The organism is Streptomyces sp. C10-9-1, assembly GCF_024497955.1.
In the GTDB taxonomy this organism is placed as follows: domain Bacteria; phylum Actinomycetota; class Actinomycetes; order Streptomycetales; family Streptomycetaceae; genus Streptomyces; species Streptomyces sanyensis.
In genome coordinates, this window is record NZ_JANHKP010000002.1 from 1 (window position 1) to 115,343 (window position 115,343).

Genomic DNA, 115,343 nt, shown 5'->3' on the forward strand with positions numbered 1-115,343 from the left:
CCATCACGACGGCCGGGCTGCCATTTGCCGACGAGCGGCGTCCCAGACCTGCTTGAACTCGTCAGAGGTCATCTGCTCCGGATCGTGGCCTTCCCACTCGGAGACGGACAGTTCTGCTGTGATCCCGAACCGGTTGACGAACTCGTCGAGGCGGTCTGTGCCGGAGGCCTGCTGCCATTCGGCGAGGGAGGCGGCTGCGATCGGGGTCAGCTCAGGCCCTTCGAGTTCGATCTGCCGGATCACCCAGCCTTCGGCGTCGACCTCGAAGTAGAACCAGGTGTCTTCCTCGTCCCAGTAGCAGCGCATCCATGTGGTCACCAGGCCATGATGCCGGGCCAGATGCGCCGCGCTACTCCTCTTTGTCTCATGGTTGAGTGATGAATCCTGCGGATCGGTCAAGCTGGAAAGGGGAGCCGCCCCGGGTTGGATCCCAGCCTTGATCCCGTGCCTCTCGAATGCCGGCAGCAACGTGAGCTGGGCGAATGGGCTCGGTCTCGACGGCCACCCAGTTACTGGGATGGGCCTGGCCACTGGTGACGATCAAGGTCGTGCCCGGCTGGCTGCCGCCGGCCGCTTCAACCGCGTAGGTCATCGGTGTCCAGCAGAGTCCCTGCATGTAGGAGGGCTTCCTGCGGATCCGCCAGCGGTATTCGATCCCGTCAACGGTTATGTGCCGGGAGCCCTTCTTGTTCAGCGCCATCTTCCTCCTCCGGTGTCGGACTGTAGCGCCGTGCGACAGGTCCGTCTCCTGGGGTGGCCATTCGCTCAGCGCAGACGGCAGACTCCAGCGGTGACCTTCACCTCCCCGCGCCCCGCTCGACCACGAACCGACTCCTGCCAACCCTGATCTCTATCCGGATCTCGCGGCCAGTGCCTTTCCGAGGTCCCGTTCGAGGCGGTTGATCTGGACCACCAGGGCCGACTGGTGGATGCCGAGATCTTGGGCTGCTTCGGTGAGGGTGGGATAGGACTGGGCTGCCAGGAATCGCGCGAGTCGTTGCCGCGCGTATGGGCCAGTGAGGGCTTTGCGGAGAATGACGGGAAGAGCCTCGGCTTCGTCGCCGCTGCGGAGAACGGTCTGGTGGCTCGCACCGCCGCGTGGCCGGAGGGGAATGTTGTGGGTGTGGGCCCAGCGGGCCATGTTCGCGGTGCTCATGCCGGCTTCTCGGGCGAGGTCCGGCAGGGTCCGGCGGCGGTGGACGTACTGCTCGATGAGCCAGTCCCGTCCGACGGTGCCGCGGCGCTTGTAGTCCTTGGGGCCCACGCGGAGCGGGATGCCGTAGTCCTTGGCGAGGCCGGTCAGCACGCTGCGGGAGAAGCCGGTGAGGGCGGCGATCTGCTGGAGGGACCGGTGTTCTTCGAGGTAGAGCCGGGTCAGGCGCTCTGCCGGGATGGCTTGCCCCGTGCGCCGGGCTGAACGGCCGGGACGCCCCCGGAGGCAACCCTGATGGCATCGCGACCGAGAAAATGGCACGGGACTTGAGAACCTACAACCCGGGCTCAGGTCTGGGCCATGTCCACGAAGCGGGAGTAGTGGCCCTGGAAGGCGACGGTGATGGTGGCCGTCGGGCCGTTGCGGTGCTTGGCCACGATCAGGTCTGCCTCACCCGCGCGCGGGGACTCCTTCTCGTAGGCGTCCTCGCGGTGCAGGAGGATCACCATGTCGGCGTCCTGCTCGATGGAACCCGACTCGCGGAGGTCGGAGACCATCGGCTTCTTGTCCGTACGCTGTTCGGGACCTCGGTTCAGCTGGGAGAGCGCGATGACCGGGATCTCCAGCTCCTTGGCCAGCAGCTTGAGGTTACGGGACATGTCGGAGACCTCCTGCTGCCGGCTCTCCGCACGCTTGGAGCCGCCCGACTGCATCAGCTGGAGGTAGTCGATGACCACCAGCTTGAGGTCGTTGCGCTGCTTCAGGCGCCGGCACTTGGCGCGGATCTCCATCATCGACAGGTTCGGGGAGTCGTCGATGTAGAGCGGGGCCTGGGAGACGTCGGGCATCCTGCGGGCCAGACGGGTCCAGTCCTCGTCGGTCATGGTGCCCGAGCGCATGTGGTGCAGGGCGACCCTGGCCTCGGCCGAGAGGAGCCTCATGGCGATCTCGTTGCGCCCCATCTCCAGGGAGAAGATGACGCTGGGCAGGTTGTTCCTGATCGACGCCGCCCGGGCGAAGTCCAGCGCCAGGGTCGACTTGCCCATCGCCGGACGGGCCGCGATGACGATCATCTGCCCCGGGTGGAGCCCGTTGGTCAGCGAGTCGAAGTCGGTGAACCCGGTGGGGACTCCGGTCATCTCGCCGCTGCGGGAGCCGATCGCCTCGATCTCGTCGAGGGCCCCCTCCATGATGTCGCCGAGCGGGAGGTAGTCCTCGCTCGTCCGCTGCTCGGTGACCGCGTAGATCTCCGCCTGCGCGGAGTTCACGATCTCGTCGACGTCGCCGTCGGCCGCGTACCCCATCTGCGTGATCTTGGTGCCGGCCTCGACGAGGCGCCTCAGCACCGCTCGTTCGTGGACGATCTCGGCGTAGTAGGAGGCGTTGGCCGCCGTGGGAACCGACTGCACCAGGGTGTGGAGGTAGGGGGCCCCTCCCACACGGGTGATCTCGCCCCGCTTGACCAGCTCCGCGGCGACGGTGATCGGGTCGGCGGGCTCGCCCTTGGCATAGAGGTCGAGAATGGCCTGGAAGACCGTCTCGTGCGCCGGACGGTAGAAGTCGTGGCCCTTGATGATCTCGACGACGTCCGCGATGGCGTCCTTGGAGAGCAGCATGCCGCCGAGCACCGACTGCTCGGCGTCGAGGTCCTGGGGCGGGACGCGCTCGAAGGCCGGGCCACCGTCCCAGGCTCCGTCGCTGCCGCGGTCGTGGCGGTCCTCACGGCTGTCACGGCTCCCGCGACCGCCCTGGGGCTCGCCTCCCCGACGTCGGGCAGGCAGACGGTCCCCCGGTGTGTCGGCCGCCCACGGGTCGTCCAAGGGCTCGGAGATACTCACCCGGGGCCACCTCCTCCCGTCCGCACCGCGGACCTCTGCCGTGGCACTCTTTCTACGCCACGACACCGACAGATCGAGCCGCCCGACCCCCCTCGCGGCGCGTCGGGCGACGGTCCACGGTAGGCCCGGCGGGGGCGTCAGCCAATCTGGTTATCCACAGGCTGTGTGGATGAAAGACCAGATGCTGTGGAGAACTCTCCCGAACCTGTGCACGGAGCAGGGGACAGCACTGTGGACAACAGCGCACCACGACCAACAGCCCCTGGCTGACCTGCGATTTTTACATCCACCGGCTGTGCAGGAGAAAAACTTCCCCACCCGGCGCAAGATCAGCCGAAGCGCCCCCGCCGCCACCTTCGACCCAGCGATCATGTAAGGGATGCAGGCACATTGCATCTCTTACCTGTGGAAGATTAGATTGATCCCATGACCCAGGCCCCTGCGACCTCCCGAGCGCACAGAAGTCGCCATGACCGCGAGATCGTCTCCCTGGCCGTCCCGGCCTTCGGCGCCCTGGTCGCCGAGCCTCTCTTCGTCATGGCGGACAGCGCCATCATCGGCCATCTGGGCACCCCCCAGCTCGCCGGACTCGGCGTCGCCGCCGCCCTTCTGATGACCGCCGTCAGCGTTTTCGTCTTCCTCGCCTACGCAACCACGGCCGCGGTGGCCCGACGCGTCGGCGCGGGCGATCTGCGAGCGGCCCTGCGCCAGGGAATGGACGGGATCTGGCTCGCGCTTCTGCTGGGCATCGCGGTCGTCGTCGTCACGCTTCCGTCGGCACCGTGGTGGGTGGCCCTCTTCGGAACGTCCGACACCGCGACTCCCTATGCCGTCACCTATCTCCGCATCTCCAGCCTCGGCATCCCCGCCATGCTGATCGTGCTGGCGGCCACCGGCGTGCTGCGCGGGCTCCAGGACACCAGGACTCCCCTGTATGTGGCGATCGGCGGCTTCACAGCCAACGCCCTGCTCAACCTGGCCCTTGTCTACGGTGCCGGCCTCGGCATCGCGGGCTCCGCATGGGGCACCGTCGCCGCCCAGTACGGCATGGCTCTCGCCTATCTGCTCGTGGTCGTCCGAGGCGCACGCCGCCACCACGCCTCGCTCCGCCCGGATGCCGCCGGCATCCGGGCGAGTGCCCATGCGGGCGTCCCCCTGCTCATCAGGACCCTGTCCCTGCGCGCCGTGCTGATGATCGCCACGGCGGTCGCGGCACGCCTGGGCGACGCGGACATCGCCGCGCACCAGATCGTCCTCTCCTTGTGGAGCCTGCTCGCCTTCGCTCTCGACGCGATTGCCATCGCCGGTCAGGCGATCATCGGCCGCTACCTCGGGGCCGGTGACGCGGAGGGGGCGCGGCAGGCGTGCAGACGGATGGTGCAGTGGGGCATGGCGACGGGTGTGGCCTTGGGCATCCTGGTGATCGCTGCACGTCCTCTGTTCATCCCTCTCTTCACCAGTGACCCGACCGTGCAGGACACCCTTCTGCCCGCGCTGCTCGTGGTGGCGGTGTCCCAGCCGATCGCCGGCGTCGTGTTCGTCCTCGACGGTGTGCTCATGGGCGCGGGGGACGGTCCCTATCTCGCAGGCGCCATGGTCGTCACACTGGCCGCCTTCGCTCCCGCCGCCCTGCTGGTACCGCACCTCGGCGGCGGACTCACCGCACTGTGGTGGGCGATGACCCTGATGATGGCCGTGCGCCTGGTCACTCTCTGGTGGCGCGCACGCTCGGGCCGCTGGATCGTGACCGGCGCAGCTCGGTGACGGGAGAAATGCCCTGTTTCACGTGAAACAGGGCAGCTTGCTCTGTGTGGTCCTGTTTCACGTGAAACAGGACGAGGAGCAGGGGTGACCGAGCACGGCGAAGGGCCGCACCCCTTGACGGGTGCGGCCCTTCATCGGCTCAGACGAGCGGGGTCACGAGCGGCCTCAGGCGGCGACGACCTCGACGCCGAGCGCAGCAGCGACCTCGGGGTGCAGACGCACGGACACCTGGTGCGAACCCAGGGTCTTGATCGGCGCACCGAGCTCGACACGACGCTTGTCGACCTCCGGGCCACCGGCGGCCTTGATCGCCGAAGCGATGTCGGCCGGCGTGACGGAGCCGAAGAGGCGTCCGGCGTCGCCGGAGCGAACGGACAGGCGCACCTTCACGGACTCGAGCTGGGCCTTCACGGAGTTGGCCTGCTCGATGGTCGCGATCTCGTGGATCTTGCGGGCGCGGCGGATCTGCGCCACGTCCTTCTCGCCGCCCTTGGTCCAGCGGATCGCGAAACCACGCGGGACCAGGTAGTTGCGAGCGTAGCCGTCCTTGACGTCGACGACGTCGCCAGCGGCACCGAGGCCGGAGACCTCGTGGGTGAGGATGATCTTCATGATTCGGTCACCCTTCCCTTATCGCGCGGTGGACGTGTAGGGCAGCAGCGCCATCTCACGGCTGTTCTTGACGGCCGTGGCGACGTCACGCTGGTGCTGCGTGCAGTTGCCGGTCACGCGACGGGCACGGATCTTGCCGCGGTCGGAAATGAACTTCCGCAGCATGTTCGTGTCCTTGTAGTCCACGTACGCGGTCTTGTCCTTGCAGAACGCGCAGACCTTCTTCTTAGGCTTGCGCACAGGCGGCTTCGCCATGGTGTTTCTCCTGTGTGATCAAGAAGTGGGAGTACGAGCTGCCCTAGAAGGGAGGCTCGTCCGAGGAGCCGCCACCGGAACCGCCGGGGCTTCCGCCCCAGCCGCCACCGGAACCGCCGGAGCCTCCGCCCCAGCCGCCGCCGCCCTGCTGCTGACCCCCGCCGGCCGGTGCGCCGGTGGCCCACGGGTCGTCGGCGGGAGCCCCGCCGCCACCCTGCTGGCCGCCGCCGGGGCCCTGGCCCCAGCCGCCGCCACCCTGCTGGCCGCCGCCGTAGCCGCCCTGGCCGCCTCGACCGGTGGTCTTGGTGACCTTGGCCGTGGCGTTGCGGAGGCTGGGGCCGACTTCCTCGACGTCCAGCTCGAAGACCGTGCGCTTGACGCCCTCGCGGTCCTCGTAGGACCGCTGCTTCAGACGCCCCTGCACGACGACACGCATGCCGCGCTGCAGGGACTCGGCGACGTTCTCCGCCGCCTGCCGCCAGACCGAGCAGGTCAGGAACAGGCTCTCGCCGTCCTTCCACTCATTGGTCTGCCGGTCGAAGGTGCGGGGAGTGGACGCGACGCGGAACTTCGCGACCGCCGCACCGGACGGGGTGAAGCGCAGCTCGGGGTCGTCGACGAGATTGCCGACGACCGTGATGACGGTCTCGCCTGCCATGGGGGAACCTCTCGGCGGGGATTGCTTCTGGCTGCTTGCTGCTACTCGGACCCGATGACCTTGAGCCGGAGGCTCAGTGGGTCTCGGGACGGAGGACCTTGGTCCGGAGGACCGACTCGTTCAGGTTCATCTGGCGGTCGAGCTCCTTGACGACCGCAGGCTCGGCCTGCAGGTCGATGACCGAGTAGATGCCCTCGGGCTTCTTCTTGATCTCGTAAGCGAGACGACGACGGCCCCAGGTGTCGACCTTCTCGACCTTTCCGTTGCCCTCACGGACGACGGAGAGGAAGTTCTCGATCAGCGGGGAGACAGAGCGCTCCTCGAGATCGGGGTCGAGGATGACCATCACCTCGTAGTGACGCATGTGGAACCCACCTCCTTTGGACTCAGCGGCCACGGTCGTTCCGTGGCAGGAGGGTCGTGATGCGTGCGCAACGGTATCGGCGGCCACTGACAACGCCGTCCGGACCACGCGGATCGCGGACGGGCGCGCCTGGGCCTGGGCAGAGACCGGTGCAGACCGTACAGCGTACCCGTCCACAGGCTTCCGGTTGAAATCCGGGAGCGAATGGCCGCAATCTGTACGCATCGGGTGCATGCGGCGCTACGATGCGCGCCGCCTCTCGGCACAGCCAGGAGGTGCCTCATGGCACAGACAATGCGACGCCAGGCCACCGCATCACTGCGGCGGCAGTCCTCCTCCCCCGCCTCCCTGCTCGCCACCGACGGCAAGCCCCATCCCCTGCAGGACACCCTGATGGCGGCCACGCTGGTGCTGGGCGCCGTGGCCTTCATCACCGCGATGTGGCACAACCTCCATCTGCTCAGCTCGTGGGCGGGCCTGGTGGGCATCATCACCGGCGCCTACGGCCAGTTCATCTCGGCGACGACCCGTGAACGCTTCCTGCTGATCATCGGTCTGGGCGCCTCCGCGGTGGGCTTCTTCCTCGGGATGGCCCACGGCGGGCTCTTCGGAGGAGTCCTCGGCTGACTCCGGTGCCCCGCCCGCAACCGCCGCCGCGGCACCGGGCGAACGAGGGGCGCGGGCCGTGCGCGGCCCGCGCCCGCGTACGGTGTGACCCGCAGCTGTGCACAGACATTCGGGGCGCTGCGCAGGCGCAGTAGGCTTCGGCGCGAGAGCCGGAGCCCCTGTACCCATGGGGACACACCTGCCGAGGAGCGCCCCGCATGAGCCTGACCCTGAGGACCATCAGCCGTGAGCAGCATCTGGCCTATATCCAGAGCCTGCCCTCGGCGAGTCACTGCCAGGTCCCGGCGTGGGCTGATGTGAAGACCGAATGGCGCTCGGAGAACCTGGGCTGGTTCGACAGGAACGATCAGCTGGTCGGCGCCGGGCTGGTCCTGTACCGCCAGCTGCCGAAGATCAAGCGCTATCTCGCGTACCTGCCCGAGGGACCGGTGATCGACTGGTACGCGCCCAACCTCGACGACTGGCTCCAGCCCATGCTGGCGCACCTGAGGAACCAGGGCGCGTTCTCCGTCAAGATGGGGCCTCCGGTCGTCATCCGCCGGTGGGACGCCCCCGCGATCAAGGCCGGCATCCAGGACCCCGACGTGAAGCGCCTGCGGGACGTCCAGGCCACCCACGTCGAGCCGCGCGCCTTCGAGGTGTCCGACCGCCTCCGCAAGATGGGCTGGCAGCAGGGCGAGGACGGCGGCGCCGGCTTCGGCGACGTGCAGCCGCGGTACGTCTACCAGGTCCCGCTGGCCAACCGCTCGCTCGACGACGTCCTCAAGGGCTTCAACCAGCTCTGGCGCCGCAACATCAAGAAGGCCGAGAAGGCCGGCGTGGAAGTCGTGCAGGGCCGCTACGAGGACCTGGAGGAGTGGCAGCGCCTGTACGAGATCACGGCCGTGCGCGACCGCTTCCGCCCCCGCCCGCTCTCCTACTTCCAGCGCATGTGGACCGTCCTCAACAACGAGGACCCGAACCGCATGCGTCTCTACTTCGCCCGGCACAACGGCGTGAACCTCTCGGCGGCGACCATGCTGGTCGTCGGCGGCCACGTCTGGTACTCCTACGGCGCCTCCGACAACATCGGCCGCGAGGTGAGGCCCTCCAACGCGATGCAGTGGCGGATGCTGCGCGACGCCTACGCCATGGGCGCCACCGTCTACGACCTCCGCGGCATCAGCGACTCGCTCGACGAGACGGACCACCTCTTCGGCCTGATCCAGTTCAAGGTCGGCACCGGCGGTGAGGCCGTCGAGTACATCGGCGAGTGGGACTTCCCCCTCAACAAGCTGCTCCACAAGGCGCTGGACATCTACATGTCGCGCCGCTGACGCGGCGGGGCGGCCCCGGCACGGGAGGCGGCCGCCCGGCGCACGACTCCGTACCCTCGTACACACCCCCTGAACACCGCAGCCACCAGAAAGGGTCCGGCCAGTATGGCGCTCTCCCTCTACGTCGACACCGCGCGCTGGCGGGCACACCAGAAGTCGGTCATCGACCAGTTCCCCGGCCTCGTCCCGGTCTGCAAGGGCAACGGGTACGGCTTCGGCCACGAGCGCCTCTGCGAGGAGGCGGCCCGCTTCGGGACCGACATGCTGGCCGTGGGCACCACGTACGAGGCGGCGCGCATCAAGGACTGGTTCGGTGGTGACCTGCTCGTCCTCACCCCGTTCCGGAGGGGCGAGGAGCCCGTGCCGCTGCCGGACCGCGTGGTGCGGTCCGTGTCCTCCGTCGACGGCGTGTACGCGCTGGTGGGCGCCCGGGTGGTGATCGAGTGCATGAGCTCGATGAAGCGCCACGGGATCACCGAGGAGGAGCTCGGCCAGCTCCACGCGGCGATCGAGGACGTCCGCCTCGAAGGCTTTGCCCTGCATCTGCCCCTCGACCGCACCGACGGTTCGGACGCCGTCGAGGAGGTCATCGCCTGGATGGACCGGCTCCGCGCCGCGCGTCTGCCGCTGGGCACCATGTTCGTCAGCCATCTGCGGGCCGACGAGCTGGCCCGCCTGCAGCAGCAGTTCCCGCAGACCCGGTTCCGCGCCCGCATCGGCACCCGGCTCTGGCTGGGGGACCATGAGGCCACCGAGTACCGCGGAGCCGTTCTGGACGTCACCCGCGTGGTCAAGGGCGACCGGTTCGGCTACCGGCAGCAGAAGGCCGCCTCGGACGGCTGGCTGGTGGTGGTCGCCGGGGGCACCTCGCACGGTGTGGGGCTGGAGGCTCCCAAGGCCCTGCACGGGGTGATGCCCCGGGCCAAGGGTGTGGCGCGGGCCGGACTGGCGACCGTGAACCGCAATCTGTCGCCCTTCGTGTGGGCGGGCAAGCAGCGTTGGTTCGCCGAGCCGCCGCACATGCAGGTGTCGATCCTCTTCGTGCCGGCCGATGCCCAGGAGCCCAAGGTCGGCGACGAGCTGGTCGCCCATCTGAGGCACACCACGACCCAGTTCGACCGCCTCGTGGACCACTGACGGTCCCCCGACCGGGAGTGCCGCCGCGGGGCGGGTGCAGGAGCCTTCCTGCACCCGCTCCGCACCGCCTTGGGGGACGCCGGCGGCGTCAAGGGCCTCAGACCGCGCTGCGCGGTGCCTTGTCCGCTCCCGGGCCGCTCAGCGCCCCGCGAGGGGCGTACGCCTGCTCCCCACCGCGGTCCGGGGTGTCCTTCCGGGAGCCGTCCGCGCCGAGGACGAACACGTCGCCGGCGCCGTCGAGGATCCCGCCCGACGGGTCGTCGTCTCCGTCCCGGCGCACCACGTCGCGCTCCGGCCGCAGGATGTCCCGCAGGATCACGGCACAGAGGTAGAGCGTCCCCAGCAGGTGCAGGGCGATGGCGAGCTGGTATCCCTCGACCGGCAGTCCCTGGTGCTTCTCGCTGGTCGTGTACGCCAGGTACATCCAGATCCCGAGGAAGTACAGCACCTCGCACGCCTGCCAGATGAGGAAGTCCCGCCAGCGGGGCCGGGCAAGGGCGGCCAGGGGGATCAGCCACAGGACGTACTGCGGTGAGTAGACCTTGTTGGTCAGGATGAAGACCGCGACCAGCAGGAAGGCCAGCTGGGCGAACCGGGGGCGGCGCGGGGCCTTAAGGGTGAGCAGGCACAGGCCGACGAAGGCCACGACCACCAGCGCGATCGCCGCGTCGTTGACGAACTGCACGTCGATGGGCTTCCCGGTGCGCTGGGTGATGACGAGCCAGAAGGAGCCGAAGTCGATCGACCGCTCCTGGCTGAAGGCGTAGAACTTCTTCCAGCCCTCGGGGGCGAGCACCATCACGGGCAGGTTGACCGCGAGCCACGCCCCGGCCGCCGACAGGCAGGCGGTGAGGAACGGGCGCCAGCGTCCGGTGCGCCAGCACAGGGGGAGCAGGGGGGCGAGCAGGAACACCGGGTACAGCTTCGCGGCCGTCGCCAGTCCGATGAGGATGCCGAAGGCCAGGACCCGCCCGCGCGACCACATGAGCATCGCGGCGGCGGTGAGGGCGACCGCGAAGAGGTCCCAGTTGATGGTGGCCGTCAGGGCGAAGGCGGGGGCCAGGGCGACGAGCATGCCGTCCCACGGCCGGTGGCGGTGGGTGCGGGCCACGCACACGGCGATCACCGCGGTGCACACCATGAGCATGCCCGCGTTGACCAGCCAGTAGAGCTGCTCGCGCTGCATGACGTCGCCGTCGGAGACGCCCAGCCAGAAGCCGATGTCACTGATCCAGGAGGCGACCTGCATGAACAGTCCGGTGAGCACGGGGTACTCCAGGTACTCCATGTCGCCGGGCAGGCGGTCGAAGTAGGGGACGAGCCCCTCGGAGAAGCCGCGGCCCAGGTACAGGTGCGGGATGTCGGAGTAGCAGGCGTGGGTGTACTGGGAGCTGGCTCCCCGGAACCAGGCCCAGTTGTAGCAGGGCAGCTTCTGCACCATGCCCAGCGCGAACATGCCGATCGCGGTCAGTGCGACCACGGCCGCGGGGGTGAGCCGCCCGGCCGTGCCGCCGCGCGCCCGACGGCCGAGAGGCCCTCCGATCAGCTCGGAGGCGGCCGCGGCGATGCTGTCGCTCCGGGTGGGAGCCACGTCGGGGCGGTCCTGGCCCACCGGGCCCGCACCGGGGCGTTCCGGGTGCGCGGTGGTCTCTTCTGGGCTGGGCATGGTGCACATCCTGCCGTACCGGGTGGGGTAAACGGCCGGGGCCGTCGCTTCCGGCGGGCGCCGGGCGCCCTTCGTGCCGGATGCGACGGCCCCGGGGCCGCGTGCGGGGATCAGGTGCCGTCGGACCCGCCGATGAGCCCGCCGCCGTTCCCGCCGTTCCCGCCGTTCCCGCCGCCGTTGGACCCTCCGCCGCTGTCGGCACCGCCGTCGACGCCGCCGTCGACACCGCCGTCCGTCGTGGAGGGCGAGGGGCTGGTGGTGACACCGCCGTTGGTCGAACCCTCGTCCGTACCGCCGTCGGTACCGCCGGTGGGCCGGCAGGTCCAGTCCTCCCACGGGTTGCAGGAGGGGGAGGGGCGGCCGGGCGACTTGGAGGGCGAGGGCTCGGCCTCGGACTCCGAGGGCGACGGCGAGGGGGAGGACGAGGGAGAGGTGCTGGGCGTGGGCTCGGGGCTCTCCGCGCCGCCGCCCCAGACGGCCTCGGCGTCCAGCTCCTCCGGGGCGGGGAAGGTCATGACCTTCTCGCCCTTGAGCGCCGAGGACATGTAGTCCTGCCAGATGCGGGACGGGAACGACGAGCCGTGGACCTTCGGCTGGTCACCCGTGCCGTACATGTCCTCGAACTTGCGCTTCTTGTTGTTCTCGTCGTCGTCGAGGCGGTACATGTCGATCGCCGTGGACAGCTGCGGCGTGTAGCCGACGAACCACGCCTGCTTGTTGCCGTCGGTCGTACCGGTCTTGCCGGCGACCTGGCGGCCGGGGATCCGCGCCTTGCGGCCGGTGCCCTCCGGGTCGTCGACGACGGAGCGGAGCACGTCGGTGACGTTGGTGGCGACGGCCCGGCTGAAGGCCCGCTCGGCCTTGTCCTCGTGCTCGTAGACCGTCTCGCCCTCGTACTGGACGCGCTCCACGGAGTAGGGGTCGCGCTGCTCGCCGTCGGCGGCGAAGGTGCCGTAGGCACCGGCCATGCGGATGGCGCTGGGGGAGGAGATGCCGAGCGAGAACGAGGGGACGTCCGACTTCACCAGGCTGGACTCCAGCAGGCCGGCGTCGAGCGCCGCCTGGCGGACCGAGGGGATGCCCACGTCCATGCCGAGCTGCACATAGGGCGAGTTGGCCGAGTGGATCATCGCCTCGCGGAGGCTGATGTCGCCGTAGCTGGCGTCGTCGTCGTTGACCTGGTTCCACTCCTCCCCGTTCTGGTCGTGCCACACGGAGCCGTCGTAGTTCCTGACCGTCAGCTTGTTCTCGCCGCTGTAGCGGCTCTTGTCGGGATCGACGCGGGTACGGCTCTCCGGGCCCTGCTCCTTGCCGCCCCCGGGGTCGCGGACGCCGTCGCGCATGGCTGCGGCCAGTACGAAGGGCTTGAAGGTCGATCCGACCTGGGCACCGGTGGCGTCCGAGTTGTTGGTGAAGTGCTTGGTGGCGTCCGTGCCGCCGTAGATGGCGATGATCTTGCCGGTCTCGGGCTCGACCGACGCCCCGCCGAACTGGACGTGGGTGTCCGTCTCGGGGCGCTTCTCCGGGTCGATGTACTCGTCCAGGATCTTGTTGACCGACTTCTCGAGCAGGGCGACCTTCTTCTTGTCGAAGGTCGTGTGGATCTCGTACCCGCCCTGGGCGAGGTCCTCGGCGCCGATGTCCCGGTCGTTGTTGTTGATGAAGTTGGCCTTGGCGAGGTCCACCAGATAGCCGATCTGACCGCTGAGCTGCGCGTTCTTCTTCGGCTTGTCCGGCATGGGGAACTCGGTGTAGGTGGCTCGCTCGGCCGCCTCGAGGTGCCCGTCCTTGACCATCTCGTCCAGGATCCACGCCCAGCGCTCGGTGGCGCGGGCGGTGTTGTTGGCGGCCGTGGCCTCGGGGTCGATCGCCTCGGAGCCAGCCGGGTCGAAGTAGGTCGCACCCTTGAGCAGCGAGGCGAGGAAGGCGCTCTCGCTCGCGTCGAGATCCTTGGCGTCCTTGCCGTAGTACGTGCGGGCGGCGGCCTGGATGCCGTAGGCGCCGCGGCCGTAGTACGCGGTGTTGAGGTACCCCGCCATGATCTCGTCCTTGTCGACCTCGGAGTCGATCTTGATCGAGATGAAGAGTTCCTTGAGCTTGCGGGTCACCGTCTGGGACTGGTCGTTCAGCCGGTTGTTCTTGACGTACTGCTGGGTGATCGTCGAGCCGCCCTGGGTCTGGCCACCGGTCGCCATGTTGAACACGGCGCGGCCGATGCCCTTCGGGTCGATGCCCGAGTCCTTCCAGAAGGTCTTGTTCTCGGCGGAGACCACCGCGTTCTGCATGTCGCGGGGGATCTGGTCGAAGCCGATGATCTGCCGGTTGGTCTCACCGCCGGTGGCCGCCATCTGCGAGCCGTCGGCCCAGTAGTAGACGTTGTTCTGGGCCGTGGCCGCCTCGTCCGGGTTGGGGACGACCACCATGGCGTAGGCGATGGTGGCGGCGGTCATCATGCTGCCGAAGAAGGCGATGATCAGGCCGGTGACCAGCTTCCAGGAGGGCACCCAGCGCCGCCACCCGTACTTGTCGTACCTCGGGTAGTCGATGATCCGGCGCTTTCTCGGCCCCTGGCCGCCGCCTCCCCCGTTGCCGCCGGTGCCGCGCCGTCCGCCGCCGCGACCGCCCTGGCCGCCACCCCCGGCCCCCGGCTCGTCACCCCGCCGCCGGCCGCCCCGCTGCGCGGCACGGCGGGCCTCGGCGCGGCTGCCGTAGGCGGGACCCTCGGCGCCGTGGGAGGCGCCGGGGGAGGCGGATGTGGCACTTGGGCCGGGTGCTGCGCGACGGCCCGACGGCTGCTGGGCGGCGCGACGGGCCGCGGCGCGCCCGCCACCCTGCGGCTGTGGCGGTTTGCGACGGTGCTCGCTCATCGAACGACTACTCCTCGGGCAGGCAAGACGCCTGGAAGCGGCAGTTGAGTTCCGGTCCCCCCGAAATGGATACGGACGAGTTCCGGTCGGAACTCATCCGCTGCGCATCCACGGCGATGACGCTCGGCGGCGTCACTTGGTTCCCGGTGGTCTGCATGCCGCACAGACTACGCACGTCCAAAACCCCCTGAAGCCGAAGTTCGCCCTATTTCCGGCATCACGGCTGTGGCGAATTGGTGATGTGACGCCGTTCACCACGCCCCCCCTTGTCGCGGAGGTGACACCGTTCTATCGTGCTGATGTATCGATTCGATACATCAGCACGACACATCGCGGTGGAGTACGAGCAGAAACGGCGAAGGAGGCGGCAGTGAGCAGACGCTCCGGCATCCTCGAGTTCGCCGTGCTCGGACTGCTCCGCGAGGCCCCGATGCACGGGTACGAGCTGCGCAAGCGGCTCAACACCTCGCTGGGAATCTTCCGGGCCTTCAGCTACGGAACCCTCTACCCCTGCCTCAAGACGCTGGTCGCCAACGGCTGGTTGATCGAGGAACCGGGGAGCGCGCCGGAGGACGCCCTCGCCGCCTCCCTCGCGGGGCGCCGCGCAAAGATCGTCTACCGGTTGACGGCGGAAGGTAAGGAGCACTTCGAGGAGCTGCTCTCCCATACCGGCCCCGACACCTGGGAGGACGAGCACTTCGCCGCCCGTTTCGCCTTCTTCGGCCAGACGGAGCGAGAGGTGCGGATGCGCGTCCTGGAGGGCCGTCGCAGCCGGCTGGAGGAGCGCCTGGAGAAGATGCGCGCCTCTCTCGCCCGCACCCGTGAGCGCCTCGACGACTACACGCTCGAGCTGCAGCGCCACGGCATGGAGTCCGTGGAGCGTGAAGTGCGCTGGCTGAACGAGCTGATCGAGAGCGAGCGAGCGGGGCGGGATCAGCGACGACCCTCCCCGGAGAGCACCGCTCAGCAGGACACCACATCTGGAGCGACGGGCGGCCTGCCCCGGCCGGAAGGAACCGAGCCCTCCGCGGGGACACCCCCGGTCGGCTCCACTCCGCCGGATCCGTCCGACGACACCGCCAAGTGAGGCTCTGCGGATCCGCAGGGTTTCATCCGGAACACCGAGAACACACAGGGAGCAACCGGAATGGGTTCGGTTCGCGTAGCCATCGTCGGCGTGGGCAACTGCGCCGCCTCGCTGGTGCAGGGCGTCGAGTACTACAAGGACGCCGACCCGGCCGGCAAGGTGCCGGGTCTGATGCACGTCCAGTTCGGCGACTACCACGTGCGTGACGTCGAGTTCGTCGCCGCCTTCGACGTGGACGCCAAGAAGGTCGGCCTCGACCTGTCGGACGCCATCGGCGCCAGCGAGAACAACACCATCAAGATCTGCGACGTGCCGTCGAGCGGCGTCACCGTGCAGCGCGGCCACACCCTGGACGGCCTGGGCAAGTACTACCGCCAGACCATCGAGGAGTCCGCCGAGGACCCGGTCGACGTGGTCCAGGTCCTCAAGGACAAGCAGGTCGACGTCCTGGTCTGCTACCTGCCCGTCGGCTCCGAGGACGCGGCGAAGTTCTACGCGCAGTGCGCCATCGACGCCAAGGTCGCCTTCGTCAACGCGCTCCCGGTCTTCATCGCGGGCACGAAGGAGTGGGCCGACAAGTTCACCGAGGCCGGTGTCCCGATCGTCGGCGACGACATCAAGTCCCAGGTCGGCGCCACCATCACGCATCGTGTGATGGCCAAGCTGTTCGAGGACCGCGGTGTCATCCTGGACCGCACCATGCAGCTGAACGTCGGCGGCAACATGGACTTCAAGAACATGCTCGAGCGCGAGCGCCTGGAGTCCAAGAAGATCTCGAAGACGCAGGCCGTCACTTCGCAGATCCCGGACCGCGACCTGGGCGAGAAGAACGTCCACATCGGCCCGTCCGACTACGTGGCCTGGCTCGACGACCGCAAGTGGGCGTACGTCCGCCTCGAAGGCCGCGCCTTCGGCGACGTCCCGCTGAACCTCGAGTACAAGCTCGAGGTCTGGGACTCCCCGAACTCGGCCGGTGTCATCATCGACGCCCTGCGCGCTGCGAAGATCGCCAAGGACCGCGGTGTCGGCGGCCCGATCCTCTCCGCGTCCTCGTACTTCATGAAGTCCCCGCCGGTCCAGTACTTCGACGACGTGGCCCGCGAGAACGTCGAGAAGTTCATCAAGGGCGAGACCGAGCGCTGAGCGCTCCGTCTCGACACCGGACAGGGTCCCCGGGGCGATGCCCCGGGGACCCTCCCCGTATGTGACGCTTGCTCGCATGCCCCCCGTACGTGACCTGCGCGTACTCCTGCGCCTGACCGACTTCCGCCGCCTGCTGACCGTCCGGCTGCTCTCCCAGTCGGCCGACGGCGTGTACCAGGTGGCCCTCGCCACCTATGTGGTCTTCTCCCCCGAGCGCCAGACCTCCCCGGCGGCCATCGCCTCCGCCATGGCAGTCCTGCTGCTGCCCTACTCCCTCGTCGGCCCCTTCGCCGGAGTCCTGCTCGACCGCTGGCGGCGCCGCCAGGTGCTCTTCTACGGCAGTCTGCTGCGCACCTGCCTGGCAGCCTCCACTGCGGTCCTCATGGTCAGCGGAGCTCCCGACGGGCTCTTCTACGCTTCCGCTCTCGCCGTCACCGCGGTCAACCGCTTCGTACTGGCGGGGCTCTCGGCAGCGCTGCCCCGGGTCGTGGACTCCCCGCGCCTGGTCGTGGCGAACTCCCTGTCCCCCACCGCGGGCACCCTGGCAGCCACAGCGGGAGGCGGCCTGGCCTTTGCCGTCCGTCTCATCGTGTCGGACTCCGACGCTGCCGTGGTCGTCCTCGGCGCCCTGCTGTACCTGGCCGCGGGCGCGGCCTCGCTGCGCATGGCACGCGACCTGCTGGGACCGGACACGACCCTGGCCACCTCACAACTGCTGCCCGCACTGGCCTCCACCGTGCGCGGCCTGCACCACGGGCTCCTGCACCTCAGGGAACGGCGGAGCGCCGCGCGGGCTCTGCTGGCGATGACACTGCTGCGCTTCTGCTACGGAGCCCTCACCGTGACCGTGCTGATGCTCTGCCGGTACGCATGGTCCGATACCGAAGCGGACGGCCTCACCCTGCTCGGTCTCGCGCTCGCGGCTTCCGGAGCGGGGTTCTTCATCGCCGCCGTGGTCTCCCCCTGGACGATCAGGCGACTGGGCCGCACCGGCTGGATGGCCGCCTGTGCCGGGTCCGGAGCCGTTCTGGTGCCCGCCCTGGGGCTACCCTTCGCCCCCGTACCGATGCTGGCCGCCGCCTTCGTTCTCGGCCTGCTCACACAGGGAGCGAAGATCGCCACGGACACCGTGGTGCAGACGGCTGTGGACGACGCCTACCGCGGCAGGATCTTCTCCCTCTACGACATGCTCTTCAATGCCGCGTTCGTCGGGGCGGCAGGAGTCGTGGCGCTGATGCTGCCTCCGGACGGGCGCTCCGTCCCGGTACTGCTCATGGTGTCCGCGATCTACGCGGTGGTGGCCGTGGGCCTTGCCCGGAGCCGCCGCAGCCTGCCGGACACGCCATGACAGCGGGGTCGTGTTTCACGTGAAACACGACCCCGCTGTCATGGCGTGGCGCGGTGTTTCACGTGAAACACCGCACCGCACCGGTCACTGCTGCTGCGACCACCACTCCTTCAGTGCCGTCACGGCTTCGTCGCGCGCCATCGGGCCGTTCTCAAGGCGCAGCTCCAGAAGGAAGGAGTACGCCTGGCCAATCAGCGGCCCCGGGCCGATACCCAGAACCTCCTGGATCTCGTTGCCGTTGAGGTCGGGCCGGATGGCGTCCAGCTCCTCCTGCTCCTGCAGCTGAAGAATGCGCTCCTCCAGTCCGTCATAGGTGCGGGAGAGCGCGGCGGCCTTCTTCTTGTTCCGCGTGGTGCAGTCCGACCGGGTCAGCTTGTGGAGGCGGTCCAGCAAGGGGCCGGCATCGCGCACATAGCGACGCACCGCCGAATCAGTCCACTCCCCGCCCCCGTAGCCATGGAAACGGAGGTGCAGCTCGACCAGCCGGGAGACGTCCCTGACCATGTCGTTCGAGTACTTCAGCGCCGTCATGCGCTTCTTGGTCATCTTGGCGCCCACCACCTCGTGGTGATGGAAGGAGACCCGGCCGTCCTTCTCGAAGCGCCGCGTCCGCGGCTTGCCGATGTCATGGAGCAGAGCGGCGAGACGCAGCACCAGATCCGGGCCTTCCACCTCCAGGTCGATCGCCTGGTCGAGCACGGTGAGTGAGTGCTCGTACACATCCTTGTGGCGATGGTGCTCGTCACTCTCCAGGCGCAGTGCCGGAAGCTCCGGAAGCACATGCTCGGCCAGCCCGGTCTCGACGAGCAGTCCCAGCCCCGTGCGCGGCCGGGGCGACAGCAAGAGCTTGTTGAGCTCGTCACGGACGCGCTCTGCGGAGACGATCTCGATACGCTCGGCCATCGCCGTCATCGCGGTGACCACGTCCGGCGCCAGCGTGAAGTCCAGCTGCGCGGCGAACCGGGCAGCGCGCATCATCCGCAGCGGATCGTCCGAGAAGGAATCCTCGGGGGTACCGGGGGTCCGCAGAACACGGTCCGCCAGGTCGTCGAGCCCTCCATGGGGGTCGATGAACCGCTTCTCCGGGAGTGCCACGGCCATGGCGTTCACCGTGAAATCGCGGCGGACCAGGTCCTCCTCGATGGAGTCGCCATAGGAGACCACGGGCTTGCGCGAGGTCCGGTCGTACGCCTCGGAGCGGTAGGTGGTCACCTCGATCTCGAAGCGCTGCACCTCCTCGCCGACGCGCCCGTCCTTCTGGGCACCGACCGTGCCGAAGGCGATGCCCACGTCCCAGACCGCATCCGCCCAGGGACGCATGATCTTCAGGACGTCCTCGGGCCGGGCGTCCGTCGTGAAGTCCAGGTCGTTGCCGAGCCGCCCGAGCAGCGCATCGCGGACGGAGCCGCCGACGAGGGCGAGCCGGAACCCGGCCTCCTGGAATCGGCGTGCGAGGTCGTCGGCGACCGGCGAGACACGCAGCAGTTCGCTCACCGCGCGGTGTTGCGCCTGGTTCAGGGCAGTGGGGAGGTCTTCTTTGGCGTTCGGCACAGCAGAACAGGTTACGTGCCCCGACCGCCCGGGGCCGCCCGGTTAACCGGCCCACGGATTCCATGATCTTGGTACACCACTCCGCGGCACTTCGACACAGCGGGCCTCGTTACCATTCGTGGACGCACGAACCAGAGCACCGGCGAACCACCACCGGCGGGCAGACGACGAGAGACGGGCGAGCGCGTGGCCGAGGCGGCAGACTTCCAGGGGATGCGTACCTCTCCTGCGCGCCGGTGGCTGCGCCGCACGGTTCCCCTGGCCCTCGGGCTCCCCCTGATCGCCGGTCTGCTCGGGGTACCCGCGGCCCAGCCCGCGTCGGCCGCGGAGGAGGCCACCGGCACCCGCACCGTCGACGTGTCCCTGGACACGGTGGCCCCGGCCGCTCCCGGGGCCAAGGACACGCTGACCGTCTCAGGGACAGTGACCAACCGCGGGAAGCAAACGATCACCGATGCCCAGGTGGACCTCCGCATCGGCCAGAAGTTCGCCAACCGCACCTCCATGGACCAGGTGCCGAACCGCACCGGCTTCGACCCCTCGGTGGACGGCCGGGCCGTCGACGACGAGTACGCGGTGGTCGTTCCCCGACTGGCTTCCGGAATCAGCAGGGACTTCACCCTCTCCGTCCCGGTCGAGGAACTCGACCTCGGCGAGGACGGTGCGGTCTACCAGCTGGGCGTCACCCTTACCGGGCAGACCTCGAGCGGCTCCTTCGATCAGGTACTCGGCATCCAGCGGACCTTCCTTCCCTGGCAGCCCGAGGCCCTGAAGAAGAAGACCGGCCTCACCTACCTCTGGCCGCTGGTCTCCTCCACGCACCTGACGGCCGAGACCGGATCGGACCCCGAGCAGACCCCCGTCTTCGAGGACGAGCGCCTGGCCGGAGAGCTGGCCCCCGGCGGCCGCCTGGAACGGCTGGTGGCCCTCGGCAGCCGGCTGCCGGTCACCTGGGTCGTCGACCCCGACCTGCTGGCAAGCGTGGACGCGATGGCCGAGAACTACGCGGTCAAGCAGGGCGACACCACCGTTCCCGGCAAGAACCAGGCCGTGGCCAAGCGCTGGCTGAGCTCGCTCGGCGCGGCGGTGCAGAACAGCAAGGTGATCGCGCTGCCCTTCGGGGATCCCGACCTCGCTTCCCTTGCGCACCGGGGCACCTCCGTGTCCGGCTCGCTGAGCCACCTCCAGCCGGCGACCGACGTCGCCTCCACGACGGTGGAGACCGTGCTCCATGTGAAGCCGTCGGTCGAATTCGCGTGGCCGGTGGAGGGCGCCATCGACTCCTCCATCGTCGACGTCGCCACCTCGGCCGGAGCCGACAACGTCATCGTCCGGAGCGACAGCCTCCGTGACGATCTCACCTACACGCCGACAGCAGCCCGCCCCATCGGCGGCGGCACCACCGCAGTGGTGTCCGATGCGCGGCTCTCCACGGCCTTCGAGGGCGATATGAGCCGGTCGGGGGCCTCCACCCTCGCCGTTCAGGAGTTCCTCGCCCAGTCGCTCGCGATCACGCTCCAGGTGCCCGGGAAGCAGCGCAGCATCGTGGTGGCGCCCCAGCGCATGCCCAGCGCCGCCCAGGCCCAGTCCATGGCGCAGGCGGTGGAGGGTCTGTCCGGCAAGCGCTGGACCGAGCCGCTGGACCTGGTCGAAGCCGCGACGGCCAAGCCGGATGCAGACGCCAACACCGCCGTGCCCCGCGGCGCCCGCTATCCCGACCGCCTTCGCAAGCAGGAGCTCCAGGTCGGCGCCTTCGAGGAGATCCGCTCCACGCAGCAGAGCCTCGACATGTTCGAGGGCATCCTCACCCAGGCCGACCGGGTCAACACCCCCTTCGGGCGGGCCGTGGACCGGGAGCTCTCCACCTCCTGGCGCGGGAACCCCGAGGGAGCCGAGCAGTACCGCGACGGCGTCCGCACCTACCTCAAGGACCTCACCGGCGAGGTCCAGCTGATCCAGAAGTCGGATGTGACCCTCTCGGGGCGCAGCGCGATGATCCCGGTCACCGTGCAGAACCAGCTGGTGCAGGACGTCGACGACCTGGTGCTGCGTCTTCGCTCGCACAGCCCGACGCGCCTGGGGCTGGAGGAGAAGGCGATGGCCGAGCAGGCCGTCCGGGTCGGCGGCGGCCACAGTCAGACGGTGCAGTTCCCGGCCGCGGCCAATGCCAACGGCCAGGTGCAGATGACCGCCCAGCTGTTCACCAAGGACGGCAAGCCCTACGGCAAGGCCATGGACTTCACCGTCAAGGTCTCGGAGATCACTCCTCAGGTGATGCTTGTCATCGCGGGTGGGGTGCTGCTTCTCGTCCTCGCAGGCATCAGGATGTACACCCAGCGCAAGCGGGCAGCAGCCGAGGCGGCCGTCTCACCGGACCCCGCTGTCGACGGCGAGGAGACCGACGCCCCTGCGGAGGCCCCCGGCGCCGGAGACCCCGGGAAGCACGACGGAGCCGCCGGCGACGCCGGCCACCGGGAGCACGGGCACCCGGGTGACCCGGCACCGGACACCCGACCCGAAAGCGGCGACCCGTCGGGCGCTGGTGAGAAAGTGGACCGTTGAGCGATGTCGTGGCCGGTCGGCCGGGGACGATGAGGTGGGGTAGGCATGAACGCGCCGTATGACGGTGACCGCGGCCAGGGCGCGGGTGGCGGAAGCCCCGCAGGCCACGGCCGGCAGCCTCAGTATCCCACCCCCGATCACCAGGCGTCACAGGACGCATACGCTCCGGACCCCTATGTGCAGGACGCCTACACGCCCGACCCCTTCCGGGCGCAGGACCTTGCGGCCCAGGACCCCGTCTCCGAGGCCCTCTACGATCGCTCGGAGCACCCGCCGCCTCCGCCCGGCACCTACCAGGACCCCCAGGCGCTCTACCAGCAGCCCGCAGCGCCCACGCACGCACCGGACCCCCGGGTGTGGGCGCAGACGCCCCCACCCGAGCCGGACGGCCCGTCCAGACACCTTCCCTACGGCGACGACGCCCGCACCACGCAGTTCACGGGTGTGGACGACCTGGTCACGCACGCCTCGGCGGAGAAGCCGGAGCCTGACGCCTTCGCACACCTCTTCCGCGACCAGCAGTCATCGGGGTCGGGGCAGCCCGCGGAGGTCCCCCCGCCGCAGCCGGAGCCCGCTCCCGCAGCCCCGAAGAAGCCCACCGGCCGCGCATCCGGGCTGCTGAAGTCCAGTGCGGTGATGGCGGCGGGCACTCTGGTGTCACGCCTCACCGGCTTCGTCCGCAGCCTGGTCATCACCGCCGCGCTCGGCGCCGCGCTCCTCGGCGACACCTTCACCATCGCCTACACCCTGCCCACGATGATCTACATCCTCACCGTGGGCGGCGGTCTGAACTCGGTCTTCGTGCCCCAGCTGGTACGGGCGATGAAGAGCGACGAGGACGGCGGCGAGGCGTTCGCCAACCGGCTGCTGACGCTGGTGATGGTGACGCTGGGCGGCATCGTGGTGCTCGCGGTGTTCGCCGCGCCCCTGCTGATCCGGCTCATGTCGGACACGATCGCCGGCGACCCCGCGTCCAACAGCGTGGCGGTCACCTTCGCCCGCTACTGCCTCCCGACGATCTTCTTCATGGGCATCCACGTGGTGATGGGGCAGATCCTCAACGCGCGCGGCAAGTTCGGCGCCATGATGTGGACCCCGGTCCTGAACAACATCGTCATGATCACCACCTTCGGGCTCTTCATCTGGGTGTACGGCACCTCTGCCGAGTCCCGGATGGGCGTGGAGACGATCCCGCCGGAGGGTGTGCGCCTTCTGGGCATCGGCACCCTGCTGGGCCTGGTGGTGCAGGCACTGGCGATGATCCCGTACCTGCGCGAGACCGGGTTCCGGTTCCGCCCCCGCTTCGACTGGAAGGGCCACGGGCTCGGCAAGACGGTCAAGCTGGCCAAGTGGACCGTGCTCTTCGTACTGGCCAACCAGGCAGGCGTTCTGGTGGTCACCCAGCTCGCCACGGCCGCCGGTGAGGCCTCGGGGCGCCAGGGAGCGGGCTTCATCGCCTACACCAATGCCCAGCTGATCTGGGGCATGCCCCAGGCCATCATCACCGTCTCCGTGATGGCCGCCCTCCTGCCGCGGCTCTCCCGTGCGGCCCACGACGGCGACCCGGGGGCGGTGCGCGACGACATCTCGCAGGGGCTGCGCAACTCCGCGGTGGCCATCGTCCCGGTGGCCTTCGCCTTCCTGGCACTGGGCGTCCCGATGTCCACCCTGCTCTTCGCCTCCACCGGCGGGGAGGCGGCCCGCGGCATGGGCTTCATCCTGATGGCCTTCGGCCTCGGGCTGATCCCCTACTCGGTCCAGTACGTCGTCCTCCGCGGCTTCTACGCCTACGAGGACACCCGGACCCCCTTCTACAACACCGTGATCGTCGCCGCCGTCAACGCCGGTGCCTCGGCACTCTGTTTCGCCCTGCTGCCGGCCCGCTGGGCGGTCGTCGGCATGGCCGCCTCCTACGGCCTCGCCTACGCGGTCGGCGTGGGCGTCGCCTGGCGGCGCCTCAGCAAGCGCCTCGGAGGCGACCTGGACGGGGCCCATGTGCTGCGGACCTACGCCCGGCTGTCCATGGCCTCGGTGCCCGCGGCGCTCGGCGGCGGCCTTGTGGCCTACGGCATCCTCACCACGCTGGGCAGCGGCGCCGGGGGCTCGCTGGTGGCGCTGGTGATCGGCGGCATCGTGCTGGCGGGCGTCTTCTTCGTCTCCGCGAAGAAGATGCGCATCGCGGAACTCAACGCCCTGGTGGGAATGGTCCGCGGGCGGTTGGGCCGCTAGGGCGTCCGGGCAGGGCCACGCGGCACAGCGTGGGGCGGCGTGCTCTCCGGCGCCCGACGGCAGGAGAGCGGGAGGTGGCCGACGCGCTGTGCGGCCGACGGAGCGATTCGCGGTACGGGCTTCGGTCCCTGGCACAACCTTCCACCGCCGCCGTGTGTCGTGCATAGCGCCGGACTGTGGGCACAATTGGCATGGCGTCTGAGTACAGCGCAATGGATGGGGAGGCAGGAACGACGGTGGCGGAACGTAGCACGGCTGCCGTCGACGTGGCCGACAACGGCGGTAACGAACCGCTGTCCGCGCAGGAGCGCAAGGCCACGGCCGACGGGGCGGCTGGATCCCAGAAATCTGCGGAGAAGACCGCATCCGACCCGGGCGAGACGGCGAAGGAAGACCCGGCACCCGGGAACACGTCCGGTGTCACGGCACCTGAACTGCACAGCGGCCACAAACTCGCCAAGCGCTACCGACTGGAGGAGTGCGTCACCCGTCTGGACGGCTTCAGCAGCTGGCGGGCAGTGGACGAGAAGCTGCGTCGGGCCGTCGGCGTCCACGTCCTGCCGGCCGAGCACCCCAGAGCCCGTTCGGTGCTGGCCGCCGCACGCTCCTCGGCGCTCCTCGGCGACCCCCGCTTCGTCCAGGTCCTGGACGCGGTGGAGGAGGGCGACCTGGTCTACGTCGTCCACGAATGGCTGCCGGACGCGGTGGAGCTGACCGCTCTCCTCGCAGCGGCACCGCTCGAAGCCCACGACGCCTACCAGCTCGTCGAGCAGGTGTCGTTGGCGATGACCGCCGCGCACCGCGAGGGCCTGGCCCATCTCCGCCTGACTCCGAGCGCGGTCCTGCGCACGTCGACCGGCCAGTACCGGATCCGCGGCCTGGCGGTGAACGCCGCGCTGCGGGGCATCTCGGTGGAACGTCCGCAGCGCACGGACACGGAGGCCATCGGAGCGCTGCTGTACGCCGCTCTCACCCAGAGGTGGCCCTACGAGAACGATGCCCACGGGCTTACGGGCCTCCCCAAGGGGGTCGGGCTCCTCCCGCCCGACCAGGTACGGGCAGGCGTTCACCGCGGGCTGTCCGAACTGGCCATGCGGGCCCTGGTGAACGACGGAGCCACGGCGTCCCGGCAGGACCCTCCCTGCACCACGCCCGACGAGCTCGCGAAGGCGGTGGCGGCCATGCCGCGTATCCGCCCGCCGGAGCCGACGTTCACCGCGCCTCCGGACTACCAGCGGACCACCTACCAGCAGGGCGGCTACGGGCGCCCTGCGGTGCACCCCCGTGCCGTCGCCGCCCGGACGCCCGTGGTTCCCCCGGCACCGCTGGAGAGCCGCACGGGCAAGGCCCTGAAGTGGACGGTCTCGGCTTTGCTGATCGCCGCGCTGGGACTCGGGAGCTGGCAGGTCGCGGACCGCCTGCTCGACCAGGGGAAGAACTCCCGAGAAGCCCCCACCTCCTCCGAGACCTCTCCGCCGGAAGGCGACGACAAGCCGAACACGCCCGTTCCCCTCGCCATCCACGGCGCACAGGAGTACGCACCGGACGGGTCCCCTCAGAACCCCTCCACCGTCGGCTCGACCTACGACCAGGACAGCTCCAGCTACTGGCGCACCAAGACCTACTTCGACGGACCGGAGTTCGCTCCTTCCATCAAGCAGGGAGTCGGCATCGTCTATGACCTGGGCAGCGAGAAGACCGTGACCGGGGGATCCATAGCGTTGCGCTACGGCGGGAACCACACGGCGATCAGCCTCTACGCGGTCGACTCCCTCACGCCGTCCGGACCTGTCAGCTCCATGACGAAGATCGCGAACGGCCAGACCGGAAGTTCCACGCTGAAGCTGACAGCGGAGAAGCCTGTCACCGGCCGCTATGTACTCGTGTGGATGACCGCGATGCCTCACTCACCGAAGGACGGGTTCAGCGACCCCGGATACAAGCAGGCCATCACGGACGTCTCCTTCACCGGCTGACGCACAGGATCGGGAGGGGGCTCACCGTTGGACGACTCGACGCTCCGTGACACAAGCGACCAGGACCTTCTCGCGCAGCATGTCGCGGGAGACCCGGATGCCTTCGGTGAGCTCGTCCGCCGTCACAGGGACCGCCTGTGGGCGGTGGCCCTGCGGACGCTCGGTGACCGCGAGGAAGCCGCGGACGCCGTGCAGGATGCCTTCGTCTCGGCCTTCCGCGCGGCAGCCACCTTCCGTGGCCAGGCGGCCGTCACCACCTGGCTGCACCGCATCACGGTCAATGCCTGCCTGGACCGGGTCAGGAAAGCCGACTCACGCAGGACGGCACCGGTGGACGACACCGAACGGCTGGAGCAGCTCCTGGAGCCCCACGAGTCAGCCGAGGCGCCGGCCGAACGCCAGGATCTCCATCGGGAACTCCTGAGGGCCCTGGGCACCCTGCCGCCGGAGCAGCGTGCCGCGCTGGTCCTCGTCGACATGCAGGGGTACCCCGTGGCCGAGGCGGCGAAGGTTCTGGACGTTCCCACGGGAACCGTCAAGAGCCGCTGTGCACGGGGGAGAGCCCGGTTGCTGCCGATGCTCACCCATCTGCGGGGCAATGGCGTGGATAGCCCGGAGATTCCCAGGGAAAGGAACCGGACGACGGGGACGGCCGTCCGACCGGAGTCGGCAGCGAACGAGCCGGGGCCGAACGGTTCGGCGGCAGTGAAGGGCGGAGGTGGGCGAGCGTGACATCCTCGACCGACACGAACCGGCACCCTGATGTCTCGGAGATCGCCGATCTCACCGAGGGCCTTCTGCCCCTCGACCAGGCGGCCGAGCTCCGCCGCCATCTGAAGGGCTGTGCCGTATGCGCCGATGTGCGGACCTCCCTCGAAGAGATCAGAGGGCTGCTCGGCACCCTTCCCGGGCCGGGTCGGATGCCCGGCGATGTCTCCGGCAGAATCGATGCCGCTCTGGCCGCGGAAGCACTCCTCCACGCCACGGCTCCCGGCCCGGCCGACGATGTTTCACGTGAAACGACGGGCTCCTCAGCCGACGGCGCTTCTCCCTCACGACCTGGCCGTCCCGCCGGACACCCCAGGGCAGCCACGGGACCGGGGCGCAGCCGTCGAAGCCGTCGACGGCTCGCGGCTTTCGGAGCCGTCCTGGGTGCTGCCGCGGTAGGCCTGGGTGTGCTCGTTCTCCAGGGCTTGCCCTCCACGACGGCCGGAGAGGCGGGCAGGGCGCAGGACACCAGCCTGAGCTCCGCCGCGGGTGCCGACGGGGACTTCTCCGGAGAGCCGGTCGACGAGCGGGTCCGGACACTCCTGTCTGCACCGATCGACGCGGCGGAGCCCCGCATCGAGAAGGAACCGTCCCTGGAGGCCGAAGCTCCGGGCATGGTCACACCGCAGAGCTCTCCCGACTCGCCGCTCCCCCCGTGTATCCAGCGCGGCACCGGCCGCGCCGAGCAGCCTCTCGCCTTCGAGCAGGGGCAGTACCAGGGGACCGACGCCTACCTCGTCCTGCTGCCGCATGCCACGGACCGCGCTCAGGTCGACGCCTACGTCGTCGACGCCTCCTGTACCGAGGACGGCGGCGCAGACGTCGGCTCCCTGCTCCTTGACGGGACCTACCCCCTCGACTGACCCGGCTCGGCGTCCGTCCTCTGTGCCGAGCGGCAGCATGGGAATGCCCGCCCCTTAGGATCCGTTGGGTGGGGTGAGAGCGATGAACCCGCCCCGTACGCAGTAGGCAGTCGGCAGAGACGAGGAAGCACCCCGTGAGCGACGTTCGTAACGTGATCATCATCGGCTCCGGGCCCGCGGGCTACACGGCTGCCCTCTATACCGCGCGCGCTTCGCTGAAGCCGCTGGTGTTCGAGGGAGCCGTCACCGCCGGTGGCGCACTGATGAACACGACCGATGTGGAGAACTTCCCGGGTTTCCGCGACGGCATCATGGGTCCGGACCTGATGGACAACATGCGTGCCCAGGCCGAGCGCTTCGGTGCCGAGCTGGTTCCGGACGACGTCGTGGCCGTCGATCTCTCCGGTGAGATCAAGACCGTCACCGACACCGCCGGCACCGTCCACCAGGCCAGGGCCGTGATCGTCACCACGGGTTCCCAGCATCGCAAGCTGGGTCTGCCTCGCGAGGACCAGCTGTCCGGGCGCGGGGTCTCCTGGTGTGCCACCTGCGACGGCTTCTTCTTCAAGGACCAGGACATCGCGGTCGTCGGTGGTGGGGACACCGCCATGGAGGAGGCGACCTTCCTCTCGCGCTTCGCCAAGTCCGTCACCATCGTCCACCGGCGTGACACCCTGCGCGCCTCGAAGGCCATGCAGGATCGCGCCTTCGGGGACCCGAAGATCTCGTTCGCCTGGGACAGCGAGGTCGCCGAGATCCATGGCGAGCAGAAGCTGTCCGGCCTCACCCTGCGGAACACCAAGACGGGCGAGCTCTCGCAGCTCGCCGTCACCGGTCTCTTCATCGCTGTCGGCCACGACCCCCGGACCGAGCTTTTCAAGGGACAGCTGGAGCTCGACGACGAGGGCTACCTGAAGGTGGATGCGCCCTCCACGCGCACCAACCTCACCGGAGTCTTCGCCGCCGGAGACGTGGTGGACCACACCTACCGGCAGGCCATCACCGCTGCCGGTACGGGCTGCTCTGCCGCCCTCGACGCCGAGCGCTTCCTCGCGGCCCTGTCGGACAGCGAGCAGGCCGCAGAGCCCGAGAAGACCCCCGTCGTCTGACCGACCGCACCCTCACCCCTCCCCCGAGCAACGTAAGGAGGCCGCCGTGGCCGGCGCCCTGAAGAACGTGACCGACGCTACCTTCGAAGAGGACGTCCTCAAGAGCGACAAGCCCGTCCTGGTGGACTTCTGGGCGCCCTGGTGCGGCCCCTGCCGCCAGATCGCCCCGTCGCTCGAGGCCATCGCGGCCGAGCACGGTGACAAGATCGAGATCGTCAAGATGAACATCGACGAGAACCAGGCGACCGCCATCAAGTACGGCGTGATGTCCATCCCGATGCTCAACGTCTACCAGAACGGCGAGGTCGCCAAGACGATCATCGGAGCCAAGCCCAAGGCGGCGATCATCCGCGATCTGGAGACCTTCATCCAGGAGTAGCCGTCAGGCTGTTCCACGTGAAACAGGCAGAGTGGGCTCATTCCCAGCCGGAATGGGCCCACTGTGCTGTGCGGCGGACGACACCACCCGCCGAACGATCACAGCGGTCGGAGTACCGGATCCTTCTGCACCGCGCCGAGCAGACGGTCCAGGGCCAGTTCCACGTCCTCCTTCCACGACAGCGTCGTCCTCAACTCCAAACGCAGACGTGGATGGCTCGGATGCGGGCGCACGGTCTTGAAGCCCACGGCCAGGAGATGGTCAGCCGGCAGGACACAGGCTGGTTCCTTCCAGCGCGCGTCGCCGAAGGCCTCGATCGCACGAAAGCCCCGTCGCAGCAGGTCTTTGGCAACCGTCTGCACCATGACCCGGCCCAGGCCCTGCCCCTGGTAACCCGGCGTGATCCACCCCGTGATCAGCTGTACGGCGTCCGCAGCGACCGGGCTGGTGGGAAAGGCCGCTGAGCGGGGGACGTAGGCAGGGGGCGCGTAGAGCACGAAACCGACGGGCTTCTCATCGACATAGACAACCCGTCCACAGGATCCCCAGTCGAGTAGTACTGCGGAGATCCACGCCTCCTTCTCCCACTGAGGCGTGCCCGCCGCTACCGCGGCCTCCCCACTGACGGGGTCGAGTTCCCAGAAGACACAGGACCGGCACCGCTTGGGAAGGTCCGAGACATTGTCCAAGGTGAGTGGTGCGAGCCGGCGCCCCATGAAGGCTGTTCCTCACTTCGTCGTTCCGCGACGCTGAGCGCTGCCGCCAGCGCACTCCTCTCACTCAGCATGCTGGCGACGAAACCGCCCAGCGCTCCCAGTACCAGCCCTGCGGTCACCAGTCGGCCGCGGCTCGCCACTCGCATGGCCCCGCCCTCCCCAGGAGATGGCTCAAGGTGGATGCGTCGTACCAGAACGCATCGTATCCACCCAGCCCCGACGCGGGTACCGGATACCGGCCAGAGTTGGGGCCCGGACGACACAGGGCGGATGGTGCCCGAAGGCACCATCCGCCCTGTGCGGGGGAGGGGAGGGATCGCCCACCCTCGTGTCTCAGGATTCGGCTTCCGCCGCGTCCGGGTCCAGCCGCTGCTCCAGCACCCGGCCCTCGCCGGGTGCGAGGGTGCCCAGGATGCGCTCAAGGTCCTCCATCGACGCGAACTCGACGACGATCTTGCCCTTCTTCTGACCCAGGTCGACCTTCACCCGGGTTTCGAAACGGTCGGAGAGCCGCGAGGCCAGGTCGTTCAGTGCAGGCGAGCGCCTCGTGCCGGCGCGCGGACCCTTGGGCTTCGCTGAGACCTCCCTGCCGGAATTGATCAGCGTGACGATCTCCTCCACCGCACGCACCGAGAGCCCCTCGGTGACGATGCGGTGGGCCAGCCGGTCCTGCTCCTCCGGCTCCTCGACCGAGATCAACGCGCGGGCATGACCGGCGGAGAGGACACCTGCGGCCACCCGTCGCTGAACCGGCGGAGAGAGCTTCAGCAGGCGCAGAGTGTTGGTGACCTGCGGCCGGGACCGACCGATCCGATCGGCGAGCTGATCATGGGTGCAGTTGAAGTCCTTGAGGAGCTGGTCGTAGGCGGCGGCCTCTTCCAGGGGATTCAGCTGCGCACGGTGGAGGTTCTCCAGCAGCGCATCCAGCAGAAGCTTCTCGTCCTCCGTATAACGGACGATGGCAGGGACTGCCTCCAGCCCTGCCTTCTGGCAGGCCCGCCACCGACGCTCGCCCATGATGAGCTCGTAGCGGTCGGCACCCAACTGGCGAACCACCACGGGCTGGAGAAGTCCGACTTCCTTGATGGAGGTCACCAGCTCGGCGAGAAGGTCCTCGTCGAAGTCCTTGCGAGGCTGCCGCGGATTCGGTGTGATCGCGCCGAGCGGCACTTCCATGAAGTGGGCGCCGACCGGCTCGCTGGCCGGGGAAGCGGCCTGAGGCGGCGCCACGGAAGCGCCTCCACTCTGCGGCGCGGGCGCTGCCGGGGGAAGCGTGGTGACCTTGGCCGCCGCGACACCGCGATCGGCCGCAAAGACGGAGGAGGAGGCAGGGGCTCCCGCTCCCGTCGTGCTTCCGCCCTGCGGTTCCTGAGGGGCAGGGGGAATCAGGGCACCGAGCCCACGCCCCAGCCCTCTACGTCGCTCGCTCACTGGATGCCCTCCGGCGTGTTCTGCTGTGCGTTCTGTGCCCCGTGCGCGTGCTGCGGGTCGTAGCGGACCCCGACACCGCGCAGGGCGATTTCCCGTGCCGCCTCCAGATAGGAGAGAGCACCACTGGAACTCGGATCGTAGGTCAGCACCGTCTGCCCATAGCTCGGAGCCTCCGAGATGCGGACCGACCGCGGGATGCTGGTCCTCAGGACCTCTTCCCCGAAGTGGCTCCGGACCTCTTCCGCAACCTGAGAGGCAAGCCGGGTCCGACCGTCGTACATCGTGAGCAGGATCGTGGAGACATGGAGGGCCGGATTCAGATGGCCTCGCACCAGATCCACGTTGCGTAGCAGCTGCCCGAGCCCTTCCAGTGCGTAGTACTCGCACTGGATCGGGATCAGTACCTCCGCGCCGGCCACCAGCGCGTTGACCGTCAGCAGGCCCAGAGAGGGCGGGCAGTCGATGAGGATGTAGTCCAGCGGCTGCTCGTATGCCTGGATGGCACGCTGCAGCCGGCTCTCCCGCGCCACCAGGGACACCAACTCGATCTCCGCACCGGCGAGATCGATGGTGGCGGGGGCGCAGAAGAGTCCTTCGACGTCGGGGACTGGCTGGACGACCTCGGAGAGGGGCCTGCTGTCCACCAGGACGTCATAGATCGAGGGAACCTCCGCGTGGTGGTCGATACCCAGCGCGGTGGAGGCATTGCCCTGGGGATCAAGGTCGACCACCAGAACGCGGGCGCCATGGAGCGCGAGCGAAGCGGCGAGATTGACCGTGGTGGTGGTCTTCCCCACACCACCCTTCTGATTGGCGACGATCATGACGCGTGTCTGCTCAGGTCGGGGAAGACCCTCGCCGGCACGGCCCAGCGCCGCCACGGCCAGCTGAGCAGCTCGACCGATGGGGGCGTCGTCCATCGGCGGCGGTGTTTCACGTGAAACATCCTCCGCCGCGAACTCGGAACGGGGGCCGGGGACCGGATCGGTCATCGGTCCCGCGATATTGGCGTCGGACCGCAAGGATTCACTCTCCTCGACTTCAGGCTCGCGATGCACAGAGCCTGCCATGCTTTCGGGCTCGTGAACCAGCGAGGCCCCTGGTTCTGTGGAGGAATCCACCTCTGTGGACAACCCCGTAGCCCGCACGAGGGGCTTACGCGCCCTCCCGGGGGCCGCGGCCGCACGGCCGCGGCTGATGATTCCCTGCAGCAGTGAGCGACGTTTCACGTGAAACACGATGCATGCGCCACCGCGGGCTACCGGGAAGACACTCCGCTCCGAGCGCGTATGGCAGCCGTACGGCACCACACGCAAGCGTCACCTGCGCCGGCGGGTCCGGCTCGTGCGGGCCGCCTTGGCCCGCTTGGCGGCGAATCGCACTCCGCCGGGGCTCTCCCCGACCTCCACGCGCACCACGGTCGACAAGGGATCGACGACCCCCTGGCCCACCTGCAGAACGGAGGTCTCGACGACACCGAGCTTGCCGAGGGCCGAGCGGGCACTGCTCAGCTCCTCCTCCGCGGTGTCCCCCTTCAGGGCCAGCATCTCGCCGTAGGGACGCAGCAGAGGAACACCCCAGCCGGCCAGACGATCCAGCGGAGCCACCGCACGAGCGGTGACCACATGCACGGGCGGGACCTTGCCCATCATCTCCTCGGCACGTCCCCGGACCACCGTCACATGGTCGAGGCCGAGCAGCTCCACGACCTCCTGAAGGAAGGTGGTGCGTCGCAGCAGCGGCTCCAGAAGAGTGATCTTGAGATCACGGCGGACCAGGGCGAGCGGAATACCGGGCAGCCCCGCGCCCGAGCCGACATCGCACACCGTGACGCCTTCTGGCACCACCTCGGAGAGAACGGCGCAGTTGAGCAGGTGCCGCTCCCACAGGCGGGGCACCTCACGGGGACCGATGAGCCCGCGCGTCACTCCGGCGTCCGCGAGCAGCTCCGCATAGCGCACGGCTTCCGGGAAGTACTCGCCGAAAACCGTCCTCGCCTCTTCGGGTGCTTGAGGGAGCTCCGCTGCCTCCGTCACGGGGAACCGTCCTTCCGTACCGCACGTCGCTGTCCGCGTGGGGACCGTGGTGAGCTGATTTCAGGCTGACAAGGAGCGGCCCCGCCTGCGAGCAGACGGGGCCGGGGGAACACGTGGGTCAGGCAGGCAGGACGACGACGAAGCGCTGCGGCTCCTCGCCCTCCGACTCGCTGCGCAGCCCCGCGGCCGCCACGGCGTCGTGGACGACCTTGCGCTCGAAGGGGGTCATCGGGTCGAGCTTCACGGGCTCACCGCTCGACCTGACCTCAGCCGCCGCCTTGGCTCCGAGCTCCGCGAGCTCGGAGCGCTTCTGGGCGCGGAAGCCGGCGATGTCGAGCATCAGGCGGCTGCGGTCGCCGGTCTCCCGGTGCACCGCCAGACGCGTCAGCTCCTGGAGCGCCTCCAGGACCTCCCCGTCGCGTCCCACGAGCTTCTGGAGGTCGCGGCTGCCCGCCTCGCTGATGATGGAGACCGCGGCCCGGTCCGCCTCGACATCCATGTCGATGTCGCCGTCGAGGTCGGCGATGTCCAGCAGGCCCTCGAGGTAGTCGGCCGCGATTTCACCCTCCTGCTCCAGGCGGGTGAGGGTGTCGCCACCCTCGGCGGCGGAGATGGTGCCTTCCGTCACGGATGGACTCCTTCTTACTTCTTCGACGACGGGTGCTTGGGACGCTGGGGCCCCTTGCGCTGACCGGACTTGGGCTGGCGAGTGGAACCGGCCGCCTTGGCGCCCGCGGACTTGGCCTGGGGAGCCTCACCCGCCTGTCCCTTCTGGAGGGACGGCTTGGAGGCGGCGGCACCGGCGGTGCTGTCGGCGCCCTTGGTGGTCGACTGCGCGGACTGCCTCTGGGCCTTGCTCTGGCGCTTGGGCTGCTGGCGACGGTGGGATCCGCCTTCTGCCTCGGCCATGGCGGTGTCGCTCTTGGCCACCGTGCCGTCGGCCTGGGCCACCAGTCCCGCCTTGGCGAGGCCCGTGACGAAGCGCCGCTCGTTGTCGTTGCGGTCCGGTCCCTTGGCGACGATCGTCTGGACCACGGTCCGCTTGCGGCGGGAGCCGACCTGCCCGCTCGTGGTGATGCCCTTCAGCATGCGCTGGAGGTACTGGTCCTGTGCCTTGCTGCCCGGCGTGGGGTTCTGGTTGATCACGTACATCTGCTGGCCCATGGTCCACACGTTGGTGGTCAGCCAGTAGACGAGGACACCGACCGGGAAGTTGATGCCCATCACGGCGAAGATCACCGGGAAGATGTACATGAGCATCTTCTGCTGGTTCATGTACGGCGTCTTGACCGTGAGGTCGACGTTCTTCTGCATCAGCTGGCGCTGGGTGTAGAACTGCGACGCCGACATCAGGACGATCATGACCGCGGTGACGATGCGGACGTCGAGCAGCGTGGCGTCGAGCGCCTGGACCTTCTCGGGCGAGTCCATGAACTTCGCGGCGATCGGCGCACCGAAGATGTGCGCCTGGCGGGCGCTGTCCACGAGGCTCTGGTTGAGAACGCCGATCTCCTGGCCGGAGGCGATCTTGCTGAGCACGTGGTAGAGGGCGAAGAAGAACGGCGACTGCGCCAGGATGGGCAGGCACGAGGAGAGCGGGTTGGTCCCGGTCTCCTTGTACAGCTTCATCATCTCTTCGGACTGCCGCTGGCGGTCCGACTTGTAGCGCTCCTGGATCGCCTTCATCTTGGGCTGGAGCGCCTGCATGTTCCGCATCGACTTGATCTGCTTCACGAAGAGCGGGATCAGGCAGATACGGATCAGCACCACCAGGGACACGATGGACAGTCCCCAGGCCCAGCCCGTGTCCGGGCCGAAGACGGCCCCGTAGAGCGAGTGGAACTGGACGATGATCCACGAGACAGGTGTGGTGATAAAACTGAAGAGACTGGCAATCGTGTCCACTAATCAGGCTCCTTGAGCATTGGGCGAGGTCTCTGCGACCGGGGCCGTGGCCTCGGCAGCCGATCCCGGGGCCGGCACATCAGCGGCGGAGTGCCCGCCCTTGCTGCCACGCAGGGCATCGCGCAGCATTTCGTGCCATCGGGGCCGCTTGCGCGGCGGGACGTGGTCCACTCCGCCCGGGGACCACGGGTTGCACCGCAGGATCCGCCAGGCGGTCAGGGCTGTTCCCTTGACCGCGCCGTGCCGGTCGATGGCCGTGAATCCGTAGTGGGAACACGACGGGTAATACCTGCACACAGGTCCCAGCAGCGGGCTGATCGTCCACTGGTAGATCTTGATCAGTGCCAGCAGCGGGTACTTCATCGCGCGCCCCCTCCCAGCAGCCGCCGGAGAGCGGCGTCCAGGTCTTGGGCCAGCTGTGCGTGTTCGGCGTCACCCGCACCGGGCAGCGCCCGTACGACCACCAGGCTACCGGGGGGCAGCTCGGAGAGCCGATCCCGCATGAGGTGGCGCAGTCTCCGCTTCACCTTGTTCCGAACCACGGCACCGCCCACGGCCTTGCTCACGACGAAACCCGCACACGTCTGGGAGGCGCTCTCCCCAGGCGCGTGCGGGTCCATGGCACCGCTTCGAAGGTGGACGACGAGGAGCGGGCGTCCGGCCCGGCGCCCTCGGCGTACCGCAGTCGCGAAGTCCTCGCGCCGCCTCAGCCGATTCTCGGTAGGCAGCACGTCATGACCTGTTTAAGGCGATCAGGCGGACAGGTTGGCGCGACCCTTGCTGCGGCGGTTCGCCAGGATGGCGCGGCCGGCACGGGTACGCATGCGCAGGCGGAAACCGTGGGTCTTCGCACGACGACGGTTGTTCGGCTGGAAGGTGCGCTTGCTCACTCGGGGGCTCCAGAAATGATTCGTTGGTGGCGGGACATCGCCTGGCTGTCACCGTGCGCCCACGAGTAGCTCGCGTTCACGCCCGAGTGCACCGCTTCTCGACCACGGACCGTGGTCTTTGCCCATCGGAGGCAGGCGGCAGCAGCCATCGACAACTCGACCTGGTTACGGTACGCGCGGCTACGCCATCCGGTCAAACCACGTGGATGGCGGGGTGCCCTGTACACAGGCTGTGGACAACAACTTGAACCGCACGGGTCGGCCTGACTACCGTGGCTGAACTCGGATTCTTTTCCTGCCTGTCTTCCTATCCCGTCCCGAGAACCACACATTCGTGGGACCTGCGAGAGAGCGTGCTTTGTGGCTGACGTACCTGCCGATCTTGCCGCAGTGTGGCCGCGAGTGCTCGAGCAGCTTCTCGACGAGGGCCAGCAGGGCGTCGAGCCCAAGGACAAGCAGTGGATCGAGCGCTGCCAGCCTCTGGCCCTGGTCGCCGACACGGCGCTGCTCGCCGTACCCAACGAGTGGGGCAAGCGCGTGCTGGAGGGCCGCCTCGCCCCGCTGATCAGCGACACCCTCAGCCGGGAGTGCGGCCGCCCGATCCGTATCGCGATCACGGTCGACGACTCCGCGGGCGACAGCTCGGCGCCCGCCTCCCAGCAGCCGGGCGCCCCGCGCTATCCCGCCTCCCCGCACGAGGACCCGCGCGGCGGCGAGGGCTACGAGGGCGGGCGGGGGTCCGAGGGCTACGACGGCGGGCGCCCGGGCGAGGGCTACGGGGCTCCCCGCCAGCAGGACGCCTACGAGCCGCCCCGCCCCGGTGAGGGCTACGGCTCCCCGCGTGCCGACCGCTACGAGGGATACGGCCGCCGCGGCGAGACCGACGAGGGACTGCCCTCGGTGCGCCCCGCCTACCCCGAGTACCAGCAGCGCCCCGAACCGGGCTCCTGGCCGCGCAGCCAGGAGGACCTGTCCTGGCAGCAGCCCCGGCTCGGCGGCTTCCCGGAGCGGGACCCGTACGCGACGCCGCCGCCCGGCCGCGGGCAGCACGACTACCGCCGGCCCCAGCCCGCCGACCACCAGCCGTACGACCCGCGCGCCGAGCGCAGGGACCTGGGCGAGCCCACGCCGCCCCACCGCGGGGGACCCGGGGGCGACACCGGTCCGCTCGGGGCCAAGCCGGCTCCGGCACCGGGGCCCGGGGAGCCGCACGCCCGGCTGAACCCGAAGTACCTCTTCGACACCTTCGTGATCGGGGCGTCCAACCGCTTCGCGCACGCGGCCGCGGTGGCGGTGGCCGAGGCGCCGGCCAAGGCCTACAACCCTCTTTTCATCTACGGGGAGTCGGGGCTCGGGAAGACGCACCTGCTGCACGCGATCGGGCACTACGCCCGCAGCCTCTACCCGGGCACCCGGGTGCGGTACGTGAGCTCCGAGGAGTTCACCAACGAGTTCATCAACTCCATCCGCGACGGCAAGGGCGACACCTTCCGCAAGCGGTACCGCGACGTGGACATCCTGCTGGTCGACGACATCCAGTTCCTGGCGAGCAAGGAGTCCACGCAGGAGGAGTTCTTCCACACCTTCAACACCCTGCACAACGCCAACAAGCAGATCGTGCTCTCCTCCGACCGGCCCCCCAAGCAGCTCATGACGCTGGAGGACCGGCTGCGCAACCGCTTCGAGTGGGGGCTGACGACGGACGTCCAGCCCCCCGAGCTGGAGACCCGCATCGCGATCCTGCGCAAGAAGGCGGTGCAGGAGCAGCTGAACGCGCCCCCGGAGGTGCTGGAGTTCATCGCCTCCCGGATCTCCCGGAACATCCGGGAGCTGGAGGGTGCGCTCATCCGGGTCACCGCCTTCGCCTCGCTCAACCGGCAGCCGGTGGACCTGGGGCTGACGGAGATCGTCCTCAAGGACCTGATCCCGGGTGGCGAGGACGCCGCCCCCGAGATCACCGCGGGGGCGATCATGGCGGCCACCGCCGACTACTTCGGCCTGACCGTCGAGGACCTGTGCGGCTCGTCACGCAGCCGGGTCCTGGTGACGGCGCGCCAGATCGCGATGTACCTGTGCCGCGAGCTGACGGATCTCTCCCTGCCCAAGATCGGCGCCCAGTTCGGCGGCCGGGACCACACGACCGTGATGCACGCGGACCGGAAGATCCGTGCGCTGATGGCGGAGCGCCGCTCGATCTACAACCAGGTGACGGAGCTGACCAACCGGATCAAGGCGGGCTGAGCGGGGGTCCGCCGGACGGAGCGGGGACGAGGGGCGCACGGGACATCCTCCCGGGCGCCCCTTCGCCGTTCGCGGCCCCGCAGGCCGGGCCCCCGGTGGCGCGGACGCCCCCGGGGCGGGCACCGGCCGGGGTGGGGCTGCGGAGCGGGTGACGGCCGCGGAGGAGCAGCACGGCGGGCACCGGCCGGGACGAGGAGGGCCCGGAGCGGCGTCCGGCGGCTTCCGGCGGGACGCCGCCGCCTTCCGCAGTGCCGGGGCGGATCGCCGTCGCACGGGACCGCCGGAAGGCGTGCGGGCCGGCGAAGGCGGCTCCGCGCGCCCCGCATGCCCCGCGGTCAGCGGTCCGGCTGTGTTCGAATACCGGCGGGCCGGGACGGTTCTCCACAGATCGGGTGCGGAAACGCCGTCCACAGGCTGGGGATCCGCAGGTTGTCCCGAACCTGTCCACAGGTGCCCGCCTCGCCGTGCCGTCGGCCCTGCTCAGCCGGTTGTGGACTTGTGGCCGAAGGATCTCCACAGGCTGTGGAGATCCCGATCTTCCCGAAACCCCGATCCTCGTCGTCCACCGGCGGCCCACAAGGAGCCCGCGGTTGCCCACAGCTTTTCCCCACCCCTGTCCACTGTTCGGCAACGCAACACCGTCCCTCACCGGGTGGAGTGAAAGCCGTCACACCAAGCTGCCGGGTTGGCCTGTGGGGAACGTGGGTAAAGCTGGGGACGCCGTTGGGGAGAAGTCCCCCGGGGCTGTGCATCGACTGTGCAGAACTTTCGCGCGTCCACAGGCGGCGCCGGTTGTCCACGGCCCCGGCCCACAGGGGCGGTGGACAAAAAACCGTGCTTGACCTGCGCCAACGGCGTTATCCACGGTTTCCACAGGCCCTACTACTACTCCCACTCAGAGTTACCGGGGAATCCGCTTGGAAGGGGGGCCTGTGCACAACCCGAGCCCGGTGCCCCCGGCCTCCCCCGTCCCGACTTGACCCCGAGCCGCACCGAGTGTCCGCGCCGTGCGTCAGACTGGTCTCCGGCATCAAGCCGACGACGAAGGCCAGCAGGGCGAGCCAGCAACAGCAGGAGGCGGTTCCGGTGAAGATCCGGGTGGAGCGCGATGTACTCGCGGAGGCGGTGGCCTGGGTGGCCCGGAGCCTTCCGGCCCGTCCGCCGGCGCCGGTTCTCGCTGGCCTTCTGCTGAAGGCGGAGGACGGCGCGCTCAGCTTCTCCAGCTTCGACTACGAGGTCTCGGCCCGGGTCTCGGTGGAGGCGGAGGTCGAGGAGGACGGCACGGTCCTGGTCTCCGGCCGCCTGCTCGCGGACATCTGCCGCGCCCTGCCCAACCGCCCCGTGGAGATCTCCACCGACGGCGTCCGGGCGACCGTGGTCTGCGGCTCCTCCCGCTTCACGCTCCACACCCTGCCCGTGGAGGAGTACCCGGCCCTGCCGCAGATGCCCACCGCCACGGGCACCGTGCCGGGCGAGGTCTTCGCCTCGGCCGCCGCCCAGGTGGCCATCGCCGCCGGGCGCGACGACACGCTGCCGGTGCTGACGGGCGTGCGCATCGAGATCGAGGGGGACACCGTCACCCTCGCGTCCACCGACCGCTACCGCTTCGCGGTCCGCGAGTTCCTGTGGAAGCCCGAGAGCCCGGATGCCTCGGCCGTCGCCCTGGTGCCCGCCAAGACCCTGCTCGACACCGCCAAGGCGCTCACCAGCGGCGACACGGTCACGCTGGCGCTGTCCGGCTCCGGTGCGGGCGAGGGCCTGATCGGTTTCGAGGGGGCGGGGCGCCGCACCACCACCCGTCTGCTCGAGGGCGACCTCCCGAAGTACCGCACGCTGTTCCCCACCGAGTTCAACTCGGTGGCCGTGATCGAGACGGCTCCGTTCGTCGAGGCCGTCAAGCGCGTGGCCCTGGTCGCCGAGCGGAACACGCCGGTGCGGCTCAGCTTCGAGCAGGGCGTGCTGATCCTGGAGGCCGGTTCCAGCGACGACGCGCAGGCCGTGGAGCGCGTGGACGCCCAGCTGGACGGCGACGACATCTCGATCGCCTTCAACCCGACCTTCCTGCTCGACGGCCTGAGCGCCATCGACTCCCCGGTCGCCCAGCTCTCCTTCACCACCTCCACCAAGCCCGCGCTGCTCAGCGGCAAGCCCGCCGTCGACGCGGAGGCGGACGAGGCGTACAAGTACCTGATCATGCCGGTCCGCCTCAGCGGCTGACCCGCGTGCGGTCCGGGCGGGCCCCCGCCCGGACCGGGTGCGCCGCCCTGACGCGCCGCCGGCTTGCCGGCGACTGCCGCGAGGCGGCTGAGCAGGGCTTCTGAGCGCGTGACCCCACAGGTGTGCGCCGGTCGCCGGGCGTAGTCTCGGAGCCGGGCAGGAACACGGCACACAAACGATTGAGGAATCTCAGATGGAGCTCGGTCTCGTCGGCCTCGGCAAGATGGGCGGCAACATGCGCGAGCGCATCCGCCGCGCAGGCCACACCGTCATCGGCTACGACCGCAACCCGGACCTCGCGGACGTCCACAGCCTGGAGGAGCTCGTGGGCAGCCTCAAGGGCCCGCGCGTGGTGTGGGTCATGGTCCCGGCCGGAGCCGCGACCCAGTCCACCATCGACGAGCTGGCGGAGCTGCTCTCCCCCGGCGACGTGGTCGTCGACGGCGGCAACTCCCGCTGGACGGACGACGAGAAGCACGCCGTCGAGCTGGGCATCAAGGGCATCGGTTTCGTCGACTGCGGTGTCTCCGGCGGCGTCTGGGGCCTGGAGAACGGCTACGCCCTGATGTACGGCGGCGATGCCGAGCACGTCGCGAAGGTCCAGCCGGTCTTCGACGCGCTCAAGCCGGCCGGCGCCCACGGCTCCGTGCACGCCGGCAAGGTCGGCGCCGGCCACTTCGCCAAGATGGTCCACAACGGCATCGAGTACGCCATGATGCAGGCCTACGCCGAGGGCTGGGAGCTGCTGGAGAAGGTCGACTCGGTCACCGACGTGCGCGAGGTGTTCCGCTCCTGGCAGGAGGGCACGGTCATCCGCTCCTGGCTGCTGGACCTCGCGGTCAACGCCCTGGACGAGGACGAGCACCTCGACCGGCTGCGCGGCTACGCCCAGGACTCGGGCGAGGGCCGCTGGACGGTGGAGGCGGCCATCGACAACGCCGTACCGCTCCCGGCGATCACGGCCTCGCTCTTCGCGCGGTTCGCGTCCCGCCAGGACGACTCCCCGCAGATGAAGATGATCGCCGCGCTGCGCAACCAGTTCGGGGGCCACGCGGTCGAGAGCAAGAAGTAGTCCACAGCCCGTGCACACCCCGTGCACGGGCCGCCGCGGGAAGGTCGGCGCACACCATGCACGTCACGCACCTGTCGCTGGCCGACTTCCGCTCCTACGCCCGGGTCGAGGTACCCCTCGGCCCGGGCGTCACCGCGTTCGTCGGGGCGAACGGCCAGGGCAAGACCAACCTCGTGGAGGCCGTCGGCTATCTGGCCACGCTCTCCAGCCACCGGGTCTCCTCGGACGCCCCGCTGGTCCGCATGGGCGCCGAGCGCGCCGTGGTCCGGGCCGCCGTCACCCAGGGCGAGCGCTCCCAGCTGATCGAGCTGGAGCTCAACCCGGGCAAGGCCAACCGGGCGCGGATCAACAGGTCCTCGCAGGTCAGACCACGCGACGTGCTCGGCATCCTGCGCACCGTGCTCTTCGCCCCGGAGGATCTGGCCCTGGTCAAGGGCGATCCCGGGGAGCGGCGGCGCTTCCTCGACGACCTGGTCACCGCCCGCTCGCCGCGGATGGCGGGTGTGCGCTCCGACTACGAGCGGGTCCTCAAGCAGCGCAACACCCTGCTGAAGTCCGCAGCCATGGCCCGGCGCCACGGTGGCCGCTCCATGGACATGTCCACCCTGGACGTGTGGGACCAGCACCTGGCCCGTGCCGGCGCCGAGGTGCTCGCCCGGCGCGGCGAGCTGATCACCGCGCTCCAGCCGCTCGCCGACAAGGCCTACGAGGCGCTGGCGCCGGGAGGCGGACCCGTGGCGCTGGAGTACCGTTCCGCCTCCGCCGGGGCCGGGGAGGCGCACGGGCGCGAGGAGTTCTACGCGCACCTGCTCGCGGCCCTGGAGGAGGCGCGCCGCCAGGAGATCGAGCGCGGTGTGACGCTGGTCGGCCCCCACCGGGACGACCTGGTGCTCCGGCTCGGCCGGCTGCCGGCCAAGGGCTACGCCAGCCACGGGGAGTCCTGGTCCTTCGCCCTCGCACTGCGCCTCGCCTCCTACGAACTGCTGCGTGCCGAGGGGAACGAACCGGTGCTCGTGCTGGACGACGTCTTCGCGGAGCTGGACGCGCGCCGCCGCGAGCGCCTCGCGGAACTGGTGGCCCCCGGTGAGCAGGTGCTGGTCACCGCGGCCGTGGGCGACGACGTTCCCGCGGTGCTCGCCGGCAGCCGGTACACCGTGGCCGACGGGGAGGTGCGCGGGGCATGAGCACCTCCGAGTCCGGCGCCCGTGCAGCCACCGCCGAGCCCTCCGGTGTGGACCTGGCCAGGGTCGCGCTGCGTGCGGCGAAGGAGCAGGCCAGGGCGCGGGGCGCCGCGGCCCAGCAGAAGAAGCAGGCACGCCGGGGCGGCCTGCGCTCCGGCGCCCGCGCCGACGGGCGGGACCCGCTGCCCCTCGGTGCGGCGATCAACCGGCTGATCGCCGAGCGCGGGTGGGAGACCCCCGCCGCGGTGGGCGGCGTCATGGGGCGCTGGCCGCAGATCGTCGGCGAGGACCTGGCCAGGCACTGCGTCCCGCTGCGCTACGACGAGGACCCCGAGGAGCGGCTGCTCACGGTCCAGTGCGACTCCACCGCCTGGGCCACCCAGCTGCGCCTGCTCGCCCCCCGTCTGGTGGCCCGGCTCAACGAGGACCTCGGCCACGGCACGGTCCGGGCGATCAAGGTGGTCGGGCCGGGTGCCCCGCAGCGCCGGTACGGCCCGCTGAGGGCGCCGGGCAGCACCGGGCCCGGGGACACCTACGGCTGATCCCTCCCCTCCCCGCTCCTTCGGCGGAGGCTTCCGGGGCGCTGCGCGGTCCCCGGGAGCCCCGGTGCGCACAGGGGGCGTCCCTCTCGGTAGCGGGGGGTTGACAGCCCGAAGCGCTCAAAGCCGGTGTGAGCCTCTTGGAGCCCCTTCCCGGATATGGGGAGTCGAGCGGTGGACTGCCAGGGCGGCACATGCGAACTCAGCTACCGCCAAACCCCCATTCGGGTCGCCGGTACCGGTAGACTGGTGCACAATCCCGCGAATCTCGCGGGACACGTCGATCAGATGCCGAAAGACGCAGCCGCTCCCGCCCGTCGGAGAACGGCTCGTGCTGTGCCAGAAAGGGCGCTTCGTGGCCGATTCCGGCAACCCCAACGAGAACACCCCGTCCACTGCCGCCGGTGGGAGCAGCGAGGTCACCGCCTCGTACGACGCCAGCGCGATCACCGTCCTCGAGGGTCTGGACGCGGTCCGCAAGCGCCCCGGCATGTACATCGGCTCGACCGGTGAGCGGGGACTGCACCACCTGGTCTACGAGGTCGTCGACAACTCGGTCGACGAGGCCCTCGCCGGCCACGCGGACACGATCGACGTCACGATCCTGGCCGACGGCGGTGTGCGCGTCGTCGACAACGGCCGCGGCATCCCGGTGGACATCCACCCGGTGGAGAAGAAGCCCGCCGTCGAGGTGGTGCTGACGGTGCTGCACGCGGGCGGGAAGTTCGGCGGCGGCGGCTACGCCGTCTCCGGCGGTCTGCACGGTGTGGGCGTGTCCGTGGTGAACGCGCTCTCCTCCAGGGTCTCCGTCGAGATCAAGCGCGACGGCTACCGCTGGACGCAGGACTACAAGCTCGGTGTGCCCACCGCGCCGCTGGCCCAGCACGAGCAGGTCGAGGACTCCGGCACCTCGGTGACCTTCTGGGCCGACCCGGACGTCTTCGAGACCACCGACTACTCCTTCGAGACGCTCTCCCGCCGCTTCCAGGAGATGGCCTTCCTCAACAAGGGCCTGACCCTGACCCTGACGGACGAGCGCGAGTCGGCGCGGGCGACGATGAACGCCGACGACCCCGACGCCGCCGAGACGGCCGAGGTGCAGCCGGCGCGGTCGGTGACCTACTTCTACGAGGGCGGCATCGTCGACTTCGTGAAGTACCTCAACTCCCGCAAGGGGGAGCTGATCCACCCGACCGTGATCGACGTGGACTCCGAGGACAGGGAGCGGATGCTCTCGGTCGAGATCGCGATGCAGTGGAACTCGCAGTACAGCGAGGGTGTGTACTCCTTCGCGAACACGATCCACACCCACGAGGGCGGTACCCACGAGGAGGGCTTCCGTGCGGCCCTGACGGGCCTGGTCAACCGGTACGCCCGGGACCGGAAGCTGCTCCGGGAGAAGGACGACAACCTCACGGGCGAGGACATCCGCGAGGGCCTGACGGCCATCATCTCGGTCAAGCTCGGCGAGCCGCAGTTCGAGGGCCAGACGAAGACCAAGCTCGGCAACACCGAGGCCAAGACCTTCGTCCAGAAGGTCGTCCACGAGCACCTCACCGACTGGTTCGACCGCAACCCGAACGAGGCCGCGGACATCGTCCGCAAGGCCATCCAGGCGGCCACGGCCCGCGTGGCCGCCCGCAAGGCCCGCGACCTGACCCGGCGCAAGGGCCTGCTGGAGTCGGCCTCGCTGCCCGGCAAGCTGAGCGACTGCCAGTCCAACGACCCGACGAAGTGCGAGATCTTCATCGTCGAGGGCGACTCCGCCGGCGGCTCCGCCAAGTCCGGCCGGAACCCGATGTACCAGGCCATCCTGCCGATCCGCGGCAAGATCCTGAACGTCGAGAAGGCCCGGATCGACAAGATCCTCCAGAACACCGAGGTCCAGGCGCTGATCTCCGCCTTCGGCACGGGTGTGCACGAGGACTTCGACATCGAGAAGCTCCGCTATCACAAGATCATCCTGATGGCGGACGCCGACGTCGACGGCCAGCACATCAACACCCTGCTGCTGACCTTCCTCTTCCGCTTCATGCGGCCGCTGGTCGAGGCCGGGCACGTCTTCCTCTCCCGCCCGCCGCTGTACAAGATCAAGTGGGGCCGGGACGACTTCGAGTACGCCTACTCCGACCGCGAGCGCGACGCCCTGGTCGAGATGGGCAAGCAGGCCGGCAAGCGCATCAGGGAGGACTCGATCCAGCGCTTCAAGGGCCTGGGCGAGATGAACGCCGAGGAGCTGCGCGTCACCACCATGGACGTCGAGCACCGGGTGCTCGGCCAGGTCACGCTGGACGACGCCGCACAGGCCGACGACCTGTTCTCGGTGCTGATGGGCGAGGACGTCGAGGCGCGGCGCTCGTTCATCCAGCGCAACGCCAAGGACGTCCGCTTCCTCGACATCTGAGTCGGTCTCAGCTGACCGCACGAAAGGACTGAAGACCAGCAATGGCCGACGAGAACACTCCCGTGACCGCCACCGAGGACGAGGGCCCGCAGCTGCGGATCGAACCGGTCGGTCTCGAGACCGAGATGCAGCGCTCGTACCTCGACTACGCGATGTCCGTCATCGTCTCGCGAGCGCTGCCCGACGTGCGGGACGGCCTCAAGCCCGTCCACCGCCGGGTGCTCTACGCGATGTACGACGGCGGGTACCGCCCCGAGAAGGGCTTCTACAAGTGCGCCCGCGTCGTCGGCGACGTGATGGGCACGTACCACCCGCACGGCGACTCCTCCATCTACGACGCCCTGGTGCGCCTGGCCCAGCCGTGGTCGATGCGGATGCCGCTGGTGGACTCCAACGGCAACTTCGGCTCCCCGGGCAACGACCCGGCCGCCGCCATGCGCTACACCGAGTGCAAGATGGCGCCGCTGTCCATGGAGATGCTCCGGGACATCGACGAGGAGACCGTCGACTTCCAGGACAACTACGACGGGCGCAACCAGGAGCCGACGGTCCTGCCGTCGCGCTTCCCCAACCTCCTGGTCAACGGCTCCGCCGGTATCGCGGTGGGCATGGCCACCAACATCCCGCCGCACAACCTCCGCGAGGTCGCGGCCGGTGCCCAGTGGGCGCTGGAGCACCCGGAGGCCACGCACGAGGAGCTGCTCGACGCGCTGGTCGAGCGCATCAAGGGCCCGGACTTCCCCACGGGTGCCCTGGTGGTCGGCCGCAAGGGCATCGAGGAGGCGTACCGCACGGGACGCGGCTCCATCACGATGCGCGCGGTCGTGGAGGTCGAGGAGGTCCAGAACCGCCAGTGCCTGGTGGTCACCGAACTCCCCTACCAGGTCAACCCGGACAACCTCGCGCAGAAGATCGCCGACCTGGTGAAGGACGGCAGGATCGGCGGGATCGCGGACGTCCGCGACGAGACCTCCTCCCGGACCGGCCAGCGGCTGGTGATCGTGCTCAAGCGCGACGCCGTCGCCAAGGTGGTGCTCAACAACCTCTACAAGCACACCGACCTCCAGACCAACTTCGGTGCCAACATGCTGGCCCTGGTCGACGGTGTGCCGCGCACCCTCTCGCTGGACGCGTTCATCCGCCACTGGGTGACGCACCAGGTCGAGGTCATCGTCCGCCGCACCCGGTTCCGGCTGCGCAAGGCCGAGGAGCGGGCGCACATCCTGCGCGGCCTGCTCAAGGCCCTCGACGCCATCGACGAGGTCATCGCCCTGATCCGGCGCAGCGACACCGTCGAGGTGGCCCGCGAGGGGCTGATGGGGCTGCTGGAGATCGACGAGATCCAGGCCAACGCCATCCTGGAGATGCAGCTGCGGCGGCTCGCGGCCCTGGAGCGGCAGAAGATCGTCCAGGAGCACGACGAGCTCCAGGCGAAGATCGACGAGTACAACGGCATCCTGGCCTCCCCCGAGAAGCAGCGCGCCATCATCAGCGAGGAGCTCGCCGCGCTGGTGGAGAAGTTCGGCGACGACCGCCGCTCCAAGCTGGTCCCCTTCGACGGCGACATGTCCATGGAGGACCTGATCGCCGAGGAGGACATCGTCGTCACCATCACGCGCGGCGGCTATGTCAAGCGCACCAAGACCGACGACTACCGGTCCCAGAAGCGCGGCGGCAAGGGTGTGCGCGGCACGAAGCTGAAGGAAGACGACATCGTCGACCACTTCTTCGTCTCCACCACCCACCACTGGCTGCTGTTCTTCACCAACAAGGGGCGGGTCTACCGGGCGAAGGCGTACGAGCTGCCGGACGCCGGCCGGGACGCCCGCGGCCAGCACGTCGCCAACCTGCTGGCCTTCCAGCCGGACGAGCAGATCGCCCAGATCCTCGCGATCCGCGACTACGAGGCCGCGCCCTACCTGGTGCTCGCCACCAAGGCCGGGCTGGTGAAGAAGACGCCGCTGAAGGACTACGACTCCCCCCGTTCGGGCGGTGTGATCGCGATCAACCTCCGCGAGACCGAGGCCGGCGGCGACGACGAGCTGATCGGGGCGGAGCTGGTGTCCGCCGAGGACGACCTGCTGCTGATCAGCAAGAAGGCGCAGTCCATCCGCTTCACCGCGACGGACGAGGCGCTGCGCCCGATGGGCCGTGCCACCTCGGGCGTGAAGGGCATGAGTTTCCGCGAGGGCGACGAACTGCTCTCGATGAATGTCGTCCGGACCGGTACGTTCGTCTTCACCGCAACCGACGGCGGGTACGCCAAGCGGACCCCCGTCGACGAGTACCGCGTCCAGGGTCGCGGCGGCCTCGGCATCAAGGCCGCGAAGATCGTGGAGGACCGGGGGTCGCTCGTGGGCGCGCTGGTGGTCGAGGAGAGCGACGAGATCCTCGCCATCACCCTCGGTGGCGGTGTGATTCGTACGCGAGTCAACGAAGTCAGGGAGACGGGCCGTGACACCATGGGCGTCCAACTGATCAATCTCGGCAAGCGCGATGCCGTCGTGGGTATCGCCCGCAACGCCGAGGCAGGTCGCGAGGCCGAAGAGGTCGACGGGACGGAAGCGGCCGGCGATGAGGCGGCCGAGTCGGCAGCCGAGGGCACTCCGTCCTCGGCAGGGGAGCACGAGGAGTAAGCGTGAGTGGAGCCACGGGTGCCGGAGCGTCCGCTTCCGGAGCGAACGGTGCCCGTGGCCCTGCCGCGGACTCCCAGGGGGCCACAACAGTGACGGACACCCGGGGACAGCAGTCCCCCTACGAGACGTACGGCGACGAGCAGCCCGAGCGTGAGCCGTACCACCCGCCGCAGGCCTACCAGGCGCCCGGCGGAACCCAGGGCGGCCAGGCCCGTCCGGGGCAGCAGGCCGCCTCGGCGGTGCGCCTTCCGCGCACCGGCGCCCGCACCACGCCGCGAACCCGCAAGGCACGGCTGCGGGTGGCGAAGGCCGACCCCTGGTCGGTGATGAAGGTCAGCTTCCTGCTGTCGATCGCCCTCGGCATCTGCACCGTGGTCGCGGCCGCGGTGCTGTGGATGGTCATGGACGCGATGGGGGTCTTCTCCACGGTCGGCGGCACGATCAGCGAGGCCACCGGATCCAACGAGAGCAACGGCTTCGACCTCCAGTCGTTCCTGTCGCTGCCCCGTGTCCTGATCTTCACCTCGGTCATCGCCGTGATCGACGTGGTGCTCGCCACGGCGCTGGCGACCCTGGGCGCCTTCATCTACAACCTCTCGGCCGGCTTCGTGGGCGGTGTGGAGCTCACGCTCGCCGAGGACGAGTAGCCGCTGGTCCGCCGCGGGGCGGCTCCGGGCCGACCCCGCGGGAACCGATTTTGGCGCTGCGCGTCAGGTGCGCTAATCTTCAGAGGTCAGCGCGCAGCGCGGAGGGGCTATAGCTCAGTTGGTTAGAGCGCATCCCTGATAAGGATGAGGCCACAGGTTCAAATCCTGTTAGCCCCACATGAGACGAGGGCCCCCGACCGGAACCGGTCGGGGGCCCTCGTGCGTGCCACCCCCGGTCTCCGCGCCGGGTGCGGCCGGGCACGGGCCGTCAGACGCGGGGTGCCCCGGTGGGATTCCCCCGCGCCGTCTCCCGGAGGAGGTCCGGCCCGCGCTGCTCCTCCGTCATCCCGCCTCGCGGTGCATCCCCGTGCACAGTGCCCAGACGATGAAGATGTTGACGGCCACCAGGACCAGGGCCCACAGCGGGTAGTACGGGATCCACAGGAAGTTGGCGATCGCGCCCAGGCTCGCCACGAACACGCCGAAGAACCGGGCCCACAGCGCTCCGCTGCCGAGTACGGCGATCCCGGCGAGGACGAGGACGAATCCCAGGATGAGATGCACCCATCCCCAGCCCGTCAGGCTGAACTCGAAGACGTAGTTGCGTGTCGCGACGAACAGGTCGTCCTCGGCGATGGCGGAGATGCCCTCGAAGATCGCCATCACACCACCGAAGATCATCAGCGAGGCGGCGAGGACCGTCGCGCCGGAGGTGTGGCCGTGGGGGGCGGTCGGCTGCGCAGAGGCTGATCCGGGACGGGTGTCAGCGGCCATGTCGGCCTCCTCGGGTGTCGGGGTGCTGCCGTGCGGGCGGACCCCCCGGGCCGGTGCGGCCCGACTTCAGCGTGGCACGGCGGCAGGGGGTCGGCACCCCGGCCCGGCGGCGGCCGGCCCCGGGCGGGCCGTTCCGCGGGGCGGTCCGCCGGAAGGATCGGCTCCGCCGCGCGGGCCCGCGGGCACGTGCGAGGGGCGGCGTCCGGAGTCCGTACGCAGGTAACCGATCGGTATCGGCCGGTGTGTATAGTCGGGCGCCAGAAGCCCTCATACGTCAAGGAAAGACGAGGTCGCGCGGTGAAGAAGCTCCTCCTGGTCGCACTGGCCGCCATCGGCGGGCTCCTCGTGTACCGCCAGATCCAGGCGGATCGCGCCGAGCAGGACCTGTGGACGGAGGCGACCGACTCCGTGCCCGCAGGTTCGGGTGTGTGAGACACAGAACGCTGAGACGAGAACCCCGGCCGCAGGATGCGGCCGGGGTTCCGTGCACCCGGGGATCGAACGGTCTTCCGGCCCTGCCTGCGGCGGGGGTCCTCACGAGTTCACCATCGCAACTTGCTGACTTGCGATAGCAAACCTACGGGGAGGGGGCGTCGTGCGAGTACGGCAGCGCAGACGAGCCGCGGTCGCGGTCGGAGCCGCTCTGCTCCTCGCGGCGGCGGGACCGCAGGCTGTGGCGGACGGGAGTGCGGGCACCGCGCGGGAGGGGCCGCAACGCGGCGCACCGCCCGCCGGTGACCGGGGCGCACTGGTGCTCGTCCTCGACAGCTCCGCCTCGATGGCCGGGGACGACGGCACCGGCCGTACCCGTCTGGAGTCGGCCCGGCAGGCCGTCGGGACCGCGGTCGCCACTCTCCCCGCGGGCCATCCCACCGGCCTGCGGATCCACGGCGCCGAACCGGCCGGGGACTGCACGGGCACCCGGGAGCTGGTCCCCGTCCACCCGCTCGGCAAGGCCGGGCTGACACGTGCCCTGCGGTCCCTCGAGCCCCGCGGGGACAGTGCGGTCGGGACGGCGCTGGAGCGGGCGGCGCAGGACCTTCCCGCGGCCGTCGGCCGTGCGTCGGGCACCCGCACGATCGTGCTGGTCTCGGACGGGCGCGACGGCTGCGGGCTGCCGCCCTGCGAGGCGGCCCGCAAGGTGGCCCGCGGCACCCCGGGGGTGCGCATCGACGCCATCGGCTTCCAGGTGGGCGGTGCCGCCCGAGCCGAACTGGAGTGCGTCGCCGCGGCGGGGGCCGGGCGCTACCGCGACGCCCCGGACGCCGGGGCGCTCGCCCGGGAGCTGCAGCGCAGCGCGCAACTCGCCGCGGACTCCTACCGCCTGCGCGGTACCCCGGTGTCCGGTTCCGTCTCAGGCGACCGGGCCCCGGGGCTCGCACCGGGGCAGTACCTCGACTCCCTCGGACCGGGCGAGCGGCGCCACTACTCCCTCCGGCTGGACGGCGTGTCCACGGCGACCCTCTCGGCGACTGCGGTGCCCCACCCCGGGGCTGCGGCCGACCCCGGTGCCGGACTGCGGACACGGCTGCTCAGGGACGGGTCCGCACGCGGCGCGGAGGAAGGCGAGGGAAGCGCCTGCGCGACGGGCGCGGAGTCCTTCGCCCAGGCGGAGGGCGCCGTACCGCTGACCTCCGCGGTGGCGCGTGTGCCGAGCCGCCGGGGAGCCGGGCGGTGCGACGATGCGGGCCGCTACCTGCTGGTGGTGGAGCGGACGGGCGAGGACGGGCAGGGGGGCGCACCCTGGCCGCTGGAACTCGCCTACACCCTGGAGGAGCCGCCGGATGAGGACGCGGCACCGCCGCCGGTCGGGGACGGCGGGGAGGCCGCGCTCCCCGCTTCGGCCGAACTCCCGCACGGCGAACCCGTTGAGGTCCGCGGAGGAAGCGGCTTCAACGACGCACGGGAGATCGGGCCGGGGGTCTGGCGGGACGGCCTGCTCCCCTCGCAGACCGTCTGGTACCGCGTGGCCGTCGGCTGGGGCCAACGGCTGCGGTACTCGGTGGAGTTCACCGGGGAGCCCGTGGTCGAGGGCTGGTCCGGGAAGCACTCGTACGGTGCCACGCGGGTGTACACGCCGACCCGGGTCCCGGTCGGGGAGGCGGACGGCCGCACCCGGCGCACGGCCTACGCCGGGCGGTCGGCGTCACTGGACATGGCGACGGTGCCCGTCGCCTGGGCCAACCGCTACGGAAGCGGGGCCCATGTCGGCCCCGTGCACACGAGCGGGGGCTTCTACATCGCGGTGACACTGGGGGCCGGGGCCGCCGAGATCGCGGACGATCCGCGGGTGGGCGTGGTGCTCAGGCTGTCGGTCATCGGTGAGCGGAGGGACGGGGCGGGTCCCGGGGCACCCGCGGCGGACGGCGGTGGACCGGCGGACCCGGCGGCCGACGGGACCCCGGTGGACCGGGGGCGTGAAGCACCCCCTCGCGCGGACAACGCCCATGACTCCGGGGCAGGATGGTCCGGCATGGCGCTCGCCGCCCTCGCCGGAGCGGCCACGGTGCTCCTGGTGCGCAGGCGCAGGGCGGCGGCGGAACGGGCGCCCGCCGTGTGCCGGGCTGCAGAGGCGGTGGGCGCCGCCGGAGACGGGGCCGCCACGGTGGCGGACCCCTCGGACGCAAGGAGGCGTGCGTGAGGAAGCGCAGCGCAGCCCGGAGCGCACTGGCCGGAGCCGTCGCGGTGTGCGCGTTCGCGGCACCGTCCGCTCCGGCCGCGGCAGCGGAGGGGCCCGGACCGGGCGCGTACACCTTCGACACGGGGGCGCACCGGGTGTCCGGCGCCTCCGTGAACACCGAGGGCCCCGTGCTGGAGGCCGGTTCGACCTACCGGGACAGCATCGCGCCGGAGGGCAAGCGCTACTACCGGATCGACCTCGACGACCGGGTGGACGCCTACCTCTCCGCGGTGGCCGTCCCGGAGCCGGGCAGCCGGGTCGCCTACGGCGACGGACTCTCGGTGACGATCGAGGACCGCTCCGGGCGCTCGTGCGACAGCGGCACGGCGCGCTTCGGGTCGGCGGACTACGCCCGTCCGATCGCCGACTACGCCGAGCGGCGGATCACCGGACGGAGCACCTGCCAGGAGGCCGGGCCCTACTACGTGCTGCTGGAGCGGAACGGCGAACAGGACTCCTCGCCCGGCCCGTGGCAGGTGGAGATCCGTCTCGTCACCGAGCCGAGGCCCGCGGCCCCGGTACCCACCGAGGCTCCCGAGGAGTGGCCCTCGGCCTCCCCGGCGGCTCCGGCCGGCGGCCCGACGGCACGCGCGGGCGGCCACGGGTTCCATGACGCCACCGGGCTCGACCAGGGGGAGTGGCAGGACGAGATCGCGCCGGGCGAGACGCTGTTCTACCGGGTCCCCGTCGACTGGGGGCAGCAGCTCTTCGTCAGCGCCGACCTCGGCAGCAGCACCGCGGAGGGGGACGGCGTCGGCAACGCGCTCGCGGTCTCCCTGTACAACCCGGCCCGCGGCCTGGTGGACCGGGAGTCCGCGGTGAGGTACGACGGCAAGCAGAAGAGCCTGTCGATCGACCCGCTGCCGCCGGTCGCCCACGAGAACCGCCACGACTCCGACAGCAGCGTGGGCGCCATGCGCTTCGCCGGCTGGTACTACCTGTCGGTGACGCTCAGCCCGGAGACGGCCGGGTCCTTCGGCGACCGGCCGCTGCCGCTCACCCTGCGCGTCGACGTCACCGGGGAGGCGGGGGCGGGTCCGGGGTACGAGGGACCGGCGGGTGACTTCCGGGTCACCTCCGAGGACCGGTCCGCCGCGGACTCCGGTCGCAACGCCGCGCAGGAGAGCGGTGGTGCCATGGCCGTGGTCGCCGCCGTGGCCCTGGGCACCGGAACCCTGCTGGTGCTCGGGCTCGGGGTGTGGACCCTGGCGGCACGGCGGCGCGCGGCCATGGGCACGGGGGCGGCCGCCCTGCCCGCCCAAGCGGCGGGGGCGCCGCCGGTGCCCGGTTTCGGTCCGGACGACGGGTACCCGGGCCGGTACGAGGCGCCGGTGCACGGGCAGGGCGGGTACGGGCCGCCGCCCGCCTCCTGAGCGGGAGGGCAGGGCGCTCCGGACCCCGCGCAGCCCGTGTGCCTCCGTCGCTGTCGAGGCGGACCGGTCACCGTGCCCGCGCCTCGGGCCTGGTGAGCACGGGTCAGATACGGGTCAGGGCCCAGATCCCGACGGCGAAGCAGAGCAGCGCCACGACGAGGACGGGCACGGCGACCCTCGTGGGCGGTCCCGGCCGGCGGGGGGACTCCGGAGCGGCCACCGGGCCCGTGGTGAAGGCACCCTGGGCCGCCGCCGGGGGCGCACCGTGCTCCGTGTAGGCCCGGGTCGGTGCCGAGGGGTCGTGGGGCGCGGGGGCCGGGTGCGCGGTGAACGGCGGGGCAGGTGGGACCGGGGCGGCGGGCGCGGGCGGCACGCCTGCCGCCGACGGTCCGGCCGGCCCCGGCTCGGGCCGCGGCACTCCCTGCCCCGGGGGAGCGCTGCCGGTGGCCGAGGTGCCCGTGGGCGCGTGGTGCCGTGGTGCCGAGGGCCCAGGCGGAGGGGCGAGGCGGAAGCTGCCGGTCTCCGAGGCCGGGGTGGCGCCGGACCGCGTGCCGGAGTCGGCCGTCGCGGGGCCGGACGGGCCGAAACCGGGAGGCAGCGGTCCCAACTGGTCGAAGATCTCCACCGGTTCCTCTTCGGGCGCCGCTTCGGGCAGCAGCTCCACTGCCGCGGCAAGGGCCTTGCGCGCACCCGTCGCGGTGCGGAACCGCGCCTGTGGATCCGGTTGGAGCAGACCGGCGAGCACCTGCCACAGGGGCTCGGCGACGCCGTTCGGTGCCCCCGGGGTCCCGTGCAGGGCGAAGTACTCGATCAGGGCCCGGGCGTCGGGTTTGCTCCCCTGGAGGAGGTACAGGCCGACCAGCCCGGCGGCGAAGAGGTCCGCGGGGAAGTCGGGCTCGGCCCCCAGCATCTGCTCGGGGGCGAAGTACCCGGGCGTCCCCACGACGTAGTCGGTCTCGGTCAGGCGGGGCTCGCCCTTGCGCATCGCGATGCCGAAGTCAGAGACGCGCAGATGCGGCCTGCCGGTGCCGGTGGCCTCCAGCAGCAGGTTGGCCGGCTTGATGTCCCGGTGCACGACCCCCTCGGCGTGCACCGCGGCCAGTCCGGACAGCAGCTGGTCGAGCAGGGTGCACACGAAGCGCGGAGGCAGCGGACCGTAGTCGCCGATGACGTGCGCCAGGGAGCCCCCGGCGACCAGGTCCATGGTGAACAGGACCTTGTCGTCGTCCGCCGCCCAGCTGGCGGGGGCGAGCACATGCGGGTGGTCGATGCGCAGGGCCTGCTCGCGGACGAAGCGCAGAAGGGTGTGCGCGTCGCTCTGCTGGAGCACCTTGGCGGCCACGTACCGCCGCCTGCGGTGGTCCCAGGAGCGCCAGACCGCCCCGACGGCACCGCGTCCGATCGGATCCACCAGCTCGTACCGTCCGGCGAAGACCTCACCCATGTCCGCTGCGCCCGCTCCTCGTCGCCTCGTGTTCCCCGTGCCGAGTCGTGAAGCCCGTCAGCTCTGGTGCGCCTCGTAGTGGGCGACCGCGTCGGCCGTCCGGCCCGCGCCGTACACCCGGAGGAACTCCGCCAGCTCCGGGTGGGTCTGTGCGAGGGAGTCGGCCGCGTCGATGATGTCGCCGGCGGCGGCCACGGAACGCAGCAGCGACTGGATCTCGCGCACCACGCGCTTGACCGTGGGGGCTCCCGAGGTTCCGCCGGAGTGGCTGGTGGCGGTGAGGACCGAGCCGCCCTGCGACTTCTTGATCTCCTCCATGCGGGTCGTGGCCTCGACCGCGCTCACACTGCCGTCCGCGACCTGGCCCGCGAGCTCCTGGAGAGCCTGCACGCGCTGCACCACCGCCGGGTTTCCGATCTTGGCCCGCTGGCCGCTCATCAGCTGCGACAGCATGGGGGCGGACAGCCCGAGGACTCCGGCCAGCCGCGCCTGGTTGAGCCCCAGGTCGTCGATGAGCCTGCGGAAGAGCGCCCCCAGCGGCTCTCCGTACCAGCTGCGCTGCAACTCCCGGGCTCTTGCCGTCGTCTCCTGCTGTGCCGCGTCCATCGCGCCTCCCCATCGCTGTCCCCGACCGGGCTTCGCTGCTGCGAACCCGCCTGCATCCTACGGAGCGCGGCCCGCCGCCGGGAGGCCCGAGAGGACTCCGGTCCTTATTGCGGGATCACGGGGATGACCCGGTACTCTGGTCCGCGACGGTGACGGGTCCGCCCGCTCCGTCCTGCGGCGGTCCGTCCGTTCGCGGGGCCTTAGCTCAGTTGGTAGAGCGCTGTCTTTGCATGGCAGATGTCAGGGGTTCGACTCCCCTAGGCTCCACTTTCTCACCCCTCTGACCTGCGAAGACATGGTCAGAGGGGTGTTTGCGTCCCGTGCTCCGCGCTGATGCCGCGGGGCGGCACGGCTGCCGGGCGCCCGGCTTCGCCGTCCGCTGCGGTGCCCGTGCCCGCCGTGTGCGAGCGGAGGGCCAGCGGCACCCGGGGCGGGCGCACGGGCCCGGGTGCCGCTGCACCCGCCGCCGGTCCCGACGCCTCGGGCTGCCGTGCCGCGATGCCGGTCTCGTCCCCTGTCCACACTCCTCAAGACACCGCCGCGCGGCGGCTTGTGACGGTGCGTGCAGCAGGTTCGCCCCTCCGGGGCCGCGGTGGCCGCCCAGCCGCCCGGAGGCGGCCGCATACGGCACCCCTACCCCGCGTATCCGGGGCCCGCATCCGGTGCGCGCCCTTTCAGGGCGGGTGGTGTCTGCGCCGGACGGGTGGTGTTCATCGGAAGAACTGCGCGGTGGTGGCGTCGCTCCCACACTCCCCGAGATGCGTACACATCATGAGAAAGGTATGTAAAGCGCTCAACCCGAAAGTGAGGGGTCATGGCTGCCAACACGGCCAGGAATCTGTGGACCGCGGTCGTCACCGCGTTCTTCGCACTGCTCGCCGCACTGGGCTTCGGCACCGCCGCCGCGTCCACCGCCGGCTCCGCCGCCGCGCCGAACCCGGCCGCTCCCCGGGCGGACCGTACCGCCGCCCCGCGGACGCGGAAGCCGCGCAGCGCGGTACCGGCCCAGAGGAGAAGGTCGGTCGACGCCGCCCGGTACACCGCACGGGACCGGTCGCTGCCGCCCACGATGAAGCAGCGCATCCGCGCCGAGGCGCACGGTGCCGCGCCGGCCGCCCGCCAGCTCGCCCTGCCCGCCCCCTCCGGTGCGGCCGTCGGGCATCCCGTCCCGGCCGCGTGCGGAGCAGGGAGCCCGTCCGGGGCGTCCGCGCATCCGCTCAGCGGCCGACGAGCCCTGCTCAGCGCCCGCACCGCCGCCCGGCTGGCCCGCCCCGCAGCGACCCTCGGCCGCCTCTGCGCCGCCGCGGTGGTCGTCCGCCCCGCCCGTGCCCTCTTCGCCCGGTCCACCGCGGGCCGTGCGCCCCGCACCGCCGCCCACGTCGCCGAGCGCCACGCGGCCGCCGCGCAGGCCACCGGCTCCGACCCGGCACGCGCCGAGGCCGTCGCCGCCCACCGCGACGCCTATGTGATCGCAGCATGAGGCGCCGGGAGCGTCCGCCTCTCCCGGCGCCTCGGTCCGCGGGGAACCGGCCCGGCCCGCGTCAGCGGCCCTCGTCGCCTTCCGCAGCCTCCGACTCGTCCTGCTTCGCCCGGACCTCCGGGTCCAGACCGGCCTGCTCGCTGCCGTCCACGGACGACAGGCGACCTCGCTCGGAGACCTCGGTGGCCGCCGGCGGCTCCACCAGCCAGTCCGGGTTGGCCTGCCGGTCCCACCACTTCCACAGGGCGATCAGACCGCCGGCCACCACACCGGCGACCGCCAGGCCCTTGACCGTGCGGCCGGTGCGTGAGCGCCGCTCGTGCTTCCTCACCAGCTTCTGGACGTCCTTGGCGCTCACCTGGCCGCGCAGCGCCGCCATGGCGGCGGCCGAGCGGGCTGCCGCCTCCCTGCCGACGGGCTGCGCCGCGGCCAGTGCGTACTCCACCCGGGGGGTCGTGTAGTCCGCCGCCTGACGTGCGGCCTTGCGGGCATGCACGGCGGCACGGTGCGCGGCCTCGTCGACCTTGGGCGGCACGCGCGGCGCCACGTACACGTCGTACTGGGCGCGTGCCTGCGCGGCGGCCCTGTGGACCGAGGGCGCGAGCCTGACGCGTGCTTCGCGCGCGTAGAGAACGGCATGGTCCCTGGCCGTGCCGGCGTAGGGCGCCACCACTTCCGCGGCGTGCAGGACGCTGTCCTTCGCCGAACCGGTCGCGGCGCGCACGCTGTCGTTGCGGGTCACGGGATCCTCCTCCTCGGTGGCGTTCTGAGGGCCTGCTTATGTCCCCTTATGGGGCACAGTTACGCCTTTCCACCCGATGGCACATCATGCCCGGGTCAGGCCGCCTCGGCATGCGGGGCGGGCATCCGGGTCACCCCGGACACGTACGGGCGGGTCGCCGAGGGCTGCCCCGCCGACCCCCGCCGAGCCGGTGCCGCGTGCGCCACCGGTCCCTTTCGCATGCCCACCGGCCGCTTCGGCATTCCCACGGCCCCGTCCGTGCGAGGATCGGGCAGTCGGCCGGCAGGCCGGGGAAGACACACAGACCTTTCGGAAGGCACACCGTGGCCGAGCAGCTCTACGCCACCCTCAAGACCACTCGCGGCGACATCGAGGTCCGGCTCCTGCCGTTTCACGCGCCGAGGACCGTGAAGAACTTCGTGGAGCTCGCGACAGGCGAGCGCGAGTGGGTGCACCCGGCCACCGGGGCGGCCTCCCGGGACCCGCTCTACGACGGGACCGTCTTCCACCGGGTGATCGGCGGCTTCATGATCCAGGGCGGTGACCCGCTGGGCAACGGCACCGGAGGACCCGGCTACGAGTTCGCCGACGAGTTCCACCCCGAGCTCGCCTTCGACCGTCCCTATCTGCTGGCCATGGCCAACGCCGGCCCGGGCACCAACGGCTCGCAGTTCTTCATCACGGTCTCGCCGACCGCGTGGCTGACGCGCAAGCACACCATCTTCGGAGAGGTGAGCACCGAGGCCGCCCGGAAGGTCGTGGACGCCATCGCCGCCGCGCCGACCAACCCCCGCACCCATCGCCCGATCGAGGACATCGCGATCGAGACCGTCGTCGTCGAGACCCGCGAACGCTGACCGTACGGGCCCTTCGGGGACGTCCCGAGGGGGACGGGCGGGGCGGGCGCCCGGCACGGGCCCCTGTGTGGCGGCCCCGGGAACCTCCCGGCCCGCCCGTCCGTAAGGATGGGCAGGGCGTAGTCGCGAGCCCGGAAGGACGGGGACCTCATGGACCAGGAGCCAGGCAGCCCGCAGAATCCGCGGGGAGCGCACGAGCTGCCGCGCTGCTATCGGCACCCGGAGCGGGAGACGGGCATCCGGTGCACCCGCTGCGAGCGCCCCATCTGCACGGAGTGCATGATCAGCGCCTCGGTCGGCTTCCAGTGCCCGGAGTGCGTGCGCACCGGCTCCGGCACGGGCCATTCACCGGGCGCCAGCATGCCGCGGACCCTCGCCGGCGGCGCGGTTGCCTCGGACCCGAGGCTGGTCACCAAGGTGCTCGTGGGGCTCAACGCCGCGGTCTTCCTGCTGACGCTGGTCCTCGGCGACCAACTCGTGCACCGGCTGACCCTGATCGGCGGCGCCTACGACCCGCAGCTCCGCGACGTGGTGGGGGTGGCCGCCGACGGAGAGTGGTACCGCCTGGTCACCTCGGTGTTCCTGCACCAGGAGATCTGGCACATCTTCTTCAACATGCTGCTGCTGTGGTGGTTGGGCGGCCCGCTGGAGCAGGCGCTCGGCCGGGTGCGCTTCCTCGCCCTCTACCTGGTCTCCGGCTTCGCGGGCAGCGCCCTCACCTATCTGATCGCCGCGCCGCAGCAGGGGTCGCTGGGGGCCTCGGGGGCGGTCTACGGGCTCTTCGGGGCGACCGTCGTCCTGATGCGGAGGATGCGGCAGGACCTGCGCCCCGTCGTGGTCCTGCTGGCGATCAACCTGGTGATCACGTTCGTGGCGCCGGGGATCGCCTGGGAAGCCCATGTCGGCGGTCTGGTCGCCGGGGCGGCGATCGCGTACGGGATGGTGCACGCGCCGTCCGGCCGCAAGCGGGTCCCCGTGCAGTTCGCGACGTGCGCTCTGGTGCTCCTGGTCGCGACCGGTGTCGTCGTCGGCCGGACGATGGCGCTCACCTGAGCGGTTCCGCGGGTGTCGCTCCCCGGCTTTCCCCACAGTTGTCCACAGTGGGTGGCGGATCTTGTGCGCCGTGTGGGGGACGCCAGTGCCCCTCGCTGTTGACCTGGAGTTTTCCGGTCAGGGTGAGGGGCACGGTGGTTCACCGGCATGGGTGAAGCGGTCAGATCGGCGTCAACGGAGTGTTGGTTATCCACAGATCTTCTGACCTTTTCCCCGGGCTGTGGATAACCGTGTGGACAACCGGTGCGGCCTCGGCGCGGCAGAGCGCCGCCGCCCGGGTGCCCGTCAGCCGGGACCGGCCGCGGCCGGCCGCGGAGACGCTACTTCCACTGCGTGGAGACGCCGAAGCCCGCGGCGATGAAGCCGAAGCCGGCGACGATGTTCCAGTTGCCGAAGCTCTGGACCGGCAGCTCGCCCTCGGTCACGTAGAAGAGGACGATCCAGACCAGGCCGATGAGGAACAGCGCGAGCATGACCGGCGCGACCCAGCTGCGGCTCGTCAGCTTGATGCTCGCTGCCTGCTTGGCGGCAGGCGGCGGCGTGAAGTCGGCCTTCTTGCGGATACGTGACTTCGGCACGAGGGACTCTCCTGTCGATGCGCTGCGTGACCGCGCAGATAACGGTGGCTGGCGCCGCTTCGGGCGTGAGGGGGACCACGGCCTCCCCCGGGCGTCCGTTAGCGTAGTGCTTCCGCGGTGCCGAAGGAGATAAGGGTACGTTGAGCAATTCCGCCGACTCTCCCCGAGGGCCGGTCAGCCGCTTCACCTGGCGACCGGTCCGCCTGCTCACGGCTGCCGTCTTCGCCCTGGCGGGCGTCATCTTCGTGACCAGTTTCAACACCGCCAAGGGTACGGACCTGCGCACCGATGCGTCCATGCTCAAGCTGAGCGACCTGATCGAGCAGCGCAGCACGGACAACAAGGACCTGGAGGAGTCCACCGCCGCCGTACGAGCGGACGTGGAGGCGCTCGCCGAACGCGACGACGCCTCGACCGGGTCCCAGGACGCCGAGCTCAGGGCCCTGGAGAAGGCGGCCGGCACCGAGGAGCTCACCGGCGACGCGGTCACGGTGACCCTCGACGACGCCCCGCCGAACGCCCGCGCGGCCCCCGGCTACCCCGAGCCCCAGGCCAACGACCTGGTGATCCACCAGCAGGACCTCCAGGCCGTGGTCAACGCGCTGTGGCAGGGAGGCGCCGAGGGCATCCGCGTCATGGACCAGCGGCTCATCTCCACCAGTGCCGTGCGCTGCGTGGGCAACACCCTGATCCTCCAGGGGCGCGTCTACTCGCCGCCCTACAAGGTCACCGCCATCGGTGACCAGGAGGCGCTGCGCAAGGCGCTCACCGCGTCACCCGCGATCCAGAACTACCAGCTCTACGTGAAGGCCTACGGCCTCGGCTGGAAGGTCGAGGAGGACGGCAAGGTCACCCTGCCCGGCTACACCGGCACCGTCGACCTCCAGTACGCCGAGCCCGCCGGTTAGCCGCACGCTCCGCCACCCCGCCCGGTGGCGCCTCCGGCTCCCGCGGCCACCGCTCCGGGCCCCGGGCCGGCCGACCGGTCGCCCCGGCTTTCCACAGCCCGCCCGCAGGCCCGCGCCCGCCCCGTAACCTGTTCCCGTAACGAAACGGAAAGGGACGGCATGTACGGCTGGATCTGGCGTCATCTGCCGGGCAACGCGTGGGTGCGGGGGGCCATCTCGCTCGTGCTGGTCCTGGCGGTCGTCTACGTGCTGTTCCAGTACGTCTTCCCGTGGGCGGAACCGCTGCTCCCGTTCAACGATGTCACCGTCGACGGGGAAGGAGCCGCCCGGTGAGCGCCCGCATCCTGGTGGTCGACAACTACGACAGCTTCGTCTTCAACCTGGTCCAGTACCTCTACCAACTCGGCGCCGAGTGCGAGGTGGTGCGCAACGACGAGGTCTCCACCGCGCACGCCCAGGACGGCTTCGACGGCGTCCTGCTCTCCCCGGGGCCCGGGGCGCCGGAGCAGGCCGGTGTGTGCATCGAGATGGTGCGCCACTGCGCCGCGACGGGCGTGCCCGTGTTCGGCGTGTGCCTGGGGATGCAGTCCATGGCCGTCGCCTACGGGGGCGTGGTCGACCGCGCCCCCGAACTGCTGCACGGCAAGACCTCCCTCGTCACCCACGAGGGCAAGGGCGTGTTCGCCGGCCTCCCCTCGCCGTTCACGGCCACCCGCTACCACTCGCTGGCCGCCGAACCGGCCGATCTGCCCGGCGAACTGGAGGTCACGGCCCGCACCGCCGACGGCATCATCATGGGGCTGCGCCACCGAGACCTGCCCGTCGAGGGAGTGCAGTTCCATCCCGAGTCGGTGCTCACGGAGCACGGGCACCTGATGCTCGCCAACTGGCTGGGGCAGTGCGGGGACGAGGGGGCCGTCGGGCGTTCCGCCGGGCTGGCGCCGGTGGTGGGCAAGGCGAGCGCGTGAGCGCCGGGGGTCCCGGGCGCGACGGCCAGGTGCCCGAAGGCCGCGGCGGGGGCGGCGGGTACGACCCGCTGACCGACCCGCTGACCGGTCCGCTGCCGTCCGGTGCCCAGGGACCGCCGTGGGCCGGGGAGCCCACCGCTCCCGGCTCGGACAGCCCGGCCGGTGACCGGGCCCTCCGCAGGCCCGCCGAGGAACCCGTCGACTGGTACGACCGCGAGGGCTACGGACAGGACTGGTACGGCTCGGCGCCCCCGGTCGCTCCTCCGCCCCCCGGAGCCGTACCTCCCGGCCCGGACGCCCTCGCCCGGGGCGGGGGCGCCCCCGCGTCGGCCCCGCCGCCGCACCGCCCGGAGGTGCCGGAGGCCCGCCATGCGCGGGGCGGGCGGACCCGGCCCGCGGTGGAGGGCGAGGAGACGGCCGTCCTGCCGCCCGTACGGGACGAGCGGCCCTCGGGCACGGCATCCTCCGCGGCCGGAGCCGACCCCGCCTCCGTGGCCGACGCCGAGACCGTGGCGCTGCGCACCGTGGCGTCACCGGGGGCTCCCGAGGCGCCTCCCGGGCCGGGCCGGGCCGAACGCCGGCGGGCCGCCAAGGGCAAGGGCAGCCGCCGCAGGAGCGCCCCGGCGGCCCCGAGGCAGCCGACCGGCCCCGGTGCGGAGCCGGGACGGCCGATGTCGCGCATGGAGGCCCGCCGTGCGGCCAAGGCGGCCAAGGACAGCCCCGCTGTCATCGCCAGCCGGGCCATCGGCGAGTTCTTCATCACCTGCGGCGTGGTGATGCTGCTGTTCGTCACCTACCAGCTGTGGTGGACCAACGTCCTGGCGGGCCAGCAGGCCGACCGGGCGGCGAACCAGATCCAGGACGACTGGGCCAACGCCGAGGACCCGCGGCAGCCCGACGCCTTCGAGCCCGGCACCGGCTTCGCCATCATGTACATCCCCAAGCTGGACGTGGTCGTGCCGATCGCGGAGGGCATCGACAAGAACAAGGTGCTGGACCGGGGCCTGGTCGGCCACTACGGCGAGGGAAAGCTCAAGACGGCGATGCCCCAGGACAAGGAGGGCAACTTCGCCGTCGCCGGACACCGCAACACCCACGGTGAACCGTTCCGCTACATCAACCGCCTGAAGCCCGGTGACCCGATCGTGGTCGAGACGCGGGACACCTACTACACCTACGAGATGGCGAGCATCCTGCCGCAGACCTCGCCGTCCAACGTGGCCGTGATCGATCCGATCCCCGCCGGCTCGGGCTTCGAGGAACCCGGCCGCTACATCACCCTCACCACCTGTACCCCCGAGTTCACCAGTACCTTCCGGATGATCGTGTGGGGCAAGATGGTCGACGAACGGCCCCGCAGCGAGGGCAAACCGGACGCGCTCGTCGGCTGACGGCCGCGCCTCGGCGTACTGGACCGCTCAGGACGCCGACACACGTCAAGACAGGGAACGGTGCAGTGACACGTGCGCGAGGCCGGATCGCCGGTGCCATCGGCGTCCTGGGGGAACTGCTGATCACGGCGGGTCTCGTGCTGGGGCTCTTCGTCGTCTACTCGCTGTGGTGGACCAACGTGCTCGCCGACCGCGAGGCCCGGCAGCAGGGTGAGCGGATGCGCGAAGGATGGGCGGCGGGCGGCACCCCGGCCGCCGGACCGCGCGCCTTCGACTCCGGGGACGGCATCGGCTTCCTCCACGTTCCGGCCATGGGCGACGGCGAGGTGCTCGTCACGAAGGGCACCGACCCCGCGTCCCTGAACGGCGGGGTCGCCGGCTACTACACCGAGCCGATCGCCTCCGCGCTGCCGTGGGACGAGCAGGGGAACTTCACCCTGGCCGCGCACCGGGACGGCCACGGTGCCAAGTTCCACAACATCCACAAGCTGGCGGACGGCGACCCGATCGTCTTCGAGACCAAGGACACCTGGTACGTCTACAAGGTCTACGAGACCCTGCCGAAGACGTCGAAGTACAACGTGGACGTGCTCCAGCCGGTGCCGGAGGAGTCGGGCCGGACCAGGCCCGGCCGCTACATCACCCTCACCACCTGCACGCCGGTCTTCACCTCGGACTACCGCTACATCGTGTGGGGCGAGCTGGTACGCACCCAGAAGGTGGACGCGGAGCGCACACCGCCCGCGGAGCTCGCCTCCTAGTCGGTGCGCCCTCGGGCGGTGTGCCGTCCGCCCGAGGGCGGGGCACACGACGCTCCGCCGCGTGCGCTCGCGGCGGAGCGTCGTGCTCCGGAGGGGGCGGTCCGAACGGCTCCGGCAGCGCGGAGCGTGCGAGCGTGCGTGAGACGGTCCCCGCGGGCCCCGGCGTCCGGGCTCCCCCTGGAGGCCCCGTCTCCGACCGGGCGCCCCGGCAGCGGAGGCGGCCACCGGGAACGCGGGAAGGCCCCGGCACCTCCTGGACCAGGTCCACGGTGCCGGGGCCTTCCCGCGTCGTGTCGCGGGCGGGGTCAGTCGTCCCCGCCGAGGCCTCCGATGAAGCCTCCGCCGTTCCCGCCGTTTCCGCCGTCGTTGCCGCCGAAGGTCTCCAGCACGACGGGGGTGGTGGCCGGGTCCACCGGCGTGCCGGGGGACGGGTTGGAGCTGCGGACGATGGCGTTGTCCTCCGTCGGGTTGCCGGGAGCCACCGAGACGTTGGCGAAGCCCGCCTGCGCCAGGATCTGCTTCGCCTGGCCCAGCCGCTTGCCCAGGATCTCGAAGGGGACCGGCGACTGCGTCTGCTGCGGGCCCTTGGAGACCTGGAGGGTCACCTTGCCGCCCTTGCTGACCTTGCCGGGCTGCGGGTCCTGGGCGACCACGGTGCCCTGCGGCTGGTCCGAGTCGACGTCGACCCTGACCACCTCGAACTCCAGGATCTCCAGCTGCGCCTTGGCGGCGTCGAAGGGCTTGGAGACGACGTTCGGCAGGTCCTGCTTGGCCTGCTTGGCGATCGTGAGGGTGACGGTCGCGCCGGTCTCCGCCTCCTGGCCTGCCTCCGGGTCCTGGCTCAGGACGGTTCCGGGCTCGGCGTCCGAGGACTCCACCTCGTCCACCTCGACCTGGAACTTCTCCTTCTCCAGGATCTCGGTCGCCCGGTCGCGGTCGCGGTCGACGACGTCCGGGACCTTGACCTTCGGGGCGCCCTCGGAGACGACGACCGACACGGTGCCGCCTTCGTCGATCTTGGCCGGAGGGGTCGGGGCCTGGCTGCAGATGCTGCCCTTGGGCTGGTCGCAGCGCTGCGTGCCGGACTGGGAGAGGGTGAACTTGGCGTTCTCGGCCGACTGCTGCGCCTCTTCCAGCGTCTTGCCCACCAGCTGCGGCACGCTGATCTGGCCGCTGTTCTCCACACCGAAGACCGCTTTGCCGATGAGGATGGCACCGATCAGCACCAGGACGCCCGCCACCACCAGCAGCACCGTCGAGGTACTGGACTTCTTCTGGCGGCGCCGGTCGGGCCGGTCGTCGTAGCCGCCGTAGCCCCCGTCGTCCGGGTTGACCGGCGGGAGCATCGCGGTCTGCCCTGCCGGCTCGGCCTGGCGCAGCGCGGTCGTCGGCTGGTCCTCCGGCGGGTAGCCGTACCCCCCCGAGCCCATGGCCGCCGTCGCCGCGACGGGCTGCCCGTCAAGGCACGCCTCGATGTCGGCCCGCATCTCGTCGGCGGACTGGTAGCGGTAGTCGGGGTCCTTGACCAGGGCCTTCAGCACGATCGCGTCCATCTCGGGCGTGATCTCGGGGTCGAAGGAGCTGGGCGGCTGCGGCTCCTCGCGGACGTGCTGGTAGGCCACGGCCACCGGGGAGTCCCCGACGAAGGGCGGCCGGACGGTGAGGAGCTCGTAGAGCAGGCAGCCCGTCGAGTACAGGTCGGAACGGGCGTCGACCTGCTCGCCCTTGGCCTGCTCGGGGGAGAGGTACTGGGCGGTGCCGATCACGGCGGCGGTCTGTGTCATGGTCATACCGGCGTCGCCCATGGCGCGGGCGATACCGAAGTCCATGACCTTGACCTGGCCGGTGCGCGTCAGCATCACGTTGGCCGGCTTGATGTCCCGGTGGACGATGCCGTTGCGGTGGGAGTACTCCAGGGCCTGGAGGATCCCGATCGTCATCTCCAGGGTGCGCTCGGGCAGCAGTTTCCGGCCGGAGTGCAGCAGCTCGCGCAGGGTGGAGCCGTCGACGTACTCCATCACGATGTAGGGGATGGAGACCCCGTCGACGTAGTCCTCGCCGGTGTCGTAGACGGCGACGATCGCCGGGTGGTTGAGTGAGGCGGCGGACTGGGCCTCCCGGCGGAACCGGGCCTGGAAGGACGGGTCGCGGGCGAGGTCGGCCCGGAGCGTCTTCACGGCGACGGTACGGCCGAGCCGGGTGTCGTGGGCGAGGTAGACCTCGGCCATTCCGCCGCGGCCGAGCACCGAGCCCAGTTCGTACCGGCCGCCGAGGCGACGCGGCTCTTCCATAACCTTCCAGCCCTCTCCGTCAGTCCCGACCGCACCTGTGTGTGGTAATGCCGGTGTGCTGTTCGCGCATACGCTACCGGGCAGCAACCGCGTGATCCGCCCGGGACCGTCAGCTGATATCCGACCGGTATCGCAACATGCAGGTATCCGGGCCGGAAGTGATCCTCGTCACTTGTCGTCGAGCACTGCCTTCATCACGGCCTTCGCGATGGGTGCGGCGAGGCCGCCGCCGGAGATGTCGTCGCGGCGGGCGTCGCTGTCCTCCACCACGACCGCGACGGCGACCGGCGAGCCGTTCGCGTCCTTGGCGTAGGAGATGAACCAGGCGTAGGGGTTCTTGCTGTTGTTCTCGCCGTGCTGGGCCGTGCCCGTCTTGCCGCCGACCTTCACGCCGGGGATCGCCGCGTTGCCGCCGGTGCCGCGCTCGACGACGTTCTCCATCATCTGCTGGAGCAGCTGGGCGTTCTCCGCGGAGATCGGCCGGCTCATCTCCTCCGGCTCGTTCTGCTGGACGACCTCCAGGTCGGGGGACTCCAGCTTGTCGATCATGTACGGCTTCATCAGCTTGCCGTCGTTGGCGATGGCAGCGGTGACCATGGCCATCTGCAGCGGGGTCGCGGCGGTGTTGAACTGCCCGATCGCGGACTGGGCGTTGCCGTCCCGGCTCATCTCCTTGTCGTAGACCGAGGCGGCGGCACGGACGGGGGTGTCGATCTCGGGGTTGTTGAAGCCGAACTTCTCCGCCATCTCGACCATCTTGTCCCGGCTCACGTCGTCGCCGAGCTTGGCGAAGACGGAGTTGCAGGAGACCTCCATGGCCCGGTTGAGGCTCGCGTTCTCGCAGCCCTGGGCGTGGTTGACCATGGGCGTGGCCGTGCCGGGGAGGATGTACGGCTCGGGGGTGTCGGTGGCCGCGTTGATGTCGTCCACCTTCCCGTTCTCCAGGGCCGCGGCCGCCGTGACGACCTTGAACGTGGAACCGGGCGGGTAGGTCTCGCGCAGCGCCCGGTTGAGCATGGGCTTGTCCTCGTCCTCGGTCAGCGAGACCCAGGCCTTCTCGTCGTCCTTGAGCCGTCCCGCGAACGAGGACGGGTCGTAGGAGGGCGTGGACGCCAGCGCGAGGATCTTGCCCGTCTTGGGGTCGATCGCCGCGACGGCGCCCTTCTTGTCGCCGAGCCCCTTGAACGCGGCCTCCTGGGCCTTGGCGTTGAGGGTGGTGACGACGTTGCCGCCCTTCTTCTCGTCGCCCGTGAACATGGCCATGGTGCGGTCGAAGAAGAGCTGGTCCGAGTTGCCGCTGAGGATGCCGTCCTCAAGCTTCTCGATCTGGTTGGCCCCGAATACCTGGGAGGCGTAGCCCGTCACCGGTGCCCACATCGGGCCGTTGGTGTAGGTCCGCTTGAACTTGTAGTAGGTGTCGTCCGTCTCCTCCGAGCCGGTGATCGCCTTGCCCTCGACGACGATGTTGCCGCGGGCGTGCGCGTAGCGCTCGATCTCGACGCGCTTGTTGAGCTTGTGCGTGTTGAGCTCGTCGGCACGGACGTACTGGAGCCAGTTGTCGCGGATCATGAGGGCGAGGACCAGCAGTCCGCAGAAGATCGCGATTCGGCGCAGGGGCTTGTTCACGGTCGGACCACCTGGGTCATCTCGGCGTCAGGGGACGGGGCGGGCGCGGGTGCCGGACGGCGCGCGGTGTCGCTGATGCGGATCAGGATGCCGATCAGGGCCCAGTTGGCGATGACGGACGAACCACCGGCCGCGAGGAAGGGCATCGTCATACCGGTCAGCGGGATGAGGCCCATCACGCCGCCGGCCACGACGAAGACCTGGAGCGCGAAGGCGCCGGACAGCCCGATCGCGAACAGCTTGCCGAAGGGGTCGCGGGCGGCCAGCGCGGTCCGTACGCCACGCTCGATGATCAGCCCGTAGAGCAGCAGGAAGGCCATGACGCCGGCCAGCCCGAGCTCCTCGCCGACGGTGCTGAAGATGAAGTCGGAGTTGGTGGCGAAGCCGATCAGGTCCGAGTTGCCCTGGCCGAGCCCGGTACCGATGGTGCCGCCCGCGCCGAAGGACATCAGCACCTGGGTCATCTGGTCGCAGGCGTTCAGCATGTTGCCGTTGCCGGCCGCCGCGGCCGACTCGCGGCAGCCGAAGGGGTCCAGCCAGGCGGCCACACGGGACTGCACATGGCTGGCGAAGGAGGCGACCACCACGGCGCCGCCCGCGGACATCAGCAGGCCGATGACGATCCAGCTGGTCCGCTCGGTCGCCACGTACAGCATGATCACGAACATGCCGAAGAACAGCAGCGAGGTTCCGAGGTCGTTCTCGAAGACGAGGATCAGCAGGCTCATCGCCCAGATGGTGAGGATCGGGCCGAGGTCGCGCCCGCGCGGCAGGTAGAGCCCCATGAAGCGGCGGCTGGCCAGGGCCAGCGCGTCCCGCTTCACCATCAGGTAGCCGGAGAAGAACACCGCGATGACGATCTTGGCGAACTCGCCGGGCTGGATGGAGAAGCCCCCGACCCGGATCCAGATCTTCGCGCCGAAGACGTCAGCGCCCAGACCGGGCACCAGCGGCAGCAGCAGGAGCACGATCGCGACGGCCATCGAGATGTAGGTGAAGCGCTGGAGCACCCGGTGGTCCTTGAGGACCAGCAGCACTCCCACGAAGAGCGCGATGCCGAGCGCCGAGTACATCAGCTGGTTGGTGGCCTGGGCGCTGAAGTCGGGCCGGGCCATCAGCCGCGGGGACTGGTCGAGGCGCCAGATCAGCACCAGGCCGAGGCCGTTCAGCAGGGTGGCCAGCGGCAGCAGCAGCGGATCGGCGTACCTGGCGAATCTGCGCACCACGATGTGGGCCACACCGGCGAGCAGGCCGAGGCCCAGCCCGTAGCCGATGACGCCCGCGGGCAGCTCGCCGTCGAGGGCGAGGCCCACGTTGATGTACGCGAAGACCGGGATCGCGACGGCGAAGGCGAGCAGCATCAGCTCGGTGTTCCGCCGGCTCGGCGCGTCGATCGCGCCGATCGTGGTCGTGTTGGTGACAACGCTCATGGTGGAGAAGGCCCCCTACGGCCCGCTACTGCTTGCCGCAGTTCGAGGCCAGCTTCTGCTCCTCCTCCGAGAGGGTGGGACCCGGAGAGGGAGAGGCTGCGTTCGGCTTGGTCTGTTCGCCCTGGGTCGCGGGAGTCCCGGCGGATTCCTCCGCCTCGCTCTCGGCGGGCGGCGGTGGACTCGCGCTGTCGGCCGCCTCGCGGCGCTGCTCCTCCTTCTTGCAGGCGGACGCCTGCCGGGAGAGCTCCTGGATCTTGGCGCGGGCCTTGCCGAGGCTGTCCTCGGTGATCGTCGCCTCGACCTGCTTGCGCTGGTAGGGCGGTAGGTACTTGAGTTCGATCTCGGGGTGGTCCTTCTCCACCTCCGAGAGCGAGACCCAGGCGAGGTCCTGGCTGATGCCGCGGTAGAGGGCGATGTGCTCCTCGTTGGACCCCACGTAGTACTGGGTCTGCGTCCAGCGGTAGCCGCCGTAGGCGCTGCCGCCGACCACCGCGAGGGCGAGCACCAGGAGGAAGGAGCGCTTCAGCCACTTCCGCCCGGCGCGCTTCTTGGTGAAGTCCTCGTCGGTGTAGGAGTCGAAGGAGCCCTCGGGCGGCATCCCGCCGTACCCTGCCCCGGATCCCGGCGGGCCGAAGCCGCCGCCGGAGGAGGAGCGGCCCAGGCCGGAGGCCCGGCCCGCGGGCGTCTGCATCGCACCGCCGTCGTTGAGCTGGTGCTGGTTCTCGGCCACGGCGCCGACGACCACGGGCGAGTCGCTGAGGTGGCCGGCCAGGGTGTCGCCCGAGTCCGTGTCGAGCACGTCGGCCACGATCACGGTGATGTTGTCGGGCCCGCCGCCGCGCAGCGCGAGCTGGATCAGGTCCTGCACGGTCTCCTGCGGGCCCTGGTAGCTGGCGAGCGTCTCCTCCATCGTCTGGTGGGACACCACGCCGGACAGGCCGTCGGAGCAGATGAGGTAGCGGTCACCGGCCCGGACCTCCCTGATGGACAGGTCCGGCTCCACGTGGTCGCCACTGCCCAGGGCGCGCATCAGCAGGGAGCGCTGCGGGTGGGTGGTGGCCTCCTCCTCGGTGATGCGGCCCTCGTCGACGAGGCGCTGCACCCAGGTGTGGTCCTGGGTGATCTGCGTCAGCACGCCGTCGCGCAGCAGGTACGCGCGGGAGTCGCCCACGTGTACCAGGCCGAGGCGCTGGCCGGTCCACAACAGGGCGGTGAGCGTGGTGCCCATGCCCTCCAGCTGCGGGTCCTCATCGACCATCATCCGGAGCTGCTCGTTGGCGCGCTGCACGGCCGTACCGAGCGAGGTGAGGATGTCGGAGCCCGGCACGTCGTCGTCGAGCGTCACCAGCGTCGAGATGACCTCCGAGGAGGCCACCTCCCCCGCCGCCTGGCCGCCCATGCCGTCGGCGATCGCGAGCAGCCGGGGACCGGCGTAACCGGAGTCCTCGTTGCCCTCGCGGATCATGCCCTTGTGCGACCCGGCGGCGAAACGCAGAGACAGACTCATGCGCACCTCGCCCGTCGGCTCGGGGTACAGCCGGTCTCGAGCCACACTGCCCACCCTCCGGTCGGGAGCCGGTGCCGGTCGCCGCCGGCGACCGCTGCGGCTCGCTCGCTCCGCTCGCTCATTGTCGTACTACTTCCGCAGCTCGATGACGGTCTTGCCGATACGGATCGGCGCGCCCAGCGGAATCGGTGTCGGGGTGGTGAGGCGGGTCCGGTCGAGATAGGTGCCGTTGGTGGACCCGAGATCCTCCACGATCCACTGGCCGTCCCGGTCGGGGTAGATCCTGGCATGCCTGCTGGAGGCGTAGTCGTCGTCCAGCACGATGGTGGAGTCGTGCGCCCGCCCGAGCGTGATCGTCTGGCCCTGGAGCGCGACCGTGGTGCCCGAGAGCGTCCCCTCCGAGACGACCAGCTTCGTCGGCGCCCCCCGGCGCTGGCGGCCGCCGCTCTGCTGCTGCCGCTGCTGCGGCGGTGCCGGCGCCTGGCGCTGCTGCGGGCGGGGTTCCGCTCCGCGGCGCGAGCCGCGCTGCGTCACGCGCGTGCCGAACAGGTCACTGCGGATGACCTGCACGGCCACGATCACGAACAGCCACAGGACGGCCAGGAAACCTAGCCGCATGACCGTCAGGGTCAGCTCTGACATTGCCCCCGCTTCACCCTTCGGCTTGCCGGTAAACGATGGTGGTGCTGCCCACGACGATCCGCGAGCCGTCGCGGAGCGTAGCGCGGGTGGTGTGCTGCCCGTCTACCACGATGCCGTTGGTAGACCCGAGATCCTGGATCGTCGAGGGCGTTCCGGTCCGGATCTCACAGTGCCGGCGGGAGACGCCGGGGTCGTCGATCCGCACATCGGCGTCGGTGCTGCGTCCGAGCACCAGCGTCGGGCGGGAGATCTGATGGCGTGTGCCGTTGATCTCGATCCAGCGTCGTACGTGGGCACCCTGCGGGGTGCCGGGGCCCTGCGGGCGCTGGCCGCCCGCGGGGGGCCCGGGCCGGGAGCCTCCCGGCGGCGGGGCGGCGGGCATCGGCGGGGCGCCCACCGGGGGGTAGCCGTATCCGCCCCCCTGGGGCCCCGCCTGGGACCCGGGTGTCTGCGAGGTGCTGGACGCCAGGGTGCGGCTGCGCACGCGGTAGAGGCCGGTGTCGAGGTCGTCCGCCTTCTCCAGGTGGACCTTGATCGGTCCCATGAAGGTGTAGCGCTGCTGCTTGGCGTAGTCGCGCACCAGGCCGGAGAGCTCGTCGCCCAGCTGCCCCGAGTACGGGCTCAGCCGCTCGAAGTCGGGGGCGCTCAGCTCCACGATGAAGTCGTTCGGGACGACGGTGCGGTCGCGGTTCCAGATCGTCGCGTTGTTGTCGCACTCGCGCTGGAGGGCGCCGGCGATCTCGACAGGCTGGACCTCGGACTTGAACACCTTGGCGAAGGTGCCGTTGACCAGGCCTTCGAGACGCTGCTCGAAACGCTTCAGGACTCCCATGGGGCACCTCCTCCGTCGTTGTCGCCCTGGTACTGCTTACTGATCGTATCCACGCGCGGGGAAAACGGCTGGTTCCCCTTGGCTGCCCCGTTGATGAGTGTCACCTCTCACACGGATCGTAGAGGGGGCCTTCGGACAGTGTCCCGCACCCGGGGGGCATACAGGAGGACTGGGGGAGACCGTCTCCGTTCCGTGCCCGCGTGCGCCCTGGCTCTTCACCTTCCTGTTCGCTCCGCGGGCCTCCGAAACAAACGGATGTGAACCCACCCCGTGCAGCGTGCTAATCTTCTGCATGTCGCCAGGGGGCAGCACCACAGCAGGTGAGGCAGCCGAACGACAGCACCCAATGCGCGGGTGGCGGAATAGGCAGACGCGCTGGATTCAGGTTCCAGTGCCCGCAAGGGCGTGGGGGTTCAACTCCCCCCTCGCGCACAGAGGAGACGGGTCTCCACCGGACGAAAGTCCCGGTGGGGGCCCGTTTCTCATGTGCGGGCGCAGTCACGTTTCAGGGGGCGGGCGGGCGCACGCAGTGTCCCGGACGGGTGCCCCGCGGGTTTGCCGCCGGAGGCGACGCCCGGTCTCCTGGGACGGCCTCCCGACCTTTCGGGCGGCCGTCGCCGGTGTTCTTCCTGCCCCGCGGCCCTCGGACCGGGTGCGACCGGGTGCCGGCCCGACGTGCCGGCCCGGCCTGGATGGATCCCGGGTGCCGCTCCGTGGCCCCCGGGATACCCCTTCCCTCGTGAATGCGCCCGTCCCCCTCCGGTTTCCCTCCCGGGCGGGCCACAGGTTCCGGCCCTCAGGGCGGACCCGTGGCCCGGTTCGGCTTGACCGCCCGGCCCGTGCCCGGGCCCCGGCGCGGGAGCCGTCGGCGCGGCACCGGTGGCGGGGGAGGCGCCACCGGCTGGGCCGGGGCCCGGCCGAGGCGTGCCGTGTCCCGGGGAACGGACGGGGCGTGCTCCGGGCGGGCGCGGGCGCGCACCCTTGCGCCGGTGTCCCCCTGCCGAGGGCCGGCCGGGCGGTGCCGCGGGGCGGCCTCCCGGGTCACCGCTCGTCCGCGGGGAGCGCGGGTGCGCAACGTGCCGCCCCGCCCCGCGGGGAGCGTGCAGCGCGCCGTGCTGCCCGACGCGTCCTCCGGGATCGGCCGCCGTGGTGGGCCCCGGGGCGGCGGGACCCGGTCCGGGCGCAGGTGGGAGACGTCTCCGGGGTTTTCCACAGGGCGGTTTCCACAGAGGGAGACGGCCCGTGCCGCGCGACTGTACGGTCGGGGCATTCATCGGTCGGAACGGCGGCGGACGGCGGACGGCGTCCGCGTACGGGGGAGGCAGCGGCATGAGCGAGGCCGAGGTGTGGGTACCGGGGCAGCGTCCGGAATCAGGGGGCGAGGGGCCGGTGCGCATCCCGGTGGTCCCCGGGTTCGTCACCCGCCCGGCCGGGCCCGAGGCGGAGGGGCTCTCGCCCAAGGCGCTGGGCAAGGAGCTGCGGGGCAGAGTGCCCCGTGCGGACCACGACTCGCTCGTGCTCACCGAGGACCGCCCGGACGCCGTCCGGGCGGTGGAGGAGTCCGGCCGAGGCCGGGTTCCCGAGCTGACCCCGATCCGCGTCGGCCGGATGGCAGCCTCGCCCTTCGCCTTCCTCCGCGGATCCGCGGGGCTGATGGCGCACGACCTCGTGGGGACGCCGGTCACGGGTGTCGAGGCCCAGCTCTGCGGCGATGCGCACGCGGGCAACTTCGGTCTCTACGGGGACGCCCGCGGAAGCCTCGTGATCGACCTGAACGACTTCGACGAGACCGTCGTCGGCCCCTGGGAGTGGGACGTCAAGCGCCTTGCCGCGTCGCTGGTCCTCGCGGGCCGTGTTGCCGGCGCGGACGAGGACGTCTGCCGGGCGGCCGCGCTCGACGCCGTCGGCGCCTACCGCCGCACCATGCGCCTGCTGGCCAAGCTCCCCGTGCTGGACGCCTGGAACGCGATCGCCGACGAGGAGCTCGTCTCCCACACCGACTCCCGGGACCTCCTCGGCACCCTGGAGCGGGTATCGGCGAAGGCACGGAACAACACCAGCGCGCGTTTCGCCGCCAAGTCCACCGAGAGCGTCCACGACGCCGACGGACGGCGCGTGCGCCGCTTCGTCGACGCACCGCCCGTGCTGCGCCGGGTGCCGGACGAGGAGGCGGCCGCCGTCGCCGCATCGCTCGGCCCCTATCTCGCCACCGTCTCCGAGGACCGCCTCCCGCTCCTGGCCCGGTACGCGATCCAGGACGTGGCCTTCCGCGTCGTCGGCACCGGAAGCGTCGGCACGCGCTCCTATGTGGTCCTGCTGCTCGACCACCGGGGCGATCCGCTGGTCCTGCAGGTGAAGGAGGCTCGGCCCTCGGTGCTCGAACCCCATCTGCGGGCGGCGGGCTTCGCCGTGCGGCACGTCGCCCACGAGGGGCGGAGGGTCGTCCAGGGGCAGAAGCGGATGCAGGTGGTGAGCGACATCCTGCTCGGCTGGACCACGGTGCACGGGCGGCCCTTCCAGGTCCGGCAGTTCCGCAACCGCAAGGGCAGCGTCGATCCCGCGGCGCTCGCGCCGGACCAGGTAGACGACTACGGGCGGATGACCGGTGCCCTGCTCGCCCGGGCGCACGCCCACAGCGCCGATCCCCGTCTGATCGCCGGGTACTGCGGGAAGAGCGACGAGTTCGAGGAGGCGGTGGCCTCCTTCGCCGTGACCTACGCGGACCGGACGGAGGCCGATCACGCGGACCTCCTGACGGCCGTCAAGAACGGCCGGATAGCCGCTGAGCTGGGTGTGTGACCCGGTGGCCTGCCACGCCCTTAGTCTGGACGGGTGAGCGAGGAAGCCACCGGGGGACAGGCCACCCGGAACGACGAGGACCATGCGGTGCCCCCCGACGCGCAGGAGCGGCCCGAGGACAGGCTCGCGCACGCCGTGCGCGTGGCCGAGCAGGCGCTGATCGAGTTCGAGATCGCCGTGGAGACCTTCCGGGTGGAGGTAGAGAACTTCTCGCGCCTCCACCACCAGAAGCTCGGGCCGATGTACGCCAGGCTGGACGAGCTCGACGCCCGGATCGCCGAAGCGCGGGCCGCCCGCAGCGGCGATGCCGAGGACCTGCGCAGGGCGCGCGAGGCACGTGCGCTGGTGCAGCCCATGCCGGGGGTCGACGAGCTCTTCCACGACTGGATGGACGGGGACGGCCTCTCCCCCGAGGCGGCGGCCATGCTCACGGACCGGCCTGTCAGCGCCCCCCGGCGCGTGCGGCCGAGCGAGGAGGCACGTCGGCTCTTCCGCGAGCTGGCCCGCAAGGCCCACCCGGACCTTGCGCAGGACGAGAGCGAGCGGAAGCGCCGCGACGCGTTCATCACACGGGTGAACGCGGCCTACGCGCTGGGCGACGTGGAGCGGCTGGAGCGTCTGGCCGAGGAGTGGGAGGCGGGCCCGGCATCGCCCGAGACGCGCCTGAGCGAGAGCGAGGAGCTCTACGCCCGGCTGGAGTGGCTGTCGCAGCGGAAGGAACTGCTCACTGCGGTGGCACGGGAACTGGAGGAGAGTGCCATCGGCGCCATGCTCACGATGGCGCCCGACGATCCCGATGCGCTGCTCGACGAGATCGCCGAGCAGCTGCTGGCCCAGGTTGCCGATCGGGAGCGGGAACTCGCGAGCCTGGTGGAGTAGTTTTTCTCAGGGCTCAGGGCTCAGGGCTCAGGGCTCAGGGCTCAGGGCTCAGGGCTCAGGGCTCAGGGCTCAGGGCTCAGGGCTCAGGGCTCAGGGCTCAGGGCTCAGGGCCCCGCCCACCGGTGGGCCGGAGCCGCGCCCGATCCCACGACGTTCCCGTACGAGAGAAGGCATCGCCCATGAACTTCGCCCCGCTGCCCAGCGTGGAAGCCGCTGCGGTACCGGCCGACGGCCTGGTCCTGGACGTCAGGGAGGCCGATGAATGGGCGGCCGGGCACGTCGAGGGCGCGCTGCATGTGCCGATGAGCGACTTCGTGGCACGCTTCGGCCAGGTCACCGAGGCGTTGGCCGACGGCCGCCGTGCCTTTGTGATGTGCCGCGTGGGCGGCCGGTCCGCCCAGGTCACGCAGTACCTGGTCCAGCAGGGGCTGGACGCGGTGAACGTGGACGGCGGGATGCTGGCCTGGGAGGGCGCGGGACGGCCCATGGTCACCGAGAGCGGAGTCCCCGCCCACGTTCTCTGAGGGGCTCGCCGCACGACCGGCGTCCCCACCCGGCCCGCCCGACCGGTCCCGGCGGGAGGTGCCGAGACCGCACCGGCCGGGGCGGAAGGCCCAGCCCCCGGCCCGGATGTCCCTGCCCCTGCGTGCGGGAGCGCGCCCACCGGGCCGGTCGCGGCCGCCGCGGCGCCACCCGCCCGCAGGGCAGGGGCAGGTCCGCCCGCCCCTCCGGTACGGGCACGGGCCGCTCCTGCCGGACCGACGTCACCGGTCGAAGTCCAGCTCCACCGTGCCGGTGGCCGGATGCGACTGGCACGCGAGCACGTAGCCGGCCTCGGTCTCCTCCGGCTCCAGCGCGAAGTTGCGGTCCATCCGCACCTCGCCGGAGACCAGGAACGCCCGGCAGGTGCCGCACACACCCCCCTTGCAGGCGTACGGCGCGTCCGCACGGCTGCGCAGCACCGTTTCCAGGAGCGACTCCCCCTCCTGGACGGGCCAGGTGCCCGACCGGCCGTCCAGCGTCGCGGTCAGCGAGGCATGCGCGGGCGCAGCCGCCCGTGCCCCGGAGACCGGAGCCGAACCGTCGTCGACGTGGAAGATCTCCTGGTGGATGCGGCCCCGCTCCACATCGAGCCCCCGCAGCGCGCGCTCGGCCGCCTGCACCAGCCCGAAGGGCCCGCACAGGTACCAGCCGTCCACCGCTCCGACGGGCAGCAGCGCGGGCAGCAGCTCTGCCAGCCGCTCCTCGTCGAGCCGCCCCGACGGCAGCCCCGCCTGCTGCTCCTCCCGGGAGAGCACGGTGACCAGCTGGAACCGGTCCGGATAGCGGTCCTTGAGGTCGGCCACCTCGTCCAGGAACATCGTGGAGGCGGCCGTGCGGTCGCTGCGGACCAGGCAGAACCGGGCCTCCGGCTCGGCGGCGAGCAGGGTCGCGGCCATGGACAGGACCGGAGTGATGCCGCTGCCCCCGACCACGGCCGCGAAGTACCCGGGCCGGGGCGGCAGCAGGAAGCGTCCCATCGGGGGCATGGCCTCGACCAGCTCGCCCGGCGCGAGCTCCTTGAGCGCGTACGTGGAGAAGGCTCCGCCGTCGACGAGCCGGATCCCCACCCGCAGGACGGGGGCGGTGCCCTCCGGGACGGCGGGCGCGCAGATCGAGTACGTACGCCGGACCTCCACGCCGTCCGTGACGCGGCGCAGTGCCAGATGCTGGCCGGGCACGTGGCGGAAGGTGTCGTGCAGCTCGGGCGGTACCTCGAAGGTGACCGCCACGGAATCGTCGGTGAGTTGATCGACGGCGCCGACCCGGAGCGGATGGAACATCTACAGCTCCTTGAAGTGGTCGAAGGGTTCACGGCAGGAGACACAGCGGCGCAGGGCCTTGCAGGCCGTCGACGAGAACCGGCTCAGCAGCTCCGTCTCGGTGGAGCCGCAGTGCGGGCAGCGGACGGAGAGGGTCAGGGAGACCGGGCCGTCCGCCGCGTGGGGGCGCGGTGGGGCGATGCCGAACTCCGTGAGCTTGCGGCGGCCCTCGGCCGTGATGTCGTCCGTCGACCACGCGGGGGCGAGCACGGTGACCACCGAGACCTCGGCCACCCCGTGCTCGTGGAGCACCTGCTCGATGTCCGCCGACATGGTCTCGATCGCGGGGCAGCCGGTGTACGTCGGTGTGAGCTCCACCTCGACCCGGCCGGCGCCACGGACGTGTACCGCGCGGACCACGCCCAGGTCCTCCAGCGTGAGCACCGGCAGCTCAGGGTCGGATACGGAGCCCGCGAGGCGGCGGAGCTCCGCTTCCAGCCGGGTGTCGGCCGCCCGCGCACCGCTCACCATGACGCCCCCGGGTGGCTGCGGTGGAGGTGCTGCATCTCGGCGAGCATCCGCCCGAAGGGCTCGGTGTGCAGGCCCTCCCGGCCGCCGCCGGCCGACCAGGCGTCCGCTCGCGGCCCCTCGGGCACGGTGAGGGTGGCACCGGTGAGGACCTCCGTAACGCGCGCCGTCCAGGCGGCGTCCAGCAGCACCCAGTCCTCCGCGTCCAGGCCCAGGCCCTCGACCGGGCGGAACATCTCGCCGGTGTACCGCCACAGCGCGTCGCAGGCCCGCTGCATCCTCCGGTGGCTCTCCTGCGTGCCGTCCCCGAGGCGGGTGGTCCACTGCTCGGCGTGGTCGCGGTGGTAGGCGACCTCCTTGACGGCCTTGGCCGCCAGCCCGGAGAGGGGTCCGCCGTCGGCGGCGAGGCGCTCGTACAGGAGGTACTGGTATCCGGAGAAGTAGAGCTGGCGGGCGATGGTGTGGGCGAAGTCGCCGCCGGGCTGCTCGACCAGCTGGAGGTTGCGGAAGGCGCGCTCCTCGCGCAGGTAGGCCAGCTCGTCCTCGTCGCCCACCAGGGAGAGCAGCACCCGGGCCTGGCCGAGGAGGTCGAGCGCGATGTTGGCGAGGGCGACCTCCTCCTCCAGCACGGGTGCGTGCCCGGCCCACTCGCCCAGCCGGTGGGAGAGCACCAGGGCGTCGTCGCCGAGGGCGAGTGCCGCCGCCGTGTCCATGCTCGTCGCCGTCACAGGTGCTTCACCCCTTCCGGGATCTCGTAGAAGGTGGGGTGCCGGTAGGGCTTGTCGGCCGAGGGTTCGAAGAACGGGTCCTTCTCGTCGGGGGACGAGGCGGTGATCGCGCCGGAGGGGACCACCCAGAGGGAGACCCCCTCGCTGCGTCGGGTGTAGAGGTCCCTGGCGTTCCGCAGGGCCATCTCGGCGTCCGGAGCGTGCAGGCTGCCCGCGTGGGTGTGGGACAGGCCCCTGCGCGAGCGCACGAAGACCTCCCACAGCGGCCATTCGGTCGAGCTGCTCATGCCGTCGCCTCCCGGGGCTCGGTGTGCTGTGCGGTGCGCCGCTTGGCGGCGTGGGCGGCGGCCGCCTCGCGGACCCAGGCGCCCTCCTCGTGGGCGCGACGGCGCTGGCCGAGGCGCTGTTCGTTGCAGGGGCCGTTGCCCTTGATGACCTCGGTCAGCTCGCTCCAGTCGATGGCGCCGAAGTCGTGGTGGCCGCGCTCCTCGTTCCACCGGAGGTCGGGGTCGGGGAGGGAGAGGCCGAGGCTCTCGGCCTGGGGGACGCAGATGTCCACGAAGCGCTGGCGCAGCTCGTCGTTGGAGTGGCGCTTGATCTTCCAGGCCATGGACTGGGCGGAGTGGGCCGAGGCGTCGTCCGGAGGGCCGAACATCATCAGCGACGGCCACCACCAGCGGTCCACCGCGTCCTGCGCCATGGCGTGCTGCGCGGGTGTCCCCTTCGAGAGCGCGAGGAGCAGCTCGTACCCCTGGCGCTGGTGGAAGGACTCCTCCTTGCACACCCGGACCATCGCGCGGGCGTAGGGCCCGTACGAGCAGCGGCAGAGGGGTACCTGGTTGGTGATGGCCGCTCCGTCGACCAGCCAGCCGATCGCGCCGACGTCCGCCCAGGTGAGCGTCGGGTAGTTGAAGATCGACGAGTACTTCTGGCGGCCGGTGTGGAGCTTGTCCAGCAGCTCGTCCCGGCTCACGCCCAGGGTCTCCGCGGCGCTGTAGAGGTAGAGGCCGTGGCCCGCCTCGTCCTGGACCTTGGCCATGAGGATCGCCTTGCGGCGCAGGGAGGGCGCCCGGGTGATCCAGTTGGCCTCCGGCTGCATGCCGATGATCTCCGAGTGGGCGTGCTGGGCCATCTGGCGGATGAGTGTCGCCCGGTAGGCCTCCGGCATCCAGTCACGCGGCTCGATGCGCTCGTCGGCGGCCACGGCGGCGTCGAACGCCGCCTCGTACGCCTCCGTGGTCACTGACGTCATCCGGACTCCCTACCGACCGATCGTTCGGTTCACTGGCTTCAATGGTCGGTCGAGGGCCCTTAGGGTGTCAACCCTGTGGATGACCGACGTGGACGACTGGGGATCGGGGCGGGGATGGAGTCCTACGAGCAGGCGAGCGGTACACAGGACGGGGCACCGCCCGCCGGTCCGCCCCCGCAGCCGGCCGCCGAGCGGACCCCGTCCGGGCAGCCCGCCCCCCAGTCGGCCGCCGAGCAGGGCCCCAGCCCCTCCGACCCGGCGGCGCACCGGCCGCCCCTCGCGGGGGTGGCGGGGCTGTCCACGCCCTACCGGGTGCTCGCCGCCGTGTGCGCCGCAGGCATCGCCTCCGTGGCCTGCGTCCATCTCGCCATGGTCTTCCTCCACGTGGCGCCGTCCAACACGCTGACCAAACGGCACGGCGACGCGGTGCAGGCGTGGGTGTACCCGGAGTTCGAGCAGAACTGGAAGCTGTTCGCCCCCAACCCCCTCCAGCAGAACATCTCGGTGGAGGCGCGGGCCGAGTACACGGACGCCGGGGGCAGCCGCCGGACGAGCGACTGGATCAACCTGACGGAGCGGGACGCCGAGGCGATCCGCGGCAACCTCCTCCCCAGCCACATCCACCAGAACCAGCTCCGCCGGGGCTGGGACTTCTACCTCGGGGCCCATGCCGACGGCGCCCGCCCGGACGGCCTGCGCGCCCGCCTCTCCGAGCGCTACCTGCGCCGGATAGCCATGCAGCGCCTGGAGGGCGCGGAGCTGGGCGGCGCCGTCCAGCGGATCCAGCTGAGGTCCTCCTCGCAGGCCATCGAGCCGCCCTCGTGGAGCCCCGAGAAGGTCGACACCCGCCCCGTGTACAACGTGCAGCCGTGGTGGACGGTCACCGCCGCCGACCTGCCCGGCGGCGTCACCGGCGGACGGACGGAGGAGGCCCGATGAGCGGCGGGCGGGACGTGACCCCGGGACCTGCGGAGGGCGGGGACCCCGAGCTGACCACCGCCGTGGAACGCAGGGCCGCTCGCGCCTTCCAGCGGGTCACGGCCAACGCCTTCGGCCCGTACCAGAGCGCGATCGTGCGCATCGGCTTCGGCGCCACCTGGCTCGCCTTCCTTCTCTTCGAGTTCCCGAACCGCCATGAGCTGTACGGCCCGGACGGCCCGTGGGGCTGGCAGCTGGGGCACGAACTCCTGGCCGACAACGACGCCTTCACCGGCCTGCTGTGGACCGACGGCGCCTTCTGGTTCGAGGCCGTCTACGCGCTGTCCGCGCTGTCGAGCCTGCTGCTGGTGCTGGGCTGGCGCACCCGTGCGGCCTCGGCGCTGTTCATGTTCGGCGTGCTCTCGCTCCAGAACCGCTCCGTCTTCGTCGGTGACGGCGGTGACAACGTGGTGCACCTGATGGCGATCTACCTGGTCCTGACCCGGTGCGCCTCGGTGTGGTCCCTCGACGCGCGACGGGCCGCCAGGGCGGAGCGGGGCGCTCCCGTCCGGGACGTCGCCGGACCGGTGCTGTGGGGTGTCCTCGGGGCCGGGCTGATCGCCGGCACCCTCCTCAACGAGACCGGTGAGCTCGTCCTGTGGCTGTTCTGGCTGCTGTGGTCGGTACAGGGACTGTGGTGGCTCGTGACCCGGTACGCGCCGGGCAGCCAGCACCGCCTCGCGCTCGACGTGGTGGCCAACCTGGTGCACAACACGGCACTGCTGGTGATCATGGCGGAGGTCTGCCTCATCTACGCCACCGCGGGCTGGTACAAGGTGCAGGGTTCGCGCTGGCAGGACGGCACGGCCCTGTACTACCCGCTCAACCTGGAGTACTTCACGCCCTGGCCCGCGGTCTCCGACCTGCTGGCCGCCAGCGGCCTCCTGGTGCTGGTGCTCACCTACGGCACCGTCCTCGTGCAGGTGGCGTTCCCCTTCACGCTCTTCAACCGCAAGGTCAAGAACGTACTGCTGGTCATCATGATCATGGAGCACGCGGGGATCGCGGTCCTGCTCGGGCTGCCGTTCTTCTCGCTGGCGATGATCTCCGCCGACGCGGTCTTCCTGCCGACGGTCTTCCTGGTCTGGCTGGGGGCCCGGGCGGCGGGCCTGCGCGAGGGGCTGCTGCGCCGGCTTCCCTCGCGGCGGCGCGGGGGCGGCGCCGCGGCCGCGACCGTACCGGCCCCGCGGGCGGCCGGGGCCCCGGCCGGCGGCACCGGCGGGCAGGCGCCCCCGGGACGGGCCGACGGTGCGGAGGGCTCCGGACCGGGACGTACGCTCGTGGGGTGAGCACCACCGAGGAAGAACCCCGGCAGTACGACGAGGGCTACGGGCCCGAGGTCGGCGTCGGCCCGCATCCGCTGCCCTGGCCCCGGGGCGAGCACTACGACCCCGAGCTGCTCGCCGGAGGCGACCGGCGCAACGTCGTGGACGGCTACCGCTACTGGACACGGGAGGCGATCGTCGCCGACCTGGACACCCGGCGCCACGACTTCCACGTGGCGGTCGAGAACTGGGGTCACGACTTCAACATCGGGTCCGTGGTGCGGACCGCCAACGCCTTCCTCGCCAAGGAGGTCCACATCGTCGGCCGGCGCCGCTGGAACCGCCGCGGCGCCATGGTGACCGACCGCTACCAGCACGTGCGCCACCACCCGGACACCGCGTCGCTCACCGGGTGGGCCGCCTCGGAGGGCCTGCCGGTCATCGGGATCGACAACCTGCCGGGCGCCGTCCCGCTGGAGCGCGTCGTGCTGCCGCGCCGCTGCGTTCTTCTGTTCGGGCAGGAGGGGCCGGGGCTGACGGAGGAGGCGCGCGCCCACGTGGAGATGGTCTGCTCGATCGCCCAGTTCGGTTCGACCCGGTCCATCAACGCCGGTGCGGCGGCGGCCGTCGCGATGCACGCCTGGGTGCAGCGGCACGCGGAGATCCCGTCACCCTGATCCTGCCCGGACCGGCGCGGGACCGTCCCGCCCGGCGCGGTCCGATGTCCGCGGCCCACCACGGTGCGGATGACCGCCGCGGTGGGGATGCGCACCGAGGCTGCCCGACGCCGATGCCCCTTCGTGGCAGCGGTCGCCCCGGCCCCGGGCCGGGGCGACCGCGCGATGAGCGCCGCCGCCCGCCCGGGCCGAGCCCCGCCGCCCGGACCTGCGCCCGGGCGGCGGACCGCCTCACGCGTGCCTGCGGACCTCCACCACCCGGAAGCGGTTCGCCACAAACGCCCCGTCGCAGAGTGCGGCGTTGGCGGCGGGGTTGCCGCCGGAGCCGTGGAAGTCGGAGAACGCCGCCGTCTGGTTGACGTACACCCCGCCGGTCAGGTTCAGGGAGAGCTGGGCCGACTCGTCGAGGCAGACCTCCTCCAGGGCGCGCTCGGTCTCAGCGGACGTGGTGTAGCCGCCGACGGTCATCGCCCCCTTCTCGCGAATCGTGTACCGCAGCAGATCCAGGGCGTCGGCCGTCGAGTCGACCGCCACGACGAAGGCCACCGGGCCGAAGCACTCGTCGAGGTAGGCGGGCTCGTTCTCCCGGGACTCCCAGAGCTTGCGTGCCCCGTCCAGCTTCACGACCAGCGGCGTACGGACCGTCGCGCCGGGGAGCTCCTGGTGGACGACCTCCCGCGAGGCCAGGGCCACTTCGCCGAGTTCCGCGGCAGCCTCCAGCCGCGCCTTCACCTCGGGGTTGACCAGGGCCCCCAGCAGGGCGGTGGCCCGGGCGTCGTCGGCCAGCAGGCCGCTCACCGCGGCTCCGAGGTCGGCCGCCACCTCGTCGAACGACTTGCGGCCCTGGTCCGTCTCGATGCCCTCCCGGGGCACCAGCACGTTCTGCGGGGCGGTGCACATCTGGCCGCTGTACAGGCTGAGGGAGAAGGCCAGGTTGGACAGCATGCCCCGGTAGTCGTCCGTCGAGTCGACGACGACGGTGTTGACGCCCGCCTTCTCCGTGTGGACCACGGCCTGGCGGGCGTTCGCCTCCAGCCAGTCACCGAACGCGGTCGAGCCCGTGTAGTCGATGATCCGGACCTCCGGCCGGGTGGCCAGCACCTTGGCGATGCCCTCGCCCGGGCGCTCCACGGCCAGTGCCACCAGGTTCGGGTCGAAGCCCGCCTCGGCCAGCACCTCGCGCGCGACCTTCACCGTCATGGCGAGCGGCAGGACCGCCCGCGGGTGCGGCTTGACGAGCACCGGGTTCCCGGTGGCCAGCGAGGCGAAGAGGCCGGGGTAGCCGTTCCACGTCGGGAAGGTGTTGCAGCCGATCATCAGGGCGATGCCGCGGCCCGCGGCGGTGAAGGTCTTCCGCATCTCCAGCGGACCCCGCTTGCCCTGGGGCTTGGACCAGTCGGCGGTGGCCGGGGTACGGGTCTGCTCCAGGTAGGCGTAGGCGACGGCCTCCATGCCGCGGTCCTGGGCGTGCGGCCCGCCCGCCTGGAACGCCATCATGAACGCCTGGCCGCTGGTGTGCATCACGGCGTGCGCGAACTCGTGGGTGCGTGCGCTGATGCGGGCGAGGATCTCCAGGCAGACCAGGGCGCGGGTCTCCGGGCCCGCGTCGCGCCAGGCCGCCATGCCGGCGCGCATCGCCGGCAGGAGCACCTCCGGGTCGGGATGCGGGTACTCGATCCCCAGGTCGATGCCGTACGGCGAGACCTCACCCCCCGTCCATCCGTCGGTGCCCGGCTGGTCCAGGTCGAAGCGGTTGCCGCGCAGCGCCTCGAAGGCGGCGAGGCCGTCCGAGGGGGCGTTCTCGCCGTACGCCTTGGGGTGCTCGGGGTGGGGGGACCAGTAGGCGCGCGTGCGGATCGCTTCGAGGGCCTGGTCGAGCGTGGGCCGGTGGGTCTCGGTCAACTGCATGAGGACCAACTCCTCGTCGAGCTGGGCAGGGGAGGAATGACAGAGTTAGAGTAACCGAACGATCGGTCGGTACAAGGGGGCCTGTCGAAGCTGTGGACAACTCATCGGGGAGGATCGCTCCATGACCGCCATCGACCCGAGCCGCACCGTCGCCGTCGTCGGAACCGGCACCATGGGCCAGGGCATCGCGCAGGTCGCGCTGACCGCCGGGCACCCCGTGCGGCTGTACGACGCCGTCCCGGGCCGGGCGGAGGAGGCCGCGCTGGCCGTCGCCGCCCGCCTCGACCGCCTGGTGGAGAAGGGCCGCATGGCGCCGGCGGACCGGGACGCGGCGTGTGCACGCCTGCTCCCCGCCTCCTCGGTCGCCGAGCTGGCGGACGCCGCCCTCGTGGTCGAGGCCGTGCTGGAGCGGCTGGACGTCAAGCAGGAGCTCTTCGCCGAGCTGGAGAAGGTCGTCGCGGACGACTGCCTGCTCGCCACCAACACCTCCTCCCTGTCGGTGACGGCCGTGGCGGGCCCTCTGCGGGCCCCGGGGCGGTTCCTCGGCCTGCACTTCTTCAACCCGGCACCGCTGCTCCCGCTCGTGGAGGTGGTCAGCGGGCACGCCACCGACGAGCAGGCCGCACGGACCGCCCGCAGCACCGTCGCGGCGTGGGGCAAGACGCCGGTCGGCTGCGCCGACCTGCCCGGCTTCATCGTGAACCGCCTGGCCCGGCCCTTCTACGCCGAGGCGTTCGCCGTGCACGAGGAGCACCGGATCGAGCCCGCGCTGATCGACCTGGTGCTGCGCGAGTGCGGCGGCTTCCGGATGGGCCCCTTCGAGCTCACCGACCTGATCGGCCAGGACGTCAACGAGGCCGTGACGCGGTCCGTCTGGCAGTCCTTCTTCCACAGCCCGAAGTTCCAGCCGTCACTGGCCCAGCAGCGACTCGTGGAGTCCGGGCGCCTCGGCCGCAAGACCGGTCACGGCTGGTACTCCTACGCCGAGGGCGCGGAGCGCCCGGTGACCGGGGACGCGGAGCCCCGGGACGCCCCCGCGTACGTGGTCGCCGAGGGAGACCTGGGACCCGCGGGTGTTCTGCTGGACCTGATCCGCGAGGCGGGTGTGGCCGTCCGCACCGAGGACGAGGACCAGGGGACGCGCCTGGTACTGCCCAGCGGCGGTCAACTGGTCCTGGCGGACGGGCAGGCGGCCTGCGAGTTCCGCGACGTCGTCTACTTCGACCTGGCCCTCGACTACCGCACCGCGGGACGGGTGGCGCTCTCCTGTGCTCCCGACGTCCGGCCGGACACCCTCGCCCAGGCGACCGGACTGTTCCAGGCGCTCGGCAAGAAGGTGACCGTCCTGGGGGACGTTCCGGGCATGATCGTCGCCCGCACCGTCGCGATGCTCGGCGACCTGGCGGCGGACGCGCTGGTCCGCGGGGTCGCCACCGCGCAGGACATCGACACGGCGATGCGCCTCGGGGTCAACTACCCGCGAGGCCCCCTCGAATGGAACGAGGTGCTGGGGCGGGACTGGGCCTGGGAGCTGCTCGCGAACCTGGACGAGACGGTGCCGACCGGCCGCTACGCCCGGACGCTGGGCCTCCACCAGTGGTCCCACGCGACGCCCGAGCCGACAGACGAGGACGCCCCATGACCACGGCCAAGCGCGACACGTACACCCCCGAGACCCTGCTGACGGTCGCGGTGCGGATCTTCAACGAGCGCGGCTACGACGGCACGTCGATGGAGCACCTGTCCCGTGCGGCGGGGATCTCCAAGTCGTCGATCTACCACCACGTCGCCGGCAAGGAGGAGCTGCTGCGCCGGGCGGTCAGCCGCGCCCTCGACGCCCTGTTCGCGATCCTGGACGAGCCGGATGCCGGTCGGGGGCGCGCCGTCGAGAGGGTCGAGTACGTCACCCGGCGCACCGTCGGGGTGCTCATGGCCGAGCTGCCCTATGTGACGCTGCTGCTGCGTGTGCGCGGCAACACCACGACCGAGCGGTGGGCGCTGGAGCGCCGCCGGGAGTTCGACCAGCGGGTGGCCGACCTGCTGAAGGCGGCCGCCGCCGAGGGGGACCTCCGGGCCGACGTGGACACCCGCCTCGCCACGCGCCTCCTCTTCGGCATGGTCAACTCGCTGGTCGAGTGGTACCGGCCGCAGCCGGGCGGCGGGTACGAGGGAGAGCAGGTGGCCGAGGCCGTCGTGCGGATGGCCTTCGACGGGCTCCGTAGCGGCGGGTGACCTGCCGGGGCCCCGGCAGCGGCGGCCGCCGCGCGGGGTGCCGTGCCGGCGGACGCGCGGGGCCGGGGGGGCGTCCGTCGCGGCCGCAGCCGTGGACCGTGCCTTCCGATGATCACACCGGGGTGCGCGGCCGGCGGTTCCGATGCCCGGCGCGCTCAGGGCGTCTGGTGGTCCGGGTCGGCGCCGAGACCGGAGGGGGCGCCGGGCCCGCCTCCGCAGACCGGGTTCAGATCGGTCTCCTCGAAGACCAGCAGCGTCCGGGTGGACAGCACCTCCGGGATGGCCTGGATACGAGTCAGGACCAGCTCCCGCAGGGTGCGGGTGTCCGGTGTGTGCACCAGGAGCAGGACGTCGAAGTCTCCGCTGACGAGGGCGATGTGCGCGGCTCCCGGCAGCGCCTGGAGCTGCTCGCGCACCGTGCGCCAGGTGTTCTGCACGATCTTGAGCGTGATGTAGGCGGAGGCGCCCTGACCCGCGCGCTCGTGGTCGACACGGGCGGTGAAGCCCCGGATCACACCGTCGTCGATGAGCCGGTTGATGCGGGCGTACGCGTTCGCCCGGGAGACGTGCACCCGCTCGGCGACGCCCCGGACGGACGCGCGGCCGTCCGACTGGAGTATGCGCAGGATGTCGCGGTCGACGGCATCGAGGGGCCTGGGCGGGGGCGCCTGCTCCGCGCGGTCCTGGCCGTCGGCCATTTGTTCAGTGGACATGTCCCCCCGCCTCCGCCTTGTGGACAACCTGTGTCCATCTGAAGCCCCGCCGGACCGTTTGTCCACAGGCTGGAGGTGCCTGTAGCCAAAATGCGCTCACGACCGAACAATCGGTAGGTGAGGCACGCCACACAGGGCGGTGCCTCCCGTTCGCATTCGTCGTCGCCCACGGCCTCGTTCGTCGGCGCTCCCACGAGGAGGTGCTCGCGTTGAGAAAGAGCAGCATGACGGTCCAGGAGCTGCCCGGTGCCGCTGCCGCCTACCGGCCCACCCCGCCGCCGGCCTGGCAGCCCCGCACCGACCCCGCCCCCCTGCTCCCGGATCCCGAGCCGCTACGCGTGCTCGGCACCGATGCGGCCGCCTCGGCCGATTCCGGCCTGCTGCTCCGGCTCTACGCCCAGCTGGTCCGGGGCCGCCGGTACAACACCCAGGCCACGGCGCTGACCAAGCAGGGGCGCCTCGCGGTCTACCCGTCCAGCACGGGCCAGGAGGCCTGTGAGATCGCCGCGGCCATGGTCCTGGAGGAGCGCGACTGGCTCTTCCCCAGCTACCGCGACACCCTCGCGGCCGTGGCGCGCGGGCTCGACCCGGTCGAGGCGCTCACCCTGCTGCGCGGCGACTGGCACACCGGCTACGACCCCCGCGAGCACCGCATCGCCCCGCTGTGCACGCCTCTCGCCACCCAGCTGCCCCACGCCGTCGGCCTGGCGCACGCGGCCCGGCTGCGCGGCGACGACGTCGTCGCCCTCGCCATGGTCGGCGACGGCGGCACCAGCGAGGGCGACTTCCACGAGGCGCTGAACTTCGCCGCGGTCTGGCAGGCGCCGGTCGTCTTCCTCGTCCAGAACAACGGGTTCGCGATCTCCGTGCCCCTGGCCAAGCAGACGGCCGCGCCCTCCCTGGCCCACAAGGCCGTGGGCTACGGGATGCCCGGCCGCTTGGTCGACGGCAACGACGCCGCGGCCGTGCACCAGGTCCTCGGCGAGGCCGTGGAGCGGGCCCGCCGGGGCGGCGGCCCCACGCTCGTCGAGGCGGTGACCTACCGCGTCGACGCCCACACCAACGCCGACGACGCCACCCGGTACCGGGTCGAGCAGGAGGTCGAGGTCTGGCGCGCCCACGACCCGATCATGCTGCTGGAGCGGGAGCTCACCGCACGCGGCCTGCTCGACGAGGAGAGCCGCCGTGCCGCCACCGAGGAGGCCGAGGCCATGGCGGCCGACCTGCGTGAACGCATGAACGCCGACCCGGTCCTCGACCCGATGGACCTGTTCGCCCACGTCTACACGGAGCAGACCGGCCAGCTGCGCGAGCAGGCGGCGCAGCTCCGCGCCGAGCTGGACGCCGCGGCCGAAGCCGAGGGAGAAGCACGATGACCACGGCCGCAGTGAAGCCCGCGACCATGGCCCAGGCGCTGCAACGCGCCATGCGCGACGCCATGGCCGAGGACCCGACGGTCCACGTCATGGGCGAGGATGTCGGCACCCTCGGAGGCGTCTTCCGGGTGACCGACGGGCTTGCCAAGGAGTTCGGCGACGATCGCTGCACCGACACCCCGCTGGCCGAGGCCGGCATCCTCGGCACCGCGATCGGTATGGCGATGTACGGTCTGCGCCCCGTCGTCGAGATGCAGTTCGACGCCTTCGCCTACCCGGCGTTCGAGCAGCTGGTCAGCCATGTCGCCAAGATGCGCAACCGCACGCGCGGGGCGATGCCCCTCCCGATCACGGTGCGCATCCCCTACGGGGGCGGCATCGGGGGCGTCGAGCACCACAGCGACGCCTCCGAGGCCTACTACATGGCCACGCCGGGTCTGCACATCCTGACCCCGGCCACGGTCGAGGACGCCTACGGGATGCTGCGTGCCGCGATCGCCTCCGACGACCCGGTGGTCTTCCTGGAGCCCAAGCGGCTGTACTGGTCCAAGTCGACCTGGTCGCCCGAGGCGCCCGCGGCGGTGGAACCCGTCGGCCGGGCCGCGGTGCGCCGCCCCGGCCGCAGCGCCACGCTCATCACCTACGGCCCCTCGCTGCCCGTCTGCCTGGAGGCCGCCGAGGCCGCCACGGCCGAGGGCTGGGACCTGGAGGTGGTGGACCTGCGCTCGCTGGTGCCCTTCGACGACGAAACGGTCTGCGCATCGGTGCGCCGGACCGGACGGGCCGTCGTGGTCCACGAGTCCAACGGCTTCGGCGGCCCCGGAGGCGAGATCGCCGCCCGGGTCACCGAGCGCTGCTTCCACCATCTGGAGGCCCCCGTGCTCCGGGTGGCGGGCCTCGACATCCCCTATCCGCCGCCCATGCTGGAGAAGCACCATCTGCCGGGCGTCGACCGGGTCCTGGACGCGGTCGCACGGCTTCAGTGGGAGGCGGAGAGCTGATGGCGAAGGTCCTGGAGTTCAAGCTTCCCGACCTGGGCGAGGGCCTGACCGAGGCCGAGATCGTCCGCTGGCTGGTGGACGTCGGCGACGTGGTCGCCATCGACCAGCCGGTGGTCGAGGTCGAGACCGCCAAGGCGATGGTGGAGGTGCCCTGCCCCTACGGGGGAGTGGTGACGGCCCGCTTCGGTGAGGAGGGCAGCGAGCTGCCGGTGGGCGCACCGCTGCTGACGGTCGCCGTCGGAGCGGACCGGCTGGAGGACGCGGGCGCCGCGGCGGCACCGGGCGGGCAGTCCGCCCCGTCCGGGGAGCGGGCGGCGTCCACCGGCGGCACCGCGTCCGCCGAGAGCTCGGGAAACGTCCTGGTGGGCTACGGCACCGGTGCCCCCGCGGCGCGGCGGCGGCGGCTGCGGCCGTCCGCACTCGGCGGCGTGCCCGCGCCCGCGGCGGCTGCTGCGCCCGCGCCCGCGGCACCGGCCGCGGCGAAGGCCCGGAACGGCTCGCCGGTCGGCGAACCGCCGGGTGCCGCCTCCGAGCCCGCGCACCACGGCGCACACGGCGCATCCCGTGAGACCGTGCGGGCCGCCGCCGAGGGGCCCGTCGCGGTGATCTCGCCGCTGGTGCGCAAGCTGGCCCGGGACAACGACCTCGACCTGCGGCGACTCACCGGATCGGGCCCGGACGGGCTGATCCTGCGCGCCGACGTGGAGCAGGCGCTCAGAGCCGCCCACGCCGCGCCGTCCCTGGCGCCGACCGCCCAGGCCGCCCCGGCAGCCGGGACGGCCGTCGGCACCGCGGCGCTCCCCACAGGGGCGGAGGAGCGGATTCCGTTGCGCGGGGTCCGCGGAGCGGTGGCCGACAAGCTGTCCCGCAGCCGGCGCGAGATCCCCGACGCGACCTGCTGGGTGGACGCGGACGCCACCGAGCTGCTGGCAGCCCGCACCGCGATGAACGCGACCGGCGGCGAGAAGATCTCGCTCCTGGCGCTGCTCGCCCGCATCTGCACGGCGGCGCTCGACCGCTATCCGGAGCTCAACTCCGCGGTGGACACGGAGGCCCGGGAGATCGTGAGGTTGCCGGGCGTCCACATCGGCTTCGCGGCGCAGACGCAGCGGGGACTGGTCGTCCCGGTGGTCAAGGACGCCCACACCAGGTCCGCGGAGTCGCTCACCGCCGAGTTCGCCCGGCTGACGGAAGCGGCACGCGAGGGCACCCTGACGCCGGCCGACCTCACCGGAGGCACCTTCACCCTGAACAACTACGGGGTGTTCGGCGTCGACGGCTCCACACCGATCATCAACCACCCCGAGGCCGCGATGCTGGGCGTCGGACGGATCGTGCCCAAGCCCTGGGTCCACGAAGGGGAGCTGGCCGTGCGGAAGGTGGTGCAGCTCTCGCTCACCTTCGACCACCGGGTCTGCGACGGAGGTACCGCGGGAGGCTTCCTGCGCTACGTGGCCGACTGCGTGGAGCGGCCGGCGGTCCTGCTCCGCACGGTGTAGGGCGCGGGCCGGGCGGCTGCGGCCCTGCGGGCTCGTCCGCCCGGCTCCCGGTCCGCCGGGCTCCTGCCCCCGGTCCGGCGGCCGGGCCCGCCGCCGGGGTCGGCGGCAGGCCGGTGCTCGGGGCCGGCCGGTACGGGCCCGTCCGCAGCAGGGGCCGGGCCGCCCCCGCCGCCCGGCACGAGGTCCGCGGCGCTCCGGGGGGTGCCGTGCCGCTCGCAGGTCCGCGGTGGCAGAGGGCCGCTCCCACGAGGTGGGGCCCTGGCTGCCGGGGCGCGGCGATCACGGCCCATACTGCTGGGGTGACCACCACACCAGGCACGCCCGAGCGCTCCGCGTACGACGCCGTCGTACTCGCCGGAGGAGCCGCCCGACGCCTGGGGGGAACCGACAAGCCGGCGGTCAGCGTGGGAGGCCGGACGCTGATCGACCGGGTGCTCTCCGCCTGCGCCGGGGCCGCACGGACCGTCGTCGTCGGGGGACGGCGCCCGACCGTCCGACCGGTCCTCTGGGCCAGGGAGGACCCGCCCGGCGGCGGCCCGCTCGCCGCGCTCGACGCGGGGGTCCGCCACTGCCGGGCGGAGACCGTGGTCGTGCTCTCGGCCGACCTGCCCTTCCTCGGGCCCGGGACGGTCGGATCACTGCTCGCCGCCCTCGGCGGAGCCGCGCCCGGCGGGGAGGCCGGCACCCCGACCGAGGGGGCGCTGCTCACCGACGCGGCCGAGCGCGACCAGCCGCTGGTCGCCGCCTACCGCCTCGAACCCCTGCGACGTGAGATCGCTCTCCTCGCCACCGAGTACGGCAGCCTCTCCGGCCTGCCGCTGCGTCTTCTGACCCGGGAACTGGACCTTGTCCGGGTCGCCGCCGATGCCCGGGCCTCGTTCGACTGCGACACCTGGGAGGACATCGCCGCGGCCCGGGCGCGCATCAGGGAGCATGGATACGTGCTGGACGAATGGATTGCCGCGGTCTCGGCCGAACTCGGCATCGACTTGGACGTCGACACCCACGGGCTGCTCGACCTCGCCCGCGACGCCGCCCACGGCGTCGCCCGCCCGGCCGCGCCGCTGACCACCTTCCTGGTCGGCTACGCGGCTGCCCGGGCGGGCGGCGGCCCGGACGCGGTGGCCGAGGCATCGCGCAAGGCCGCGGCCCTCGCCGCCCGCTGGGCCGCGGAGAGCGACGACCAGGGCACGCAGCCCGGGAACGGCGACGGCCCGGGGGACGCCCGCAGCGGTGGGGCCACGGCAGGATGACAGAGCACCCGCGCAGCAGACCGCCCGGCCGCGAACGAGAACCCGGCCCGCCCCCCGAACACCGCGCCGCCGGCGCCGGACCGGTGCCCCCGGACCCTGGTGAACGGGTGCACCCCGTCCCCGGCGACCCCTGGGACCTCACCCCGGGGCAGTCCTGGGGACCCCTGGGCGGCGTCGGGGCCCCGGGCCCCGGGCACCGACCGGCCGCGGAGCATCCCGAGGGCGCGGCCCCCGGACGCAGGGCCGACGACCACCCCCCGCTTCCGGAACTCGACGGGGTGGCCGACGCCCTGGCCCTGCTCGCACCCCGCGGAACCGCGGGTGATCCCCGCCCCGGTGGCGAGAGCGCCCCCGGGCCCTCCGCCCTCGGCTCTCGCGCCCCGGGTGATGCCCCCCACCACGAGGCGTCCTCCCACGAAGCGCCCCGGCACCGGCCCGACGACCGGCCGCCCGCGCCCGACCGGCCTTCCGCCGCCGGGCCTTCCGCCGCCCCGCCCGCCGGGGCGGCCTCTCCCCGGCGCCCGGCACGGGGCCACGGTCCCGGAGCCCCGGCCTGGACCGAGGCCCGCGCGATCGCGGCCCGCGAGGGCCGCCGGTTCCCGGGCGGGACCCGCACCGCCCCGCTGGCCGAAGCCCTCGGCCACGTCCTCGCCGAGCCCCTGACGGCCCTGTGCGACCTGCCCTTCTTCGACACCTCCGCCATGGACGGCTGGGCCGTCTCCGGTCCCGGCCCCTGGCACATCCGGGACGCCGCGGTGCTCGCCGGCCACGCGGACGCCGAAGCCCTCGCGGACGGCACCGCGGTACGGATCGCCACGGGTGCCCGCGTCCCTCGCGAGACGACCGCCGTCATCCGCAGCGAGCACGCCCGCGCCGACGAGGCCAAGGGCCTGCTCCACGCCGAGCGCTCGGTGGTTCCCGGCCAGGACATCCGGCCACGCGCCCAGGAGTGCCGCAGTGGCGAGCGCCTGCTCGGCTCCGGTACCGCGGTGACGCCCGCCGTCCTCGGGCTCGCCGCGGCGGCCGGCTACGACGAGCTCCGGACGGTCCGGCCCGTCCGCGCGGAGATCCTCGTCCTCGGCGACGAGCTGCTGCCTTCCGGGCTGCCCCGGGAGGGCCTCATCCGCGACGCCCTCGGGCCGATGGTGGGCCCCTGGCTCCGGGCACTGGGCGCGGAGTCGGTGACCACCCGCAGGATCCTCGACGACGAGGAGGCCCTCCACCGGGCTGTGGCGGACTCGGAGGCCGAGCTGCTGGTCACCACCGGCGGCACGGCGGCGGGACCGGTCGACCACGTCCGCCCGGTACTGCGGCGGCTCGGCGCCCGGCTGCTCGTGGAGGGCGTCGCCGTCCGCCCCGGGCACCCGATGCTGCTGGCCCGGCTCGCCCCGGGGCGCTGCCTCGTCGGCCTCCCCGGCAACCCGCTGGCCGCGGTCTCCGCGCTGCTCACCCTGGCCGAGCCCCTGCTCCGGGGTCTGACCGGCCGCCCCACCGCCGAGCCGTCACGGATCCCGGTGCACACGTCCGTGCAGGGGCACCCGCACGACACCCGGCTGGTGCCCGTCCGGCACACGGCCGGACGGCTCGTGCCGCTGCGCTACCACGGTCCCGCCATGCTCCGCGGCATCGCCGGGGCCGACGCACTCGCCGTGGTCCCGCCGGGAGGGGCCCGGCCGGGCGACGCACTGGAGGTCCTGGGGCTGCCCTGGACCAGCTGGGCCCATCCGGGCACCGAGGAGGGGTGTTCCACGTGAAACTGCCGAACAGGGACGCGATGGCCCGGCACGTCGACGAGCAGCTCGTCGCCGCCCGGGTGAAGCTTCCGCGCCGGGTCGTCGAGCGGCCCCTGCGGCAGGTCAGCAAGCGGCTCCTGATGGCGCTGCTCGTGCTGGCCGTGACGGTGCTGCTGGTATGGACCGACCGCAGCGGCTACCACGACAACGCCGACGGCTCGGTCGACTTCCTCGACTGCCTCTACTACGCGACGGTCACCCTCTCCACCACGGGCTACGGCGACATCGTCCCCTACAGCGACGCCGCCCGGCTCACCAACGTGCTGCTGGTGACGCCGCTGCGCGTGCTGTTCCTGATCATCCTGGTCGGTACCACTCTCGAGGTGCTCACCGAGCGCACCCGGGAGGAGTGGCGGCTGAACCGCTGGAGGTCCACCTTGCGTGACCACACCGTCATCGTCGGCTTCGGCACCAAGGGCCGGTCGGCGATGAAGACCCTCTGCGCCACCGGTCTGCGGAAGGACCAGATCGTCATCGTCGACCCGAGCGGCAAGGTCATCGAGACCGCCAACGCCGAGGGCTTCGTCGGGGTCGTCGGGGACGCCACCCGCAGTGACGTGCTGCTGAGGGCCGAACTCCAGAAGGCCCGCCAAGTGATCATCGCACCGCAGCGGGACGACACCGCGGTGCTGGTCACGCTGACGGCACGCCAGCTCAACCGGGGCGCGAAGATCGTCGCCGCGGTCCGCGAGGAGGAGAACGCGCCGCTGCTCCGGCAGTCCGGTGCCGACGCGGTGATCACCAGTTCGGGCGCCGCGGGCAGGCTGCTCGGCCTCTCCGTGCTCAGCCCCAGCGCGGGCACCGTCATGGAGGACCTGATCCAGCAGGGCAGCGGCCTCGACCTCGTCGAACGGCCGGTCATAAAGGCCGAGGTGGGGCGCAGCGTCCGGGAGACCGAGGATCTTGTCGTGAGCGTGGTGCGCGGCCACCGGCTGCTGCCCTACGACGACCCGGCCGCCAGCCCCCTTCAGCTGACGGACCGTCTCATCACCATCGTGAGGGCGGAGAACGCGGCCGCCGCCAACGGCCGGGAGTAGCCTCGCGGCCATGCATGCGATCACGATTCCCGAACCCGGCGGCCCCGAGGCCCTCGTCTGGGCCGAGGTGCCCGACCCCGTCCCCGGCGAAGGGGAGGTCCTCGTGGAGGTCGCCGCCAGCGCCGTGAACCGGGCCGACGTACTCCAGCGCCAGGGCTTCTACGACCCCCCGCCGGGCGCCTCGCCCTATCCGGGGCTCGAGTGCGCGGGCCGCGTCACCGCACTGGGCCCGGGTGTGTCCGGGTGGGCCGTCGGCGACGAGGTGTGCGCCCTGCTCGCCGGGGGCGGCTACGCGGAGAAGGTCGCCGTGCCCGCGGGGCAGCTGCTGCCCGTGCCGCGGGGCCTGGACACGGTCACCGCGGCCGCGCTCCCCGAGGTGACCGCGACGGTGTGGTCGAACGTGTTCATGGTGGCGCACCTGCGTCCCGGGGAGACCGTCCTCGTGCACGGCGGTGCCAGTGGTATCGGGACGATGGCGATCCAGCTGGCCAAGGCCGTGGGCGCCCGGGTGGCGGTCACGGCGGGAAGTCCCGGGAAGCTGAGGCGCTGCGCCGAACTCGGCGCGGACGTCCTGATCGACTACCGCGAGCAGGACTTCGTCGAGGAGCTCCGCAAGGCCACCGACGGGGCCGGTGCCGACGTCATCCTGGACATCGTCGGGGCCAAGTACCTCGACAGGAACGTGAAGGCGCTCGCCGTCAACGGCCGCCTCGCCGTGATCGGGCTCCAGGGCGGGGTCAAGGGCGAACTCAATCTGGGTGCGCTGCTGGCCAAGCGGGCGGCGGTGACCGCCACGTCCCTGCGCGGACGGCCTCCGGCCGAGAAGGCCGCGATCGTCGCGGCGGTGCGCGAGCATGTCTGGCCGCTGATCGAAGCGGGCCGGGTCCGCGCCGTCGTGGACCGCACGGTGCCCCTGGAGGACGCCTCCGAGGCCCATCGGGTGCTGGAGTCGGGGAGCCATGTCGGCAAGATCCTGCTGAGGTCCCCCGGAGCCTGAGCCCGCACGGGGCGTCGGGCCGCTGCGCGCCGGAGTCCCGGACGGCGGGGGCGGGCCCCTCGGGGCCGACCCCCCCGCCGTCCGATACCGGCGGGGGCGGATCCGCGACCCAGGCCGTGTCGCCCCCCGCGTGCCTCGGGAGCCGCGGCCGTGTCCCGCGCACGCCGCGCCGCCCGCGTCCGGGGCGGCGTCCTTTCGCGCGGATCCCGGGCCCCGGCTACAGGTAGGGGCCGGAGCGGATCGGTCCGGTCTGACCGCCCTCGTCCTCGTGGGCGGCGCCGGGAGGCAGGGCGCGGCGCATCTGCTCCAACTGGGCCCTGGCGGCCATCTGCTGGGCGAACAGTGCCGTCTGGATGCCGTGGAAGAGGCCCTCCAGCCACCCGACCAACTGTGCCTGGGCGATACGGAGTTCCGCCTCGGACGGGATGGCCTCCTCGGTGAACGGAAGGGACAGGCGCTCCAGTTCCTCGACCAGTTCGGGAGCCAGGCCGTCCTCCAGCTCCTTGACGGAACCCCGGTGGATCTCCTTGAGCCGTACACGGCTCGCCTCGTCGAGCGGTGCCGCCCGGACCTCTTCCAGCAGTTGCTTGATCATGCTGCCGATGCGCATGACCTTGGCGGGCTGTTCGACCATGTCCGTCACCGGGACCTCGCGCGACTCGTCGTCACCGTCACCGCCGCCGAGCGCCATCCCGTCCTGACCGACGACCAGGACGTGAGGGGTTTCCTGCGACCGTTCATTCCTCGGCATCTCCATGCCGCCATTCTCTCGTACGTGGGCCTCACCACACGGTGTGCCCCCGTGCGACGGTGATCCACCTTCCGCGGGACCTGCCGGGCCCACGAACCACGCCTGCGAACCACGCCTCCGGATCCCGTCCCGGCGCCCTGCCCGGGCCCCGGCGGTGTCCGGAAGGCCCTCCCGGACGCCGCCGGGAGGGCCTTCCGCTCAGGCCGCCTCGCGGCGGGCCAGTGCGCCCCGCGAGCGGGTCACCAGCGCGGCCAGCAGGGCGGCGCCCACGGGTACGGCGACGATCAGCGCGGCCAGAGTGCCCCACGGCATCACGATGGGGACGAAGGGCTCTCCGCCGAACGCACCCCAGCCGCGGTCGAGGGCCTCCTGGCGCCAGGCGAGCTGCTGGCGCCTCTCGGTGAGCCGGAGCCCGATCGCCGGCAGGACCCCTGCCGCCGCGCCCAGCACCACGCCCATGGCGGCCACCACTCCGCACTGGAAGCCGCTGAGCGTCCTGCGGACCCGTGGCGGTGCGCCCACCGCGGCCAGCGTCTTCAGATCCGCCTCCGCGTCCGCCTGCGCGAGACCGGTGGCGATACCGGCCGCTCCGATGGTGATCAGTCCGGCGAACACCGCCAGCGACAGCAGCACGATGCTGTTCTTGCCGGTGTAGCCGGCCTCCACGACCAGGGTGATGTCCGTGGTGGCCTTGTCGAGCTCCCCGTCCAGCTTCTGCCGCTGCTCGCTGCCGGGCATCGTGTTGGTGCTGTAGTAGGCACCGAGCGGAAGGGTGGGAAGGGCGGCAGCCTCGGCCGCCGCCGGGGGCACGATCAGCTTCACGCCGTAGGTCTGCGGTTCGCCCGCGGCCGTGTGCACGGTCAGGTGCCTGATCGCCCCCGGCGCCTCGCGGTCCTCCTCGGCAGCGTCCTCTGCGGCCTCGGTGTCGGTGATCAGCTTGATACCGATGCGGCCGTGCCGGTCGATCGGGCGCTTGTCGAAGGCGACGGGCATGCCGGACGCGAGGGCCTTCGCCGCCGCCGGGTCGTCGATCTCCAGCACCTCCAGCAGCTTCTGGTCCCCGACCAGCACACCGCCCTCCGTGACGCTGCCCGGGCCCTCGGGTTCCGTGCAGCGCCAGTCGCGGGCGAGCTGCCTGCGCTCCTCGACGCTGAAGCGCAGCGCGGGGTCCTCGTCGTCCGGCCTGCCCGGGTCCCTGGTGAAGAGCGGGCACTGGTTGGCCTCGGGCACGATCACCTCGTACCAGCCGCAGGCGTCGGTCTGGTCCCACATCGAACAGGTGGGCTTGCCCACCGCGATCCGGTCCACATCCGCGCGCAGCTCCACCGGGAGGGTGCGCTGCACGGTTTCCCGTACACCGGGTGCCTCACGGCCGCCCGCCTCGGGGGCCATGACCGAGACCGCCCCGTGCGGCAGCTCCGCGACGTAGTCGGCCCGGTCCTGGGCATCGCTGCTCGCCGCATAGGTGGCCACTGCCACGGTTCCGGCCACCGCGGCGAGCACCGCGGCGACCGCCGGGGCCGTGCGGCCCCGGTTGCGGACCGCGTCGCGCAGGGCGAGTCGCGGGGACAGGGGCAGAAGGCGGCCCATGCGGCCGAAGAGGCCGACCAGCGCCGGGGTCAGTGCGACGATGCCCAGTTCGGCGAGGGCGCTGCCGCCCGCGACGATGGCGAACTGCTCTGTCATCGTCGATCCGTACAGGGCGATCGCCGCACCCAGCACCACCGCAACGAGCCCGACGGCCGGGAGGACCCGGCTGCTGCGCCGGACCCCGCGGCGACCGGTCAGCGAGGCCAGCACGGACTGGCGGGAGGCGGTCACGGCGGGCACGACCGCGGCGAGCAGGCCCGTCAGGACGGCCAGCAGGGCGATGCCCAGCAGCTCCAGGGGGCGTACGTCGAAGGCGCCGAAGCGCTTGCCCAGGGCGTCCTCCAGCAGGGGCTGGAGAGCGAAGGTGAGGGCCAGTCCCAGCAGGGTGCCGACCACGGCCGCGGCGGCACCGATGACCAGGCCACCCGAGAGCACGATCGCCCGGATGTGCCGGCGGTCGCCGCCGTTGGCACCGACCAGGCCGAGCTGTCGGCGCGAGCGCCGGGCGCCCACAGCGAACGCGGGTCCGGCCAGCAGGCAGATCTCCAGCATGGCCAGGCCCACGACGGTGCCCACCGCGGCCAGCGCGGCAGCGCGGGCCCCGGCACTCTCCTCGTACGTCCAGCCGCCCTTGCGGTACAGCGGCACCTCGGAGTCGGCGGGCGGATCCAGGGCGACGGCGCGGGAGGCGACCGCCACGCCCTTGGTGTTGAGCTCCTGCACGGTGTTCCACGTGAAACCACCGGGGATCTTCGCCAGCAGGGTGGTGCTCGCGGAGGGCGTCGGCAGCCCGTCGGCCTCCAGCGCCTTGCGCATGGGGGCGATCAGTGCCCCGGGCAGGGCGTTGATCTGGTCGGCCTTGAGGTCGTTCGGCAGTTCGTAGGCGCCCACCACCGTGTACTCGCGGTCGAAGCCGCGGACCGTGAGGGTGGAGCCGACCGCAAGGCCACTGGTCTCCAGGAAGTGGGAGGTGGCCGTCACCTCGTCAGGACCCTGCGGGAGCCGGCCCCTGAGCAGCGGCATCAGGCCCTCGGCCAGCGGGTCGTCCGGCTTCAGCTCCCGGATGTCCGTCTGGAGCAGGCCGTGTGCCGTACGCAGCTTGGCCGTGGCGACCGTGTCCCGCAGCGTCGTGGCCCCCTCGGGCAGGACCGAGGCGAGGTCCACCGGCTCCTCGGGGACCGTCTGCCAGTCGGGCTCCTCGGCCGGGGCGAACTGGTCGCCCGCGGGCGACTGGAGGATCGGGGTCCCGCCCCAGCCGGTGTCGCTGAGCCGCCCGTCGGCGGCGCCCATCGACCGTGTGGCGGCCTCCTCCGCGGAGAGCTCGGCGCTGCGCAGCGTCAGGTCCGCTGCGCTGACGCCGAGGATCGGGAGGGCGATCATCGCGAGGACGAGGAAGCTGCGGCCCTTCGCGCGCCAGGCGTCACGCCGCGCGATGCGGATCGTGGCGCGCCAGGAGTGGTACCAGGTCCTCACCGCTCGGCCGCCTGCCCGCTGAGCAGGGAGTCCGCCTCGCTGCGGGCTGTCTGGTCGACCACGGCCCCGTCGCGGAGGAAGACGACCCGGTCCGCCCAGGCGGCGAACCGCGGTTCATGGGTGACCAGGATGCCCGCGGCTCCCGCGTCGCAGCGGGACCGCAGCAGCGCGAGCACGGATTCGCCCGTCTCGGAGTCCAGGGCGCCGGTCGGCTCGTCCGCGAGGACCAGGCGCCGGTCTCCCACCAGTGCGCGGGCGATGGCGACACGTTGCTGCTGGCCGCCCGACATCTCGTCGGGGAACCGGTCGGCGAGATGGCCCAGGGACATCTCCTCCAGGGCGGCCAGCGCCTCGGACCGGGCCCTGCGGGCCGAGGTCCCGTCCAGCTCCCGGGGCAGGGCGATGTTCTCCGCCGCGGTCAGTGCGGGAATGAGGTTGTAGTCCTGGAAGACGTAGCCGATGCTGCGTCGGCGCAGGGCCGCCATCGCCTTGCGGTCGGCCTTCGTGATGTCCGTGCGCTCGACGATCACCCGGCCCGAGGTCGGGGCGTCCAGTCCTCCCGCGATGGTGAGGAGTGTCGACTTGCCCGATCCCGACGGTCCCATCACGGCGACGAGCTCGCCCGGGAAGACGTCGAGGTTCACCCCGCGCAGCGCGTGGACCTCGGTGGCACCGCTGCCGTGAATACGAGTCAGCTGCTGGAGTTGCAGCACGGGCTGCTGTGACTTCTGAGGCTGTAGAGACGGTTGTGTGGTCATGGTTCCCCCTTGGTGAGCGAACAGCCCGCGCTCGCTGGGCGGGCTGTCGAGGAAGGTCTGCGGTGCGGACGGGCGGGCGCCCCACGGCGGGATGGAGGCCCCTGGCCGGCCCGTACCGGGGCGGGTGACGGCCACTGGTCGTGGGCCCGGCGGGCCGTGACGGGCGCCCGCCCCGGGCGACGGCGCTACCGCCGGAACGGGCCCCGGGTGCCGCGCCGCCCCGTCGGCACGGCGGGCTCCGCCGCCCCGTCGCCGGGGCGCGTCCGGGCGGTGGCCGTGCTCCCGGAGTCGGCCGCTGCCCGCGGAGCCTCCGGGCCCGCGGGCGCCGCGGGCCCTGCCGCGGCGGAGAGGCGGATCAGCCGCATCTCGCAGTGGTCGAGCCAGCGGGCTTCCGCCTCGGTCTGGAAGATCAGCTGCTCCAGCACGAGCAGCCAGGCGATGTCGTCCCGCTCGGAGGAGCCGCCGCCCTCGATCGCCGCGAGCGCCTGCGCCTTCAGCCGCGTGTAGTCCTGCATGGCCTTCACGGTGTGGTGCCGCTGGGACTGGATCACCGCCCGGATGTCCACCCCGGGGGTGCCGACGGCCATGGCGAGCTTGATCGCCAGTTCGTCGCGCGGCGGGTTGGCCCGGTCCACCGGGGTGGCGAACCAGGCCCGCAGCTCGCTCCGGCCCTGCTCGGTGATGACGTAGAGGGCGTGCCCCGCCTCGTCCGCGCCCTCCTGGACGACCATGCCGTCGCGTTCCAGGCGGTTGAGGGTCGTGTAGACCTGGCCGACGTTGAGGGGCCAGGTGGCCCCGGTGCGGGACTCGAATGCGGAGCGGAGCTGCGAGCCGTACCGGGGGCCCGGCTCCAGGAGGGCGAGAAGCCCGTGGCGGATGGACATACTCAGTATGTATACCGGGTATGCCGCACGGGGCAACCGACGTACGGGGGACCTCGCGGGTCCCTCCTGAGGAGGAGGCGGACGCTCAGCGCCGCCGCAGCCGCACCCCGAGGAAGCCGATGCCGAGGCCCATCAGGGCCAGCCCGACACCGAGTGAGGCGGGGGAGATCTGCCGGGCGGGCGGGCCGGGAAGGCCGGGCGGGCCCTGGTCCCTGGCGGCGGCCCCGGCCGACGGCCGCTGCTCGGCCGGCGGGCCCGAGGCGGTCCGGGAGGGCGCCCGGTCCTCGCTCGCCTTGTCCTCCCCGGGACGGACGGCCGGGCTCGGCCCCTCCGGTGTCCCGCCGCCCCCCTCGCGGTCCCCGCCGGACCGCGTCACGTCCCCGGACGGCCGTGTGGCGTGCGGCGGGGAGGCGGCGGATTCCTCCGCCGCGCCGCGGGGGGTGCGGGACGGTGCCGGTGAGCCGTTGTCCGCCGAGGCGGTGGACGGCTTCCTGCCCGGTCTCAGCCGCCCCTCACCTGCCTGCCGCCCGGCCAGCGAGGGGGAGGGCGGTGCCGCCGACTCCAGCCTCGCGGTGTCCACCGGGCGCAGCCAGGGGCCGCGGCCGGGGAGTCCCGGTCCCAGGGTGGCGGCCGGTGCACCGGCCTCCCGGGCGCCGGAGGAGGGGTGTCCGGGGTGCTCGTGCGGCGTACGGCCGGGGGCGGCCGGAGGGCGGGCGCCGGAGGAGGGGTGCGGAGCGTGCGGGGAGGCCCGGGGTGGTTCGTCCGGCCGGGCCGCTGGTGCCTGCCCGGAGGGGCGCGCGGGTGTGTCCGCGCGGGCGGTGGCGGTGCCGGTGAGGCCGGTGGCGAGGAGCAGCAGCGAGGCGGCGGCGACCGCGCACCGTGCGTTCAGGTCTGGAGCCACCGCGGGACCCCTCCCGTGCCGAGACGCCGAAGGACGGGATCAGCGTCACATAGCGGGGCAATCCCGGCATCCTGGTCGCGTGTCGGAGGTGCGGCGGCATGGCGCGACCGATAGCCGTGCGGCCGGTCGGGGGCGTGGCGGGGCCGGGTCGGGGCGCCGGGGCACCCCCTGCTCCGTCCGCGGCGGGGCTACTCCGGATAGCCGGTGGAGACCTCCAGGATGAAGGACGCGTTGTCCTCGGAGATCTCCGTGTCGGCCAGGGGGAACTGGGAGACGACGATGCCGTCGCCCCACTGCGCGCTGGCCTTCGGGCGCTCCTCGATCTTCCAGCCCATCGTGTCGGCGCACTCCTTCACCGACAGGATGTCCTTGTAGACGAAGCTCGGCGCCTGGACCTTCGACGGGTCGTTGTACCCCTCGGGCGCGTCGGAGCACTTGGTCGCCTTGATCGTCCGGTACCGCTCGGGGCCCTTGTAGTCGCCCTCCTCCGCGGCCTCGGCGCTGGCGCTGGACTCCGCCCCGCCTCCGGCGTCGTCACCGGAGTCGTCGCCCTTCAGCGACAGGGCCGTGACCAGTCCGCCGATCGCGAGCAGGGCCACGGTGACGGCGCCGACGATCAGGGGCATGTTCCGCTTGCCGCTCCCGCCGCCCGCGGGCGCCGGCTGGGGTGCGAGCGAGTACGGCGGAGGGGTCGGGGTGCCGGGAGCGGGCTGGTAGGCGGCGGGCGTGGGGTAGCCGTAGTGCGGCGCGGGGGCCGCCGCCGGCGCCGGTGTGGCCGGTCCGTAGGCGCCGGGCTGGTACGGGGTCTGCACACCCTGCGGGGCGGGCGCCGACTGGTCCAGCGGAGGGAAGACCGCCGAGCCGACGCCCGAGCCGCTGTTCGCCGGGCCGGCACCGCTGATGATCAGGGGCGCCACGCTCTGCCCGGCCGCGGCGACCCGTGCGCACTCCTCACGCATGGCCGAGGCGTTCGGGAAGCGCTCGTTCGGGTTCTTCTTCAGGGCGCGCGCGACGAGCGCGTCCATCGCGGGAGTGACGGAGCGGTTGATCGTGGACGGCGCCACCGCCTCCTCCTGCACATGCGCGTAGGCGATGGCGAGGGGCGAGTCCGCATCGAAGGGAAGGCGGCCGGTCAGCAGCTGGAACAGCATGATGCCGACCGAGTACAGGTCGGAGCGCGCGTCGACACCGCGGCCGAGGGCCTGCTCCGGGGAGAGGTACTGCGGGGTGCCGACGACCATGCCCGTCTGCGTCATCGAGGTGACGCCCGACTGCATCGCGCGGGCGATGCCGAAGTCCATCACCTTGACCACGCCGCGCCTGGTCACCATCACGTTGCCGGGCTTGATGTCGCGGTGGACCAGCCCCATCTCGTGGCTGGCGTCCAGGGCGGCCAGCACGTCGCCCGTGACCTTGAGGGCCTTGTCGGCGGGCATCGCGCCGAACTGCCGCACGTCGTCGGCGAGCTCGGAACCGAGGGGGCGGCCCTCCACGTACTCCATGACGATGTACGGCATCAGGTTGCCGTCGAGGGTGTCCTCGCCGGTGTCGAACACCGACACGATGTTGGTGTGCGACAGCTTGGCCACGGCCTGTGCCTCGCGCCGGAACCGCTCGCGGAAGGACTGCTCGCGGCCGAGTTCGGAGTGGAGCGTCTTGATGGCGACCTGACGGTCGAGCGCCGTGTCGTAGGCCAGGTAGACGGAGGCCATGCCCCCTTCGCCGAGCAGGTCGCGAAGCTGGTACCGGCCGCCTGCCACCGAACCGCCCGCGTAGCGGCCCTGTGCGCCGTCCTGGCTCATGTGTTGCTTCCCCCCGTGCGCGCGGCGGGCCGCCCGGGATGCGGTGCCGCGGCTGAATCCGGATGTACGGGCCAAGTCTGCCCGAGGGCACCGACACGTCAAGCCGGGCACCCGTTCCGTGACCGTACGCGCAACAAGCGTCGCGGAAGCGTTACAGGGCGGTGCGGGATTTGCGTGCCGGGCGCGAGGGGCGGTTTGATGGCCGGTCTCCTTCGAGACCGGTGTGCCGCGCGAAGGCTGTAGCGTGACGTGGCACAGCATCCCGAGGACATGGCTCATCCCGCAACGCGCAGCACGCACGCGGACGGATACGACGGCGAGGACTGATGGCACCCGAACCCGAAGCAGGCGGCGGAGTGCCGGAGTCCTCGGATGCCTGGGGCGACGGCGGACTGGTCGGAGACGGCCGCTACCGGCTGACGCACCGTCTCGGCCGCGGCGGCATGGCCGAGGTCTTCGCGGCCGAGGACGTACGGCTCGGACGCACCGTCGCCGTGAAGCTGCTGCGCGCGGACCTGGCCGAGGACCCGGTCTCCAAGGCCCGCTTCACCCGTGAGGCGCAGTCCGTGGCCGGGCTCAACCACCATGCGGTGGTGGCCGTCTACGACTCCGGCGAGGACGTCGTCGGGGACCGCACGGTGCCCTACATCGTGATGGAGCTCGTCGAGGGCCGCACCATCCGCGACCTGCTCGTCAACGCCGAAGCCCCGCCGCCGGAGCAGGCGTTGATCATCGTCTCCGGTGTGCTGGAGGCCCTGGCCTACTCGCACCAGCACGGCATCGTGCATCGCGACATCAAGCCGGCGAACGTCATCATCACCCACTCCGGTGCGGTGAAGGTGATGGACTTCGGCATCGCCCGCGCCCTGCACGGCGCACAGTCGACGATGACCCAGACCGGCATGGTCATGGGCACGCCTCAGTACCTCTCGCCCGAGCAGGCGCTCGGCAAGGCCGTCGACCACCGCTCCGACCTCTATGCCACGGGCTGCCTGCTCTACGAACTTCTCGCGCTGCGGCCCCCGTTCACCGGCGAGACGCCGCTGTCGGTGGTGTACCAGCACGTCCAGGACATCCCCCGGCCGCCGTCCGAGGTGCTCTCCAGCGTGCCGCCGGAGCTGGACGGCCTGGTGATGCGTTCGCTGGCGAAGGACCCGGACGACCGCTTCCAGAGCGCCGAGGAGATGCGCGGGCTGGTCCAGTACGCGCTCCAGATGCTCCAGCAGAGCGGCGGGCACAGCGGCGGCTGGAACACCGGACCGGTGGGCGTCTACGACTCGGGTGCGACCCGGGTGCAGGGCATGACCGGTCCGACCGCCGCCTACCCGGCCCACGGAGAGACCCACCAGGGCCCCATCCTGCCGCCGTCCAACCCGGACGACGGCGGCTACGACGGTTCCCCGCACGGCCCGGGGGGCGGACCCCGGACCAAGGTGTGGCTGATGGCCGCCCTGGCGGTCGTCGCGGTCGTCGCCGGTATCGCCTTCGCCGTCAACGCGGCCAGGGACACCGCGGAGACGCCGCAGGACGGCAAGACGACCTCCGAATCGCCGTCCGTGCCGCAGGAGTCCCCCACGCCCACGCAGGAGGAGACCGCTCCCACCGGCGAGCCGGACACCGACACGGGCGGCAACCACCAGCAGCCCTCCTGGACGCCCTCCTGGACGCCGTCCTGGACGCCCAGCACCGAGCCGACCCCCAGCGCGGGCGAGCCCACGCCCTCCGACTCGGCGGAGCCCTCCGACCCCGCGCCCTCCGACCCGGGCGAGGACCCGGAGGACCCGCCGACCGACACCGCCGGCGGCACCGGCAGCGGCTCGGGCGGCGCCGCGTCCGGTGGCGGGACCACCACCGGCGGTGGCGGGACCACCACCGGTGGCGGGACGACCACCGGCTCGGGCGGCAGCGGTGACACGGAGGGCGGGGTCACCACCAGCTGACGGCCGCACGCGGCAGGTGCCCGGCGCCGGCCGAGGGCGCACGCCCTCCGGCCGGGTGGACCGGTCCGGGGCGCGGCCGGCGGTCCCGGGACCGCCGGGGCGGAGCGTCGGCGCTCAGCGGGTGAAGGCGTCGAGCACGGCCGCGTAGCGGCGCGTCCACCAGACCACCAGGGCCGACACCGCGGGAAACTGCGGGTCGGCCCTTCGGTCCTGGAGTTCGTAACGCCAGCGCAGTATCCAGAAGTCGTTGAGCCGTTCCCACCACACCCGGTGCACCGCCGCCGCCAGTTCGGCGGCGTCCGCCCCGGCCGCCCGCCGGTAGGCGCGGGCGTAGGCGCGCACCTTCGGCAGGTCCAGCTCCCCCGCCGGCTGGACGAAGAAGATCGCCGCGGCCCGTACGGCCTCCTCGGCCCGGGGATGGACGCCCAGGCGGTCCCAGTCGACGATCGCCGCCGGCTCGGCGCCCCGGTAGAGCAGGTTCAGCGGATGGAAGTCCCCGTGCACCCAGCCTCCGCCGCCCCCGGGCGGCGGTCTGCGCCCGGCGTGCTCGGCGAGCAGGACCCTGCGCTGGAGGAGCCGGTGCTCGGCCAGGGTGTCGAAGGAGTCCCGGGGCCGGGCGGACCGGGCCAACCGCAGCAGGGTCCCGATGAGGGCGAAGGTCTCCTCGGGGTCGGCGCTGGTGTGGGCGTCCGGCAGGTCCGCCGCGGGGGCCATCACCTCGGCGAGACGGGTGTGCACGGTGCCGAGCAGCGAACCGAGCCGCCGGGACTGGGCGGCGGTCAGCTCGGCGCCGTAGCGGTGCCGCCCGTCGACCCAGGGGTGGAGCGCGTAGCAGTGCCCGCCCAGGACGGCCACCGTCGCGCCGCCGCCGTCCTCCACCGGGGGTGCGACGGGCACACCGAGTGCCTGGAGCCGGAAGGTGGCCGTGTGCTGGCGTGCGATGGCGGCCCGGTCGCCGTCCAGATGGTGCTTGAGGAAGTAGACGCCGCGCGTGGTGGACAGGCGGTAGCCGCGGTTGAGCAGTCCGAGGGTCACCGGGCGGCAGGAGAGCGGTTCCCCGGCCCCCGGGTAGCGGCGCAGCAGGCGGCCGACGGGAGGGAGGGGATCACCCGAGGGGGTGGTTCTGGCGGAGGGGACGGGCCGGCGGACACGGCTCCGTCCACCGGGTGGGGGCCGGTCGTCACCGGGAGGAGCGAAGGCAGTGGGAGGAGCGGGATCACCGGGAAGGGCGACGACAGATGAGCGCGGCACATGCCAAATGTTAGATCACTCAGCGTGTCGCCGTGACTCCGGCCCGGAGCGGGCTCGGGTGGCCGGCGCCCCGGCCGCCGCCCCGCGGCCGCTCAGGTGGCCTCGGAGTGCTCCAGGGTGTGCACGGTGGCGAAGCGCGGGGCGATGCGCAGGTAGACGGGGATGTACTCCTCCCCGTTGATCCGCCGCGGTGCGGGGCCGAAGGCCGCCAGCTGCTCCGCCGTGGGGGAGTCGATCCGCGCCGTCCCCGTGAACTGCACCGACCACAGGGTCGACGCACCCGACTCCAGGTTGTCCGCGCTGTAGGCGACCACGCTGCCGCTGCAGGCGCGGTGGTCGCTGAGGCGGGAGTGCATCCGCAGCAGGACGGCCCCGTCGTCCACCAGATGGCGGGCCGGGGCGACGAAGGGCATCGCCCGCACGCTCGTGGCCAGCCGCCCGTAGCGGACACGGGAGAGCAGGTCGATGGCCTGGGCCTGGTCGGTGGACATGGCGTCCACTGTCCGCCACCCGCGGGGGCCCGCAGAAGGGTCGCCGGTCCTTGTTCGGCGTGGGACCAAGGTCCCGTATCGGCTGGTCCGCCTCGCGCCGCACGACGAGCCGGGCACGGCCCGTGGGCCGCTCGCCGCCTCCTCCGCGGTCGCCGCGCGCCGCCGCTGCCGGGTCCCGGCCGGGCGCAGGGGCGTGCTCAGAGGAGGTGCTCGCGCTCCGCCTGGAGCCGGGCGACATAGGCGGCGGCCTGGGAGCGGCGCTGCATGTTCAGCTTGGCCAGCAGGCTGGACACGTAGTTCTTGATCGTCTTCTCGGCCAGGTGGAGGCGCTCGCCGATCGCCCGGTTGGTCAGCCCCTCGCCGATCAGGTCCAGGATCCTGCGCTCCTGCTCCGTGAGGTTCGCCAGCCGCTCGTCGTCCCGGGGCCTGCCGCCGTCGCGGAGGCGCTCCAGCACCCGCGCGGTCGCCACCGGGTCGAGCAGCGACCTGCCGGCCGCCACATCGCGCACGGCACCCAGCAGCTCGTCACCGCGGATCGCCTTGAGCACATAGCCCGAGGCCCCGGCCATGATCGCGTCGAACAGGGCTTCGTCGTCGGAGAAGGAGGTGAGCATCAGGCAGGCGATGTTCTCGTTCTGCGAACGGATCTCCCGGCAGACCTCCACGCCGCTTCCGTCGGGCAGCCGGATATCGAGCACGGCCACGTCCGGTGTGGTCGCCGCGACTCTGACCAGGGCCTCCGCCGCCGTGCCCGCCTCCCCGACGACCTCGATATCGGGCTCCATCGAGAGCAGCTCGCGGACCCCGCGCCGTACGACCTCGTGGTCGTCGAGCAGGAATACCGTGATTTTTCCTTCTTCGGTCACTCGGGAAGTCTCACACATCGGCTCTTCCCGTGCCCGGGGTGCGCGGGATAACGTGCCCCCTGTTCCGGCACCCGCAGGGCTGTGACCAGTGGTTGTTCCCCACTTCCTGGATTTACTTGGAAATCCAAGCAAAAACGCAGGTCAAATGGGGTTTCGCAGTAATGCGCCACACTGGGTAACGTGCCTATGGCAGGGCATTCGCCGGGGCACCTGTCAGCCCGGTTCCCGGTCTGCCGTACACAACCCCCGTACGGTGGGCACGGACATCGGGCGAGCCGCACTGGCCACACCGGCGGACCCCGGGGGCCGGACCGACGGAGGAGCACGCACGTGACCGTGGAGAGCACTGCCGCGCGCAAACCGCGACGCAGCAGCAAGCGCGTGAGCGCCGCGAAGAAGCCGCAGAGTTCCGAGCCCCAGCTCGTACAGCTGCTCACGCCCGAGGGCGTGCGGGTCGAGCACCCGGACTACGAGATCGACCTCAGCGCCGACGAGCTGCGCGGGCTGTACCGGGACATGGTCCTGACCCGCCGCTTCGACGGCGAGGCCACGGCCCTCCAGCGCCAGGGCGAGCTGGGCCTGTGGGCCTCGCTGCTCGGCCAGGAGGCCGCCCAGATCGGCTCGGGGCGTGCGCTGCGCGACGACGACTACGTCTTCCCGACGTACCGCGAGCACGGTGTGGCCTGGTGCCGCGGGGTGGACCCGACGAACCTGCTCGGCATGTTCCGCGGCGTGAACCACGGCGGCTGGGACCCGAACACCAACAACTTCCACCTGTACACGATCGTCATCGGCTCGCAGACCCTGCACGCCACCGGCTACGCCATGGGCGTGGCCAAGGACGGCGCCGACTCGGCCGTGATCGCGTACTTCGGCGACGGGGCGTCCAGCCAGGGCGACGTCGCGGAGTCCTTCACCTTCTCCGCGGTCTACAACGCCCCCGTGGTGTTCTTCTGCCAGAACAACCAGTGGGCCATCTCGGAGCCGACCGAGCGGCAGACCCGGGTGCCGCTCTACCAGCGCGCCCAGGGCTACGGTTTCCCGGGCGTCCGCGTGGACGGCAACGACGTCCTCGCCTGCCTGGCCGTGACCCGTTCCGCGCTGGAGCGCGCCCGGCGGGGCGAGGGCCCCACCCTGGTCGAGGCGTTCACCTACCGCATGGGCGCCCACACCACCTCCGACGACCCGACCCGCTACCGGCACGACGAGGACCGGGCGGCCTGGGAGGCCAAGGACCCGATCCTGCGCCTGCGCACCTACCTGGAGAACGAGGGCCTCGCCGACGAGGCGTTCTTCGCCTCCCTGGAGGAGGAGAGCGACGTCCTCGCCAAGCGTGTGCGCGAGGCCGTCCGCGCCATGCCCGACCCGGACGACATGGCCATGTTCGACCACACCTACGCCGACGGGCACGCCTTGGTCGACGAGGAGCGCGCCGAGTTCGCCGCCTACCAGGCGTCGTTCGCCGAGGAGGGCAAGTAAGCCATGGCCGTACAGAAGCTTCCCCTCGCCAAGGCGCTCAACGAGTCGCTGCGCAAGGCCCTGGAGACCGACCCCAAGGTCCTGATCATGGGTGAGGACGTCGGCAAGCTCGGTGGCGTCTTCCGTATCACCGACGGGCTGCAGAAGGACTTCGGCGAGGACCGGGTCATCGACACCCCGCTCGCCGAGTCGGGCATCGTCGGCACCGCGATCGGGCTGGCCCTGCGCGGCTACCGCCCGGTGGTGGAGATCCAGTTCGACGGGTTCGTCTTCCCCGCGTACGACCAGATCGTCACCCAGCTGGCCAAGATGCACGCCCGCGCGCTGGGCAAGGTCAAGCTCCCCGTCGTCGTGCGCATCCCCTACGGCGGCGGCATCGGCGCGGTAGAGCACCACTCGGAGTCCCCCGAGGCCCTCTTCGCCCACGTGGCGGGCCTGAAGGTGGTCTCCCCGTCCAACGCCTCCGATGCCTACTGGATGCTCCAGCAGGCCATCCAGAGCGACGACCCGGTGATCTTCTTCGAGCCGAAGCGGCGCTACTGGGACAAGGGCGAGGTCGACACCGAGGCCATCCCCGGTCCCCTGCACTCGGCACGGGTCGCCCGCGAGGGCTCCGACCTGACCCTGGCGGCCTACGGCCCGATGGTGAAGGTCTGCCTGGAGGCGGCCGCGGCCGCCCAGGAGGAGGGCAAGTCGCTGGAGGTCGTCGACCTCCGCTCGATGTCGCCGATCGACTTCGACACCGTCCAGGCCTCGGTCGCCAGGACCGGTCGACTGGTCGTGGTCCACGAGGCCCCGGTCTTCTACGGTTCGGGCGCGGAGATCGCGGCCCGGATCACCGAACGGTGCTTCTACCAGCTGGAGGCCCCGGTGCTGCGGGTGGGCGGCTATCACGCCCCCTACCCGCCGGCCCGCCTGGAGGAGGAGTACCTCCCCGGGTTGGACCGGGTGCTGGACGCCGTCGACCGCTCGCTCGCGTACTGAGAGGGGTGCCGAGACCATGACCGCAGACACTTCCGTGCGCTTCCGCGAGTTCAAGATGCCCGACGTGGGCGAGGGGCTCACCGAGGCCGAGATCCTCAGCTGGTACGTCAAGCCCGGTGACACCGTCACCGACGGCCAGGTCGTATGCGAGGTAGAGACCGCGAAGGCGGCCGTCGAGCTGCCGATCCCCTACGACGGCGTGGTGCACGAGCTGCGCTTCGGCGAGGGGACGACCGTCGACGTCGGTACCTCGATCATCACCATCGACGTGGCCCCCGGGTCCGGTCCGGCCGAGGAGCCGGCGGCCGCGGCGCCCCCGGCCGCTTCGGTGCCGACTCCCGCCGCTCCGGCGGAGGAGGTGGAGGAGGAGAAGCCCAAGGGCCGCCAGCCTGTCCTCGTCGGCTACGGGGTCGCCGAGTCCTCGACCAAGCGGCGCCCGCGGAAGCAGGCGGCGCCGGCCCCGGAGCAGTCCGCGGCGGCGGCGATCCAGGCCGAGATGAACGGCCACGGTGCCGCTCCGGCCGCCCCGGAGGACCGCCCGCGTCCGCTGGCCAAGCCGCCGGTGCGCAAGCTGGCCAAGGACCTGGGCATCGACTTGGCGACGGTGACCCCCACCGGGCCGGACGGCATCATCACCCGCGAGGACGTCCACGCGGCCGCCGCCCCGGCACCTGCCCCCGCGGCCGAGGCCGTTCCCGCGCCCGCTCCCGAGGCCGTCCCCGTCACCGCGGGCGCCCGTGAGACCCGCGTCCCGATCAAGGGGGTCCGCAAGGCGACGGCGGCGGCCATGGTCGGCAGCGCCTTCACCGCCCCGCACGTGACCGAGTTCGTCACGGTCGACGTCACCCGCACCATGAAGCTCGTCGAGGAGCTGAAGGCGGACAAGGACATGGCCGGGCTGCGGGTGAACCCGCTGCTGCTGGTCGCCAAGGCGCTGCTCGTCGCGATCAGACGCAACCCGGAGGTCAACGCGGCCTGGGACGAGGCCGCCCAGGAGATCGTGCTCAAGCACTACGTCAACCTGGGTATCGCCGCGGCCACCCCCCGCGGTCTGATCGTGCCGAACATCAAGGACGCGCACGACAAGACCCTGCCCGAGCTGGCCTCGGCCCTCGGCGACCTGGTCGCGACGGCACGTGAGGGCAAGACCACCCCGGCCGCCATGCAGGGCGGCACGGTGACGATCACCAATGTCGGCGTCTTCGGCGTCGACACCGGTACCCCGATCCTCAACCCGGGGGAGTCCGCGATCCTCGCCGTCGGGGCGATCAAGCTCCAGCCCTGGGTGCACAAGGGCAAGGTCAAGCCGCGGCAGGTGACCACCCTGGCGCTCTCCTTCGACCACCGCCTCGTCGACGGTGAGCTCGGGTCCAAGGTCCTCGCGGACATCGCGGCGGTCCTGGAGCAGCCCAAGCGGCTGATCACCTGGGCCTGAGGCTCTGACGGGATCCAGGGGTCTCCGAGGAGACCCGGGGTCCTGACGGGACCGACGTCCTGTTTCACGTGAAACGCCCGGCCGGGAACCACCCCGGCCGGGCGTTCCGCGTACCGGAGGGCCCCTCGCTCCCGGCGGGCGGTGCGCGAGGACGGCCGACCGCAAGGCGGACCCCGCCCGCTCGGCCGCCTCGTCGGTCCCTCCCGTCCGCCCGCGCCGGGCCGTCGTGCCGGCCGCCGCGAGCGAGGGCCCGGCCGGACCCCCCCGCCCGTCCGGATCCCCCCGCCCGTCCGGATCGCGGGACGGGGATACCCCTTGCACCTCTGTTGTATCTATGCTGCGTGCATGCCCGCTTCCAGCCCCACCCCGACCGGTACCGCGGCCAAGCGCCCCCCTGCGGCGGAGCGCGTCTACGCCCATGTCAAGCAGGCCGTTCTCGACCGCGAGTACGCCGGCGGCACCCTCCTGACGGAAGGCGAACTCGCCGACGCCGTCGGGGTCTCGCGCACCCCCGTGCGGGAGGCGCTCCTCAAGCTGGAGGTCGAGGGGCTGATCAAGCTGTACCCGAAGAAGGGCGCCCTGGTCCTCGCCGTCTCCGCGCAGGAGATCGCGGACGTGGTCGAGACCCGGCTCCTGGTCGAGGAGTTCGCCGTCCGCAAGGCCGTCCCGGCTCCCCCGTACCTCCTCGCCCGCCTGGAGGAACTCCTGGGCGAGCAGCGCCGCCACGCGGAGGCCGGCGACCTGGCCGCCTTCGCGGCCAGCGACCGCTGCTTCCACGCCGAGATCGTCCGCCACGCGGGGAACGAGATCATCTCCAAGCTCTACGACCAGCTGCGCGACCGCCAGCTGCGGATGGGCGTCGCCATCATGCGGGCCCTGCCGGACCGCATC

98 protein-coding genes, 3 tRNA genes and 3 pseudogenes (1 of these 104 running past the window's edge) are annotated in these 115,343 nt (G+C 71.6%); 57 read left to right on the forward strand and 47 right to left on the reverse strand.

Annotation, left to right across the window (positions count from 1 at the left end; translation table 11 throughout):
• Positions 1-3: 3 nt before the first annotated feature.
• From NPS70_RS02575 to dnaB, 4 genes are all read right to left on the reverse strand, one after another.
• Entirely contained in the window at positions 4-306 is a 303-nt protein-coding gene (locus NPS70_RS02575) for a hypothetical protein (RefSeq protein WP_305885403.1), read from the reverse strand.
• Positions 307-364: 58 nt separating this feature from the next.
• Positions 365-700, reverse strand: coding sequence for a hypothetical protein (locus NPS70_RS02580; protein ID WP_256522225.1), 336 nt, complete (start codon positions 698-700; stop codon positions 365-367).
• 150 nt (positions 701-850) lie between these two features.
• Positions 851-1,306: a LysR family transcriptional regulator gene (locus tag NPS70_RS02585; RefSeq protein ID WP_256522228.1), complete on the reverse strand. Its 456-nt coding sequence runs from the start codon at positions 1,304-1,306 to the stop codon at positions 851-853.
• A 194-nt stretch (positions 1,307-1,500) separates the two neighbouring features.
• Positions 1,501-2,991, reverse strand: coding sequence for a replicative DNA helicase (dnaB, locus tag NPS70_RS02590; protein WP_256522230.1), 1,491 nt, complete (start codon positions 2,989-2,991; stop codon positions 1,501-1,503).
• Positions 2,992-3,417: 426 nt separating this feature from the next.
• Between dnaB and NPS70_RS02595 the strand changes: the two genes are divergently transcribed.
• A complete protein-coding gene (locus NPS70_RS02595; protein WP_256522231.1) occupies positions 3,418-4,755 on the forward strand; it encodes an MATE family efflux transporter in 1,338 nt (445 codons plus the stop codon).
• Positions 4,756-4,920: 165 nt separating this feature from the next.
• On the opposite strand, the gene rplI is transcribed toward NPS70_RS02595, so the two are convergent.
• The 4 genes from rplI to rpsF form a co-directional block, all read right to left on the reverse strand.
• A complete protein-coding gene (gene rplI / locus NPS70_RS02600; protein ID WP_256522232.1) occupies positions 4,921-5,367 on the reverse strand; it encodes a 50S ribosomal protein L9 in 447 nt (148 codons plus the stop codon).
• An 18-nt stretch (positions 5,368-5,385) separates the two neighbouring features.
• Positions 5,386-5,622 carry a 30S ribosomal protein S18 gene (gene rpsR / locus NPS70_RS02605; RefSeq protein ID WP_005315025.1) on the reverse strand — a complete coding sequence of 79 codons (237 nt, stop codon included), beginning with the start codon at positions 5,620-5,622 and terminating at the stop codon, positions 5,386-5,388.
• A gap of 43 nt (positions 5,623-5,665) precedes the next feature.
• Entirely contained in the window at positions 5,666-6,280 is a 615-nt protein-coding gene (locus NPS70_RS02610; protein ID WP_256522245.1) for a single-stranded DNA-binding protein, read from the reverse strand.
• A 73-nt stretch (positions 6,281-6,353) separates the two neighbouring features.
• A complete protein-coding gene (rpsF, locus tag NPS70_RS02615; RefSeq protein WP_093655579.1) occupies positions 6,354-6,644 on the reverse strand; it encodes a 30S ribosomal protein S6 in 291 nt (96 codons plus the stop codon).
• Positions 6,645-6,926: 282 nt separating this feature from the next.
• Between rpsF and NPS70_RS02620 the strand changes: the two genes are divergently transcribed.
• The 3 genes from NPS70_RS02620 to NPS70_RS02630 all read left to right on the forward strand — a co-directional run bounded on the left by NPS70_RS02620 (position 6,927) and on the right by NPS70_RS02630 (position 9,724).
• Positions 6,927-7,271 (forward strand): hypothetical protein, encoded by a 345-nt coding sequence (locus NPS70_RS02620; protein WP_374211923.1) that lies wholly within the window; start codon positions 6,927-6,929, stop codon positions 7,269-7,271.
• Positions 7,272-7,468: 197 nt separating this feature from the next.
• Positions 7,469-8,587 carry a peptidoglycan bridge formation glycyltransferase FemA/FemB family protein gene (locus tag NPS70_RS02625; RefSeq protein ID WP_256522246.1) on the forward strand — a complete coding sequence of 373 codons (1,119 nt, stop codon included), beginning with the start codon at positions 7,469-7,471 and terminating at the stop codon, positions 8,585-8,587.
• Positions 8,588-8,692: 105 nt separating this feature from the next.
• Positions 8,693-9,724, forward strand: coding sequence for an alanine racemase (locus NPS70_RS02630; RefSeq protein ID WP_256522247.1), 1,032 nt, complete (start codon positions 8,693-8,695; stop codon positions 9,722-9,724).
• 97 nt (positions 9,725-9,821) lie between these two features.
• Here the strand turns inward: NPS70_RS02630 and NPS70_RS02635 are convergent, their stop codons facing one another.
• Together NPS70_RS02635 and NPS70_RS02640 are read right to left on the reverse strand one after the other, a co-directional pair.
• Complete coding sequence (locus NPS70_RS02635; RefSeq protein ID WP_256522248.1) at positions 9,822-11,390, reverse strand: glycosyltransferase family 87 protein; 1,569 nt, start codon at positions 11,388-11,390, stop codon at positions 9,822-9,824.
• Positions 11,391-11,500: 110 nt separating this feature from the next.
• Positions 11,501-14,257 carry a transglycosylase domain-containing protein gene (locus tag NPS70_RS02640; RefSeq protein WP_256522249.1) on the reverse strand — a complete coding sequence of 919 codons (2,757 nt, stop codon included), beginning with the start codon at positions 14,255-14,257 and terminating at the stop codon, positions 11,501-11,503.
• A 370-nt stretch (positions 14,258-14,627) separates the two neighbouring features.
• On the opposite strand from NPS70_RS02640, the gene NPS70_RS02645 reads away from it, so the two are divergent.
• The 3 genes from NPS70_RS02645 (at position 14,628) to NPS70_RS02655 (ending at position 17,835) form a co-directional block, all read left to right on the forward strand.
• Positions 14,628-15,344, forward strand: coding sequence for a PadR family transcriptional regulator (locus NPS70_RS02645; protein ID WP_256522250.1), 717 nt, complete (start codon positions 14,628-14,630; stop codon positions 15,342-15,344).
• A 60-nt stretch (positions 15,345-15,404) separates the two neighbouring features.
• Positions 15,405-16,487 carry an inositol-3-phosphate synthase gene (locus NPS70_RS02650; RefSeq protein ID WP_256522251.1) on the forward strand — a complete coding sequence of 361 codons (1,083 nt, stop codon included), beginning with the start codon at positions 15,405-15,407 and terminating at the stop codon, positions 16,485-16,487.
• Between the two features lie 76 nt (positions 16,488-16,563).
• Complete coding sequence (locus NPS70_RS02655; RefSeq protein ID WP_256522254.1) at positions 16,564-17,835, forward strand: MFS transporter; 1,272 nt, start codon at positions 16,564-16,566, stop codon at positions 17,833-17,835.
• Positions 17,836-17,919: 84 nt separating this feature from the next.
• Here NPS70_RS02655 and NPS70_RS02660 read toward each other — a convergent pair whose 3' ends face one another.
• Positions 17,920-19,386, reverse strand: coding sequence for a CCA tRNA nucleotidyltransferase (locus tag NPS70_RS02660; protein WP_256522255.1), 1,467 nt, complete (start codon positions 19,384-19,386; stop codon positions 17,920-17,922).
• Positions 19,387-19,572: 186 nt separating this feature from the next.
• Between NPS70_RS02660 and NPS70_RS02665 the strand changes: the two genes are divergently transcribed.
• The 7 genes from NPS70_RS02665 (at position 19,573) to trxA (ending at position 29,272) form a co-directional block, all read left to right on the forward strand.
• Entirely contained in the window at positions 19,573-21,948 is a 2,376-nt protein-coding gene (locus NPS70_RS02665; RefSeq protein ID WP_256522259.1) for a DUF6049 family protein, read from the forward strand.
• 45 nt (positions 21,949-21,993) lie between these two features.
• Positions 21,994-24,177: a murein biosynthesis integral membrane protein MurJ gene (gene murJ, locus NPS70_RS02670; protein WP_256522260.1), complete on the forward strand. Its 2,184-nt coding sequence runs from the start codon at positions 21,994-21,996 to the stop codon at positions 24,175-24,177.
• 236 nt (positions 24,178-24,413) lie between these two features.
• Positions 24,414-26,153, forward strand: coding sequence for a protein kinase family protein (locus NPS70_RS02675; RefSeq protein WP_256522261.1), 1,740 nt, complete (start codon positions 24,414-24,416; stop codon positions 26,151-26,153).
• Positions 26,154-26,180: 27 nt separating this feature from the next.
• On the forward strand, positions 26,181-26,885 hold the full coding sequence (gene sigM / locus NPS70_RS02680) for an RNA polymerase sigma factor SigM (protein WP_256522262.1): 705 nt from the start codon (positions 26,181-26,183) through the stop codon (positions 26,883-26,885).
• Between the two features lie 461 nt (positions 26,886-27,346).
• Positions 27,347-27,784, forward strand: coding sequence for a hypothetical protein (locus tag NPS70_RS28665; protein WP_308314970.1), 438 nt, complete (start codon positions 27,347-27,349; stop codon positions 27,782-27,784).
• A 134-nt stretch (positions 27,785-27,918) separates the two neighbouring features.
• Positions 27,919-28,893, forward strand: coding sequence for a thioredoxin-disulfide reductase (trxB, locus tag NPS70_RS02690; RefSeq protein ID WP_256522264.1), 975 nt, complete (start codon positions 27,919-27,921; stop codon positions 28,891-28,893).
• Between the two features lie 46 nt (positions 28,894-28,939).
• Positions 28,940-29,272 carry a thioredoxin gene (gene trxA / locus NPS70_RS02695; protein WP_256522265.1) on the forward strand — a complete coding sequence of 111 codons (333 nt, stop codon included), beginning with the start codon at positions 28,940-28,942 and terminating at the stop codon, positions 29,270-29,272.
• A 98-nt stretch (positions 29,273-29,370) separates the two neighbouring features.
• Here the strand turns inward: trxA and NPS70_RS02700 are convergent, their stop codons facing one another.
• From NPS70_RS02700 to rpmH, 9 genes are all read right to left on the reverse strand, one after another.
• Positions 29,371-29,988, reverse strand: a complete 618-nt coding sequence (locus NPS70_RS02700; RefSeq protein WP_256522266.1) for a GNAT family N-acetyltransferase — start codon at positions 29,986-29,988, stop codon at positions 29,371-29,373.
• A gap of 333 nt (positions 29,989-30,321) precedes the next feature.
• The gene (locus NPS70_RS02705) at positions 30,322-31,419 is read right to left on the reverse strand and encodes a ParB/RepB/Spo0J family partition protein (RefSeq protein ID WP_256522268.1); all 1,098 of its coding nucleotides are present in this window, start codon (positions 31,417-31,419) and stop codon (positions 30,322-30,324) included.
• A complete protein-coding gene (locus NPS70_RS02710) occupies positions 31,416-32,489 on the reverse strand; it encodes an AAA family ATPase (protein WP_305885385.1) in 1,074 nt (357 codons plus the stop codon). The genes NPS70_RS02705 and NPS70_RS02710 overlap by 4 nt, the downstream gene beginning before the upstream one ends.
• Positions 32,490-32,738: 249 nt before the next feature.
• On the reverse strand, positions 32,739-33,455 hold the full coding sequence (rsmG, locus tag NPS70_RS02715; protein WP_256522270.1) for a 16S rRNA (guanine(527)-N(7))-methyltransferase RsmG: 717 nt from the start codon (positions 33,453-33,455) through the stop codon (positions 32,739-32,741).
• A 118-nt stretch (positions 33,456-33,573) separates the two neighbouring features.
• Positions 33,574-34,083 (reverse strand): R3H domain-containing nucleic acid-binding protein, encoded by a 510-nt coding sequence (locus NPS70_RS02720; RefSeq protein WP_256522272.1) that lies wholly within the window; start codon positions 34,081-34,083, stop codon positions 33,574-33,576.
• A 14-nt stretch (positions 34,084-34,097) separates the two neighbouring features.
• Positions 34,098-35,360: a membrane protein insertase YidC gene (yidC, locus tag NPS70_RS02725; protein ID WP_256522274.1), complete on the reverse strand. Its 1,263-nt coding sequence runs from the start codon at positions 35,358-35,360 to the stop codon at positions 34,098-34,100.
• A 3-nt stretch (positions 35,361-35,363) separates the two neighbouring features.
• Positions 35,364-35,723: a membrane protein insertion efficiency factor YidD gene (yidD, locus tag NPS70_RS02730; protein WP_256522275.1), complete on the reverse strand. Its 360-nt coding sequence runs from the start codon at positions 35,721-35,723 to the stop codon at positions 35,364-35,366.
• Positions 35,720-36,091, reverse strand: coding sequence for a ribonuclease P protein component (gene rnpA / locus NPS70_RS02735; RefSeq protein WP_256522276.1), 372 nt, complete (start codon positions 36,089-36,091; stop codon positions 35,720-35,722). The genes yidD and rnpA overlap by 4 nt, the downstream gene beginning before the upstream one ends.
• A 21-nt stretch (positions 36,092-36,112) precedes the next feature.
• Entirely contained in the window at positions 36,113-36,250 is a 138-nt protein-coding gene (gene rpmH / locus NPS70_RS02740) for a 50S ribosomal protein L34 (protein WP_018846094.1), read from the reverse strand.
• Positions 36,251-36,610: 360 nt separating this feature from the next.
• Between rpmH and NPS70_RS28835 the strand changes: the two are divergent.
• From NPS70_RS28835 to NPS70_RS02785, 10 genes and pseudogenes are all read left to right on the forward strand, one after another.
• Positions 36,611-36,965, forward strand: a pseudogene (locus NPS70_RS28835) (chromosomal replication initiator protein DnaA); the annotation flags it as partial.
• 131 nt (positions 36,966-37,096) lie between these two features.
• A pseudogene (dnaA, locus tag NPS70_RS02745) lies at positions 37,097-38,491 on the forward strand (chromosomal replication initiator protein DnaA); the annotation flags it as partial.
• A gap of 1,086 nt (positions 38,492-39,577) precedes the next feature.
• Positions 39,578-40,708: a DNA polymerase III subunit beta gene (gene dnaN / locus NPS70_RS02750; RefSeq protein WP_138057578.1), complete on the forward strand. Its 1,131-nt coding sequence runs from the start codon at positions 39,578-39,580 to the stop codon at positions 40,706-40,708.
• A 193-nt stretch (positions 40,709-40,901) separates the two neighbouring features.
• Positions 40,902-41,780, forward strand: a complete 879-nt coding sequence (gene gnd, locus NPS70_RS02755) for a phosphogluconate dehydrogenase (NAD(+)-dependent, decarboxylating) (protein ID WP_256522277.1) — start codon at positions 40,902-40,904, stop codon at positions 41,778-41,780.
• Between the two features lie 56 nt (positions 41,781-41,836).
• The gene (recF, locus tag NPS70_RS02760) at positions 41,837-42,964 is read left to right on the forward strand and encodes a DNA replication/repair protein RecF (protein ID WP_256522278.1); all 1,128 of its coding nucleotides are present in this window, start codon (positions 41,837-41,839) and stop codon (positions 42,962-42,964) included.
• Positions 42,961-43,503 (forward strand): DUF721 domain-containing protein, encoded by a 543-nt coding sequence (locus tag NPS70_RS02765; protein WP_256522280.1) that lies wholly within the window; start codon positions 42,961-42,963, stop codon positions 43,501-43,503. Before recF ends, NPS70_RS02765 begins: the two co-directional genes overlap by 4 nt.
• Positions 43,504-43,831: 328 nt before the next feature.
• Positions 43,832-45,904 (forward strand): DNA topoisomerase (ATP-hydrolyzing) subunit B, encoded by a 2,073-nt coding sequence (gene gyrB / locus NPS70_RS02770; RefSeq protein WP_256522281.1) that lies wholly within the window; start codon positions 43,832-43,834, stop codon positions 45,902-45,904.
• 41 nt (positions 45,905-45,945) lie between these two features.
• A complete protein-coding gene (gene gyrA, locus NPS70_RS02775) occupies positions 45,946-48,540 on the forward strand; it encodes a DNA gyrase subunit A (RefSeq protein ID WP_256522282.1) in 2,595 nt (864 codons plus the stop codon).
• Positions 48,541-48,629: 89 nt separating this feature from the next.
• Positions 48,630-49,187 carry a DUF3566 domain-containing protein gene (locus NPS70_RS02780; protein WP_256522283.1) on the forward strand — a complete coding sequence of 186 codons (558 nt, stop codon included), beginning with the start codon at positions 48,630-48,632 and terminating at the stop codon, positions 49,185-49,187.
• A 103-nt stretch (positions 49,188-49,290) separates the two neighbouring features.
• Positions 49,291-49,364: transfer RNA gene (locus NPS70_RS02785), tRNA-Ile, on the forward strand.
• A gap of 165 nt (positions 49,365-49,529) precedes the next feature.
• On the opposite strand, the gene NPS70_RS02790 is transcribed toward NPS70_RS02785, so the two are convergent.
• Positions 49,530-49,961 carry a hypothetical protein gene (locus NPS70_RS02790; protein WP_374211924.1) on the reverse strand — a complete coding sequence of 144 codons (432 nt, stop codon included), beginning with the start codon at positions 49,959-49,961 and terminating at the stop codon, positions 49,530-49,532.
• 297 nt (positions 49,962-50,258) lie between these two features.
• Between NPS70_RS02790 and NPS70_RS02795 the strand changes: the two genes are divergently transcribed.
• From NPS70_RS02795 to NPS70_RS02805, 3 genes are all read left to right on the forward strand, one after another.
• Entirely contained in the window at positions 50,259-50,393 is a 135-nt protein-coding gene (locus NPS70_RS02795) for a DLW-39 family protein (protein ID WP_003958712.1), read from the forward strand.
• A gap of 163 nt (positions 50,394-50,556) precedes the next feature.
• Positions 50,557-52,602, forward strand: a complete 2,046-nt coding sequence (locus tag NPS70_RS02800; protein WP_256522290.1) for a VWA domain-containing protein — start codon at positions 50,557-50,559, stop codon at positions 52,600-52,602.
• Positions 52,599-54,014, forward strand: coding sequence for a hypothetical protein (locus tag NPS70_RS02805; RefSeq protein WP_256522291.1), 1,416 nt, complete (start codon positions 52,599-52,601; stop codon positions 54,012-54,014). Before NPS70_RS02800 ends, NPS70_RS02805 begins: the two co-directional genes overlap by 4 nt.
• Positions 54,015-54,117: 103 nt before the next feature.
• Here NPS70_RS02805 and NPS70_RS02810 read toward each other — a convergent pair whose 3' ends face one another.
• Complete coding sequence (locus tag NPS70_RS02810; protein ID WP_256522293.1) at positions 54,118-55,458, reverse strand: serine/threonine-protein kinase; 1,341 nt, start codon at positions 55,456-55,458, stop codon at positions 54,118-54,120.
• 57 nt (positions 55,459-55,515) lie between these two features.
• Positions 55,516-56,064 (reverse strand): DNA-binding protein, encoded by a 549-nt coding sequence (locus NPS70_RS02815; RefSeq protein ID WP_256522294.1) that lies wholly within the window; start codon positions 56,062-56,064, stop codon positions 55,516-55,518.
• Positions 56,065-56,258: 194 nt separating this feature from the next.
• Between NPS70_RS02815 and NPS70_RS02820 the strand changes: the two genes are divergently transcribed.
• Together NPS70_RS02820 and NPS70_RS28840 are read left to right on the forward strand one after the other, a co-directional pair.
• Positions 56,259-56,331: transfer RNA gene (locus NPS70_RS02820), tRNA-Ala, on the forward strand.
• Positions 56,332-56,878: 547 nt separating this feature from the next.
• A pseudogene (locus NPS70_RS28840) lies at positions 56,879-57,223 on the forward strand (DUF6344 domain-containing protein); the annotation flags it as partial.
• Positions 57,224-57,605: 382 nt separating this feature from the next.
• On the opposite strand, the gene NPS70_RS02830 reads toward NPS70_RS28840, so the two are convergent.
• The gene (locus NPS70_RS02830; RefSeq protein WP_256522298.1) at positions 57,606-58,286 is read right to left on the reverse strand and encodes a DUF5324 family protein; all 681 of its coding nucleotides are present in this window, start codon (positions 58,284-58,286) and stop codon (positions 57,606-57,608) included.
• A gap of 323 nt (positions 58,287-58,609) precedes the next feature.
• On the opposite strand from NPS70_RS02830, the gene NPS70_RS02835 reads away from it, so the two are divergent.
• Positions 58,610-59,143, forward strand: a complete 534-nt coding sequence (locus tag NPS70_RS02835; RefSeq protein ID WP_256522300.1) for a peptidylprolyl isomerase — start codon at positions 58,610-58,612, stop codon at positions 59,141-59,143.
• Positions 59,144-59,293: 150 nt separating this feature from the next.
• Positions 59,294-60,196, forward strand: coding sequence for a rhomboid family intramembrane serine protease (locus NPS70_RS02840; protein WP_256522302.1), 903 nt, complete (start codon positions 59,294-59,296; stop codon positions 60,194-60,196).
• Positions 60,197-60,516: 320 nt separating this feature from the next.
• On the opposite strand, the gene crgA is transcribed toward NPS70_RS02840, so the two are convergent.
• Positions 60,517-60,774 (reverse strand): cell division protein CrgA, encoded by a 258-nt coding sequence (gene crgA / locus NPS70_RS02845; RefSeq protein WP_256522304.1) that lies wholly within the window; start codon positions 60,772-60,774, stop codon positions 60,517-60,519.
• Positions 60,775-60,914: 140 nt separating this feature from the next.
• Here crgA and NPS70_RS02850 point away from each other — a divergent pair, with 140 nt between their 5' ends.
• The 5 genes from NPS70_RS02850 (at position 60,915) to NPS70_RS02870 (ending at position 64,802) form a co-directional block, all read left to right on the forward strand.
• Positions 60,915-61,682, forward strand: coding sequence for a DUF881 domain-containing protein (locus NPS70_RS02850; protein WP_256522306.1), 768 nt, complete (start codon positions 60,915-60,917; stop codon positions 61,680-61,682).
• Between the two features lie 159 nt (positions 61,683-61,841).
• Complete coding sequence (locus NPS70_RS02855) at positions 61,842-62,015, forward strand: hypothetical protein (RefSeq protein ID WP_256522311.1); 174 nt, start codon at positions 61,842-61,844, stop codon at positions 62,013-62,015.
• Entirely contained in the window at positions 62,012-62,650 is a 639-nt protein-coding gene (locus NPS70_RS02860; protein WP_256522312.1) for an aminodeoxychorismate/anthranilate synthase component II, read from the forward strand. Before NPS70_RS02855 ends, NPS70_RS02860 begins: the two co-directional genes overlap by 4 nt.
• 29 nt (positions 62,651-62,679) lie before the next feature.
• Positions 62,680-64,041 (forward strand): class E sortase, encoded by a 1,362-nt coding sequence (locus NPS70_RS02865; RefSeq protein WP_374211939.1) that lies wholly within the window; start codon positions 62,680-62,682, stop codon positions 64,039-64,041.
• Between the two features lie 65 nt (positions 64,042-64,106).
• Positions 64,107-64,802, forward strand: coding sequence for a class E sortase (locus tag NPS70_RS02870; protein ID WP_256522316.1), 696 nt, complete (start codon positions 64,107-64,109; stop codon positions 64,800-64,802).
• 305 nt (positions 64,803-65,107) lie between these two features.
• Here NPS70_RS02870 and pknB read toward each other — a convergent pair whose 3' ends face one another.
• The 6 genes from pknB to NPS70_RS02900 form a co-directional block, all read right to left on the reverse strand.
• On the reverse strand, positions 65,108-67,093 hold the full coding sequence (pknB, locus tag NPS70_RS02875) for a Stk1 family PASTA domain-containing Ser/Thr kinase (RefSeq protein ID WP_256522318.1): 1,986 nt from the start codon (positions 67,091-67,093) through the stop codon (positions 65,108-65,110).
• Positions 67,094-67,261: 168 nt separating this feature from the next.
• On the reverse strand, positions 67,262-68,719 hold the full coding sequence (locus NPS70_RS02880; protein WP_256522320.1) for a penicillin-binding protein 2: 1,458 nt from the start codon (positions 68,717-68,719) through the stop codon (positions 67,262-67,264).
• A complete protein-coding gene (locus NPS70_RS02885) occupies positions 68,716-70,149 on the reverse strand; it encodes an FtsW/RodA/SpoVE family cell cycle protein (protein ID WP_256522321.1) in 1,434 nt (477 codons plus the stop codon). Before NPS70_RS02885 ends, NPS70_RS02880 begins: the two co-directional genes overlap by 4 nt.
• 25 nt (positions 70,150-70,174) lie before the next feature.
• A complete protein-coding gene (locus NPS70_RS02890; RefSeq protein ID WP_256522322.1) occupies positions 70,175-71,656 on the reverse strand; it encodes a Stp1/IreP family PP2C-type Ser/Thr phosphatase in 1,482 nt (493 codons plus the stop codon).
• A 129-nt stretch (positions 71,657-71,785) separates the two neighbouring features.
• The gene (locus NPS70_RS02895) at positions 71,786-72,298 is read right to left on the reverse strand and encodes an FHA domain-containing protein (protein WP_256522323.1); all 513 of its coding nucleotides are present in this window, start codon (positions 72,296-72,298) and stop codon (positions 71,786-71,788) included.
• Between the two features lie 10 nt (positions 72,299-72,308).
• Entirely contained in the window at positions 72,309-73,130 is an 822-nt protein-coding gene (locus NPS70_RS02900) for a DUF3662 and FHA domain-containing protein (RefSeq protein WP_256522324.1), read from the reverse strand.
• 348 nt (positions 73,131-73,478) lie between these two features.
• On the opposite strand from NPS70_RS02900, the gene NPS70_RS02905 reads away from it, so the two are divergent.
• The 4 genes from NPS70_RS02905 to NPS70_RS02920 all read left to right on the forward strand — a co-directional run bounded on the left by NPS70_RS02905 (position 73,479) and on the right by NPS70_RS02920 (position 77,332).
• A tRNA-Leu gene (locus tag NPS70_RS02905) sits at positions 73,479-73,562 on the forward strand.
• 897 nt (positions 73,563-74,459) lie between these two features.
• A complete protein-coding gene (locus NPS70_RS02910) occupies positions 74,460-75,929 on the forward strand; it encodes a DUF2252 domain-containing protein (RefSeq protein ID WP_256522325.1) in 1,470 nt (489 codons plus the stop codon).
• Between the two features lie 33 nt (positions 75,930-75,962).
• Positions 75,963-76,808, forward strand: a complete 846-nt coding sequence (locus NPS70_RS02915; protein WP_256522326.1) for a hypothetical protein — start codon at positions 75,963-75,965, stop codon at positions 76,806-76,808.
• Positions 76,809-76,987: 179 nt separating this feature from the next.
• Positions 76,988-77,332, forward strand: a complete 345-nt coding sequence (locus NPS70_RS02920) for a rhodanese-like domain-containing protein (protein ID WP_256522327.1) — start codon at positions 76,988-76,990, stop codon at positions 77,330-77,332.
• Between the two features lie 240 nt (positions 77,333-77,572).
• Here the strand turns inward: NPS70_RS02920 and NPS70_RS02925 are convergent, their stop codons facing one another.
• The 5 genes from NPS70_RS02925 to paaA are packed head-to-tail and all read right to left on the reverse strand — an operon-like array spanning position 77,573 to position 81,118.
• Entirely contained in the window at positions 77,573-78,631 is a 1,059-nt protein-coding gene (locus NPS70_RS02925; protein ID WP_256522328.1) for a 2Fe-2S iron-sulfur cluster-binding protein, read from the reverse strand.
• Positions 78,632-79,141: a 1,2-phenylacetyl-CoA epoxidase subunit PaaD gene (gene paaD / locus NPS70_RS02930; protein WP_256522329.1), complete on the reverse strand. Its 510-nt coding sequence runs from the start codon at positions 79,139-79,141 to the stop codon at positions 78,632-78,634.
• Entirely contained in the window at positions 79,135-79,866 is a 732-nt protein-coding gene (paaC, locus tag NPS70_RS02935; RefSeq protein ID WP_256522330.1) for a 1,2-phenylacetyl-CoA epoxidase subunit PaaC, read from the reverse strand. The genes paaD and paaC overlap by 7 nt, the downstream gene beginning before the upstream one ends.
• Positions 79,863-80,153 (reverse strand): 1,2-phenylacetyl-CoA epoxidase subunit PaaB, encoded by a 291-nt coding sequence (gene paaB, locus NPS70_RS02940; RefSeq protein ID WP_256522331.1) that lies wholly within the window; start codon positions 80,151-80,153, stop codon positions 79,863-79,865. Before paaB ends, paaC begins: the two co-directional genes overlap by 4 nt.
• Positions 80,150-81,118: a 1,2-phenylacetyl-CoA epoxidase subunit PaaA gene (paaA, locus tag NPS70_RS02945; RefSeq protein WP_256522333.1), complete on the reverse strand. Its 969-nt coding sequence runs from the start codon at positions 81,116-81,118 to the stop codon at positions 80,150-80,152. The genes paaB and paaA overlap by 4 nt, the downstream gene beginning before the upstream one ends.
• A gap of 75 nt (positions 81,119-81,193) precedes the next feature.
• Between paaA and NPS70_RS02950 the strand changes: the two genes are divergently transcribed.
• From NPS70_RS02950 to NPS70_RS02960, 3 genes are read left to right on the forward strand one after another with little or no spacing between them, the layout of a single operon-like run.
• The gene (locus NPS70_RS02950; protein WP_256522334.1) at positions 81,194-82,057 is read left to right on the forward strand and encodes a DUF5819 family protein; all 864 of its coding nucleotides are present in this window, start codon (positions 81,194-81,196) and stop codon (positions 82,055-82,057) included.
• A complete protein-coding gene (locus tag NPS70_RS02955; protein WP_256522336.1) occupies positions 82,054-83,385 on the forward strand; it encodes an HTTM domain-containing protein in 1,332 nt (443 codons plus the stop codon). Before NPS70_RS02950 ends, NPS70_RS02955 begins: the two co-directional genes overlap by 4 nt.
• The gene (locus NPS70_RS02960; RefSeq protein ID WP_256522337.1) at positions 83,382-84,038 is read left to right on the forward strand and encodes a TrmH family RNA methyltransferase; all 657 of its coding nucleotides are present in this window, start codon (positions 83,382-83,384) and stop codon (positions 84,036-84,038) included. Before NPS70_RS02955 ends, NPS70_RS02960 begins: the two co-directional genes overlap by 4 nt.
• A gap of 231 nt (positions 84,039-84,269) precedes the next feature.
• On the opposite strand, the gene paaN is transcribed toward NPS70_RS02960, so the two are convergent.
• Positions 84,270-85,946: a phenylacetic acid degradation protein PaaN gene (paaN, locus tag NPS70_RS02965; RefSeq protein WP_256522338.1), complete on the reverse strand. Its 1,677-nt coding sequence runs from the start codon at positions 85,944-85,946 to the stop codon at positions 84,270-84,272.
• A 121-nt stretch (positions 85,947-86,067) separates the two neighbouring features.
• On the opposite strand from paaN, the gene NPS70_RS02970 reads away from it, so the two are divergent.
• Together NPS70_RS02970 and NPS70_RS02975 are read left to right on the forward strand one after the other, a co-directional pair.
• Positions 86,068-87,588: a 3-hydroxyacyl-CoA dehydrogenase gene (locus NPS70_RS02970; RefSeq protein WP_256522339.1), complete on the forward strand. Its 1,521-nt coding sequence runs from the start codon at positions 86,068-86,070 to the stop codon at positions 87,586-87,588.
• Positions 87,585-88,178, forward strand: a complete 594-nt coding sequence (locus NPS70_RS02975; protein WP_256522341.1) for a TetR/AcrR family transcriptional regulator — start codon at positions 87,585-87,587, stop codon at positions 88,176-88,178. The genes NPS70_RS02970 and NPS70_RS02975 overlap by 4 nt, the downstream gene beginning before the upstream one ends.
• Before the next feature lie 155 nt (positions 88,179-88,333).
• Here the strand turns inward: NPS70_RS02975 and NPS70_RS02980 are convergent, their stop codons facing one another.
• Positions 88,334-88,876 (reverse strand): Lrp/AsnC family transcriptional regulator, encoded by a 543-nt coding sequence (locus NPS70_RS02980; RefSeq protein ID WP_256522679.1) that lies wholly within the window; start codon positions 88,874-88,876, stop codon positions 88,334-88,336.
• Between the two features lie 239 nt (positions 88,877-89,115).
• Between NPS70_RS02980 and pdhA (NPS70_RS02985) the strand changes: the two genes are divergently transcribed.
• The 7 genes from pdhA (NPS70_RS02985) to NPS70_RS03015 all read left to right on the forward strand — a co-directional run bounded on the left by pdhA (NPS70_RS02985) (position 89,116) and on the right by NPS70_RS03015 (position 97,847).
• Positions 89,116-90,267, forward strand: coding sequence for a pyruvate dehydrogenase (acetyl-transferring) E1 component subunit alpha (gene pdhA / locus NPS70_RS02985; protein WP_256522680.1), 1,152 nt, complete (start codon positions 89,116-89,118; stop codon positions 90,265-90,267).
• Positions 90,264-91,268, forward strand: a complete 1,005-nt coding sequence (locus NPS70_RS02990; protein WP_256522343.1) for an alpha-ketoacid dehydrogenase subunit beta — start codon at positions 90,264-90,266, stop codon at positions 91,266-91,268. The genes pdhA (NPS70_RS02985) and NPS70_RS02990 overlap by 4 nt, the downstream gene beginning before the upstream one ends.
• Positions 91,268-92,767, forward strand: coding sequence for a dihydrolipoamide acetyltransferase family protein (locus tag NPS70_RS02995; protein ID WP_256522344.1), 1,500 nt, complete (start codon positions 91,268-91,270; stop codon positions 92,765-92,767). The genes NPS70_RS02990 and NPS70_RS02995 overlap by 1 nt, the downstream gene beginning before the upstream one ends.
• Positions 92,768-93,066: 299 nt before the next feature.
• On the forward strand, positions 93,067-94,020 hold the full coding sequence (locus tag NPS70_RS03000; protein ID WP_256522345.1) for an NTP transferase domain-containing protein: 954 nt from the start codon (positions 93,067-93,069) through the stop codon (positions 94,018-94,020).
• 107 nt (positions 94,021-94,127) lie between these two features.
• On the forward strand, positions 94,128-95,774 hold the full coding sequence (locus NPS70_RS03005) for a molybdopterin molybdotransferase MoeA (protein WP_256522347.1): 1,647 nt from the start codon (positions 94,128-94,130) through the stop codon (positions 95,772-95,774).
• On the forward strand, positions 95,771-96,850 hold the full coding sequence (locus NPS70_RS03010) for a TrkA family potassium uptake protein (protein ID WP_374211925.1): 1,080 nt from the start codon (positions 95,771-95,773) through the stop codon (positions 96,848-96,850). The genes NPS70_RS03005 and NPS70_RS03010 overlap by 4 nt, the downstream gene beginning before the upstream one ends.
• Before the next feature lie 10 nt (positions 96,851-96,860).
• On the forward strand, positions 96,861-97,847 hold the full coding sequence (locus tag NPS70_RS03015) for an NAD(P)H-quinone oxidoreductase (RefSeq protein ID WP_256522348.1): 987 nt from the start codon (positions 96,861-96,863) through the stop codon (positions 97,845-97,847).
• 217 nt (positions 97,848-98,064) lie between these two features.
• On the opposite strand, the gene NPS70_RS03020 is transcribed toward NPS70_RS03015, so the two are convergent.
• The 6 genes from NPS70_RS03020 to NPS70_RS03045 all read right to left on the reverse strand — a co-directional run bounded on the left by NPS70_RS03020 (position 98,065) and on the right by NPS70_RS03045 (position 106,006).
• Entirely contained in the window at positions 98,065-98,604 is a 540-nt protein-coding gene (locus NPS70_RS03020) for a bacterial proteasome activator family protein (protein ID WP_305885386.1), read from the reverse strand.
• A 192-nt stretch (positions 98,605-98,796) separates the two neighbouring features.
• The gene (locus NPS70_RS03025) at positions 98,797-101,661 is read right to left on the reverse strand and encodes an ABC transporter permease (RefSeq protein ID WP_256522349.1); all 2,865 of its coding nucleotides are present in this window, start codon (positions 101,659-101,661) and stop codon (positions 98,797-98,799) included.
• A complete protein-coding gene (locus NPS70_RS03030) occupies positions 101,658-102,419 on the reverse strand; it encodes an ABC transporter ATP-binding protein (RefSeq protein WP_256522350.1) in 762 nt (253 codons plus the stop codon). Before NPS70_RS03030 ends, NPS70_RS03025 begins: the two co-directional genes overlap by 4 nt.
• A 185-nt stretch (positions 102,420-102,604) precedes the next feature.
• Complete coding sequence (locus NPS70_RS03035) at positions 102,605-103,303, reverse strand: PadR family transcriptional regulator (protein WP_256522351.1); 699 nt, start codon at positions 103,301-103,303, stop codon at positions 102,605-102,607.
• Positions 103,304-103,388: 85 nt separating this feature from the next.
• Positions 103,389-104,204: a hypothetical protein gene (locus tag NPS70_RS28445; protein WP_305885387.1), complete on the reverse strand. Its 816-nt coding sequence runs from the start codon at positions 104,202-104,204 to the stop codon at positions 103,389-103,391.
• A gap of 188 nt (positions 104,205-104,392) precedes the next feature.
• Positions 104,393-106,006: a protein kinase gene (locus NPS70_RS03045; protein WP_256522352.1), complete on the reverse strand. Its 1,614-nt coding sequence runs from the start codon at positions 106,004-106,006 to the stop codon at positions 104,393-104,395.
• Positions 106,007-106,332: 326 nt separating this feature from the next.
• On the opposite strand from NPS70_RS03045, the gene NPS70_RS03050 reads away from it, so the two are divergent.
• The gene (locus NPS70_RS03050) at positions 106,333-107,946 is read left to right on the forward strand and encodes a protein kinase (RefSeq protein ID WP_256522353.1); all 1,614 of its coding nucleotides are present in this window, start codon (positions 106,333-106,335) and stop codon (positions 107,944-107,946) included.
• A gap of 114 nt (positions 107,947-108,060) precedes the next feature.
• Here the strand turns inward: NPS70_RS03050 and NPS70_RS03055 are convergent, their stop codons facing one another.
• From NPS70_RS03055 to NPS70_RS03065, 3 genes are all read right to left on the reverse strand, one after another.
• Entirely contained in the window at positions 108,061-109,029 is a 969-nt protein-coding gene (locus NPS70_RS03055; protein WP_256522683.1) for a phosphotransferase enzyme family protein, read from the reverse strand.
• A 260-nt stretch (positions 109,030-109,289) separates the two neighbouring features.
• The gene (locus tag NPS70_RS03060) at positions 109,290-109,688 is read right to left on the reverse strand and encodes a pyridoxamine 5'-phosphate oxidase family protein (protein WP_256522354.1); all 399 of its coding nucleotides are present in this window, start codon (positions 109,686-109,688) and stop codon (positions 109,290-109,292) included.
• Between the two features lie 197 nt (positions 109,689-109,885).
• On the reverse strand, positions 109,886-110,554 hold the full coding sequence (locus tag NPS70_RS03065) for a response regulator transcription factor (protein WP_308314972.1): 669 nt from the start codon (positions 110,552-110,554) through the stop codon (positions 109,886-109,888).
• 330 nt (positions 110,555-110,884) lie between these two features.
• Between NPS70_RS03065 and pdhA (NPS70_RS03070) the strand changes: the two genes are divergently transcribed.
• The 4 genes from pdhA (NPS70_RS03070) to NPS70_RS03085 all read left to right on the forward strand — a co-directional run.
• On the forward strand, positions 110,885-112,033 hold the full coding sequence (pdhA, locus tag NPS70_RS03070; protein ID WP_256522356.1) for a pyruvate dehydrogenase (acetyl-transferring) E1 component subunit alpha: 1,149 nt from the start codon (positions 110,885-110,887) through the stop codon (positions 112,031-112,033).
• Between the two features lie 3 nt (positions 112,034-112,036).
• A complete protein-coding gene (locus NPS70_RS03075; protein ID WP_256522357.1) occupies positions 112,037-113,017 on the forward strand; it encodes an alpha-ketoacid dehydrogenase subunit beta in 981 nt (326 codons plus the stop codon).
• Positions 113,018-113,033: 16 nt separating this feature from the next.
• Entirely contained in the window at positions 113,034-114,452 is a 1,419-nt protein-coding gene (locus tag NPS70_RS03080) for a dihydrolipoamide acetyltransferase family protein (RefSeq protein WP_256522358.1), read from the forward strand.
• A 345-nt stretch (positions 114,453-114,797) separates the two neighbouring features.
• Positions 114,798-115,343: the 5' portion of a GntR family transcriptional regulator gene (locus tag NPS70_RS03085; protein ID WP_256522359.1), read on the forward strand. It continues 129 nt past the right edge of the window; 546 of the gene's 675 nt are visible here — the first part of the coding sequence; it begins with the start codon at positions 114,798-114,800; its stop codon lies beyond the right edge, outside the window.

Excerpts from the sequence above, each read along its gene's own strand:
- NPS70_RS02575 (WP_305885403.1), bottom strand. The coding sequence starts at position 306 with ATGCGCTGCTACTGGGACGAGGAAGACACCTGGTTCTACTTCGAGGTC.
- NPS70_RS02580 (WP_256522225.1), bottom strand. The coding sequence starts at position 700 with ATGGCGCTGAACAAGAAGGGCTCCCGGCACATAACCGTTGACGGGATC.
- NPS70_RS02595 (WP_256522231.1), top strand. The coding sequence starts at position 3,418 with ATGACCCAGGCCCCTGCGACCTCCCGAGCGCACAGAAGTCGCCATGAC.
- rplI (WP_256522232.1), bottom strand. The coding sequence starts at position 5,367 with ATGAAGATCATCCTCACCCACGAGGTCTCCGGCCTCGGTGCCGCTGGC.
- rpsR (WP_005315025.1), bottom strand. The coding sequence starts at position 5,622 with ATGGCGAAGCCGCCTGTGCGCAAGCCTAAGAAGAAGGTCTGCGCGTTC.
- NPS70_RS02610 (WP_256522245.1), bottom strand. The coding sequence starts at position 6,280 with ATGGCAGGCGAGACCGTCATCACGGTCGTCGGCAATCTCGTCGACGAC.
- rpsF (WP_093655579.1), bottom strand. The coding sequence starts at position 6,644 with ATGCGTCACTACGAGGTGATGGTCATCCTCGACCCCGATCTCGAGGAG.
- NPS70_RS02620 (WP_374211923.1), top strand. The coding sequence starts at position 6,927 with ATGGCACAGACAATGCGACGCCAGGCCACCGCATCACTGCGGCGGCAG.
- NPS70_RS02625 (WP_256522246.1), top strand. The coding sequence starts at position 7,469 with ATGAGCCTGACCCTGAGGACCATCAGCCGTGAGCAGCATCTGGCCTAT.
- NPS70_RS02630 (WP_256522247.1), top strand. The coding sequence starts at position 8,693 with ATGGCGCTCTCCCTCTACGTCGACACCGCGCGCTGGCGGGCACACCAG.
- NPS70_RS02635 (WP_256522248.1), bottom strand. The coding sequence starts at position 11,390 with ATGCCCAGCCCAGAAGAGACCACCGCGCACCCGGAACGCCCCGGTGCG.
- NPS70_RS02640 (WP_256522249.1), bottom strand. The coding sequence starts at position 14,257 with ATGAGCGAGCACCGTCGCAAACCGCCACAGCCGCAGGGTGGCGGGCGC.
- NPS70_RS02650 (WP_256522251.1), top strand. The coding sequence starts at position 15,405 with ATGGGTTCGGTTCGCGTAGCCATCGTCGGCGTGGGCAACTGCGCCGCC.
- NPS70_RS02655 (WP_256522254.1), top strand. The coding sequence starts at position 16,564 with ATGCCCCCCGTACGTGACCTGCGCGTACTCCTGCGCCTGACCGACTTC.
- murJ (WP_256522260.1), top strand. The coding sequence starts at position 21,994 with ATGAACGCGCCGTATGACGGTGACCGCGGCCAGGGCGCGGGTGGCGGA.
- NPS70_RS02700 (WP_256522266.1), bottom strand. The coding sequence starts at position 29,988 with ATGGGGCGCCGGCTCGCACCACTCACCTTGGACAATGTCTCGGACCTT.
- NPS70_RS02710 (WP_305885385.1), bottom strand. The coding sequence starts at position 32,489 with ATGGCAGGCTCTGTGCATCGCGAGCCTGAAGTCGAGGAGAGTGAATCC.
- yidD (WP_256522275.1), bottom strand. The coding sequence starts at position 35,723 with ATGAAGTACCCGCTGCTGGCACTGATCAAGATCTACCAGTGGACGATC.
- gnd (WP_256522277.1), top strand. The coding sequence starts at position 40,902 with ATGGAGCTCGGTCTCGTCGGCCTCGGCAAGATGGGCGGCAACATGCGC.
- recF (WP_256522278.1), top strand. The coding sequence starts at position 41,837 with ATGCACGTCACGCACCTGTCGCTGGCCGACTTCCGCTCCTACGCCCGG.
- NPS70_RS02765 (WP_256522280.1), top strand. The coding sequence starts at position 42,961 with ATGAGCACCTCCGAGTCCGGCGCCCGTGCAGCCACCGCCGAGCCCTCC.
- gyrA (WP_256522282.1), top strand. The coding sequence starts at position 45,946 with ATGGCCGACGAGAACACTCCCGTGACCGCCACCGAGGACGAGGGCCCG.
- NPS70_RS02790 (WP_374211924.1), bottom strand. The coding sequence starts at position 49,961 with ATGGCCGCTGACACCCGTCCCGGATCAGCCTCTGCGCAGCCGACCGCC.
- NPS70_RS02810 (WP_256522293.1), bottom strand. The coding sequence starts at position 55,458 with ATGGGTGAGGTCTTCGCCGGACGGTACGAGCTGGTGGATCCGATCGGA.
- NPS70_RS02815 (WP_256522294.1), bottom strand. The coding sequence starts at position 56,064 with ATGGACGCGGCACAGCAGGAGACGACGGCAAGAGCCCGGGAGTTGCAG.
- NPS70_RS02840 (WP_256522302.1), top strand. The coding sequence starts at position 59,294 with ATGGACCAGGAGCCAGGCAGCCCGCAGAATCCGCGGGGAGCGCACGAG.
- NPS70_RS02855 (WP_256522311.1), top strand. The coding sequence starts at position 61,842 with ATGTACGGCTGGATCTGGCGTCATCTGCCGGGCAACGCGTGGGTGCGG.
- pknB (WP_256522318.1), bottom strand. The coding sequence starts at position 67,093 with ATGGAAGAGCCGCGTCGCCTCGGCGGCCGGTACGAACTGGGCTCGGTG.
- NPS70_RS02885 (WP_256522321.1), bottom strand. The coding sequence starts at position 70,149 with ATGAGCGTTGTCACCAACACGACCACGATCGGCGCGATCGACGCGCCG.
- NPS70_RS02890 (WP_256522322.1), bottom strand. The coding sequence starts at position 71,656 with ATGAGTCTGTCTCTGCGTTTCGCCGCCGGGTCGCACAAGGGCATGATC.
- NPS70_RS02895 (WP_256522323.1), bottom strand. The coding sequence starts at position 72,298 with ATGTCAGAGCTGACCCTGACGGTCATGCGGCTAGGTTTCCTGGCCGTC.
- NPS70_RS02900 (WP_256522324.1), bottom strand. The coding sequence starts at position 73,130 with ATGGGAGTCCTGAAGCGTTTCGAGCAGCGTCTCGAAGGCCTGGTCAAC.
- NPS70_RS02910 (WP_256522325.1), top strand. The coding sequence starts at position 74,460 with ATGAGCGAGGCCGAGGTGTGGGTACCGGGGCAGCGTCCGGAATCAGGG.
- NPS70_RS02920 (WP_256522327.1), top strand. The coding sequence starts at position 76,988 with ATGAACTTCGCCCCGCTGCCCAGCGTGGAAGCCGCTGCGGTACCGGCC.
- NPS70_RS02925 (WP_256522328.1), bottom strand. The coding sequence starts at position 78,631 with ATGTTCCATCCGCTCCGGGTCGGCGCCGTCGATCAACTCACCGACGAT.
- paaD (WP_256522329.1), bottom strand. The coding sequence starts at position 79,141 with ATGGTGAGCGGTGCGCGGGCGGCCGACACCCGGCTGGAAGCGGAGCTC.
- paaB (WP_256522331.1), bottom strand. The coding sequence starts at position 80,153 with ATGAGCAGCTCGACCGAATGGCCGCTGTGGGAGGTCTTCGTGCGCTCG.
- paaA (WP_256522333.1), bottom strand. The coding sequence starts at position 81,118 with ATGACGTCAGTGACCACGGAGGCGTACGAGGCGGCGTTCGACGCCGCC.
- NPS70_RS02955 (WP_256522336.1), top strand. The coding sequence starts at position 82,054 with ATGAGCGGCGGGCGGGACGTGACCCCGGGACCTGCGGAGGGCGGGGAC.
- paaN (WP_256522338.1), bottom strand. The coding sequence starts at position 85,946 with ATGCAGTTGACCGAGACCCACCGGCCCACGCTCGACCAGGCCCTCGAA.
- NPS70_RS02970 (WP_256522339.1), top strand. The coding sequence starts at position 86,068 with ATGACCGCCATCGACCCGAGCCGCACCGTCGCCGTCGTCGGAACCGGC.
- NPS70_RS02975 (WP_256522341.1), top strand. The coding sequence starts at position 87,585 with ATGACCACGGCCAAGCGCGACACGTACACCCCCGAGACCCTGCTGACG.
- NPS70_RS02980 (WP_256522679.1), bottom strand. The coding sequence starts at position 88,876 with ATGGCCGACGGCCAGGACCGCGCGGAGCAGGCGCCCCCGCCCAGGCCC.
- pdhA (WP_256522680.1), top strand. The coding sequence starts at position 89,116 with ATGACGGTCCAGGAGCTGCCCGGTGCCGCTGCCGCCTACCGGCCCACC.
- NPS70_RS02990 (WP_256522343.1), top strand. The coding sequence starts at position 90,264 with ATGACCACGGCCGCAGTGAAGCCCGCGACCATGGCCCAGGCGCTGCAA.
- NPS70_RS02995 (WP_256522344.1), top strand. The coding sequence starts at position 91,268 with ATGGCGAAGGTCCTGGAGTTCAAGCTTCCCGACCTGGGCGAGGGCCTG.
- NPS70_RS03015 (WP_256522348.1), top strand. The coding sequence starts at position 96,861 with ATGCATGCGATCACGATTCCCGAACCCGGCGGCCCCGAGGCCCTCGTC.
- NPS70_RS03020 (WP_305885386.1), bottom strand. The coding sequence starts at position 98,604 with ATGGAGATGCCGAGGAATGAACGGTCGCAGGAAACCCCTCACGTCCTG.
- NPS70_RS03030 (WP_256522350.1), bottom strand. The coding sequence starts at position 102,419 with ATGACCACACAACCGTCTCTACAGCCTCAGAAGTCACAGCAGCCCGTG.
- NPS70_RS03035 (WP_256522351.1), bottom strand. The coding sequence starts at position 103,303 with ATGTCCATCCGCCACGGGCTTCTCGCCCTCCTGGAGCCGGGCCCCCGG.
- NPS70_RS03045 (WP_256522352.1), bottom strand. The coding sequence starts at position 106,006 with ATGAGCCAGGACGGCGCACAGGGCCGCTACGCGGGCGGTTCGGTGGCA.
- NPS70_RS03050 (WP_256522353.1), top strand. The coding sequence starts at position 106,333 with ATGGCACCCGAACCCGAAGCAGGCGGCGGAGTGCCGGAGTCCTCGGAT.
- NPS70_RS03060 (WP_256522354.1), bottom strand. The coding sequence starts at position 109,688 with ATGTCCACCGACCAGGCCCAGGCCATCGACCTGCTCTCCCGTGTCCGC.
- NPS70_RS03075 (WP_256522357.1), top strand. The coding sequence starts at position 112,037 with ATGGCCGTACAGAAGCTTCCCCTCGCCAAGGCGCTCAACGAGTCGCTG.
- NPS70_RS03080 (WP_256522358.1), top strand. The coding sequence starts at position 113,034 with ATGACCGCAGACACTTCCGTGCGCTTCCGCGAGTTCAAGATGCCCGAC.